Source organism: Corynebacterium gerontici, from assembly GCF_003813985.1.
Classification (GTDB): Bacteria; Actinomycetota; Actinomycetes; order Mycobacteriales; family Mycobacteriaceae; genus Corynebacterium; species Corynebacterium gerontici.
The window spans coordinates 230,687-346,029 of the sequence record NZ_CP033897.1 but is presented as its reverse complement, the minus strand read 5'-3'; the positions used below and the strand labels follow the sequence as shown (position 1 = coordinate 346,029).

At 59.0% G+C, this 115,343-nt stretch carries 108 protein-coding genes and 1 tRNA gene (2 of these 109 running past the window's edge); 45 read left to right on the top strand and 64 right to left on the bottom strand.

Translation table 11 applies throughout. The annotated features are described in order from the left end of the window. Positions 1-836 carry the 5' portion of an MFS transporter gene (locus CGERO_RS01625; protein ID WP_123933166.1) on the bottom strand. The gene continues 586 nt to the left of window position 1, outside the view, so 836 of the gene's 1,422 nt are visible here — the first part of the coding sequence; it begins with the start codon at positions 834-836; the stop codon falls past the left edge of the window. Between the two features lie 15 nt (positions 837-851). Then, positions 852-1,847: a nucleoside hydrolase gene (locus tag CGERO_RS01620; RefSeq protein ID WP_123933164.1), complete on the bottom strand. Its 996-nt coding sequence runs from the start codon at positions 1,845-1,847 to the stop codon at positions 852-854. Between the two features lie 68 nt (positions 1,848-1,915). Here CGERO_RS01620 and CGERO_RS01615 point away from each other — a divergent pair, with 68 nt between their 5' ends. Beyond that, positions 1,916-2,731 (top strand): alpha/beta fold hydrolase, encoded by an 816-nt coding sequence (locus CGERO_RS01615; protein ID WP_164470217.1) that lies wholly within the window; start codon positions 1,916-1,918, stop codon positions 2,729-2,731. Here the strand turns inward: CGERO_RS01615 and nagE are convergent. Both nagE and lysS read right to left on the bottom strand, forming a co-directional pair. Next, positions 2,728-4,293, bottom strand: a complete 1,566-nt coding sequence (gene nagE, locus CGERO_RS01610) for an N-acetylglucosamine-specific PTS transporter subunit IIBC (protein ID WP_123933160.1) — start codon at positions 4,291-4,293, stop codon at positions 2,728-2,730. The two genes, CGERO_RS01615 and nagE, sit on opposite strands and share 4 nt — an antisense overlap. A gap of 157 nt (positions 4,294-4,450) precedes the next feature. Beyond that, a complete protein-coding gene (gene lysS, locus CGERO_RS01605) occupies positions 4,451-6,007 on the bottom strand; it encodes a lysine--tRNA ligase (RefSeq protein ID WP_123933158.1) in 1,557 nt (518 codons plus the stop codon). A gap of 136 nt (positions 6,008-6,143) precedes the next feature. Here lysS and CGERO_RS01600 point away from each other — a divergent pair, with 136 nt between their 5' ends. After that, positions 6,144-7,421, top strand: a complete 1,278-nt coding sequence (locus tag CGERO_RS01600; RefSeq protein ID WP_123933156.1) for a dicarboxylate/amino acid:cation symporter — start codon at positions 6,144-6,146, stop codon at positions 7,419-7,421. On the opposite strand, the gene CGERO_RS01595 is transcribed toward CGERO_RS01600, so the two are convergent. The 12 genes from CGERO_RS01595 to dacB all read right to left on the bottom strand — a co-directional run bounded on the left by CGERO_RS01595 (position 7,418) and on the right by dacB (position 17,511). Beyond that, a complete protein-coding gene (locus tag CGERO_RS01595) occupies positions 7,418-8,185 on the bottom strand; it encodes a pantoate--beta-alanine ligase (RefSeq protein WP_123933154.1) in 768 nt (255 codons plus the stop codon). The two genes, CGERO_RS01600 and CGERO_RS01595, sit on opposite strands and share 4 nt — an antisense overlap. Positions 8,186-8,187: 2 nt before the next feature. Then, the gene (locus tag CGERO_RS01590) at positions 8,188-8,790 is read right to left on the bottom strand and encodes a 6PGD fold domain-containing protein (protein WP_245998856.1); all 603 of its coding nucleotides are present in this window, start codon (positions 8,788-8,790) and stop codon (positions 8,188-8,190) included. Between the two features lie 11 nt (positions 8,791-8,801). Continuing rightward, complete coding sequence (locus tag CGERO_RS01585; protein WP_245998855.1) at positions 8,802-9,563, bottom strand: DUF6779 domain-containing protein; 762 nt, start codon at positions 9,561-9,563, stop codon at positions 8,802-8,804. A 10-nt stretch (positions 9,564-9,573) separates the two neighbouring features. Continuing rightward, positions 9,574-10,041 carry a DUF3180 domain-containing protein gene (locus CGERO_RS01580; protein WP_123933148.1) on the bottom strand — a complete coding sequence of 156 codons (468 nt, stop codon included), beginning with the start codon at positions 10,039-10,041 and terminating at the stop codon, positions 9,574-9,576. Next, complete coding sequence (folK, locus tag CGERO_RS01575) at positions 10,038-10,517, bottom strand: 2-amino-4-hydroxy-6-hydroxymethyldihydropteridine diphosphokinase (RefSeq protein ID WP_123933146.1); 480 nt, start codon at positions 10,515-10,517, stop codon at positions 10,038-10,040. Before folK ends, CGERO_RS01580 begins: the two co-directional genes overlap by 4 nt. A 2-nt stretch (positions 10,518-10,519) precedes the next feature. Then, positions 10,520-10,885, bottom strand: coding sequence for a dihydroneopterin aldolase (folB, locus tag CGERO_RS01570; protein WP_123933144.1), 366 nt, complete (start codon positions 10,883-10,885; stop codon positions 10,520-10,522). A 1-nt stretch (position 10,886) separates the two neighbouring features. Further along, entirely contained in the window at positions 10,887-11,672 is a 786-nt protein-coding gene (gene folP, locus CGERO_RS01565; protein WP_123935844.1) for a dihydropteroate synthase, read from the bottom strand. 20 nt (positions 11,673-11,692) lie between these two features. Continuing rightward, positions 11,693-12,259, bottom strand: a complete 567-nt coding sequence (gene folE, locus CGERO_RS01560; RefSeq protein WP_123933142.1) for a GTP cyclohydrolase I FolE — start codon at positions 12,257-12,259, stop codon at positions 11,693-11,695. Next, the gene (gene ftsH, locus CGERO_RS01555; protein WP_123933140.1) at positions 12,260-14,665 is read right to left on the bottom strand and encodes an ATP-dependent zinc metalloprotease FtsH; all 2,406 of its coding nucleotides are present in this window, start codon (positions 14,663-14,665) and stop codon (positions 12,260-12,262) included. It abuts the gene before it with no gap. A gap of 106 nt (positions 14,666-14,771) precedes the next feature. After that, positions 14,772-15,356, bottom strand: a complete 585-nt coding sequence (gene hpt / locus CGERO_RS01550) for a hypoxanthine phosphoribosyltransferase (RefSeq protein ID WP_123933138.1) — start codon at positions 15,354-15,356, stop codon at positions 14,772-14,774. Between the two features lie 2 nt (positions 15,357-15,358). After that, positions 15,359-16,264 (bottom strand): tRNA lysidine(34) synthetase TilS, encoded by a 906-nt coding sequence (gene tilS, locus CGERO_RS01545; RefSeq protein ID WP_123933136.1) that lies wholly within the window; start codon positions 16,262-16,264, stop codon positions 15,359-15,361. Beyond that, entirely contained in the window at positions 16,264-17,511 is a 1,248-nt protein-coding gene (dacB, locus tag CGERO_RS01540) for a D-alanyl-D-alanine carboxypeptidase/D-alanyl-D-alanine endopeptidase (protein WP_123933134.1), read from the bottom strand. Before dacB ends, tilS begins: the two co-directional genes overlap by 1 nt. Before the next feature lie 74 nt (positions 17,512-17,585). On the opposite strand from dacB, the gene CGERO_RS01535 reads away from it, so the two are divergent. Then, complete coding sequence (locus tag CGERO_RS01535) at positions 17,586-18,062, top strand: inorganic diphosphatase (RefSeq protein ID WP_123933132.1); 477 nt, start codon at positions 17,586-17,588, stop codon at positions 18,060-18,062. Between the two features lies 1 nt (position 18,063). Beyond that, positions 18,064-18,351 carry a rhodanese-like domain-containing protein gene (locus CGERO_RS01530; protein WP_164470215.1) on the top strand — a complete coding sequence of 96 codons (288 nt, stop codon included), beginning with the start codon at positions 18,064-18,066 and terminating at the stop codon, positions 18,349-18,351. Positions 18,352-18,380: 29 nt separating this feature from the next. On the opposite strand, the gene ppk2 is transcribed toward CGERO_RS01530, so the two are convergent. Together ppk2 and groL are read right to left on the bottom strand one after the other, a co-directional pair. Continuing rightward, complete coding sequence (gene ppk2 / locus CGERO_RS01525; RefSeq protein ID WP_123933128.1) at positions 18,381-19,277, bottom strand: polyphosphate kinase 2; 897 nt, start codon at positions 19,275-19,277, stop codon at positions 18,381-18,383. 129 nt (positions 19,278-19,406) lie between these two features. Beyond that, the gene (gene groL / locus CGERO_RS01520) at positions 19,407-21,047 is read right to left on the bottom strand and encodes a chaperonin GroEL (RefSeq protein ID WP_123933126.1); all 1,641 of its coding nucleotides are present in this window, start codon (positions 21,045-21,047) and stop codon (positions 19,407-19,409) included. Between the two features lie 222 nt (positions 21,048-21,269). Between groL and CGERO_RS01515 the strand changes: the two genes are divergently transcribed. Beyond that, positions 21,270-22,616, top strand: a complete 1,347-nt coding sequence (locus CGERO_RS01515; protein WP_123933124.1) for a dipeptidase — start codon at positions 21,270-21,272, stop codon at positions 22,614-22,616. A gap of 237 nt (positions 22,617-22,853) precedes the next feature. Further along, a complete protein-coding gene (locus tag CGERO_RS01510; RefSeq protein ID WP_123933122.1) occupies positions 22,854-23,324 on the top strand; it encodes an NAD(P)/FAD-dependent oxidoreductase in 471 nt (156 codons plus the stop codon). Here the strand turns inward: CGERO_RS01510 and CGERO_RS01505 are convergent. The 4 genes from CGERO_RS01505 to CGERO_RS01490 all read right to left on the bottom strand — a co-directional run bounded on the left by CGERO_RS01505 (position 23,301) and on the right by CGERO_RS01490 (position 26,473). Further along, positions 23,301-24,530, bottom strand: a complete 1,230-nt coding sequence (locus CGERO_RS01505) for a glycosyltransferase 87 family protein (RefSeq protein ID WP_123933120.1) — start codon at positions 24,528-24,530, stop codon at positions 23,301-23,303. The two genes, CGERO_RS01510 and CGERO_RS01505, sit on opposite strands and share 24 nt — an antisense overlap. Continuing rightward, positions 24,520-25,647, bottom strand: coding sequence for a glutamate--cysteine ligase (locus tag CGERO_RS01500; protein ID WP_123933117.1), 1,128 nt, complete (start codon positions 25,645-25,647; stop codon positions 24,520-24,522). The genes CGERO_RS01505 and CGERO_RS01500 overlap by 11 nt, the downstream gene beginning before the upstream one ends. 21 nt (positions 25,648-25,668) lie before the next feature. Continuing rightward, positions 25,669-26,133 (bottom strand): LytR C-terminal domain-containing protein, encoded by a 465-nt coding sequence (locus CGERO_RS01495; RefSeq protein WP_123935842.1) that lies wholly within the window; start codon positions 26,131-26,133, stop codon positions 25,669-25,671. 82 nt (positions 26,134-26,215) lie between these two features. Next, positions 26,216-26,473 carry a DUF3263 domain-containing protein gene (locus CGERO_RS01490; RefSeq protein WP_123933115.1) on the bottom strand — a complete coding sequence of 86 codons (258 nt, stop codon included), beginning with the start codon at positions 26,471-26,473 and terminating at the stop codon, positions 26,216-26,218. Between CGERO_RS01490 and CGERO_RS01485 the strand changes: the two genes are divergently transcribed. Genes CGERO_RS01485 through CGERO_RS01460 form a run of 6 tightly spaced genes read left to right on the top strand, consistent with a single transcriptional unit; the run spans position 26,472 to position 31,584 of the window. Continuing rightward, on the top strand, positions 26,472-27,047 hold the full coding sequence (locus tag CGERO_RS01485; protein ID WP_123933113.1) for a peptide deformylase: 576 nt from the start codon (positions 26,472-26,474) through the stop codon (positions 27,045-27,047). The two genes, CGERO_RS01490 and CGERO_RS01485, sit on opposite strands and share 2 nt — an antisense overlap. A 4-nt stretch (positions 27,048-27,051) precedes the next feature. Next, positions 27,052-28,008: an N-acetylglutamate synthase, CG3035 family gene (locus tag CGERO_RS01480; protein WP_123933111.1), complete on the top strand. Its 957-nt coding sequence runs from the start codon at positions 27,052-27,054 to the stop codon at positions 28,006-28,008. Between the two features lie 10 nt (positions 28,009-28,018). After that, positions 28,019-28,798, top strand: a complete 780-nt coding sequence (locus CGERO_RS01475) for an exodeoxyribonuclease III (RefSeq protein WP_123933109.1) — start codon at positions 28,019-28,021, stop codon at positions 28,796-28,798. Further along, positions 28,795-30,291, top strand: coding sequence for a cardiolipin synthase (cls, locus tag CGERO_RS01470; RefSeq protein WP_123933107.1), 1,497 nt, complete (start codon positions 28,795-28,797; stop codon positions 30,289-30,291). The genes CGERO_RS01475 and cls overlap by 4 nt, the downstream gene beginning before the upstream one ends. 47 nt (positions 30,292-30,338) lie before the next feature. Then, complete coding sequence (locus tag CGERO_RS01465; RefSeq protein ID WP_164470213.1) at positions 30,339-30,803, top strand: hypothetical protein; 465 nt, start codon at positions 30,339-30,341, stop codon at positions 30,801-30,803. Beyond that, entirely contained in the window at positions 30,796-31,584 is a 789-nt protein-coding gene (locus CGERO_RS01460) for a PrsW family intramembrane metalloprotease (RefSeq protein ID WP_123933103.1), read from the top strand. Before CGERO_RS01465 ends, CGERO_RS01460 begins: the two co-directional genes overlap by 8 nt. On the opposite strand, the gene CGERO_RS01455 is transcribed toward CGERO_RS01460, so the two are convergent. Then, the gene (locus tag CGERO_RS01455) at positions 31,550-32,662 is read right to left on the bottom strand and encodes a multidrug effflux MFS transporter (protein ID WP_245998852.1); all 1,113 of its coding nucleotides are present in this window, start codon (positions 32,660-32,662) and stop codon (positions 31,550-31,552) included. The two genes, CGERO_RS01460 and CGERO_RS01455, sit on opposite strands and share 35 nt — an antisense overlap. Before the next feature lie 131 nt (positions 32,663-32,793). Here CGERO_RS01455 and CGERO_RS01450 point away from each other — a divergent pair, with 131 nt between their 5' ends. After that, positions 32,794-33,822 carry a Na/Pi symporter gene (locus tag CGERO_RS01450; RefSeq protein WP_123933099.1) on the top strand — a complete coding sequence of 343 codons (1,029 nt, stop codon included), beginning with the start codon at positions 32,794-32,796 and terminating at the stop codon, positions 33,820-33,822. Here CGERO_RS01450 and CGERO_RS01445 read toward each other — a convergent pair. The 3 genes from CGERO_RS01445 to CGERO_RS01435 are packed head-to-tail and all read right to left on the bottom strand — an operon-like array spanning position 33,799 to position 35,953. Continuing rightward, the gene (locus CGERO_RS01445) at positions 33,799-34,482 is read right to left on the bottom strand and encodes a multidrug ABC transporter permease (RefSeq protein ID WP_123933097.1); all 684 of its coding nucleotides are present in this window, start codon (positions 34,480-34,482) and stop codon (positions 33,799-33,801) included. The two genes, CGERO_RS01450 and CGERO_RS01445, sit on opposite strands and share 24 nt — an antisense overlap. Beyond that, positions 34,482-35,429 carry an ABC transporter ATP-binding protein gene (locus CGERO_RS01440; protein ID WP_123933095.1) on the bottom strand — a complete coding sequence of 316 codons (948 nt, stop codon included), beginning with the start codon at positions 35,427-35,429 and terminating at the stop codon, positions 34,482-34,484. Before CGERO_RS01440 ends, CGERO_RS01445 begins: the two co-directional genes overlap by 1 nt. Positions 35,430-35,452: 23 nt before the next feature. Then, on the bottom strand, positions 35,453-35,953 hold the full coding sequence (locus CGERO_RS01435) for an NUDIX domain-containing protein (protein WP_123933093.1): 501 nt from the start codon (positions 35,951-35,953) through the stop codon (positions 35,453-35,455). A gap of 79 nt (positions 35,954-36,032) precedes the next feature. Here CGERO_RS01435 and CGERO_RS01430 point away from each other — a divergent pair, with 79 nt between their 5' ends. Genes CGERO_RS01430 through CGERO_RS01420 form a run of 3 tightly spaced genes read left to right on the top strand, consistent with a single transcriptional unit; the run spans position 36,033 to position 40,563 of the window. Beyond that, entirely contained in the window at positions 36,033-37,442 is a 1,410-nt protein-coding gene (locus CGERO_RS01430) for a phenol hydroxylase (protein WP_123933091.1), read from the top strand. After that, positions 37,442-38,401 (top strand): glutamate ABC transporter substrate-binding protein, encoded by a 960-nt coding sequence (locus tag CGERO_RS01425; RefSeq protein ID WP_123933089.1) that lies wholly within the window; start codon positions 37,442-37,444, stop codon positions 38,399-38,401. Before CGERO_RS01430 ends, CGERO_RS01425 begins: the two co-directional genes overlap by 1 nt. Further along, entirely contained in the window at positions 38,398-40,563 is a 2,166-nt protein-coding gene (locus CGERO_RS01420) for a serine/threonine protein kinase (protein ID WP_123933087.1), read from the top strand. Before CGERO_RS01425 ends, CGERO_RS01420 begins: the two co-directional genes overlap by 4 nt. Here CGERO_RS01420 and CGERO_RS01415 read toward each other — a convergent pair. The 3 genes from CGERO_RS01415 to pta form a co-directional block, all read right to left on the bottom strand. Beyond that, positions 40,560-41,585 (bottom strand): HNH endonuclease signature motif containing protein, encoded by a 1,026-nt coding sequence (locus tag CGERO_RS01415; protein ID WP_123933085.1) that lies wholly within the window; start codon positions 41,583-41,585, stop codon positions 40,560-40,562. The genes CGERO_RS01420 and CGERO_RS01415 overlap by 4 nt on opposite strands. Positions 41,586-41,691: 106 nt before the next feature. Further along, positions 41,692-42,888: an acetate kinase gene (locus CGERO_RS01410; protein WP_123933083.1), complete on the bottom strand. Its 1,197-nt coding sequence runs from the start codon at positions 42,886-42,888 to the stop codon at positions 41,692-41,694. Continuing rightward, complete coding sequence (pta, locus tag CGERO_RS01405) at positions 42,888-44,285, bottom strand: phosphate acetyltransferase (RefSeq protein WP_377018088.1); 1,398 nt, start codon at positions 44,283-44,285, stop codon at positions 42,888-42,890. The genes CGERO_RS01410 and pta overlap by 1 nt, the downstream gene beginning before the upstream one ends. Positions 44,286-44,410: 125 nt before the next feature. Here pta and CGERO_RS01400 point away from each other — a divergent pair, with 125 nt between their 5' ends. Both CGERO_RS01400 and CGERO_RS01395 read left to right on the top strand, forming a co-directional pair. After that, the gene (locus CGERO_RS01400; RefSeq protein WP_123933079.1) at positions 44,411-45,742 is read left to right on the top strand and encodes an FAD-dependent oxidoreductase; all 1,332 of its coding nucleotides are present in this window, start codon (positions 44,411-44,413) and stop codon (positions 45,740-45,742) included. 1 nt (position 45,743) lies between these two features. Then, the gene (locus CGERO_RS01395; protein ID WP_123933077.1) at positions 45,744-46,187 is read left to right on the top strand and encodes a GNAT family N-acetyltransferase; all 444 of its coding nucleotides are present in this window, start codon (positions 45,744-45,746) and stop codon (positions 46,185-46,187) included. Here CGERO_RS01395 and CGERO_RS01390 read toward each other — a convergent pair. Next, a complete protein-coding gene (locus tag CGERO_RS01390; protein WP_123933075.1) occupies positions 46,156-47,259 on the bottom strand; it encodes an ATP-grasp domain-containing protein in 1,104 nt (367 codons plus the stop codon). The genes CGERO_RS01395 and CGERO_RS01390 overlap by 32 nt on opposite strands. Before the next feature lie 45 nt (positions 47,260-47,304). Between CGERO_RS01390 and CGERO_RS01385 the strand changes: the two genes are divergently transcribed. From CGERO_RS01385 to CGERO_RS01375, 3 genes are read left to right on the top strand one after another with little or no spacing between them, the layout of a single operon-like run. Continuing rightward, the gene (locus CGERO_RS01385; protein ID WP_123933073.1) at positions 47,305-47,808 is read left to right on the top strand and encodes a phosphoribosyltransferase; all 504 of its coding nucleotides are present in this window, start codon (positions 47,305-47,307) and stop codon (positions 47,806-47,808) included. Between the two features lie 33 nt (positions 47,809-47,841). After that, entirely contained in the window at positions 47,842-48,636 is a 795-nt protein-coding gene (locus CGERO_RS01380) for an ABC transporter ATP-binding protein (protein WP_123933071.1), read from the top strand. After that, entirely contained in the window at positions 48,633-50,183 is a 1,551-nt protein-coding gene (locus tag CGERO_RS01375) for a hypothetical protein (RefSeq protein ID WP_123933069.1), read from the top strand. The genes CGERO_RS01380 and CGERO_RS01375 overlap by 4 nt, the downstream gene beginning before the upstream one ends. Here CGERO_RS01375 and CGERO_RS01370 read toward each other — a convergent pair. Continuing rightward, a complete protein-coding gene (locus CGERO_RS01370; RefSeq protein WP_123933067.1) occupies positions 50,180-51,478 on the bottom strand; it encodes an adenylosuccinate synthase in 1,299 nt (432 codons plus the stop codon). The two genes, CGERO_RS01375 and CGERO_RS01370, sit on opposite strands and share 4 nt — an antisense overlap. A 62-nt stretch (positions 51,479-51,540) precedes the next feature. Between CGERO_RS01370 and CGERO_RS01365 the strand changes: the two genes are divergently transcribed. Then, a complete protein-coding gene (locus tag CGERO_RS01365; protein WP_245998851.1) occupies positions 51,541-52,356 on the top strand; it encodes a hypothetical protein in 816 nt (271 codons plus the stop codon). Here the strand turns inward: CGERO_RS01365 and CGERO_RS01360 are convergent. From CGERO_RS01360 to CGERO_RS01285, 16 genes are all read right to left on the bottom strand, one after another. Beyond that, the gene (locus tag CGERO_RS01360; RefSeq protein WP_123933062.1) at positions 52,353-55,244 is read right to left on the bottom strand and encodes a choice-of-anchor M domain-containing protein; all 2,892 of its coding nucleotides are present in this window, start codon (positions 55,242-55,244) and stop codon (positions 52,353-52,355) included. The two genes, CGERO_RS01365 and CGERO_RS01360, sit on opposite strands and share 4 nt — an antisense overlap. Next, positions 55,241-56,089 carry an anchored repeat-type ABC transporter permease subunit gene (locus CGERO_RS01355; RefSeq protein ID WP_123935840.1) on the bottom strand — a complete coding sequence of 283 codons (849 nt, stop codon included), beginning with the start codon at positions 56,087-56,089 and terminating at the stop codon, positions 55,241-55,243. The genes CGERO_RS01360 and CGERO_RS01355 overlap by 4 nt, the downstream gene beginning before the upstream one ends. Further along, positions 56,086-56,796, bottom strand: coding sequence for a metal ABC transporter ATP-binding protein (locus CGERO_RS01350; RefSeq protein ID WP_123933060.1), 711 nt, complete (start codon positions 56,794-56,796; stop codon positions 56,086-56,088). Before CGERO_RS01350 ends, CGERO_RS01355 begins: the two co-directional genes overlap by 4 nt. 2 nt (positions 56,797-56,798) lie before the next feature. Then, positions 56,799-57,536, bottom strand: coding sequence for a choice-of-anchor M domain-containing protein (locus CGERO_RS01345; protein WP_123933058.1), 738 nt, complete (start codon positions 57,534-57,536; stop codon positions 56,799-56,801). A gap of 3 nt (positions 57,537-57,539) precedes the next feature. Continuing rightward, positions 57,540-58,991 (bottom strand): anchored repeat ABC transporter, substrate-binding protein, encoded by a 1,452-nt coding sequence (locus CGERO_RS01340; protein WP_123935838.1) that lies wholly within the window; start codon positions 58,989-58,991, stop codon positions 57,540-57,542. Further along, positions 58,988-60,421 carry a choice-of-anchor M domain-containing protein gene (locus CGERO_RS01335; RefSeq protein ID WP_123933056.1) on the bottom strand — a complete coding sequence of 478 codons (1,434 nt, stop codon included), beginning with the start codon at positions 60,419-60,421 and terminating at the stop codon, positions 58,988-58,990. The genes CGERO_RS01340 and CGERO_RS01335 overlap by 4 nt, the downstream gene beginning before the upstream one ends. An 80-nt stretch (positions 60,422-60,501) precedes the next feature. Continuing rightward, positions 60,502-61,674, bottom strand: coding sequence for an FUSC family protein (locus CGERO_RS01330; protein ID WP_123933054.1), 1,173 nt, complete (start codon positions 61,672-61,674; stop codon positions 60,502-60,504). After that, positions 61,625-62,788: an FUSC family protein gene (locus tag CGERO_RS01325; RefSeq protein WP_123933052.1), complete on the bottom strand. Its 1,164-nt coding sequence runs from the start codon at positions 62,786-62,788 to the stop codon at positions 61,625-61,627. Before CGERO_RS01325 ends, CGERO_RS01330 begins: the two co-directional genes overlap by 50 nt. Further along, positions 62,788-64,416 carry an alkaline phosphatase D family protein gene (locus CGERO_RS01320; protein WP_123933050.1) on the bottom strand — a complete coding sequence of 543 codons (1,629 nt, stop codon included), beginning with the start codon at positions 64,414-64,416 and terminating at the stop codon, positions 62,788-62,790. The genes CGERO_RS01325 and CGERO_RS01320 overlap by 1 nt, the downstream gene beginning before the upstream one ends. A 9-nt stretch (positions 64,417-64,425) precedes the next feature. Beyond that, positions 64,426-65,571, bottom strand: coding sequence for an acid phosphatase (locus CGERO_RS01315; protein WP_245998850.1), 1,146 nt, complete (start codon positions 65,569-65,571; stop codon positions 64,426-64,428). Between the two features lie 165 nt (positions 65,572-65,736). Then, positions 65,737-66,771 (bottom strand): class II fructose-bisphosphate aldolase, encoded by a 1,035-nt coding sequence (gene fbaA, locus CGERO_RS01310; RefSeq protein ID WP_123933046.1) that lies wholly within the window; start codon positions 66,769-66,771, stop codon positions 65,737-65,739. A 148-nt stretch (positions 66,772-66,919) separates the two neighbouring features. Beyond that, positions 66,920-68,050, bottom strand: a complete 1,131-nt coding sequence (locus CGERO_RS01305; protein ID WP_123935836.1) for a glycoside hydrolase family 76 protein — start codon at positions 68,048-68,050, stop codon at positions 66,920-66,922. A 30-nt stretch (positions 68,051-68,080) separates the two neighbouring features. Continuing rightward, complete coding sequence (locus tag CGERO_RS01300; protein ID WP_123933044.1) at positions 68,081-68,752, bottom strand: TrmH family RNA methyltransferase; 672 nt, start codon at positions 68,750-68,752, stop codon at positions 68,081-68,083. Next, on the bottom strand, positions 68,733-69,272 hold the full coding sequence (gene pyrE / locus CGERO_RS01295; RefSeq protein ID WP_123933042.1) for an orotate phosphoribosyltransferase: 540 nt from the start codon (positions 69,270-69,272) through the stop codon (positions 68,733-68,735). Before pyrE ends, CGERO_RS01300 begins: the two co-directional genes overlap by 20 nt. Before the next feature lie 2 nt (positions 69,273-69,274). Continuing rightward, a complete protein-coding gene (locus tag CGERO_RS01290) occupies positions 69,275-70,336 on the bottom strand; it encodes a type III secretion system chaperone family protein (protein ID WP_123933040.1) in 1,062 nt (353 codons plus the stop codon). 10 nt (positions 70,337-70,346) lie between these two features. Then, positions 70,347-71,177, bottom strand: coding sequence for a sulfurtransferase (locus CGERO_RS01285; protein ID WP_123933038.1), 831 nt, complete (start codon positions 71,175-71,177; stop codon positions 70,347-70,349). A 126-nt stretch (positions 71,178-71,303) separates the two neighbouring features. Between CGERO_RS01285 and CGERO_RS01280 the strand changes: the two genes are divergently transcribed. The 8 genes from CGERO_RS01280 (at position 71,304) to CGERO_RS01245 (ending at position 76,693) form a co-directional block, all read left to right on the top strand. Beyond that, positions 71,304-72,587, top strand: coding sequence for a glycosyltransferase family 87 protein (locus CGERO_RS01280; RefSeq protein ID WP_123933036.1), 1,284 nt, complete (start codon positions 71,304-71,306; stop codon positions 72,585-72,587). A 172-nt stretch (positions 72,588-72,759) separates the two neighbouring features. Next, positions 72,760-72,948: a hypothetical protein gene (locus tag CGERO_RS01275; protein ID WP_164470209.1), complete on the top strand. Its 189-nt coding sequence runs from the start codon at positions 72,760-72,762 to the stop codon at positions 72,946-72,948. 109 nt (positions 72,949-73,057) lie between these two features. Beyond that, entirely contained in the window at positions 73,058-73,525 is a 468-nt protein-coding gene (locus tag CGERO_RS01270; protein WP_123933032.1) for a hypothetical protein, read from the top strand. A 56-nt stretch (positions 73,526-73,581) separates the two neighbouring features. After that, positions 73,582-74,175 carry an ABC-2 transporter permease gene (locus CGERO_RS01265; RefSeq protein WP_123933030.1) on the top strand — a complete coding sequence of 198 codons (594 nt, stop codon included), beginning with the start codon at positions 73,582-73,584 and terminating at the stop codon, positions 74,173-74,175. A gap of 238 nt (positions 74,176-74,413) precedes the next feature. Further along, entirely contained in the window at positions 74,414-74,974 is a 561-nt protein-coding gene (locus tag CGERO_RS01260) for an ATP-binding protein (RefSeq protein ID WP_245998893.1), read from the top strand. Positions 74,975-74,981: 7 nt separating this feature from the next. Continuing rightward, the gene (locus CGERO_RS01255) at positions 74,982-75,176 is read left to right on the top strand and encodes a MarR family transcriptional regulator (RefSeq protein ID WP_123933026.1); all 195 of its coding nucleotides are present in this window, start codon (positions 74,982-74,984) and stop codon (positions 75,174-75,176) included. 473 nt (positions 75,177-75,649) lie between these two features. After that, positions 75,650-76,042: a hypothetical protein gene (locus tag CGERO_RS01250; RefSeq protein WP_123933024.1), complete on the top strand. Its 393-nt coding sequence runs from the start codon at positions 75,650-75,652 to the stop codon at positions 76,040-76,042. Positions 76,043-76,333: 291 nt separating this feature from the next. Further along, positions 76,334-76,693: a hypothetical protein gene (locus CGERO_RS01245; protein WP_123933022.1), complete on the top strand. Its 360-nt coding sequence runs from the start codon at positions 76,334-76,336 to the stop codon at positions 76,691-76,693. 150 nt (positions 76,694-76,843) lie between these two features. On the opposite strand, the gene clpB is transcribed toward CGERO_RS01245, so the two are convergent. Beyond that, the gene (clpB, locus tag CGERO_RS01240) at positions 76,844-79,393 is read right to left on the bottom strand and encodes an ATP-dependent chaperone ClpB (RefSeq protein WP_123933020.1); all 2,550 of its coding nucleotides are present in this window, start codon (positions 79,391-79,393) and stop codon (positions 76,844-76,846) included. 84 nt (positions 79,394-79,477) lie between these two features. Beyond that, the gene (locus tag CGERO_RS01235; RefSeq protein ID WP_123933018.1) at positions 79,478-80,794 is read right to left on the bottom strand and encodes a sodium/glutamate symporter; all 1,317 of its coding nucleotides are present in this window, start codon (positions 80,792-80,794) and stop codon (positions 79,478-79,480) included. 113 nt (positions 80,795-80,907) lie between these two features. Here CGERO_RS01235 and CGERO_RS01230 point away from each other — a divergent pair, with 113 nt between their 5' ends. Both CGERO_RS01230 and CGERO_RS01225 read left to right on the top strand, forming a co-directional pair. Beyond that, on the top strand, positions 80,908-81,966 hold the full coding sequence (locus tag CGERO_RS01230; RefSeq protein WP_123933016.1) for an LLM class flavin-dependent oxidoreductase: 1,059 nt from the start codon (positions 80,908-80,910) through the stop codon (positions 81,964-81,966). A 10-nt stretch (positions 81,967-81,976) separates the two neighbouring features. Beyond that, the gene (locus CGERO_RS01225) at positions 81,977-83,017 is read left to right on the top strand and encodes a ferredoxin reductase domain-containing protein (protein WP_123933014.1); all 1,041 of its coding nucleotides are present in this window, start codon (positions 81,977-81,979) and stop codon (positions 83,015-83,017) included. On the opposite strand, the gene CGERO_RS01220 is transcribed toward CGERO_RS01225, so the two are convergent. Then, positions 83,014-83,805, bottom strand: a complete 792-nt coding sequence (locus tag CGERO_RS01220; RefSeq protein ID WP_123933012.1) for a carbon-nitrogen hydrolase family protein — start codon at positions 83,803-83,805, stop codon at positions 83,014-83,016. The genes CGERO_RS01225 and CGERO_RS01220 overlap by 4 nt on opposite strands. Positions 83,806-83,904: 99 nt before the next feature. On the opposite strand from CGERO_RS01220, the gene CGERO_RS01215 reads away from it, so the two are divergent. Together CGERO_RS01215 and CGERO_RS01210 are read left to right on the top strand one after the other, a co-directional pair. Further along, positions 83,905-84,135, top strand: a complete 231-nt coding sequence (locus tag CGERO_RS01215; protein ID WP_123933010.1) for a hypothetical protein — start codon at positions 83,905-83,907, stop codon at positions 84,133-84,135. Beyond that, positions 84,132-85,184, top strand: coding sequence for an alpha/beta hydrolase (locus CGERO_RS01210; protein ID WP_123933008.1), 1,053 nt, complete (start codon positions 84,132-84,134; stop codon positions 85,182-85,184). The genes CGERO_RS01215 and CGERO_RS01210 overlap by 4 nt, the downstream gene beginning before the upstream one ends. 6 nt (positions 85,185-85,190) lie before the next feature. Here the strand turns inward: CGERO_RS01210 and CGERO_RS01205 are convergent, their stop codons facing one another. From CGERO_RS01205 to dnaK, 6 genes are all read right to left on the bottom strand, one after another. Then, positions 85,191-86,084: a Dyp-type peroxidase gene (locus CGERO_RS01205; RefSeq protein WP_123933006.1), complete on the bottom strand. Its 894-nt coding sequence runs from the start codon at positions 86,082-86,084 to the stop codon at positions 85,191-85,193. A 26-nt stretch (positions 86,085-86,110) separates the two neighbouring features. After that, positions 86,111-87,631 (bottom strand): acetaldehyde dehydrogenase ExaC, encoded by a 1,521-nt coding sequence (gene exaC / locus CGERO_RS01200; RefSeq protein WP_123933004.1) that lies wholly within the window; start codon positions 87,629-87,631, stop codon positions 86,111-86,113. Between the two features lie 57 nt (positions 87,632-87,688). Further along, positions 87,689-88,078 carry a heat shock protein transcriptional repressor HspR gene (locus CGERO_RS01195; protein ID WP_123933002.1) on the bottom strand — a complete coding sequence of 130 codons (390 nt, stop codon included), beginning with the start codon at positions 88,076-88,078 and terminating at the stop codon, positions 87,689-87,691. A gap of 3 nt (positions 88,079-88,081) precedes the next feature. Beyond that, positions 88,082-89,251 (bottom strand): molecular chaperone DnaJ, encoded by a 1,170-nt coding sequence (gene dnaJ, locus CGERO_RS01190; protein WP_123933000.1) that lies wholly within the window; start codon positions 89,249-89,251, stop codon positions 88,082-88,084. 145 nt (positions 89,252-89,396) lie between these two features. Further along, positions 89,397-89,969 (bottom strand): nucleotide exchange factor GrpE, encoded by a 573-nt coding sequence (gene grpE, locus CGERO_RS01185; RefSeq protein ID WP_123935834.1) that lies wholly within the window; start codon positions 89,967-89,969, stop codon positions 89,397-89,399. Positions 89,970-89,971: 2 nt separating this feature from the next. Then, positions 89,972-91,798 (bottom strand): molecular chaperone DnaK, encoded by a 1,827-nt coding sequence (gene dnaK / locus CGERO_RS01180; RefSeq protein ID WP_123932998.1) that lies wholly within the window; start codon positions 91,796-91,798, stop codon positions 89,972-89,974. A gap of 287 nt (positions 91,799-92,085) precedes the next feature. Here dnaK and CGERO_RS01175 point away from each other — a divergent pair, with 287 nt between their 5' ends. Both CGERO_RS01175 and CGERO_RS01170 read left to right on the top strand, forming a co-directional pair. Next, on the top strand, positions 92,086-95,445 hold the full coding sequence (locus tag CGERO_RS01175; RefSeq protein WP_123932996.1) for a bifunctional proline dehydrogenase/L-glutamate gamma-semialdehyde dehydrogenase: 3,360 nt from the start codon (positions 92,086-92,088) through the stop codon (positions 95,443-95,445). A 105-nt stretch (positions 95,446-95,550) separates the two neighbouring features. After that, positions 95,551-96,843 carry an AI-2E family transporter gene (locus CGERO_RS01170; protein ID WP_123935832.1) on the top strand — a complete coding sequence of 431 codons (1,293 nt, stop codon included), beginning with the start codon at positions 95,551-95,553 and terminating at the stop codon, positions 96,841-96,843. Between the two features lie 51 nt (positions 96,844-96,894). On the opposite strand, the gene CGERO_RS01165 is transcribed toward CGERO_RS01170, so the two are convergent. Beyond that, entirely contained in the window at positions 96,895-98,478 is a 1,584-nt protein-coding gene (locus tag CGERO_RS01165) for an inorganic phosphate transporter (protein ID WP_123932994.1), read from the bottom strand. Positions 98,479-98,659: 181 nt separating this feature from the next. Here CGERO_RS01165 and CGERO_RS01160 point away from each other — a divergent pair, with 181 nt between their 5' ends. The 5 genes from CGERO_RS01160 (at position 98,660) to CGERO_RS01140 (ending at position 104,589) form a co-directional block, all read left to right on the top strand. Beyond that, positions 98,660-99,097, top strand: a complete 438-nt coding sequence (locus CGERO_RS01160) for a hypothetical protein (protein ID WP_245998848.1) — start codon at positions 98,660-98,662, stop codon at positions 99,095-99,097. 102 nt (positions 99,098-99,199) lie between these two features. After that, entirely contained in the window at positions 99,200-101,542 is a 2,343-nt protein-coding gene (locus CGERO_RS01155) for a (Fe-S)-binding protein (RefSeq protein ID WP_123935830.1), read from the top strand. Continuing rightward, the gene (locus tag CGERO_RS01150) at positions 101,535-102,140 is read left to right on the top strand and encodes a DUF1707 SHOCT-like domain-containing protein (protein WP_123932990.1); all 606 of its coding nucleotides are present in this window, start codon (positions 101,535-101,537) and stop codon (positions 102,138-102,140) included. Before CGERO_RS01155 ends, CGERO_RS01150 begins: the two co-directional genes overlap by 8 nt. Before the next feature lie 9 nt (positions 102,141-102,149). Continuing rightward, complete coding sequence (locus tag CGERO_RS01145) at positions 102,150-103,397, top strand: pyridoxal phosphate-dependent aminotransferase (protein WP_123932988.1); 1,248 nt, start codon at positions 102,150-102,152, stop codon at positions 103,395-103,397. Positions 103,398-103,410: 13 nt separating this feature from the next. Continuing rightward, complete coding sequence (locus CGERO_RS01140; RefSeq protein ID WP_123932986.1) at positions 103,411-104,589, top strand: YibE/F family protein; 1,179 nt, start codon at positions 103,411-103,413, stop codon at positions 104,587-104,589. A 67-nt stretch (positions 104,590-104,656) separates the two neighbouring features. Here CGERO_RS01140 and CGERO_RS01135 read toward each other — a convergent pair whose 3' ends face one another. The 4 genes from CGERO_RS01135 to dcd form a co-directional block, all read right to left on the bottom strand. Beyond that, positions 104,657-104,815 carry a methionine/alanine import family NSS transporter small subunit gene (locus tag CGERO_RS01135; RefSeq protein WP_123932984.1) on the bottom strand — a complete coding sequence of 53 codons (159 nt, stop codon included), beginning with the start codon at positions 104,813-104,815 and terminating at the stop codon, positions 104,657-104,659. Next, on the bottom strand, positions 104,816-106,423 hold the full coding sequence (locus CGERO_RS01130) for a sodium-dependent transporter (protein WP_245998847.1): 1,608 nt from the start codon (positions 106,421-106,423) through the stop codon (positions 104,816-104,818). Between the two features lie 100 nt (positions 106,424-106,523). After that, entirely contained in the window at positions 106,524-107,750 is a 1,227-nt protein-coding gene (locus CGERO_RS01125; protein WP_206423907.1) for a UDP-glucose dehydrogenase family protein, read from the bottom strand. Positions 107,751-107,754: 4 nt separating this feature from the next. Then, positions 107,755-108,318, bottom strand: a complete 564-nt coding sequence (dcd, locus tag CGERO_RS01120; protein WP_123932982.1) for a dCTP deaminase — start codon at positions 108,316-108,318, stop codon at positions 107,755-107,757. A gap of 61 nt (positions 108,319-108,379) precedes the next feature. On the opposite strand from dcd, the gene CGERO_RS01115 reads away from it, so the two are divergent. Both CGERO_RS01115 and CGERO_RS10865 read left to right on the top strand, forming a co-directional pair. After that, positions 108,380-108,453, top strand: a tRNA-Gly gene (locus CGERO_RS01115). A 51-nt stretch (positions 108,454-108,504) separates the two neighbouring features. Then, positions 108,505-109,146, top strand: a complete 642-nt coding sequence (locus CGERO_RS10865; RefSeq protein WP_123932980.1) for an alpha/beta fold hydrolase — start codon at positions 108,505-108,507, stop codon at positions 109,144-109,146. A 476-nt stretch (positions 109,147-109,622) separates the two neighbouring features. On the opposite strand, the gene CGERO_RS01100 is transcribed toward CGERO_RS10865, so the two are convergent. Genes CGERO_RS01100 through CGERO_RS01090 form a run of 3 tightly spaced genes read right to left on the bottom strand, consistent with a single transcriptional unit; the run spans position 109,623 to position 113,617 of the window. After that, entirely contained in the window at positions 109,623-111,197 is a 1,575-nt protein-coding gene (locus CGERO_RS01100) for a Na+/H+ antiporter NhaC family protein (protein WP_123932976.1), read from the bottom strand. Between the two features lie 39 nt (positions 111,198-111,236). Next, a complete protein-coding gene (locus CGERO_RS01095) occupies positions 111,237-111,398 on the bottom strand; it encodes a YbdD/YjiX family protein (RefSeq protein ID WP_123932974.1) in 162 nt (53 codons plus the stop codon). After that, positions 111,395-113,617 (bottom strand): carbon starvation CstA family protein, encoded by a 2,223-nt coding sequence (locus CGERO_RS01090; RefSeq protein WP_123932972.1) that lies wholly within the window; start codon positions 113,615-113,617, stop codon positions 111,395-111,397. The genes CGERO_RS01095 and CGERO_RS01090 overlap by 4 nt, the downstream gene beginning before the upstream one ends. A 245-nt stretch (positions 113,618-113,862) precedes the next feature. Between CGERO_RS01090 and CGERO_RS01085 the strand changes: the two genes are divergently transcribed. Beyond that, positions 113,863-114,633, top strand: a complete 771-nt coding sequence (locus tag CGERO_RS01085; RefSeq protein WP_245998846.1) for a P-loop NTPase family protein — start codon at positions 113,863-113,865, stop codon at positions 114,631-114,633. Continuing rightward, positions 114,630-115,343: the beginning of a YhgE/Pip domain-containing protein gene (locus tag CGERO_RS01080; RefSeq protein ID WP_123932970.1), read on the top strand. It continues 1,431 nt past the right edge of the window; the window shows 714 of its 2,145 coding nt (coding positions 1-714); it begins with the start codon at positions 114,630-114,632; its stop codon lies off the right edge, out of view. The genes CGERO_RS01085 and CGERO_RS01080 overlap by 4 nt, the downstream gene beginning before the upstream one ends.

Below are 115,343 nucleotides of genomic sequence, written 5' to 3'. Positions count from 1 at the left end.
ACCGTGGTGAGCAGCAAAGCCCAGGTCTCGCGGCGCTTAAGATACTTCGGCGCCACCAACGGCTGGGAGTGGCTGTTTTCATAGCGCCAGAATGCTGCGAATACCACGACGCCGATGAACAGCATGAAAAGCACGGAGAACCAGTTAGCATTGCCAGCCTTGCCAGCCTCATTGGCGGCGAGGGTGATAGCAAGGACAGAGATGACCAAGATGGCGGCTCCCGCCCAGTCCATACGCACATTGTTCGATGGCTTCGATTCTGGTGCCCACATGACCACCACAGCGCACGCGAGCGCACCGATGACAGCGATCAACCAAAACACAGAGCGGAAACCCCAGTGCTCCGCCATCCATCCGCCGACGATGACGTCGATGCCAGCGATACCGCCATTGACTGCCGCGATGAGGCCAAGCAGGGTGCCCAAACGTACCTCGTCTTTGACCTGACTGCGCAACATAATGAGCGTCATCGGAATCGTTGGTCCGGCTATGCCCTGCAGGGCGCGTGCGAACAGCAGGATCCAAATGTTCGGGGCGAGGGCAGCCAGAACGCCGCCCAGGGCCATTACGGCGAGCATGAAGCTCAGCACCTTCTTGCGGCCAGCAATATCGGAAAAGCGCGGCAGGAACAGACCGCACATCGCACCGGCGGTAAAGAAGGCGGTTTGGGTAAGACCCACCTTTGCCTCGGTGGTGTTAAGTTCCAGCGCCATGGTTTTCAGCACTGGCGAGAGCATGGAAGCGTTGAGCTGGAACGCTACGGCCGCACTGAGCAGCACAAACATCAGTAGCGGTAGTCCGCCTTTGCGGGAATCTACCGGATCAGTGTGTTTCATGAGTTTCTTTCGAGGTTAGGGGGTTGCAAAGTTGGTGTCGCCGATGTGCTCGAGCGCTTGAACAAGCAGCGCCCAGAACTTTTCGCGATCAACATCCATCGCTACGCGGTGACGGGGAGCGCCTTCCACCGCGTCGCGTACACCGAGTTCAGCGGGCTCGCCGTGATCCCAGGTGGTGCGGAAATCCACGATGGTTTGGCCGCGGGCATAGTCGCCCTGCGTTTCCACATAGACGTCTGCGGCAACGGTGCGCACAATGGAGGGGTCCGCCACCGCAGCCATCGCCAGCGGGTCGTGCATGGGAGGCCCGGGGTAACGGCGTTCCTTCATGTACGCCTGGCCAAAGAATTCGATCAATTCGGCAACGAACTGCGCCACGTCGGTGCCAACCGCCTGCAATTGCTGCAGCCTTTCGGGTACGGCGAGTACCTGGTGCGTCACATCGAGGCCCACCATGGTCACGGGCCAATCGGCCTCGAACACAATGCGTGCGGCCTCTGGATCCGCCAGAATATTGAACTCCGCGGCCGGGGTCATATTGCCCGTGTGGTGTCCGCCGCCCATGAGCGTCACTCCGGCCACGCGTTCCACGAGCTCCGGGTACATGCGAGCAAAGAGCGCAATGTTGGTCAGCGCGCCGGTGGGCACCAGTGTCACTTCACCAGGCGCGTTCTCGCGCACGATGTCTGCGATGAGATTCACTGCGTGGCGCTGATCCAGCTCAACGCCCGGCTCGGGCAGTTGCGGCCCATCGAGGCCGGAGTCTCCGTGGATTTCCTCGGGAATCAGTTGTGCGCCAACCAGAGGTCGGTCGGCACCCGCGGCGAAAGGCACGCCGCTCATCCCCGCCACGCGTGCGAGGGCACGTGCGTTGGTGGTGACTTTCTCCAGGGTTTGGTTACCGGCAACGGTGGTGACGGCCAGCAGCTCGATGGAGGGTGTACCCCACGCAAGCAGCAGGGCAACGGCATCGTCGTGGCCGGGATCGCAGTCGTAGATGACCTTGGGCATGGTGCTCCAATCGCGAAATGATGGTTGAATCCGCACGGCCTGGCTTCTGTCACGGCATACTGAAGCCTATGAAACTTCAACAATTCCACACGCAGAAGGATCCCCGCGCCACCGTGCTGATCGCTCACGGTTTTGCCGAGCATTCCGGCCGTTACACACAGCTTATCCGTCAACTGACGAGTCACGGATTCGACGTGGTTATTTACGATCATCACAACCACGGAACCAACATTGATGCCCCCAAGCAGAAGGCGTGCGTGGACGTCGAAAAGCTTATCGACGACCACCTCAAAGCCCGCAACGAAGTCGCCAACACTAAGCGCACATCCGCCCTCGTGCTGCTGGGGCATTCTATGGGCGGGCTGATTACGGCGGCGTCTGCGCTGCAGCACCCTCACGGGATTCAAGGTGTGATTCTGAGTGCTCCTGCGCTGAAACTGGGCAACGCCATGCCCAAGCCGGTGATGAAAGTCGCCCGGCAGGTCGCAAAACTGTTGCCACGGCTCGGAACCGCCTCGATTCCACCAGAGCAGTTGAGTTCCGACGAATACGTGCAGCGCAAGTACGTCGAGGATCCGCTCAATTACGTGGGCAAAGTGCCGCTTTTGAGCGCATCCACGATGTTTGCCGAAGGCCAAAAGGTGCTAGAAAACAAGGACCAATGGCCTCTGTGGGTTCCGCTGCTCGCGGTGCAGGGAACCGCCGATGAGATTGTAAACCCCGCTGGCACGCGCGAGTTAGTAAAAAGCGCGGAGCGGCGCGGGGTGGATGTGCAATATCGCGAGGTGGCTGCCGGGCGCCACGAGGTGCTCGGCCCGCCCAATGATGTGGAGACCACGCCACTGATCCTTGCATGGTTACGGCACCTCAGCGAAGAACTCTAAACCTTCTGGTTGAGCTGCCTGCCTACTTCGTCATAGACAAACTCCACGTCGGGACCAATGACCACCTGCACATTGTCCTGGGATGGTCGCACAATGCCCACCACCCCGGCGCGCTTGATCTGGGATTCATCGACCTTGGTGTGGTCGTGTACATTGACCCGCAAGCGGGTGGCGCAGTGATCCAGCACCTTGATATTTTCCGCACCACCAAGCCCGCTGAGGATCTGCGTTGCCACGGCCTCAGTTGAGGCGTCAGCGGGCAATTCGGCGTCATGCTCCCCTTCAACTTCTTCGTTTCGGCCTGGGGTGGAAAGGTTGAACTTGCCAATGAGGAAGTAGAAGATGCCAAAGTACACGCCGAAGTAGATCACGCCAAGGACTAACAGCATCCACCATTGGTGTGCCAGTGGGTTGCGGGCCTGCAGTGCCATGTCGATGAAGCCTGCGGAGAAAGCGAATCCCGACGTCCATTCGAACGCCGCCGCGATCGCTAAGGACAGGCCGGTGAGCAGCGCGTGTACCAGGTACAGGGCGGGTGCTAGGAACATGAAGGAGAATTCCAGCGGCTCTGTCACACCGGTGAGGAATGAGGTCAAAGCACCGGCGAGCATGAGCGAGCCCACCACTTTCTTGCGGGAGGAATCAGCGCGTAGATACATCGCCAGCGCAGCTCCCGGCAGGCCAAACATCATGACTGGGAAGAAGCCCGCTTGATAGCGGCCGATAATGCCGTCGACTTGGCAGACGTTATTTTCCCAAAGTCCTGGGCAGGAGGCCGCATCGGTGGCGTTGCGGGCGGCCTCGATGGTTTCTGCGCCACCAAGGAATTTGCCAATGTCGTTCACGCCGATGACATCAAACCAGAAAATGGAGTTCAGTGCGTGGTGCAGGCCGGTGGGGATAAGCAGGCGGTTGGCAAAACCATAGATGCCTGCGCCCAGCACACCCATGCCCTGGATCCATTCGCCGAAGTTGAACAGCACGTTGTAGATATACGGCCAGGCGATGTACAGAAAGCCCGCCAGCAGGATGGAAAAGACGGAGGTCAGAATCGGGACCAGGCGCCTACCACCGAAGAAGGCAAGGTAGGGCGGCAGTTTCACTGCGTGGAACTTGTTATACGTCCAGCCAGCCAGAACACCCACGGCAATACCGATCAAGACATTCTTGCCGTTGATGGCGTCCCATCCATGCGAGGCCCAGTCGAGGGCAGCGTCGCCCGTTAATTCCGCCGGGTCCCCCACCCCTTTGAACACTGCCACCGTGTCGGGCCCGAGCAGCGTGGTGACGGTAGCGAAGCCGACCCAGCCGGACAGCGCTGCAGCACCGTTGGAGTCCTTGGCCCAACCGAAAGCGATGGCGATGGCGAAGATCCAACCGAGGTTATCCAGAATTGCTGATCCGGCACTGACCAGCACCATCGCCACGTAGTTGCCGGAACCCCAACCGGCTGGATCCACCCAATATCCAAGGCCGAGGAGGATGGCGGCAACAGGCATCACTGCTACCGCACCCATTAAGGCTTTACCAAGGCGCTGGAGCTGCGCGCTCAACGTCTTCATGGCGCTTCCTTTCGTCGAAGGTAAAGCAAGCCTTTCAGCGACTTTCACGCCAGCTCAGACTTGCGCTTGTCACCCTCCAGCCTAACGAAGAGACGTCGGACAAGGTTCGGAAATCCCGGACGTTTAAGGAACTTTTCGACGCTCCGCGCATCGCAGCCTAGCGCTGCTCAGGCTTGACCATGGGGAACAGCACTGTCTCGCGGATACCGAGGCCCGTCAGCGCCATGAGCAGGCGGTCAATGCCCATGCCGCAACCGGACGTCGGGGGCATGCCTTGTTCCATGGCGGTGAGGAAGTCCTCGTCCAGCACCATGGCCTCATCGTCGCCACCCGCGGCCAGGCGTGCTTGATCCTCAAAGCGCTCACGCTGAATGACCGGGTCCACCAGCTCGGAGTAGCCGGTGGCCAGCTCGAAGCCGCGGACGTAGAGGTCCCACTTTTCGGTCACGCCGGGCTTGGTGCGATGCTGTCGGGTCAATGGTGAGGTCTCCACGGGGAAGTCACGCACGAAAACAGGCCCGTAGAGCTGATCCGAGCAGAGGTGTTCCCAAATCTCTTCCACTAGCTTGCCGTGGCCCCAGCCGCCCTTTTCGGGGACTTCGAGGCCGATCACCTTGGCAATGTCCTTGAGCTCTTCCACGGAGGAATCCACGGTGACCTCAGGCTGTCCGGGGTGCTTGCGCTGCAGAGCCTCGTTGAGCGAGGGATACATTTCCATGGTCTTCCACTCGCCGCCGAAGTCGTATTCAGTGCCGTCGGCAAGCGTGACGGTGGTTGAACCAAAAACTTCCTTGGCGATGAATTGGATCATCTCCTGGTAGAGCTTGGCGCCGTCGTCATAAGTGCCCCACGCTTGGTAGGTCTCCAGCATGGCAAATTCCGGCGAGTGCGAGGAATCCACGCCTTCGTTGCGGAAGTTGCGATTGACCTCAAAAACGCGCTCCATTCCGCCAACCACGCAGCGCTTCAGGTAGAGCTCCGGGGCGATGCGCAGGTAAAGGTCGATGTCCAGGGCATTGGAGTGCGTCATGAACGGACGCGCAGCAGCACCACCATGCAGGGTTTGTAGCATGGGGGTCTCAACCTCGTAGAAGTCCTTGCCTTCCAAGAACTTGCGCAGCGCACGCATTACCTTGACGCGAGTCATAGCGTTGTTGCGAGCCTGCTCGCGCATGATCAAATCCGTGTAACGGTGGCGCACACGGGTGTCTTCACTGAGGTCAGCAAACGCCACAGGCAGCGGGCGCAGCGCCTTTGAAGCCATATGCCAGCTCGAGGCCATCACAGAGAGCTCGCCGCGCTTGGAGGCGATCACACGGCCACGGATGGAAACGATATCGCCCAGGTCGACGTTTTGCTTCCAGGACGCCAGCGCCTCTTCGCCCACCTCGGCCAGGGAAAGCATGGCCTGCACGTAGGTTCCATCGCCTTCTTGAAGAGCAGCGAAGCAGAGCTTGCCGGTGTTGCGGATGAACATTGCGCGCCCGGCGATGGCTACTTCTACATCGGTTTCTTCACCAGCTTCGAGGTAGGTCACGCCCTGCTGTTCTTGGGTGCCTTCCTCGCGAATTTTGAATTGCTCGCGCAGCTCCTTAATGGAGGTGGTGCGATCCACTTCCACGGGATATGCGTCGATGCCTGCCTCAAGCAGGCGTTCGCGCTTTTCGCGGCGGATGCGTAGCTGTTCTGGGACGTCGTTTTTCTGCTGGCTCACAGCGCTTAAGGGTAGTGCATGCTGCAAGTCTGAACCAATGCCCGCCTAAAAGAGTTTTAGACCACTCAGTCTTTTGGGAATAGACTGACTACTACTAAGGTTTTCTCGGTTAGTAATAAAACACAAAGGAGCAACCATGAAGCTCACCAGCTTCGGCGCGCAGGTCATCTACGGCCTCATCATTGGCGTCATCCTTGGCATATTCGCCAAAAACATGGGCGACGGCAATTGGCTCGCCACCCTCTTAGACACCCTCGGCAGTGACTACGTCGCCCTGCTGAAAGTCCTCATTCCCCCACTCGTCATCACCGCGGTGGTGACCTCCATTGCCAATTTGCGGCAGGTCACCAACGCCGCGCGTTTAGCCGCCAAGACGCTGATCTGGTTCGCCATCACCGCGTTCTTCTCAGTACTCGCAGGCATTCTTGTCGGCCTCGTGTTCAAACCGGGCCTCAACGGCGGCATCGAAGGCACCGCCGAAGCCCCGAGCGCCGTCGGCTCCTGGTGGGCATTCCTCAACGGCATCATTCCCCACAACATCCTTGGGTTAGAAGCAAATACAAAGCTTGTCGACGACGCCGCTTCCACCTCGCTGAGCTTCTCCGTGCTCCAACTGTTGGTCATCTCCATCGCCATCGGCATCGCAGCGATCAAAGTGGGAGAAAAGGCAGAACCGTTCATCGCGTTCAACCAGTCCTTGCTGGAGATCATTCAGAAAGTTCTGTGGTGGATTATCCGCCTGGCCCCCATCGGCACCGCAGCGCTCATCGGCACCGCGGTTGCCACCTATGGCTTTGATGCCATGGGCGCTTTGGGCAAGTTCGTGCTCACCATCTACGTGGGCCTCGCCATCGTGCTGGGCGTTATCTATCCAATCGCACTGAAGACCAATGGTATCTCCGTGCTGCACTTCTACCGCAAGGTGTGGCCCGTGACCTCACTGGGCTTCGTTACCCGCTCCTCCATGGGTGTTATGCCCGTCACCGAGCAGACCACCGAGCGCATGGGCGTGCCGCAATCCTTCGCCTCATTCGCTGTGCCCCTGGGCGCCACCACCAAAATGGACGGCTGTGCCGCTGTGTACCCCGCCGCCGCAGCGATCTTCGTATCGCAGTTCTACGGCGTGCCCCTGAACTTCACCGACTACATCTTGATCGTGCTGGTATCTGTGCTTGGCTCCGCCGCCACCGCCGGCACCACCGGCGCCACCGTGATGCTCACGCTCACGCTCTCCACGCTGGGCTTGCCTCTGGAAGGCGTTGGCCTTCTGCTCGCCATTGAGCCCATCATCGACATGGGCCGCACCGCAGTAAACGTCACGGGCCAAGCACTCGTCCCGCTCATCGTTTCCAAGCGAGAGAACATCCTGGACCAGGAACAATTCGACCGGGAAGTCGAACCCGTGGCTGCCTAGTCGAGGTTCTTGAACCCCACGCCAATCGGGACGCCAGCGCTGTCGATCAGCCGAACCCCACCGAAGGTTGCGGCGATCAGCAACCTGGCGTCTCCTTCTTCAGGCACCTGCCCCATCGTGGCACCCCGGAGTTCAACATAATCCGCCTGGACGCCCGCGGCATCAAGCACCGCGCGCGTCGCATCAAGCACAGCCTGGTGCCCACCTTCAGCGGCGTGCACACCCGCCAACAGCGCGGCAGAAAGTGCCAGCGCACGCTCACGGTCCGTCTCAGGCACCGAGGCGTTGCGCAGGCTCATCGCCAAACCACTGGGCATGCGAACGGTGGGCACCGAATGCACCTTCACGTTCAGACGCAGATCAGTAATGGCCTGCTGAGTGCGCACCAGAGCCTCAAAATCTTTTTCACCAAAAAACACATCACTTGGGCCAACCAAATTGATCAACTGAATCCTGCGCGTCACTTCCGCAGACAGATCAGGTTCCAAACCCTCAACCGCGATCATCGTGCGCTGCGATAGCTTCGGTGCAATCATCACAGCGTCAACGCCCTCTCTTGCAAACACCTCGTGGTTGCGTTCAGCCACCACCACAACCACGCCACGGTGCAGCCGCTTGGCTGCCCTGATCAGCGCAATATGGCCCGCATGCACATCGGCCCCCAAAGGCACCAGGGCAACCGGCCTTCCCTGCTTGGCAAAGGCACGGCCGAGCTTCGGGATCGTGGATTCGTCGAAAAGTTTCGCCTCACCGAAAGGAAACACGCCTACTCCCCCTGGACCTTCATCGCCCAAAGCTCAATCTCGCGGTTGCGGAACAACTCAGCGCTGCGCCGGGTGAGCTCCACATACAACCGCTTGCGTTCCGGGGATTGAATGGAACGAAACGCGCGCTGCACCTGCTGCACATTCGCCGGGGGCGCCAACAGCCCAGTGGCCTCTTCCATCACGTCCTGAGCCAAGTCCGGATTGCCAAGCGCCTCCGTGAGCAGGGCATTCGCCTCCTGCGCCACCACCTGCGAGTACGCGGCGATCTGCTGGCCAAGCAGCAGGCGCTCACGTTGGGAATCGGGAACCTGCACCACGCGGCCACCCGTCTCATTCACGAGCAGCTCCGCGACGGTCGCCGTCACCTCATCCGAAGCGGTGAGCGCAAACACGTTCAAGGTGAGCTCACTGAGCACGAAGCGCATCGTGGTGTCATACTCATCAAGGTCACCCAGGGTAATCGCCTGCGTTGAACCGACCACCTGGCCAGCACGAACCGGGCCTTGGGGGTTGATGATGAGCTCCGCGTCTTCCGGATCTACGATGACGTGCCCCGCCGCCTCTAAACGCAAGAGCAGTTCACCGCGGCCTGCTATGCGCATCCGCGGTGCATTCACTGGCGCTGCCTCTTCAACAATTCCTCAACGCTCACGGCCTCGCGGTGCTCATCGCGGCGCCGACGACCATGGCGCTGCTCAGGCTCCGGGGCCGTTTGCTGCACCCACGGCACCGCCGTGAAACTGCCGGTATCGAAACGGCGCTGCTCAGACTCCGCTGGCTCTTCCGGCGCCTCTGGTTCCTCAGGCTCTGCTTCCTTCTTGATATCCGCGATGCTGAATTCGCGGGTCTCGCTGTTGTCCTCCTCGGGCAGCAAGAAGGCCGACACCGGCCCGCTGGGATTCGTCGCCCACGTGGAGGGGTAGCCAGGCGTTTCCGGTTCCTTGGGTTCCGAAGAAGACTCTGCTTCCTCTTCCTCAGAAGACTCCAGCTCATGCACCCTGGTTGCGCGGGCTTCGAGCATCGTGGGTTCGTCGAAAAGCTGCCCCGTCAGATCCTCCAATTGGAAGCGCAACTCATCCAATTGGGCGCGAATCTCCGCGTAGTACTCGTATTCACGATGTTGCTCCAGCTCACGCTCATACGCCAGCTCCTCTTCAAACTGCGCCCTGGAGCGCGCAAGTTCCTCGCGAGCGGCGATTGCCTGCTGGCGATAGCGGACAACGAGCAAAAAACCCAAGGCAGCAGCCCATAACGCGGCGAGCAGCGCCAACTTCAGCGCATTCAAATTGCCCGTAATCATCATCACCACACTGGCGACCATGGCGAGCACCACGAGGGCGATGAGAACCTTTTGCCCGTTGTCCTTCTCATTCATGGAATCCAAGTTACCGCACCGCCTCTCCGTTTGGAGGCGGCGGCACCGAACAGGCTCGCTCCAGCCATAAACCGGCGGCACTCATCGCAAGTCCACCCGCCACAGAAGCTAACACCAGGGGCACATCATCGTGCGCTGCCACCAACTCACCCATCTTCGGCACCACGTATAGCGCCCGCCCCACGTACGCGCCACCGAAGAGTGCCCCGGTCCACGCTCCCGCCTTCCCCACGGCCAACAATTTCGCCGCCGTCACGGGATTGAGCTGTGAGCGATCCTGGCCGATCTGGTGCTTTTCCACTCGCTGGCTTACCCGTATTGCCGCCCACGCCAGCACAGCGGCGATGAGGAACTCTGCCATCGGCACCGAGGCGGGAACGTTGATCATTGAGGCATAAAAGTAGCGGGTGATGATCCACATTCCCGCTGCCGCCACGACCCCAACGAGCAGCACTGAAGATACGTTTGTGCGCTTCATAGGGGTTCTACCTTTCGAATATCACTACAATCAACGCTTTCAAGCCACACCGCAAGCGGCTTTGCGCGCAAGGTTGCTTCCGGTTCCACTTCGAACCATGGTTCCAACACGAATGCGCGAAGATGCGCACGCGGGTGAGGCAGTGTGAGCCGCGGATCCTTGGACAACAGCTCCTCACCTGCGCAGCGGATCTGCACGATATCCACGTCCAATGTGCGCGGTCCCCAGCGTTGCTCGCGGACACGCTGCGCCTGCTGTTCCAGTTCTTGGCATCGCGCTAGTAGCGCTTCGGGCGTGCCTTCCACGTCGACCACCAGCACGGCGTTGAGGAAGTCCGGTTGATCTTCAACGCCCCACGGCGGCGTGGAATATAGATGCGAGGCTCCCACCAGCTCGCCGCCAAAGTGCTCCGCCACGGTGCGCAGCAGAGCCGCGGAATCGCCCAGATTGGATCCGATGGAAAGCACCGCTCGCATGGCTATCTCCTGCTTCTTCTTGCCACCACGGCGACGTCTGCGAAGGTGTGCGGAATGGGCGCCTGTGGCTTGTGAATAGTGACCTCGCACGCGATCAACATTGGAAACATCTTCATCGCCTTATCCGCGATCTCTGCGGCGACGGTCTCGATCAAATCGCGCGGGGTTCCTGTGAGCACTTCGTGGGCCATTTCCGCCAATTCCCCGTAGTGCACCGTCAGATTCAAGTCATCCTCGGCCGCGGCCTTTCGACAGTCCAGCCAGCAGGTCACATCCGCGAGAAAGGTTTGGCCTTGTCGACGCTCATGTTCAAACACCCCGTGGTATCCATAAGCCTCAAGGCCTCGTAATTCAATGCGGTCCGCCATCTTAGGCCCCCTCATTCCATCGCTGAGCCACATTGACGGCGTCGCGTGAGCCCGCCACGTCGTGGACTCGAACACACCATACGCCCTGCTGCGCAGCGATGGCCGACACAGCAGCGGTGGCCGTATCGGCCCAGCCCTCATCACTGGATCGCAGAGCCGCGAGGAAGCGCTTGCGCGAAGCGCCCAGCAGCACCCGGTGTCCGCGCTGGATGAAGCTCGGCAACGCATGCAATAAAGCCCAGTTATCTTGGGCAGTCTTGGCAAAGCCGAGGCCCGGATCCAGAATGATGTTCTCTGATTTCACTCCTGCTTCCAGGGCAGCCTCCACACGCGCGTCCAAGTGCCGGTGCACATCGGCCACCACGTCCCCGCCATGATCGGCGGCACCGGCGGCATCGCCGAAGCGATCCGCCTTCCAATGCATCAAGCAGATAGGCAGCCCCGTATCTGCCGCAACCGAGAGCATCTCGGGATCAGCCAGGCCACCGGAGACGTCATTGAGCATGCTCACCCCAGCCTCAGCGGCGGCGGCGGCAACGCTGGCGCGCATCGTATCCACCGAAGTGATCAATCCTCGCTGCGTCAGCGCCTCGATGACGGGCACCACACGCTCGCGCTCCTTGTTCTCTTGCACGCGCACGGCTCCGGGGCGAGTGGACTCTCCACCGATATCGATGATGTCTGCACCGCGGTCCACCATCGCCTCAGCGTGCTGGATGGCAATGGAGGGATCGAGGTAGCGTCCCCCATCTGAGAAGGAATCCTTGGTGACATTCAAGATGCCCATCACTAGCGTGCGCTGCACTGTTAGCCTCGAATCAAGCTCAAGGCCTCAGCACGGGAGGCCGCGTTACGTTGAAACCCTCCGCGAACCGCGGAAGTAGTGGTGGTGGCACCGGGCTTGCGAATCCCGCGCATCGCCATGCATAGGTGTTCGCATTCAATTACCACGATCACCGAATGAGCCTGCAGCTTATCCACAAGCGCGTCCGCTACCTGGGAGGTCAGGCGCTCTTGCACCTGTGGGCGCTTGGCAAACATATCCACCAGCCGAGCAAGCTTAGACAGCCCAGTGACCTTGCCACTTTCTCCAGGGATATAGCCGATGTGGGCTACGCCGAAAAACGGCACCAAGTGGTGTTCGCACGTAGAGTAGATGGGTATGTCACGCACGAGCACCAGCTCGCGGTGATCCTCCGAGAAGGTCTTGGACAACACCTCGGTGGGATCTTCGTGCAGTCCCGCGAACATTTCCGCATAGGCGCGAGCTACGCGCGCGGGAGTTTCCAGCAGCCCTTCGCGGTCTGGATCCTCCCCCACGGCGATGAGCAGTTCGCGGACTGCAGCCTCAGCGCGTGCTTGGTCGATAGCCACCTAGCGCTCCTTGTCTTCAAGGTCGATGACCTCGGTGGCGTTATCTGCCGGAGCCTCCTCGGGCTCGTCTGCGCGATGACGCCCACTGGCGCCGTCTTTCCACTCGTGATCGGGACGCTCGCGCTCCGGCAGACGGAAGCCGAATTCCTTCTTGGGCTCATAATGTTCTGGCGAATGGATGTCTTCCAGATGCGAGGCTTCCTTGACTTCATTCATACCGTTAGAACCGAGGCCAACCTGCGGGTAGTTCTTCATGCCGGGGTGTTCATCCTGCTGCTTCGGCGGCCAACCGGGCGCGGACCAGTTGGCAGGTGGCGGCGTGCCACCATAGCGCTGTTCTGTGGCAGGGGCGGGGCCTTGCTTGGGCGCAACAGGTGAGGCCTGCTTATTCTTCTCAGCCAGCTCCGCCTCACGACGAGCGCGAGCCGCCTTCGATGCCTCCAGCAGCGAGAAGGGCTTCGGTGGTTCCTCACCGCGTTCGATTGCCAACTCAGTTGGGGTCTTAACTGGCTCGCGCCCAATCTGGCGGCTAAAACGCGCGTCCTGATGAGGGAACACCTCGCCAACTTCCTCGGGCTCGATATCTTCGAAGAGCGCCTCAAGGTCGGGTCTGCGCAGCGTTTCCTTCTCAAGCAACTTTTCAGCCAGGCGGTCGAGGTGATCGCGGTGCCGCTCGAGAATGCGGTAGGCACGCTCATGTGCCTTATCCAGAAGGTATTGGACTTGGGCGTCGATCTTGGCAGCAACCTCTGGAGAGTACTCCAGCGATCCACCACCACCACGGCCGGAGAAGGGATCGCCTTGCTCTTCGCCGTATTTCACCATGCCAAGTTCCGGCGACATGCCGTACTCAGTCACCATCGCGCGCGCGATCTTGGTGGCCTGCTCGATGTCTGCGGATGCGCCGGTGGTGGGTTCACCAAACACCAGCTCCTCGGCGGAGCGTCCGCCCATGGCGAACACTAGGCGGGCGAAGAGCTCGTCGCGGTTATACATGCCCTTATCGTCCTCGGCAGCCGTCATGGCATGCCCGCCAGTACGACCACGGGCCAGGATGGTCACCTTGTACACGCGCTCAATATTCTTCAACGCCCACGCGGCAAGGGTATGGCCGCCCTCGTGATAGGCGGTAACCTTCTTCTCCTTCTCCGAGATCACCTTGGAGCTACGGCGCGGACCACCGATCACGCGGTCGGTGGCTTCCTCAAGCGCATCGGCGGTAATCACATTGCCGCCCACGCGAGCGGTCAAGAGCGCGGCCTCGTTCAGCACGTTGGAGAGGTCTGCACCGGACATGCCGGCGGTGCGGCGCGCAAGCGCGTTGAGATCCGCATCGGCTGCCAAGGGCTTGCCTTTGGCGTGCACCTTCAGGATCTGCTCGCGGCCCTTGAGGTCCGGGTTGCCCACGGGAATCTGACGATCAAAACGTCCCGGGCGCAGCAGTGCTGGGTCGAGAATGTCTGGGCGGTTAGTGGCGGCCATGAGGATGACGCCTTCGCGATCACCAAAGCCGTCCATCTCAACCAAGAGCTGGTTCAGGGTCTGCTCGCGCTCGTCGTGTCCGCCGCCCATGCCGGAGCCACGCTGGCGGCCAACGGCATCAATCTCGTCCACGAAGATGATGCAGGGCGAGTGTTCGCGAGCCTGCTTGAACAGGTCACGCACGCGCGATGCGCCCACGCCCACGAACATTTCTACGAAATCAGAGCCTGAGATGGAGTAGAAAGGAACCCCAGCTTCGCCGGCCACGGCGCGCGCCAGCAGCGTCTTACCCGTGCCGGGAGGACCATAGAGCAGCACGCCGCGAGGAATTTTTGCCCCCAGTTCCTCATAGCGTGAGGGATCCTGGAGGAAGTCTTTGATCTCGTGTAGCTCGTCCACGGCTTCATCAGCACCCGCCACGTCGGCAAAGGTGTTGGTGGGCATATCCTTGTTCAATTCTTTGGCACGCGAGTTGCCCATGCCGAACATGCCCATGCCGCTGCCCTGCATGCGGGAGAACATGAACATCAGCAGGCCAAAGACGATGAGCATCGGCAGAATGTAGCCGAGCATTGAGGTCAGAAAGGATTCCTGCGTGACATTGGTGGTGTATTTCTCCGCCTCAGATCCCTGGACCTTGTTGAAGATCTCCGGTGCGGTTCGCGCCGGATACTTGGTCATGACCTGTTCGACGTCCTTCTTGCCCTCAACCTCGATTGGGTTCTTCAAGGTGATGCGCAGGCGCTGCTCACGGTCGTCGATCTCAACTTCCTTGACGTTTTTCTCGTCAAGCTGCTTGACTGCCACGGAAGTATCAACGGTCTGGAAACCACGGGCGTCATTTCCCAGGAGGGCAAAGACGTACAGTGCCATGAGCACTGCCGCGGCAACCAGGCCGTATTGGAGGATCTTCTTGTTCTTCATGCACTACCGGCGTGCGTGCGGCGCCGGCCCTTTCTGTGTAATGAGGCGATTCGTCACTGAATATAACGAGCGCAACCCCGCGGGTGTTCCGCGGGGCGTCGAAAAGCTAGGATTCGTAGACGCTTCTACGCAGGCTGCCCACGAATGGAAGGTCGCGGTAGCGCTCGGCGAAGTCGAGGCCGTAGCCGATGAGGAATTCATTGGGCAGGTCAAAGCCGATATCCATGAAGTCCACCCGCGCCTTGACGGCTTCTGGCTTGCGCAGCAGGGAGATCACTTCCAGGCTCTTGGGGCGGCGACCCTTGAGGTTGCGCATGAGCCAGGAGAGCGTGAGGCCGGAGTCGATCACGTCTTCCACCACCAGCACATTGCGCCCTTCGATGTCGCGGTCGAGGTCCTTCAAGATCCGCACCACACCCGAGGACGAGGACGAATTGCCGTAGGAGCTGACCGCCATGAACTCCACCTGGGAGGGGATGCTCAGCGCGCGGGCGAGGTCGGTGATGAAGAACACGGCACCCTTGAGCACGCCAACGAGAATGAGGTCTTCCTCTTCATCGCGGTATCGCCGAGAAATGTCGTCGGCCATCTCTTGGATTCGCGCCTTGAGCTGCTCTTCGCTTACTAACACGGCTTCGACATCGTCGCCGTAGGGGTTGTCGGGGACATCGAAGTCCATCGTGTCGTGCATGATCACCTTTCTGCTCTTTCCACCCAAAGTGTGCCATCTTTGCGCACTAACTCCAACCCTTTTCCAAGCTTCACTGCCCCCTGCCCATGCCAATCGCACACAAGCGCCTCCCCCGCGTCCAGATGCGCCTTTTTCAACTCGATACCCGCTTGCTGCAGCATCTTCGCAATCGCACGCCTTCGCACGGCACTGGGAGCATGCTCAAGCTTTTCGACGTCCCCCGCCCACCATTCAAGCGCTTGCTCATCGCGCACCAGTTCCTCAGCGGCGCCGGCGAGCGCCGTCACCGCGTCGCCACCGATCAACTGCGATAGCTGGGGCAAAATGTACTCCCGCAACGCCACCCGGCGCGATGCCTCCGCGTGGTTAAGCGGATCCATCCAGGGTTCAAGGCCGAGTTCCTCACATGCGCCGAGGGTATCGACCCTGCCCACATGAAGCAGCGGCCGCCACAGTTGCACTGCCCCCATGTCGCGCCAGCGCGGCATGCCGGCCGCTTTGCCTCGCAGGGCACTAAGCAGCAATGTTTCTGCCTGGTCATCCCTAGTGTGTCCTACGGCAAGTACACCTTCGCCCACGGCCTGCGTCAATGCTCGATATCGAACCTCGCGCGCATCCGCCTCCATGCCTTTGGAAGACTTCACCCGCACGTGCAGCACCTCAGCTTCTGCACCGAACCCGCGAGCAATGCTCGCCGCCTTATAGGCAACTTCGGCGGAGTTCGCGTCGAGCTGATGGTCCACGCACAGTGCACGCACCTGCACGCCCTCAGCGACGAGCGCGGCCACGAGCGCCAGGGAGTCCGGCCCTCCCGAAAGGCCTACCGCCACCTGCGGCTGCGCTGGCCGCACGGCGCGTCGACAAGCGAGAAAATGCGGGCTTTTACGAGGCCAAAAGGGTTTCACCATTATGCGTCACGCAGAGCGCTGGCCACTTGATCCATGCCCTTTCGGGCACCGTCGACATCTGCGCCGTTTGAGATCATGGCGAAGCTCAGCATGTGACCACTGCTGCTGGGTACCACTCCTGCGAGCGCCGCCACCTTCGTCAGCGTTCCGGTTTTAGCACGCACCCAACCTCGCCCGTCCATACCAGCGAAACGATCGCTGAGGGTGCCGGAAGCGCCGGCGATTGGCAAGGTGGCAAGCAGCGGGCGCAGTTGTTCCTCCTGCACCGCCTTGGTGGAGATCTGGCTGAGCAGGACCGGGGTGATGCGATTGTTCAAACTCAAGCCGCAATTATCCGCCAGTGTGATCCCACTGGTGTCCAAACCGGCTTCTTGCAGCGTGGCAAGCGTTGCGCCCGTGGGATCATCAGCGTCGAGTTCACGCGCGATGGCTTCGGCCATCACGTTGTCAGAATCCTCCATCATGAGCTCAATACGCCGCTCCAGCGTGGGCGACTGCGTGCTGGCTATTTCTTCTCCCTGCGCCTGCTGGGTATAGCCAAAAGCTGGAGCGCCGAGCTGTTGCGCCAACGCCTGGGCAACATCTAAGGCCGGGGTGTGGCTACGCGGCACATCTCCAGTGGCTGCACCGAGCCGCCCCTGATTGATCATGAGTGGTTCGAGGGGAGCCACGAAACCGCCGTCGACGTCCTGCGGATCCCATCCAGGAAGAATTTTTTCACCCGGCCAAGCACTCACATCTACCAGCACATTGCTTACCTGCGGCATGGATTTTTGGATCTGCGCCGCCAGGTCCTTGATCCGATCTTGGGTCAGCCACACATCCCCGCTGCCCTGAATCACCACGGTATCTTCGCTGATCTGCAGCACCTTTGTGCGGATCACATCGTTTGCGCCGAGCTTAAGCAACGCCGCGGCGGCACTGAGCATCTTCGTTGAGGACGCGGGAATCATCGCTTGAGTGCTGGCGCGCTCAAAGATCACTTCACCCGTGTTGGCGTCTGCCACTTGGATGCCGAAGTTGCCGAGGGCGGGGGCGTCGACAAGCTTAGAAAGGTTCGCGCTCAAAGCCGGATCGAGCGGCGCATCACTGCTAACGGGATTCACCAACGCTTGGGGAGCCTCGATGTGCGCCGGCGGATCCACCTCAAGTGCGTTGTACTGGGTGAGCCACACCCCGGCACCAGCCGTCATTGCCACTACCACGCCTGCGCCGAGCAAGGCAGTCCACCATTGAGCTTTCTTCATCGCAGTCCACCATAGCGCGCTCGGCTACAATGGTTGAAGCATTTTGTACGACAATCAAGCACAAAGGAGCACTCATGAGCGTCGAAGTAACCATCGAGATCCCCAAGGGTTCGCGCAATAAGTACGAGGTAGACCACGAAACCGGCAAGGTGTACCTGGATCGCTACCTCTTCACCCCCATGGCATACCCGCTTGACTACGGCTTCATCGACCACACCCTCGGCGAAGATGGCGACCCACTGGACGCACTCGTGATCATGCCCGAACCCGTCTTCCCCGGCGTCATTGTTAAGGCCCGCCCGCTCGGCGTGTTCAAGATGACCGACGAGGCCGGCGGCGACGATAAGCTGCTCTGCGTTCTGGACGACCCGCGCTTCGAGCAACTGCAAGACATCGACGACGTCACCGCCTTCCAGCGCGATGAAATCGAGCACTTCTTCGTCCACTACAAGGACCTGGAGCCCAACAAGGAAGTAACCGGTTCCGGCTGGGGCAACAAGGAAGAAGCAGAGAAGATCCACCAAGAAGCAATCGAGCGCTTCGGTGCCTAAGATGCGCGAAGTATTCGTCACCGAAGTCCCCGAAGACGCCCAGCTCATCGACTGCCGCGAGCCCGATGAGTTCGCCGAGGTGCACGCACAGCAGGCGAAAAACATCCCCATGAGCGAGTTCACCTCGCGCGTGGATGAGCTCGATCAGGAACGCGACATTTATGTCATCTGCAAAGCTGGTGGCAGAAGCGCTCGAGTTATCGAGTACCTTAACGCCCGCAACATCGAGGCAATCAATGTTGCAGGCGGCACCGACGCCTGGTTAGCCGCCGGGCTTCCCACCGCATAAAGAAATCCGCCCTCGGGCGGATTTTTTTCTTAGTCACCGATTTGATCGCGACCACGCATCACGATGTTCGGATCTGGTTCTCCCACCAACTCATAGTCTTTGTTGGTGTAGTCGAACTTGCTCAAGATGTAGCGCATGGCGTTGATGCGGGCGCGCTTCTTGTCATTCGAGCGAATCGTGATCCACGGGGATTCATCAGTATCGGTATAGCGGAACTGCTCCTCTTTCGCGCGGGTGTAATCATCCCACTTGTCCAGCGAAGCAATGTCCATTGGCGAAAGCTTCCATTGGCGAACCGGATCCACCTGGCGGATAGCGAAACGAGTGCGCTGCTCCTTCTGGCTCACGGAGAACCAGAACTTGGTCAGTGAGATACCGGAGCCGAGGATCATGTTTTCCAGCATGGGCACCTCGCGCAAGAACTCAGCATGCTGCGATTCGGTACAGAAGCCCATGACGCGCTCAACACCCGAGCGGTTGTACCAGGAGCGGTCAAAGAACACGATCTCGCCAGCGGCTGGGAAGTGCTGGATATAGCGCTGGAAGTACCAAGAGGTGGACTCGCGCGGTGAAGGCTTTTCAAGCGCCACTGTTCGAGCACCGCGGGGATTGAGGTGCTCGTTGAAGCGCTTAATGGTGCCGCCCTTACCAGCAGCGTCGCGGCCTTCAAAGAGGATGATGTGACGCTGGCCGGTATCCTTCGTCCAGTTCTGCCACTTCAGCAGCTCGATCTGCAGCGCGCGCTTGACGTGCTCGTACTCGTCGCGCGTCATTCTTTCCTGGTAGGGATAATTTTCTTTCCACGTCTCGACCGGGCGCCCATTTGGCGCGAGGAGAACCGGATCGTCCTCGTCGGTATCGTCCACGGTGTAGCCCTCCGTGGCCGCAAGATCGATGACTGGAAGCTCGCCACTATCTTCGCTCATACCCCCGATAATAGCGCTTTACCCCTGCCCGTTTTCCCTAAATCCGGGGTAATTTCTGCCCCATTACGCCCCCGAAACTACCCCCAAACGGAAAAACTCCCCGGGTAATCCCGGGGAGTTCATTTGGGCTTAGAAGCCCATGCCGCCCATCTCGTCTGCGCCGGGCATTGCCGGTGCAGCGGGCTCAGGCTTATCAGCAACCACTGCCTCGGTGGTGAGGAACAGTGCGGCGATGGAGGCCGCGTTCTGCAGTGCAGAGCGGGTTACCTTCACCGGGTCGTTGATGCCTGCTGCCATGAGGTCCACGTATTCGCCGGTTGCGGCGTTGAGGCCTTCACCCGTGGGCAGGTTGGATACCTTGTCGGCAACCACGCCGGGCTCCATGCCAGCGTTGAAGGCGATCTGCTTCAGCGGTGCAGACAGTGCCTCGCGCACGATCTTCACGCCTGTTGCTTCGTCGCCGGAAAGGTCAAGGTCACCTTCGAGGACGTGGGCTGCCTGCAGCAGTGCAACGCCGCCGCCTGCGACGATGCCTTCTTCCACGGCTGCCTTGGCGTTGCGCACGGCGTCTTCGATGCGGTGCTTGCGCTCCTTGAGCTCAACCTCGGTAGCGGCACCAACCTTGATCACTGCAACGCCACCGGCGAGCTTTGCCAGGCGCTCTTGCAGCTTCTCACGGTCATATTCGGAGTCGGAGTTTTCGATCTCTGCGCGGATTTGGTTCACGCGGCCTTCGATCTGAGCTGCGTCGCCAGCGCCTTCGACGATGGTGGTGTCGTCCTTGGTCACCACGACCTTGCGTGCGCGGCCGAGCAGCGGGAGGTCGGCGGTCTCAAGGGACAGGCCAACTTCCTCAGAAATGACCTGACCGCCGGTCAGGATGGCCATGTCCTGCAGCTGTGCCTTGCGGCGATCGCCGAAGCCAGGAGCCTTCACGGCGACGGACTTGAAGGTGCCGCGAATCTTGTTCACCACGAGGGTAGACAGGGCTTCGCCTTCAACGTCTTCGGAGATGATGAGCAGCGGCTTGGAGGTCTGCATGACCTTCTCCAGCAGCGGCAGCAGCTCCTTAATGTTGGAGATCTTGCCGGACACCAGCAGGATGTAGGGATCCTCGAGCACGGCTTCGAGACGCTCCATGTCGGTGGCGAAGTAACCGGAGATGTAGCCCTTATCAAAGCGCATACCCTCGGTGACCTCGAGATCAACACCGAAGGTGTTGGACTCTTCCACGGTAATGACGGATTCCTTGTTCAGCTTGCCGCCGCCCACTGCGTACATCGCCTTGGCGATCTGTGCGCCGATTGCGGGGTCTGCTGCGGAGATGCCGGCAGTTGCGGCGATCTGCTCTTCGGTCTCAACTTCCTTGGCGCCGGAGAGCAGCTGATCGGTGACCTTGGAAACGGCCTTTTCGATGCCACGCTTGATGCCCATGGGGTTCGAGCCTGCAGCTACGTTGCGCAAACCTTCGCGCACCAGTGCCTGTGCGAGCACGGTAGCGGTGGTGGTGCCGTCACCTGCGACGTCGTCAGTCTTCTTGGCAACTTCCTTGACGAGTTCAGCGCCGATCTTCTCGTAGGGATCTTCGAGTTCGATCTCACGGGCGATGGAAACGCCGTCGTTGGTGATGGTGGGGGCTCCCCAGCTCTTCTCCAACACAACGTTGCGGCCCTTGGGGCCGAGCGTGACCTTCACGGCATCGGCGAGGGTGTTGAGTCCTCGCTCGAGTCCGCGGCGTGCTTCCTCGTCAAAGGCAATCATCTTTGCCATGTGTTTGTGCTCCTTGTTTTTGTTCAAAGACGACACTCACGTCCTGACCTTCACGTAGCGCCCGCGACGGCGTTGGCTGGTTGAGTGTGTTCCAGCCTCACTCGTAAAAGCTTCAGTTTGTTCTAGCACTCGCATTATTCAAGTGCTAGATCCGTTCTAGCAGTCACACCACCCGAGTGCAAGCAACGTTCGCCCTCAGCGGACACACCTACACTGGAATCTATGACGATCAACTACGAAGATCTCCGAAATGCCATTTTCGCTCAGCGCGAGGACGTCTTTGAGCAACTGAAGCAGCTCTGCTCTTTCCATTCGGTCCACTCCAGTCCAGCCGACGCCGAAGATCACGCTCAGGCATGTGATTGGGTAAAGAAGGCGCTGAGCGACGCGGGCCTCGATGTCACCGAGTATCCGAGCAAGGCGCCCACGATTATCGGCCGCAAGGAGCCAGAGAACGGCGCGCCCACCGTGTTGCTCTACAGCCACTACGACGTTGTTCCGGCGGGCAATCCGGATGCATGGGAATCCCCAGCCACCGAACTCAACGAGCGCGACGGACGCTGGTATGCCCGCGGTGCCGCCGACTGCAAGGGCAATTTGGTCATGCACCTGGCGGCCCTGCGCGAAGTGGAGGCTCGCGGCGGCACCGATCTAGGCATCACGTTCCTGGTTGAGGGCTCCGAGGAGATGGGCGGGGCGGAGCTTTCGCACCTCATCGAAACCCAGCCGGAACTGTTCAAAGCAGACGTCATTCTCATCGCCGATTCCGGCAACGCCGCTGTAGGCGAGCCCACGATGACCACATCACTTCGCGGCGGCGCGCAGATTACCGTGACGGTGGATACACTCAAGACCCCGGTCCACTCCGGCAGCTTTGGCGGTGGGGCACCGGATGCCACCGCGGCTCTGGTTCGCGTGCTGGATACGCTCAAGGACAACTCCGGAGCCATTCAGGTGGACGGCTTGGATACTGAGCAGCGCTTTGAGGGCGCGCAGTACGATCCCGAGACCTTCCGCAGCGATGCGGGAGTGCTTGAAGGCGTTGATCTCCTGGGCACGGACAATCCCGCCGACTTGGTATGGGCCCGCCCCGCCATCAGCATCACGGGCTTCACCTCCACCCCGGTCGCCGAGGCCGTCAACGCCGTGCCCGCTACCGCCCAGGCGCGTCTCAATTTGCGCGTTCCGCCGGGAATGGATGCAGCACATGCGGCCGAGAAGGTGGTCGCTCACCTCAAGACTCACATCCCGTGGAACGCTCGCATCGAATGCGAAGTTGCGGACCTGAATAATCCATTCTCCACGGACATTAGCGGCCCAGCACTCAGCGCCTTCAGCGAATGCCTGGTCAAGGCCTATGGAAAGTCTGAGGCCACCGTCGTTGGCTCGGGCGGGTCCATTCCTCTGTGCTCCGAGCTTATCGACGTCAACCCCGGCGCCGAATTGGCACTGTTTGGTGTGGAGGAACCGCAGTGCACCATCCACTCCCCCAATGAGTCGGTGGATCCGAACGAGATTCTGCACATCGCAACTGCCGAGGCCGCGTTTCTGCTGCAATACCCCCGTTAAGGGGGTGACTCACGCCACGCACTTGAAGTGGCGTGAGTCATACTTTACATTGCTGTTCATGACCTCGATCCTCATTGCCCTCGTACTCGCCGCGGTAGCCGCCAAGCGAGTGCTCAAGGCTACGTACCCGTCGGTGGGACATTAGGATCGACTCCCCACCTTCGGGGAGTGGCCGTTAAACAACAAGGCGAGAGTCGGTCCGCATTACCTTGCACCAGCAATTGATGGGACCACACGATGCAAACGCAGCAATACATCACCACCACCGACCCCTTCTACGAACGCTTCGGGCTCCCCTTGCCCACAGGGCTGAAAGAACAAGCCAGTGGCATCTCCTGGGCAACGTTCACCGACACATTCGCCCCTATCGCAGACCTGCGGGTTCGCATCAACTCCACCACGCAGCTTCGCGGCACCCTCAACGAATACAACATCACCCTGCTGCAACGCGGACAGCAACGAGAAGAACACACCATCGTCGGCGCTGGCGCTGCTCTGGCTTGCACCCAACTCCTGGCAGAACGCGGCAGGCGGATCGAAATCCTGCAATTCCACCAGCGCAAAATCTTCGAATCCACCGCCACCTTCATCCTGGCCGGCAATGACGTTCACTCTAGGTGGGCCATGGGCTTCGGCGGCACGCCCGAACAATCAATCGCAGCCGCTTTGAGCACGGCTGGCGAATTACTCTACGGAAGACGAAGCTAGACGCCTCGTGCCAATCCAACCAAACGCTGCATAACCAATAATCGCCACCACTCCAACGGCAATGAACAGCACGTTCAGGGGATCGTGCATGTATTCCTCACCCCGAATCCTTTGAGCGATCCCGGGTGCCACTGCCTTATTCACGGTGGGCAGGAGCCACAGCGCAGAAAGCCCAAGGGCACACAGCAACAATCCTTGCGCCGAGGCCCATGCTTTCCAGCCTTCAAGGCGCTGCGATGGGGCGTCGAAAAGCACAATGACGCCCGCGACGGCTGGCGCCACCCATACCCAGTGGTGGAACCAGCTAAAAGGCGAAACCAGGCAGGCCGCGAATCCACACAAAGACACCGCAATGGCCACCTGGTCACGGCGAATCGCCCACACGCACGCGATCGCGGTGCACGCGACGATGCCCAGACTCAGCGCGAGCCATAATCCCTGACCATCGCTGTGGAAGACGCGGATCAGGATCGTTCGAAGCGACTGCGCACCCGGATTGTTGTGCGAGCCCACTCTGGATGAGTCACTGATGGCGTGGGTCCAAAAAGCGCTGGCGTCTGGCACACGCCAGAACCCGACAGCAACCGTCGCCGAAAAGACGGCAATGGAAACAAACAGTGCCCGCCAGCGGCGCTGCAGCACGAAAAGCAAGAGGAAAAAGGCGGGGGTGAGCTTGAGCCCAGCAGCCAACCCCACACCGATTCCTGCCCAACGATGCTCGCGAGGAAGAAAATCCAAGCAAATGAGGCACATCAGCAGCAGGTTGATCTGCCCGTAGTAGAAGTTGGCGCGCACGGGCTCTGAGATGAACATTGCCGTGGCAAAACACAGGGACGCAATGCCCAACATGGGGGTGAGCTCACGCTTTCGGGCAAACACCATCAGCACCACCGCCACGAGGGCAATGAAATTGGTGGTCTGCCAGGCAATCGTGAGCAGCTTGGGATCCAGAGCGGAAAAGAAGGAAAACATCGCCCCAGCGAAGGGCGGATACGTAAAAGGCAGATCTTTCACAAAAGGCCCGGCATATAACGCTGATCCCTCCGAGACCGCCTTGCCGCCGAGCATGTACACGTCAAGATCGACCGGCATCCAACGATTGATCTGCTTTTCCTCGGGAAGGTAAGACTCGCGCACCAGAACGCGAAAAGCGATCAAAGCAGAAAGAAAAGCCAGCAGTGGCGCGCTGAGAAGCTTAGCCTTCAAGGCCGCCCCGCAGCTCTGCAATGCTTTGATCCACCACGGGGACCCAGGAACCGGTTTCCTCAAAGAGCGCGCGCTGGCGCTGATATGGTGCCCCTTCCTCTACAACGTCACGCACCCACGCCAGTTCCTGCTCGCATCCCAGACGCCGTGCCACAGGTGCCAGTTCCTCAACCAAATCGAGCAGTTCCTCACTCACGAGGCGTTCATCGGTAGCGCGAGAGGTAATCACGATGGCCTCCAGGCCGTAGCGCGCCGCGCGCCACTTGTTTTCCGCAACATGCCAAGGCTGCAGCACCAGCAGGTCCTCGCCGCGCGCGAGCTTCTCATCGAGGTGCACCACAAGGCAATGCGTCAAGGCCACCACCGCGGCCGTTTCCTTCAGGCTTGGGGAGGCATCGGACACTCGAACTTCAATGGTGCCCCACTTCCCGGCGGGGCGAATATCGAAGTGCATGGAGCCGGTATGGCTGATCACCCCAGAAATGTCCTGATCCTGCATGAAGGATTCCCATTCCTGCCAACTTTGAAGCTGATAGGGCATGCCCGCCGTGGGAAGCTGCTGGTAGAGCATGGTGCGATTGGAGGCATAACCGGTGTCAATGCCTTCCCACGCCGGCGATGAAGCGGTAAGAGCCAAAAGATGCGGATAGTAGGTCATCAATGCGTTGATGAGCGGCCACACGCGGCCCTTGTCGCTGATGCCGACGTGCACATGCAAGCCCCAGATCAGCATTTGGTTGCCCCAGTAGCGGGTCCGCTCGATGATTTCGCTGTAGTGCCCTTTCTCGCCCACCTTTTGCTTGGCAGCGATGGCAAAGGGATGCGACCCGGATGCCCACAGGGCCACGCCTTGTTCATCGGCGGCGGTGCTCAGCGCCTGCAAGCCACGGCGGAGCGCCGCCGTGGCTTCGCTCGCGTTCTGGCACACCGGGGTGACGATCTCCACGGTGTTGGCGAGGAATTCGTGCTCAAATTGCACGTCGGGGTCGATTTGTTCTGCACGTGCAATCAGTTCATGCGCTGCAGGCACCAGATCGCGGGTTTCAGGGTCCGCGATGGCCAATTCCCATTCCACACCGATGGTGGGTTTGGGGGATGCGTTGAATGTTTGAGCCACGGCTGGCACCTTACTACGAAATTATGGAATATCTTTTGCCAGCACAAGCACTAGCACATTGGGGTCCTCGGTGCCCGCAGGTTGCCCCGCCTGCGCAACGCCGCCGACCCGATCGGCGAGCTTACGTGCCGCCTGCTCCGCGTTCGGGTTCGCAGAATCAAAGTAGACAGTATTTTGTGGCACTACCGCATCCGCGTAGTTGCCCACTTCGCCCTTCTTCCAGCCCTCTGCCGCAAGTTTGTCAGCAACGGTGGCGGCCATGCCCTGCACCGTAGAGTTATTCAGCACCTTCACCGTCTCAACCGGAGGTGCCGCTGGGGGAACTGGGGACTGTTCCTCGGTCTCGCTTTGAGGCGGGGTCTCGGCCTGGGTCTGGGTCTGGGTCGGAGATTCTGCGATGCTCGTGCTTGCCACAGGCTCGGAGTCCTTCTTGGAGGCGTAGATGCCCCACCCCACTAGCAGCACGGCGACGGCGATCAGGATCATGGCTAGCCCCCGCAGCGGTAGGCTTCGCTGCGCGGACGTGCTTTCTTCGAGGCGGTGGGCGCCGCCCGTGTTTTCCGGTTGCTCAGTCACGGTTGTTCATCCTAGCGTTTGCTCGACTATCTCGAATCCTGCGCAGCCTTGCGCTGAGCACGGGATAGGCCTCCATCACGGCCGGTTGGTCGATAGCCACGTTGAGTTGCTGATAGTAACGAATCGGCGAGATACCAAAGGTTTTGACGATGGCGTCGTCTTTCGCCCCGGCGCTTTTGGGCGCACGCGATTCGAACTCCAGCAGCTTGAGCTGGGGGTGGCTGTCACTCATGCCTACACTGTAGGGCATGACTGTTCGTTCAATCGTGATCTGTGGCGACGAGGTATTGCATACCCCCACTCAGGAAGTTACCGAGCCCGTCGAAGAGCTTTCGCAGCTCATTGCCGACATGTACGAGACGATGGAGGCCGCGCACGGGGTTGGTCTTGCAGCCAATCAGATCGGTGTGAACAAGCGCATTTTCGTCTATAACTGCCCCGATGATGAGGGCCACATGCACCGCGGCTGCTTCATCAATCCCACGCTGGAGACTTCGGAGATTCCAGAGACCATGCCCGCCGATGATGGCAGTGACGATGAGGGCTGCCTCTCGCTTCCTGGAGAGGGCTTCCCCACCGGTCGTGCTTCTTGGGCCAAGGTCACGGGGTTGAATGAGCACGGCGAGCAGGTCGAGGTGGAGGGTACGGGATTCCTCGCCCGCTGTTTCCAACACGAGGTGGGTCATCTGAATGGCTACGTCTACACCGATATGCTGATTGGCCGTTACGCGCGCCAGGCGAAGAAGGCGATTAAGCGCAATGGTTGGACCACGGGCGGGCAGACGTGGATGCCCGGCGTCGATCCGGATCCTTTCGGCTGGTAGAGGCGTGTCGCGCATTTTCCGCTCCGATGAGGTGCGCCCCGGCGAGCGCGTGGTGGTTCGCCGCCGCATTGGCCGAGCCCACAGTGACGTCATTGGGCATGTGAAGCTTTTCGACGCCCACCGCATCGAAATCGCGCCGCAATCAGTGGGAGGTTTCCCTTCTTCACTGCCAGCCGTGATCGTCCCGCGCGAGGAAATTGAGGTAGTCAAGCGCCTCAGCCCGGTGACGGTGCGCAATCGCGATATTCGTGCCATCGAGAACGCCACAGCCAAAGCTTTCCCCGGCATTGAGCACACTTGGTGCGGTCAGTGGCTGCTGCGCGCGGGCGATGGCATTACTGAACGCTCAAACTCCGCGGCACCGCTTGGCCCTAGCGCCATGTTTGAGCCGGTTCCCGTGGAAGAAATCCGCGATTTTTATGCCCGCCACAAGCTGCCGGCGAAGATCCTGATTCCCGAGCGCATTGCCAAGCCGGCGGAGCAGATGGCACGCGATTGGAAGCTTGGCCCTGAGATTCTGGTGATGACGCGGACGTTGGGCGTCGAAAAGCCTGAAACGCCTTTCCTTTTCCGCATCGACGATCAGCCTGACCAAGCTTGGCTGGATATGTACCATTTCCGTGGCCAGCCGCTGCCTGCCAATGCGCTCGAACTGCTGCGCACCAGTATTGATGGGGTGATGGGTTTTGGCAGGCTCGAGATTCAGGGGCGCACGGTGGCCATCACGCGAGGCACCATTACGGACGATTACCTGGGATATTCCGCAGTGGAGGTAGCGCCGGAGTTTCGTCGGCAGGGGTTGGGCACCGCGCTTGGGGCACACATGCTGCATTGGGGCCAGAACCACGGCGCTACCAACGCCTATTTGCAGGTGATCGCGAGTAACGAGGCGGGGATCCGGCTCTACTCTAAGCTCGGGTTCCGGGAGCATCATCGGCATCGTTATGCCACATTGCCCTAAAGTATGGGCTATGCGCATTGCCAACTGGAACGTCAATTCAGCCCGCACGAGGGTTGATCGCATGGTGGAATTTTTGCGGCGCCAGGACGTCGACGTCCTTGCAGTGCAAGAGACCAAGTGCACCGACGAGCAATTTCCCCGCGAGCGTTTCGAGGCCCTTGGCTATGAGGTGGCACACTTCGGGCTGAACCAGTGGAATGGCGTGGCGATTCTTTCGCGAGTTGGCCTCGAAGATGCGCTCACGCAATTTCCTCATCAACCCGGCTTCGCCAAGAACCCGCAGGCCGACCAAGCCGTGGAGGCCCGAGCCATCGGCGCATTGTGCGGCGGGGTGCGCATCTGGAGCTTGTACGTGCCAAACGGCCGAGAAATTGCCGACCCGCACTATGACTACAAGCTTCGCTGGCTCTACAACCTGGCCGAATACATTGAGCATGAGCTCGCCACTCCGACGGTTTTGCTCGGCGATTTCAATATCGCTCCCCGCGACCAGGACGTGTGGGATATTCGGCTTTTCGACGGCCACACGCACGTCACCGAACCGGAGCGCCAAGCCTTCGAATATCTGCTTGATACAGGACTTCGCGTCACAAGCCCGCTTGAGGGCTATAGTTACTGGGATTACAAGGCTGGGCGCTTTGGCAAGAACGAGGGGATGCTCATCGACTTCCAACTCGCCAGCAAGCAGCTTGTGCCCAAGCATTCCTTCATCGATGTCGATGAACGAAGCGGCAAGGGCGCTTCCGATCACGCTCCGGTGATCGTGGATTATGAGATTGGTACCCCGTGAGTTTTCAATTTGACCTCACCTCCTGGCAGACGGTCGGCCTTGTCATCGATTACGCCATCAAGATTATTGCCATCGGCTTCGTGCCCGAAGGCCGCAGACCCAGCTCCTCAACCGCGTGGTTGCTGGTCATTCTGCTCCTCCCCTTCGTTGGCCTGCCACTGTTCTTGTTGATGGGCAGCCCCTATATCAACCGTCGCCGCCACCGCATTCAGCAGGAGGCGCTGGAGGAGATCAACAAGAAGCAGACGTCGATCCCCGACCGCCCCGAGGACACCGTGATCGACGACGAACTAGACTCCATGATCCGTCTCAACCGTTGTCTCACTGGTCTACCAGCGGTGACTGGCTCGAATCATGGCCTGCTTCCAGACTATGAGCGAAGCATTGAAACCATGGCGGCTGCCGTCGATGAGGCCGAGCAGTACGTGAATGTGGAAATCTACATCACGTCCTGGGACGACACCACAGATGTATTCTTCCGCGCACTAGAGCGTGCAGTGGCGCGCGGGGTGAAGGTCCGACTGCTCTTTGACCAGGTGGGAAGCTGGAAGTATCCCGGCTATAAGCAGCTTGGCAAACGCTTGGACGCTATCGGTGTGGACTGGCACCTCATGCTGCCGCTTCAGCCTTGGCGTTGGCGTTTCCGCCGCCCCGATCTTCGCAATCACCGCAAGATGCTGATAATCGACGGCAAGCGCGCATTCATGGGCTCACAAAACATGATCGACTCCTCCTACCTGACTAAGAAGAACGTGAAAGAGGGGCGCCACTGGGTGGACATCATGGTGGAGCTCACCGGGCCTGTGGTTTCGGCCATGGACGTGGTGTTTGCCGTGGACTGGTACCTGGAATCAGATGAACTGCTCGGCGCAGCGGAGCGTCCCCAAAACCCCGCGTTGCCAACACACAACAAGTCCGATGTGAACGTACTGCAGTTGGTGCCTTCGGGTCCCGGGTACCGTTCGGAACCGAACTTGCGCCTGTTCAACTCGATCATTCATCACGCGAAAGAGCGCCTCATTTTATGCTCACCGTACTTCATTCCCGATGAATCCATGATGGAGGCCGTGACCTCCGCCTGCTTCCGCGGAGTAGACGTGGAGCTGTACGTAAATGAGCAAGGCGATCAGTTCATGGTGAGCCATGCACAATCGAGCTACTACCAGGCGCTCCTAGAAGCCGGCGTGAAGATTTATCGCTACCCCGCCCCGGCCGTCCTACATTCCAAGTTTATGCTGGCAGATCCCCATGCTGAGGCGGGTGGCGGCGCTGTTGGGGCAATGGGCTCTTCCAATATGGATATGCGCAGCTTCGGTCTTAACTACGAGGTGACGTTGATGATGGCCCGCGGCAATCTGATCCAGCAGCTCACGGATTTGACGGAAGATTATAAGCAACGCTCAACGCTGCTAACCCTCGAAGAGTGGAACGAGCGCGGCATTGTTCGTAGATATATCGATAACATTATGCGTTTGACCTCTGCACTTCAGTAGTGCAACATCATGGGGTGCTAAAGAAATCTATACCCAATAAGCAGGGTGTGGCAGCCCTGCTCATCACCTGCGGACTCGCAGGCACATGGGCAGTCCCTGCCCTCATTGATCACCTCATTCCCACGAAAACCATGCCCGCACCGGAAACAATGAATGTGGGGAACGTCAGCTTCCACCCACCCCAAGATTTCCGAGTGGAGAGCCAAACCGATCCCAAGAAGGTCACGCTCGTTCACAGCGACGGCTCCACCATCGTTGTGAGCACCCAAAGCAACGTCAAGGACTTGGACACCGCGAAGCACAGGAAAGTGACCGAGCTCCAGCGAGATCACATCACGCTGAACCTTGAAGGAAATCAGTGCACCGTCACCTCCAACGAAGGGAAGGGGCCCTGCGGTTTTGCTGGGGAAAACCAGGAAATGGCCATGGTGTATGAACTCAGCCCCAACAAACCCCACGACATCACCCCTTTGCTGAAGTCCATCACGTTCAAGGAGGACACACATGACTAAACCCCAATATTGGACTTGGTGGCTATTCATCTTCTCCATCGCCGCAGGCACCGTGGGGCTTGCGATTGCCCAGGCCGATTATTTCCGCCCGGCCGCAAAGACGCTGCTCATCATTTCCCCGATCTTCATCGTCACCACGTTGATTTTCACCGGGCTGATCTTGCTCACGGACCGCTCCAAAGCTCGGCGCCCAAAGCTGCTTCTGTGGTCCTTCATCTTCGGTGCCACCGTGCCCACCTGGCTGAGCGTCTACGCCAATGAGCATCTCACCCGCATCGCCGCAGACTTGATGGAAAACGGCGCCGATTGGGGAGCCGCATTCGCGGGCCCTATCAGTGAGGAATGGTCCAAGACGCTAGGCATCATTTTGATCATGCTGCTCACCTCCACCGCGCTGCACCGCCCAATCCACGGCCTGCTCATCGGCGCCTTTGTGGGCCTGGGTTTCCAGATTTTTGAAAACATCACCTATGCAGCGATCTTCGCTATCGAAGACCCGAACAGCGACCTCAGCGGCGCACTCACCGTGACCATCCTGCGAAGTCTCATCGGCATTGCCTCGCACTGGCTATACAGCGCCATCATCGGCGTTGGGGTTGTCGCGCTCTTCCACAAGAAAGTGTTCAGCTTTCTGGGCTTTTTCGCCCTCGGCTTTGGTCTGCACTTCATGTGGAACGCCCCAGTGGGCAATGCAGTGCTCAAGCTCGCCGTGAGCCTGATCGCTTTCGTACTGGTGCTGCTCTACGTCAAGCGGCGCGAACGCTCGCTAGCAACGCAATAGCGCTCATCACTGCCATGCTCAGCGACATGCTGAGCGCCATATTGCCGCCAACTCCCACCAGGATCGTCGCCAGACCCGCCACCAGGAACTGCACGAATCCCATGAGGGAGGAGGCGGCACCTGCATGTTTGCGGACGAGATCTGTGCCGAGCGAGAAAGCGTTGCCCATCACCAGCGGGATTGGCGCCACGCCGAAAAACAGCACGGGGAAAAACGCCCAAGGGGACAGTCCCGTGAGGACGATGATGAGCAGGGTGACGTCGGCAAGCAACAATGTGCCAAGACCTCCGAGCAGAAGCGCTCGCTGCGACACACGATCAATCAAACGATTGTTCAACAGTCCGGAGGCCATGATGCCCAAGGCATTGATGGAAAAGCACAGGGTGTAGGAGCGCACGCTGAAGCCCATGATGTCTTGGATCACGAAGGAGGACGCCGAAATATAACTGAACATCGAGCCGAACCCGAAAGAAAACGCTAGCAGCATGGCAAGGAAACGTCGCTGTTTGCACACATAAACAAAATTGCGCGCCACTGGCCCAAGGCGCAGCGCGGATCGATGTTGGCGAGTTTCGGGAATCACGAAGCCCACCACAAACAGCTGCAGTGCGGAGAACCCAGCGAGTACCCAAAATATGCCGCGCCACCCAATTGGTTCCGCCAACAAGCCACCGAGCACCGGGGCCGCCACCGGCGCCACGCTTTGGATCACCATCATCATGGTGAACGCCTTCGCGGCAACACCACCGGAGGCCAAATCGGGCACGATCGCCCTGGCCAACACCACGCATGCGCCTGAGCCCAAACCGTGCACCAGACGAGCAAGGACCAGCACCCAAATCTGCGGGGCGAGTGCGCACGCGAGGCATGCGAGAAGGCTTAACGCAGCGCCCATCAGCAGCAGGCGTTTTCGCCCCAGCGAGTCCGAGATGGTGCCAACCACCAACTGCCCCACCGCCATGCCGACCATGAATGCGGTGAGTGTGAGTTGAACCGAGGCCTCGCTCACCATGAATTCTCGCGCCAAGGCGGGCAAGGTTGGCAGGTACATGTCGATGGCAAACGGCCCCGACGCCATCAGAAGCGCCAAGCTGGCGAGCAGCCCGATGCTGAGTTTTTGCTCCTTCAGTGCAGTCTCCTTTCCTCGTTTGCACTACCGTACTCCCCGCCTCATGCAAGAATTGTGCTGAGCTACTGTAAAGGAGGGTCGTGGACGAAATCTCACTCACACGTTTTGGGCAAGCAGCGCTGATTGCCGCCCTCATTTCTTGCCTTGGCGCTTTGACACTCGCACTCGGAATTCTTAGTCGCAGCACCAGCGCAATCCTTCCGGGGTTCGGGGTGGGTGCCTTTGAGCACTCGCTGCTCTCCGCCTTTTTGGCCGGTATCGCGGTGACGGTAGTGCTGCAGTCCTCCTCGGTGACGTCCGTGCTGATTATCAATCTGGTGGCGACGTCGCAGTTAAGCACGCAAGCCGCGATCGCTGCTATTTTCGGCGCAAACGTTGGCACGGTGGTCACACCCTTGCTGCTTTCCTTCGCTTTTCGACGCCACGACTTCCAATCCGCCCAGACCGTGGCCTGGCAGCACGCGCTATTCAATCTCGCTGGTGCCGCGACGCTGCTCCCCCTCGAGCTCGTGTTCCACCCGCTCTACCGCCTGGCGCATTGGATTGCGCCACCGGATTCACACATACCCGACCCACTTCCAGCTTTCTCCAATCCGCTGGGGCTCTGGTCCGCAATCTTGGCGATTGTGGTGATGCTGCTACTGATGCGGCTGATCCGCTTCCTCTCTCAGCGCTTATACCAGGGCACAGGCCGTCCGTTGCTGGACGGTTCGGACACACTTGGGCTGCTGCTCGGCGTCAGCGCAACCATGCTCCTACAGCTTTCTGCGGCAGCGATCAGTACCGTCGCAGGTATGGGGATCAAGCCAAAGAACAGCCTGCCGGTGGTGCTGGGTGCCAACATTGGCACCACCCTCACCGCGGTGCTTGCGGCAATGGCATTGGAGGGTCCGCTGCAGGCCATCGCGTTGCTCGTGGCGTTGGTGCATTTGCTGTTCAACCTGGTGGGCTCGCTACTGGTGCTGCTTGTTACCCCTATCCGCAGCGCACTCATCCGCGCCGCAGAATGGGTTGCTCGGCGTTGCGCGCGGCAGCCGGCGCTCGCCTTTAGCGGGATAGTGCTGTCTTGGGTGGTGCTCCCACTGCTAGGCGTCTCGCTTGAGCAGTAGTGTCACGCCAATCGCCATCATGACCAGGGCCCATGCGGCGAAATACAATCCGGAGCCTTGCCAACCCCACGGTACGTCTGCGACAGGGCGTTGCAGGAGAAACGCGCCGTAATTATTGAATGGGGCGTAGCGGTACACAGCTCCGGCCTTCGGAATAAAGGCCAGGGCTGGTTCCAGCGCGAATTGCCACAAAAACACGATCGCGATTGCACCCGCAGCCTGGCGGGTGATGTAGGCGACTCCTTGTGAAAGCGTCATCAACGCAAGCGCCCCACACACGTTCACGCACCACGCCTTCCACACTGATCCTTCACCAAAAGGCGCGATGAATAGCACGGCAATAGTTACCAAAAGCACCACGATCAGTGCGTAGATCAGCCATTTCACTGCGGCGACACGCAGACGCGAAGGCACTGCGAGGAAGGTGACGTTTTGGCTGTTGTAGCGATACTCAGAAGTAATCACCATGATCGACTGCACTGCCAGCACCAGCGTGCCAAAGCTTTGCATTCCCATGAGCAATGCGCTGAGCTCGGCTGATTGATCCAGCGTTCGGCGAATGAGCAGCGCGAAGCCGAAGCTGAAGAAAAAGAACAATCCACTCGTCCACCAAAACGCCTTGGTGCTGCGCAGTTTGGTCCATTCGGCCTTAAGAAGCATTAGTGCGCCTTTCGTGCGTGCCTGCCGGCGGTTTGATTGCTGTGGTGAACGGAGGCTTCACCCGTGATTTCCATGAAGGCATCTTCAAGCGAGGCGTGCTGTTGGTTCAGCAAATGCAACTGAATCCCTTCCCTGAAGGCCAGTGCCCCGATCTCCTCGGTGCACGCGTCCATCACAACTAGTTGCATGCGCTGTTCGTGGTCAATCTCAACCCTGGCTTTCTTACCTTGGGCAAAGATAGCTTCCTTGAGGTGATCCAAGTTTTCAGCACGCACCACCACTTGCGCCTGAGAATGTTCAGCGATGAAATCTTTGGTGGAGGCGTTCGCAACGAGCTTGCCTTTGCCAATCACCAAAAGATGATCTGCGGTCAGCGCCATCTCGCTGAGCAGGTGCGAGCTCACGAGAACGGTGCGCCCCTCCCCCGCGAGCCAGCGCAAAAATTCACGCACCCACCTGATCCCTTCCGGATCGAGGCCGTTGACTGGCTCATCGAGCAGCAGCACTTTCGGGTCCCCCAGCAGTGCAGTCGCCAGCCCAAGGCGTTGCCCCATGCCTAGCGAAAACGATCCCGCGCGTTTCTTCGCAACGGAGCTCAGCCCAACCAGCTCAAGTACTTCATCGACCCGCTTGCTTGGGATACCGTTGGATTGTGCAATCCATAGCAGATGGTTCCGGGCTGAGCGGTTGGGATGCACCGCTTTGGCGTCGAGAAGCGCCCCCACAGTGTGCAATGGTGCACGAAGCTCGCGAAATGCTTGGCCATCGATAGTGGCACTGCCGGACGTTGGGCGATCGAGACCCAGGATCATGCGCATGGTGGTGGTCTTCCCGGCACCGTTGGGACCCAAAAATCCGGTAATTTTGCCCGGCTCAACATCGAAACTGAGGTCGTCGACGGCAAGAATCTTGCCGAATTGTTTGCTCAGCCCACGCACTCGAATCATGCGCTTCAGTGTTCCACAGCCGCTTAAATCCGGCTAGCGATCCATGTAAAGAGTTCCGGCCACGCTTGGGCAAAGGCTGGCATTAATTTCAGCTTTTCGACGTCCCCCGCCTCAACCCACCGGAGTTCGTAGGACTCCTCGTTGGGCAGGAGCGACAGCTTTTCTTCCGCGAGCGCAAGCACGGTCGAGTACGTCCAGCCGCCTGCGAGCTCTGGCCGTTGAGGATCAGCCTCAAAGGGACCTGCGGTGACGCGGGTTTCGACGATGTTGTAATCCTCGCTGCGCACGCCCGTTTCCTCATACGCCTCCCGAGCGGCCGTTTGCTCAGGCGTTTCTCCAAGATCACGGGCTCCGCCTGGCAAGGCCCAGGTATCGCCTTGGCTGGTCCATGACGCGCGGTGCTGCATGAGCACGTGAAAGGACTCATTTTCCGGATACACCAACAGCAGCCCCGCCGCACCGTACTTGCCCCATAGCCGCATGGTGCCTGGTCCCGCTGCCCATCCATTACCTTCGCCAGCCATAGCACCCCATCGTAGTGTTTCTGCCTCTTTCCCGGTAGATTATGAAGCACACCTGTCACACCAGTCACGGAGGTTTTGGATGGAGGAGCATTCCACGCTTCGCACGAAGCTGCCCTCCACCGCCCTGGTGGATCAAGACACCCAAGATCACTGGCTCGACCGCGTCAGTGAACACCGCGCCCAGCGCAGGAATCGCTGGCATCAAATTTGGTACGACTCCATCAAGTACCCGCGCGCTTGGTCGATCAAACTGTGGCGCTACCTCACCACTACCCCAGGGAAGATGACGTCCATCGTGGTGTTGCTGAGCATCTTGATGCTCGTCTCTGGTTTGACCATCTCCCAAGCTTCCGCCCAGCGCCGCGCGGAATTGAACACTTTGATGAACTCCACCGAGCCCGTCAGCTACCTTGCGCACACCCTCTATTCGGAGCTTTCCATCGCCAACACCATGGCCACATTGGACTTTGTAAATTCCGATGCAAATTCGCAGTCAGCCCGCGAACTCTACAACCAAGCCCTACAGAACGCCGGTGCAGCAGTAGCCAGAACTGCCGTGGGCATGAACAACGATGAGGGGCACCCTGTTGAATTGGTGTCCAGCATCTCTCAAAAGCTGCCGGTTTTCGCGGGGCTCATCGAAACAGCCCGCGCCAATGCCAGGCAGGGAAACCCAGTCGGCGTGGCATACCTTTCCGAGGCCTCCACTCTCATGCGCGAACAGATCCTGCCAGCAGGCTCTGAGCTCTACACCATCACCGGGCAGGTAGTGACTGAGGAGCAGCGCCGCGCTTCACGCCCTTTGCTGTGGCCGCTGGCAGGTTTGGCAGTCACTCTCGCCGCATTATTGCTGGCGCAGGTGTGGCTGGCCCGAACCACGCGCCGCAGGCTGAATGTTGGGTTCCTGCTCGCTACGGTCTTCATGACGCTCGCTACCTTGTGGGCCGGTGGCGCCAGCATCATCATCTGGCAGGCCGGGGTTCGTGGACACGAGCAAGCGATTGCGCCAATGGAATCGCTAACCGACGCCCGCATCCTGGCGCAGCAGGCACGTTCCGCCGAAACCCTGGCACTGGTTCGCCGCCAATCCCTCGATACCTCCGAGCAATCATTCGCCTCTGCTGTGCGCCACGTCCACGCAGCACTGGACGAGGCCTCCACCAAAGGAGATACAGAAACAATCGACACCGCGCGCGAGGCCACCGATCAGTGGGCCCAGGACCATGCGAATATCGCCGCCGCTATCAGCGTGGGAGACTTTGACTCTGCATGGAAAGTGGCAGCTCAGGAAGATAGCGGCGTGGGTTTCGATCAGCTCGATCGCTCCATGGCCTCGCTGATCAGTGAAACTAGAAGCACTACTCGCTCGTTCATTGAGCGCGGCATCTCTGCATCTTCCTGGCTTAACGTCGGCATGCTGGTGCTCAGCGGCCTCGCTCTCATATCAATCTGGATTGGCATTCGCCCCCGACTTCAGGAGTACCTCTAATGCGCAAGTGGCTCAGCATCCTATGCTGCGCATGCCTGGTCGCCTGCGCCAACTCCGAAGCACCGGTGAGCGACGAAACACCGCCCCCGGCCTCCCTGCCTCTGCCCGAGGGCGCCGTTCAGAAACCGGCTTCGGAGATTCCCAAGCGGCGCGTTGTCACCTCTGGGCTCTTAGGGTCACTCCGACCGCAGGACGTGGAAGTCCCGGAAATCAAAGCTCGCGGCAGGCTCATCGTCGGAGTGGATCAATCCCAAAATCTGCTCAGCTTCCGGGATCCAGTCACCGGGAAGCTCGAAGGCTTCGAAGTCGCGCTGGCTCAGGAAGTCGCCCGTGATATTTTCGGCGATCCCCAAAAAATTGAGTTCCGCTACGTCGATTCCTCCTCTTGGATAGGCGCCTTGGAAGCCAGGGACGTGGATTTTGTTATTCGCTCGATTTCCATCACCCGCCAGCGCCAAGACCAGGTATTCTTCTCTACTCCGTACTTCACCGGCGATACGCAATTGCTCACGGAACGCGGCTCAGACATCAGCGGCATACAAGACATCGGCGAGGGAACTGTATGCGCTTCTTCAGGTTCAACGGGAGTTCAGCGTGTGGCGCAGGCCGCCCCGGATTCCACACTGTTGATTGTGCGTTCGAGCGCCGACTGTCTGCTCGCCCTGCAGCAAGGACAGGCCGATGCGGTAGTTTCCGACAACACGATCCTCTCCGGCATGGCGGCACAGGATCCGCAAACTCACATTGTGGGCAGCGCATTAGCCACCGAGGACTATGGAATCGCGTTTGCCAAACCCGGCAGCCGCCACAACACTGAAGCACTAATTCGCCTAACTAATGCAACGCTCGAGCGCATTTTCCAAAACGGCACTTGGAATGCGCTGTTCAAAGAATGGTTCGGCAGCTATCTCCCCCAGCAACGACCACCCAAGTTGAACTACCGCGAGGAGCAGGGATGACGGAACCACACACTGAAGCGGTACCTTTCGACCCTTTTGCGGACGACGACGAAGAGGATTATCGCGAGCAAGTTGGCATCCGCGCCCGAGAGGAGGCGCTGAGCACCTTTCGCTCCCAGCGTTCGGAGAGCCACGCGGATAGAACCGTCGCCAACGGCATGGTCACCCTGCCGTTCATCCCCCTCATCCCACTGGAAGACGCGCTCAAAGAGCCCAAGACCGCACCGCAACTCAACCCCGGTGACGTAGTGGCGAATCAGTACGAGATCGCCGGCGTCATCGGCCAGGGCGGCATGGGCTACATTTACCTCGCACACGACCGCAACGTGTCCGGACGAATGGTCGTGCTCAAAGGCATCCGCGAGGGCGCACAGCAAATGGGTGCCGCAGAAATTGAGCGTGAGTTCCTGGCGAGCATCAGCCATCCCGAAATTGTGAAGGCCTACAACTTCGTGGACGACCCACGGGTCGGCGGGCTAATCGTGATGGAGTACGTACCTGGGCCGTCGTTAAGCTCCCAGCAGCGCCGACAGCAAGGCGGCGTGTTCACCATCGATGTCGCAATCGGCTATATCCTCGAAATTTTACCTGCGCTGGAATATCTACATTCACGCGGCGTGCTCTATAACGACCTCAAACCGGACAACATCATCTTGACTGAGGATCAGGTGATGCTGATCGATCTCGGCGCTGTATCCGGCATCGGCGCCTTCGGCTACATCTATGGCACCAAAGGTTTCCAGGCGCCCGAAGTGCCCACAGAAGGACCGTCGGTTGCCAGCGACATTTACACCATCGGCCGCACGCTCGCCTCGATGGTGGTGCACATGCCCACAGAAGAGGGCATCATGCAGGGTCTACCCACCCCGGACGACGAGCCACTCTTCGCCCACAATATGTCCCTTTACCGCCTGCTTCGTCGCGCCACCAGCTCGGACCCCAACCGCCGCTTCGCCGATGTTCGCACCTTAGAAACCCAGCTCTACGGGGTACTGCGGGAATTTTTGGCCGTCCACCGGGACGAACAATTCCCTGCGCAACATTCCCTATATTCCCCGCAGCGCTCTACGTTTGGCACCAAACACTTGGTGTATCGCACGGATCAGCTTATCGACGGCGTCGAACGCAACGTCCGCATCACCAGCGAGGAAATCAACACCGCCCTGCCAGTGCCGCTACTGGACCGAGAAGACCCGGGCGCGGGGCTCATCACGGGTTCTTCTTACTCCGAACCTTCCGAAGCGCTGGAGATGATGCGCGAAGCCATGGCCGATTTCCCCACGTCGCGAGAAATCCCTCTCGCCGTCGTGCGGTCACTCCTTGATCTCGGCTTCATCCGCGAAGCACGCTCCTGGCTGGAAAAACTCACCATCAAAAACGACTGGCGCCACCTTTGGTACTCCGGCATCACCGCGTTGCTTCTCGACGACTACGCCAGCGCCCAGCATGCGTTCAATGAGGTCTACAACATCCTCCCCGGCGAGCCCGCACCGAAGTTGGCACGCGCCGCAGTGTCCGAATTGCTCCTGCAAGATAATGGCCACAATACAAAATCCCTGCTGAACCCCGATATCGCTCTTGCTGCTGCTAATTTGCAAGGCGAAGCGATCGCCGAGGTTGGCGGCACGTGGCGGGAGCTGGCGAGTTCTCCCGAGGTGCTGAGATTTAAGGCCATTTATCTCTATGCGCTGGTGTGGAAAACGAATCCGACCACTGTTTCTTCCGCCTTCGGTTTGGCCCGGCAGCTTGTTGCGGAAAACCAGGTGGATTTAGCGGTATCGACGCTCGATTCAGTCTCCCCAGCGTCTTCTCACTACAGGATGGCCGAGCTCAGCGCGATCTTGTATTTGATTAGCGGAGATTTGAACGAATCGCGGATTCGTCGGGCGGCCAGAAGGATTGAGGCCATTCCAAATAACGAAGCACGTTTCCTACAGATCAAGGTTGCCGTGCTCAATGCTGGGCTCAATTGGCTTCGGGCACACCAACTCAGCGCTGCTACTGCGGATGTGGATCTGCTTGGTTATCCCTTCACGCAGCACGGACTGCAGGTTGGGTTGTCGGAATCCCTCCGCATCCTCGCTCGCAATGCGCCGAATGCTCGACACCGCTACTCCCTAGCGGATATGGCCAACAAGGTGCGGCCGATGACTTGGTTCTAGGGCGGGAGTACGCCACCAGGTGTGGTTCGGATTTCTTTTTCTCCGATGTGCCAGGTGACTACCGCATGTTCGTCTATGCTGCACGTGAGCCGTTTGTAAGTTTTAAGGTTGTGGTGGTGCCTGCACAGCAGTTGAGCGTTTGAAGGTGTGGTCTTGCCGCCCCGGTCAAACTCGAGCACGTGGTCAATATCGCAGGCGTAGTCGGGCACGGTGCAGCCGGGGTAGCGGCAGTGGCCGTCCCTGCCGGCGATAAACGCACGCATCCGCGAGGTGAAGCGGTAGGCATCGGTGGTCTCGTCACGGGAGAGAACCCGACGGGCAGCTCGTTCCCGCAGCCAGGTGGCTTCAATCTCACTGAATTGCGCTCCAGCCGCAGTGCGGATTGTGCCGGAGGCATCCTCGTAGACATTGAGCATCACTTTTGTGTTTCCCTGCAGCATTTGAAGCAGCAGCTCCCCCATCGGCACGTCGCCCTTTGAAGCTTCTGCTCGGAGGCGCTCACGGATGAGCGACGCGGTGGCGTCGCTAGAGACCACGCCCACCGCAGTTCTGCCATTGGTTGCAGGAACAACCCAGAGTTGATCTTCTTCCTCATCCTGGGATTGATCAAAAGGTTCTTGCAGCCCTCGGATGAAGTTTCGGATCTGACGAGCAGACGGCACCGCTTCATCCTCCACGCTTGGAGTAAGAAACTCGGCGATAGCCTCGTCATATTGCGGATAATTATCCGCTTCGCTCAATGCTGAACTGATGGCAAGCAGCCGAGGAATATCCAGATGCCAATGTTGGCGGAAAACCTTATACGTAGCGGGAAGGTTCCACATCGTGTACACCGCTGAGAAGCGGTTGAGTACTGCAGAGGCCGACATTCCAAGACTCGCCCCAACTTCGAGGGCATCCATTTCCCAGTTGGAGCCAGCAACGGTTGGTGTCGCTTCTTCCCACATGAGGTACTCATAGCGGCGAAGGAATACGCCCTGCTGACTTAAGTCATCATCAAGATTGCAGTTGCGGTAGAACATTTCATCCCCCTTTCCCGATCACCCGTTCTAAGAAAAGGATAAAACGCCCCACCACACACCGCAAGAGCAAATTCGAATATTTATTCGAAATTTACCCAGAGTTCATCTACTCCGCCAGCTCCTTGGCATAGCGAGCAATGGCCAACTCCTCATTCGTGGGAACAACAAACACCTTGATGGCGGAATCATCGGTGGAGATCTCACGCGGACCGGTATTCGGCAACGCATTTCGCTCCGGATCGATCTTGATACCGAAACCTTCAAGATGTGCCAGGGCGTCGGCACGCACGTCGACGTCATTTTCGCCGACACCGGCAGTGAAGGTAATCGCATTCACTCGGCCAAGGGCGATCATGTAGGAGCCGATATAGCGACGGAGCTGGTGGATGTAAATGTTGTAGGCCAGCCACGCATCTTGATCCTCATTGTCGATCATCTTGCGCAGCTCACGGAAGTCATTCACCCCAGAGAGACCCTTCACGCCCGAGCGCTTATTCAAGAGCTGATCAATTTCATCGATGCTCATCCCAGCGGAGCGATATAGGTGGAAGATAATGCCCGGATCGATGTCGCCGGAACGCGTACCCATAACAAGACCAGCCAGAGGCGTCATCCCCATGGAGGTATCGATCGCCTGCCCGCCGCGAATAGCGGCGCAGGAGGCGCCGTTGCCGAGGTGAAGCGTGATCTGATTGATGGCCTCTGCGGGCAGATCAAGCAGCTCAGCTACCTTCTTAGACACATACTCATGGCTCGTGCCGTGGAAGCCATAGCGACGCACGCCGTTGGCCGCTGCCGTTTCCGCCTCGATGGCATACAGCGCGGCGGCAGGGGGCATGGAGTGGAAAAAGCCGGTATCGAACACGGCGACGTGCGGCACGTCCGGCAAAATGGCGCGAGCAACCTCAATGCCATCAATGTTGGCAGGATTGTGCAGCGGCGCAAGCGGAATAAGATCGCGCACCATATCCACGATCTCGTCAGTGATCACCTGCGGTGCCGAGAAGAGGATGCCGCCATGCACCACACGGTGGCCAACGGCCACGATGTCCGCGTCGGCAGGCCCACAGCCATGCTCGTTCATCAGCTCGAAAGCGAGGGCGAGACCCGCTGAATGATCCGCGATCGGCGCTTCCACTTCGTGCTTTTCACCCGCATGCTTGAGCGTGACCTTGCCCTTGGGCTCACCGATCTGCTCTACCAGCCCTGAGGCGAAGGGGTCGTCGGTGGCGTGCTGGGTTGGATCAACAAGCTGGAACTTAATTGAGGACGATCCCGAATTCAGGACGAGAACCAACGACATTATTTTCCTCCCGCCTGGATCGCAGTGATAGCAACGGTATTGACGATATCGGGCACCGTCGCGCCACGAGAGAGGTCATTCACCGGCTTATTCAAGCCCTGCAAGATCGGTCCAACAGCGAGTGCGTGGCCGGTGCGCTGCGCCGTCTTGTAGCCGATATTGCCGGCTTCGAGGTCGGGGAAAACGAAGACGTTAGCGAGTCCAGCAACTTCGGACTCCGGCATCTTCTTCTTGGCAACACTCGGGTCACAGGCCGCGTCGAACTGCAGGGGCCCGTCCACCTTGACGTTCGGGTCTAGCTCCCTTGCCTTTTCGACGGCTTCCGCAGCGCGATCCACGTCAGGGCCCGAGCCGGAGGTGCCCGTCGAATAGCTGAGCATTGCCACACGCGGATCAATCCCGAACTGCGCTGCTGTGCGAGCCGAAACCACGGCGATTTCCGCAAGTTGTTCCGCAGTTGGGTTCGGGTTCACGGCGCAGTCGCCGAATGCCCACAAACGGTCACGCATCACCATCAGGAAGATAGAGGAGACGACGGAGGTGCCGGGGGAAGTCTTGATGATCTGGAAGGAAGGCTTGATCGTGTGTGCAGTCGTATGCGCAGCGCCGGAAACCATGCCGTCGGCAAGTCCCTTGTGGATCATCATCGTGGCGTAGTAGGAGATGTCCTTCATTGTTTCGCGAGCTTGCTCGATGGTGACGCCCTTGGATTTGCGCAGATCAGCAAATTCCTGGGCAAATTCTTCAGCCTGCGGATCGTTTTCAGGATCGCGGAAATTGGCCTCGCCCAGGTCGAAGCCGAGCTCTTCAGCACGAGCCTGGATGGTGGCCGGATCGCCGAGGATGGTCAACTCACAGACGTTTTGAGCCAGCAGCAGGTGGGCGGCCTCGAGGATACGGTCGTCATCGCCTTCAGGGAGCACAATGTGCGCGGGGGTCTGGCGCGCGCGATCAAGCAGCCAGTGCTCAAAGACGGGCGCGCTCATCACCCGGCGCGCTTCGCAGGTGGCAATGGCCTCGCGGATTCGGGCGATGCCGTCCGCGCTGATCGCTTCTTCTGCGGTGAAAGTAGTGGCGAGCGAGGCTTCCAAAGCAGCCGCCTCTTGCTTGGCAAGGTCGATATGGATACCGGGGGCGTCGATTAGCAAAAGCAGCGGTACGCCCAAGGCGGAAGCGGCCTTGGCGTCAAAGTCGACGTTCCCGGAGCCCACCAGGAGGACGTCTCCTTGCGCAAGGGGATCTTCTGCGAGAATGACTCCGAGTTCGGGGGTGTCCTGGATCAACTCGCGCACCTGCAAACCAAGCTGGTCAGCGAATGCGTCGAAGTTGAAGGAGTCAAAGTTACGGCCAGCGCGGGTAAGCAGCACAGAAGTGGGCTGATAGTCAGTCACGGGCATCCTTTCTTTCATGGCGTTAAGCACACAGCTTACCGCGTTGAGCCACGCATCACAGAGAGAAAGGAAGTGCGGTCTTACTGCGCTAGAATTGGGTGTCTTATTGTCGTATACCCAAAAGGATTTTCATGCTTCGTGTTGCCGTTGTTGGTGCCGGACCCGCAGGCATCTACGCCTCCGACCTCCTCATCAAATCCGGCGAGGAGGTGTCCATCGATCTCTACGAGCGCATGCCCGCCCCCTTCGGCCTCATCCGCTACGGTGTTGCCCCAGACCACCCACGCATCAAAGGCATCATCACCTCCCTACACAACGTGATGAACAAACCTCAGATCCGCCTGTTGGCAAACATCGACGTGGGCAACGATATTTCTGTTGAAGAAATGCGCGAATACTACGACGCCATCATCTTCTCCACCGGCGCCACCGGCGACCGCCCATTGCCCATCCCCGGCGGTGAACACTCCCAAGGCGCCGGCGAATTCGTTGGCTTCTATGACGGCAACCCCGACTTTGAACGATCCTGGGATCTCTCCGCTGAGAAAGTTGCGGTTGTCGGTGTCGGCAACGTCGCACTGGACATCGCCCGCATCCTGGCCAAAACCGCCGACGAGCTCCATAAGACTGAAATCCCCGACAACGTCTACGAAGCCCTGAACACCAACCAGGCCAAAGAGATTCACGTCTTCGGACGCCGCGGCCCAGCGCAGGCAAAGTTCTCCCCGCTGGAGCTGAAGGAGCTCGACCACTCCGACACCATCGAAGTCATCGTCAACCCAGAAGACATCGACTACGACGACGCCTCCATCCAATCTAGACACGACTCCAAATCCCAAGACCTCGTCTGTCAAACCCTCGAAGGCTACGCCATGCGTGACCCGAAGGGCGCACCCCACAAGCTGTTCATCCATTTCTTCGAAACTCCCGTGGAGGTGCTCGCCGACAACGGAAACGTCACCGGACTCGTCACCGAACGCACGCAATTAGATGGCACCGGCAACGTCCATGGCACCGGCGAATTCACCACCTGGGACGTTCAAGCCGTCTACCACGCCGTCGGCTACCGCTCGGATGCGGTTGCGGGCGTCCCATTTGATGAACGCAAGCATGTGATTTCCAACGATGGCGGACATGTTGTAGACGACGAAGGCAACATTGTGCCAGGGCTTTATGCCACTGGCTGGATCAAACGCGGCCCCGTCGGTCTGATCGGCAACACCAAATCCGATGCCAAAGAAACCACCGGGATGCTGCTCGACGACTGGAGAAACGGCAAGCTCGCCCCCGCAAACAACCGCGACGTGCTCGAACTCCTCGAAGCAAAACACATCGACTACGCCACCTGGGACGGCTGGTATCAACTCGACAAAGCAGAACGCGCCCTCGGTGAAGCCGAAGGTCGCGAACGCAAAAAGATCGTCGAATGGGACGAGATGCTCACCCACTCCCGCGCAAAGTAGCATGCAATTTTTCTGCTCCAATATCCACGAACTCACCGCGCTTGACCTGCACGAACTTTATAAGCTACGCACGGATGTGTTCGTGGTGGAACAGGATTGCCCCTACGAGGAAATCGATGCCATCGACGCGCTAAAGAGCACGATCCACATTCGAGCCATCGAGGCCGGGCAGCTCGTGGGTACCGCACGCGTGTTTCCCCGCGATGGGATGAGCGTGATTGGGCGCTTTGCCGTGCACCCGGATTTCCGCGGCACCGGGCTCGCCCAGGATCTAATGCACCAGGCGCTGTCTCTCACCGAAGGTTCGGTCTGGATCGCCGCGCAGGCGGCCCTAGAGGGCTACTACCGCCAGTTCGGGTTCGAGCCCTGCGGGGAGCTTTTCGACGACGCCGGCATCATGCACCGGCCAATGCTTAGGCCAGCAGCGCCTCACGCACAGCAATAGCCCGCTCCCACGCCTGGTGAATATCGTCGGCGGTGGCCATCGTCGCCACCGCGCCATCGGCGTTGAAGTGGATATCCGACTCCGGAACGGTGAGAGCCTGCGCAAAACGCTCACGAGGGATCTCGGCGGGGATGCGATTAGTGAATGCACAGGCGCCTGGGCTGGTGAGCGTGGCGTCGATAGGCAAACCAAGGATTGCGCGGGCGTGAAGCTCTGACTGACTAAAGCGTTGGCTCACCCGGGTCACCGTCCCGCCTGGCAGGGGGCGCGGTGAGACTCCCGAGAAGTAGATGTCCTCCCCCACCAGGAAGAGCTCTACTGCGAAGAGACCTCGGCCGCCGATTGCGTTGGTGATGCGGGCGGTCACGCTTCGGGCACTGTCGAGGACGGGCTCGCTGAGACGGACCGGCTGCACCGCGCCGAGCAGTTCCCCTTCATAATGCTGTTGCGCAATCGGTTCGCAGAACCAAGTGGAGAGCTTGCCTTGGTTAATTGAGCGGACCGCGAGCATGAGTACTGCGGCATCAAAATCGACGAAGCGCTCGATGATGATTCTTTGATTACCCAGGTGTTTCCACGCAGCGGCAACATCGCTTGGGTCGCGCAACACAAACATGGTGCCACCTCCGGTGTTTTCAACCGGCTTCGCCACGCAGGGAAAACCTAGGTCTTGGGTGGCCTGCGCGCACTGCTCGAGGGTGTCGGCGTAGGAGAATTTGGAGGTGGGCAGGCCCAGTTCTTCCGCCGCGATCGTTCGCATTGTTTCCCGGTTATACGCGGCCTCGAGCGCGCGCGAGCTCGGCGCCACACTGTTGGGATAGATCGCTTCGATTTCTTTCAGTGCCGCCACTGATACCCGATCGCTCGCCGGGACGACAATGTGGGGAGATACCTGGCGTGCGACGTCGATAAGCTGGGCAGGATCGGAGAGTTGCGTGTCGTGGATGATCACCTCCACGCCTAAGCCCCGGAAGGCGCCAGCGAGATTTTGACCGAGTTCGCAATTGCCCAGGATCAGGACTCGCGTTGGGTCGTTGCTGGCGGGGGTTGAGATAAATTCCGGGGTGAACATAGCCCTAAGCGTACCGCCGTGGCCGAAAAGCGCTAAAGTTTGTTCATGGCTTACCACGCAGATTCTTCAGATCTCGAAAATAAGGAAGTGCTCACCTGGGAAGGCTTCGGCAAGGCCAACCGTGAGCTTGCCCAAAGCATTGTCGATTCGGGGTTCGAGCCCGACATCATCATCGCCGTCGCGCGCGGTGGCTTGGTACCCGCCGGTGCCCTCTCTTACTCCATGGGTGTGAAGCTTTCCGACGCCATCAACGTGGAATTTTATACCGACGTGCATGAAACATTGCCCGACCCAGTCCTGCTTGAACCCCTGCTGGACACCAACTCGATCGCCAACAAGAAGCTGCTCGTGGTCGACGACGTTGCAGACTCAGGGCGCACCCTTGATCTAGTGCTCAAGCTCTTGCAATCCCATGGCGCAGAAGTGCGCTCCGCGGTGATCTATGGCAAGAGCCGTTCGGTAGTCAGCCCCGATTATGTGTGGAAGCACACCGATGAATGGATCGTCTTCCCGTGGTCTGATCAGCCGCCGGTAGAACGTTCGCAGTAGAACTATGCATGTGGCTCACCTAACATGAATGCCATGAATGAGCCACACATTGCACCAATAGCCGAGGACGTCACAGCCCCAGCCGTTGCGCTGCGAGGCTTGAGTAAGAACTTCGGCAAGCAGATTGCAGTGCGCAATCTGAGCCTCGACATACCCCGCGGTAGCTTCTTCGGCATTGTTGGACCGAACGGTGCAGGCAAAACCACGGCCCTGACCATGGCCACCGGGCTGCTGCGGCCAGGCGCCGGCAATGCCTGGATCGACGGGCACAAGGTGTGGGAGGGCGAAGGTTACCTCGCCAAACAATCCTATGGCCTACTGGCGGACTCCATGCCCGTATTCGACCGGCTCAGCGGCACCGAATATTTACAATTTTTGGGCGCCCTGCGCGGGATGGATCTGGAGACGGTCAAAAGCCGCAGCGAATCCCTGCTCAATGCGCTGGATCTGCAAGATGCAGGAAGCAAGTTCATCGCCGATTATTCCGCGGGCATGACCAAGAAGATCCTTTTGGCTGGCGCCATGTTGCACCGGCCCGAAGTGCTGATACTGGATGAGCCGCTTGAGGCCGTGGATCCCGTCTCTGCTCGCACGATCCGCCAAATGCTGCAGGCCTACGTGCAGGCCGGGCGCACCGTGGTGATGAGCTCACACGTCATGGAAGTGATCGAGGGCCTGTGTAGCCACGTGGCGATTATCGCCGATGGCTCCGTGCGCGCCTCCGGAACTCTGAATGAGGTTCGCATGCAAGGTTCGCTGTCGGACACCTTCATCGAGCTCGTAGGTGCCCGCGACATCGACGAGTCCTCCCTGGGGTGGTTGCGATGAGCTTGACCAAGGCACTGGTTTCTACCCAATTCACCCTGTGGAAGCGCTTGCTGAAGGCGCAGAAGATGACGATCTTCCAGGTCGTGGTAGTCATCTTGTATTCCATGGCCGCCGCCGTCGGCCTGGCCTTCATGCTGGCTTTCGAGGGCCTGGAAGCAATGGTCGGCGTTTCCTCCCTGGGCATCGTCTTGCTGTGGATTTTCCAATACACTGTGCCCTCGCCTGAGCATCAGATTGATCTGGAGCGTTTCATCGCGCTCCCACTGCAACCGCGCAAACTACGCGTGCCGATGATCCTGATCGAGCTGATCCAATCGCGCGGCATCGCTGCGCTGGGGTGTTCCTTGATCACTGCCGTGGGCGGCAGCTTTGGACTGGCAAATGCAGGCCATGCGGGGCTGATTCCCGTGTACGTGCTGGGCATCGCGGTGTCCTTTGGCACGGCGCTGCTAGGTGTTGCAGCGATTCGCACCGTGTCAAGCGGCGGCAGTGAGAAATCGCGCACCTATCGCGGACTGGGCGGAGCCTTGGTGTTCGCCGTGCTCTACTTTGCCCTGCTTGCCAACGCTGATTGGACCAAGCTGATCAGCCTGAGCAAGTATCTGGCGTGGACGCCTTTTGGGGCCGCGATCGGGCCTACCTCGTTTTCCCTGGAGGGCAACATCGCATTTGCAGTGCTCAGCGGTGTGCTGGCGCTGGTGTACTTGGGCGCCTGCTGGGTCTTGATCCTCATGGGCATTCGCAATGAGCTGCGCGAGGTGTCCGTGGGGGCGCAGGCTTCGTCGAAAAGCTCGAGTTCGGCGCTTATGGTTGGGCGCCTGCCGTACACGGATTTTTGGGCACTGGTATCAAGGCAGATTCGTTATATGCGACGCGATTCTCGCATGGTGATCGGTATGGTCTCCATCGGCATCATGGCCTTGGGGTTCTTCCTCGTGGGGGCCTTCAGCGATACGTCCTTGCACTGGACCGCTGGACTGCTGGTGATGTTACTGCCAACCCAAGGTGCGAATATATTTGGCTACAACGGGCCTGCGAACTGGTCAGTGATGGTCACGCCCACGAAGCCGAGCACGCAGCTGCGCGCTGAGACGTTGAGCTTCGGGCTGATCTCCGCCCCGCTTCTGGCCATGTACATCGTGGCGCTGGGCTTTGTGGAAAGCTTTTCTGCCCTCTGGCTGGCGGTCAGCGTCGCAATCGTGTGCGGTGCAGCGGGAGCCGTGGTGGTTTCCATGCTGCTGTCCTCGCTGAACGCCTACCCAACCTCCAAGCCGGGCACATCCTTGATGAAGGACCGATCAGGGCAAAACACCAATGCCATGATCACCGGCATTGTGGGACTGGTCGCCTTCATCCCACTGGTTGGCCCCGGGCTAGGACTCATGCTCTACGGTGCCAACGCTGGCGGGGCGGCCTGGATGGCTGCGGGCGCGGCCGTGTGCCTGGTTAGCGTGGCGTTACTTGCGGTGTTCGGCGTCCGGATCGCCCTGAAGCGGGCGGACCGGAGCATGCCTGAGATCTTCTTCAAGGTGCAGCGCTGGGTTTAACGCTCTGGGTTGTCCATCACGTCGTGGACAGTGATGGTCTGGTCACGGCCGGGGCCCACACCGATGTAGGAGATGCGGCAGCCGGAAAGCTCCTCGAGGCGGCGCACGTAGGCTTGAGCCTTTTCGGGGAGTTCCTCAAAGGTGGTGCATCCGGTGATGTCCTCGTCCCACGCGGGCATCGTTTCGTAGATCGGCTCTGCGTGGTGGAAATCGGACTGGGTGGTGGGCATTTCATCGAAACGCTTGCCATCCACGTCGTATGCCACGCAGATCGGGATCTCGCCGATGCCGGTAAGCACGTCGAGCTTGGTCAGGAAGAGGTCGGTGAAGCCATTCACTCGCGATGCATAGCGTGCGATCACCGAGTCATACCAACCGCAGCGACGCTTGCGGCCAGTGTTCACTCCGACCTCACCGCCGGTGGTCTGCAGGAACTCGCCCCACTTATCAAAGAGCTCTGTGGGGAATGGGCCGGCGCCAACGCGAGTGGTGTACGCCTTGATAATGCCCAGAGAGCTGGTGATCTTGGTGGGACCAATGCCCGCACCAACGCAAGCACCGCCTGCGGTGGGGTTGGAGGAGGTGACGAAGGGATAGGTGCCGTGATCCACGTCGAGCATGGTGGCCTGGCCGCCCTCCATAAGAATGTGCTTGCCTGCGTCCAAGGCGCGATTGAGTTCGAGTTCAGATTCAATGACCATCGGGCGCAGTCGATCGGCGTAGCTGAGGAAGTACTGCACCATCTCATCGGCAACGATGGCCTTGCGGTTGTACATCTTGACCAGTATTTGGTTTTTGACGTCCAGTGCAGACTCAATCTTTTGGCGCAGGATGGATTCATCAAAGATGTCCTGCACGCGGATGCCCACGCGCGAAACCTTATCGGCGTAGGTGGGGCCGATACCGCGACCCGTGGTGCCGATGGCGCGTTTGCCCAAGAAGCGCTCCTGCACGCGGTCGAGGATCTGGTGATAGGGCGCCACCAGGTGCGCGTTGGCAGAGATGCGCAGGCGCGATGCGTTAGCTCCGCGTGCCTCAAGGCCGTCGATTTCCTCGAAGAGAGCCTCAAGATTAATCACCACACCATTGCCAAGGATGGGCACGGCGTTTTCGGAAAGCACACCGGCGGGCAGTAGCTTGAGCTCGTATTTCTCTCCGCCAACCACAACGGTGTGGCCTGCATTGTTGCCACCATTGGGTTTGACTACGTAGTCCACGCGCCCACCAAGGATATCGGTGGCCTTGCCTTTACCTTCGTCGCCCCACTGAGCGCCCACAATTACGATTGCCGCCATGGCTCGTCCTTTGAAATAGGTGAAAAATGCCGGATACCAGTGTAGCGCTAGAATCAATGCCCATGCGCCACGTGATCCTCAACTGCGGTGTGCCGCCCCTGCAAGCGGCTGAATCTCACAGCTTGTCTGCAATCCCCACCCGCACCGAGCTCAAGATCATCAACACCATCTGCAAAGAAGTACTCCCGGAGGATCCCACACCGTCGCTGGACGAGATCGCGGCTTCCCCAAACGTCGCCCACCTCGGAGCACCGGGCCCCGCGCCTCAGCTTATCGACGACCCCCTACGCCTCATCGTCCACGGCACCGACGCAGCACTCGCCGCCGTGTTGACCCGCCTGATGCGCATCGACGCACTGTGGGCAGAGGTGGCGTTCATTCCTTCCGAGGAAAGTACCGTGGCGCAAGCATGGGGCTTGCCCAAAGAAAAGGAATTCGCATTCGAAGCACCCGTGAAGCCAAAGCCTCTGATCCGCGATGACGCAGGCCAGGCCGTTGCCCATTCAGCCACCATTAGCGATTGGGACGGCAGAGAGATCACCGGAGAAATCATCGTCGACGACACCGTCTTGCTCCACCACAGCGCACGCACACGCAACCCCCGCAAAGGCCAGTACGGGGCACGCTTGATCTCAACCTTCGACGCCCCCGGGATTGAGGGCAATCGCATCCTCTCTAGCGAACACCCCGGAGGCTTCTGGCAGAAAGTGCTTCCCGTCGCCCCTTCGCTTATCGACGCCACCGCGCACCAAGGACGGGCGATGCAAGCAGGAGGAGTGAACTTGCGCATCACCATCGACGGGCAATCCCGCAAACGGCCAGTAGAACGCGCCACGTTCTACCGGCACCTGCGGGATCTACAAGCAGTACGAGCCTAATCTTCGCCCTGCACCGAACGCTTGCCCAAAGCATGAGCAAACACCGCTAACGCAAGCAGCAAACTAAAACCACCCACGCCGAATAGCACACCGCGCCACAGCTCCATCCCCTTGTCCTCCGCGGTTCGACGAGTGCTCGGCCCCTGGGCGAGCGGGACGTTAGGCGTCGCCGCGCGAATCTGGGGTGCCGGGCTTTGAGGTGCGGGGGCTACTGGGCGCTGAGCCTTGGCCGGACTCCGGGGTGGCGCTGCTGGAGCAGGTTTGGGCGCTGGTGGAGCAGGTTGAGGAGATGGCGGGCTTTGGGGAGCTGGACCGGCCGGGCCCTGAGGCTGAACTTTGACCGAACTGGGAGATGGTGCAGGTTCTATTGGAGCAGGTTGAGGTGCTGCTGGGCGCTGTGATGGTACTGCTGGGCGCTGTGCATCCACTGTCCTTTTTGGCACAACAGGTTTCGCAGGCACATTCGGCTGAGGCGGCAATGAAGGCGCGACCGACGTCGGCTTGTCTGCGGGAATTTCTCCGACTGCGCGATCTCCTACCTCAAACGTGACTTCCAAGGGGATTGATTGCTGTTCACCCGAGGCGCTTCGCCAGAAATACACAAATTCCACTTGATACGTGCCCGGTTTATTGAACCAAAATGCCTTGTGCGCGTGTGTATGAGCTGGAAGCCCGATTGATTTCGAAGTATCAGCGGAATCCAACTGGATCTGCGTCTGCATGTCCACTGTTGCGCTCACAACCATCCGACCATCTTCAGGGGCGTTTAACACTCGACTAATACCAAAATAGGTGTACGGCTCATCGGGATGGACGTTTGCGAAATCAAATGCTTCATTCGAGACACCTGGCCAAGGCAAACGTCTATCTTGAACCTCCGGGAGAACATACGCACCTTGTTTGAAATCGGGAAGGTCGAGGTTTACTTCTTCATGCCAGGCACGTTCTGGAACCAGGATCGAAAATGTGCCAGATTCACGTCGAACCGGCTTCGCCGGGTTTGAATCATCTTTCAAATACGCGACCGGCTTTCCATCCAGTTGGGCAAGTGCCATATCCAAATGCCCCTGGCGAATCGGATGCAGCTGCTCTGGTTGTTCCGCAGTCGGAGGTTCCTCAGTCGTGGGTTCCTCAGTCGGGGGTTGCTCAGTCGGGGGTTGCGGCTGCTCATCAGTCGGGGCTTCTGGCTCTTCCGGCGCGGGAAATGCTGGCGTGCCACGGAGCGTTTCAAGCTTGGAGCAGTCCGGTTTGGATTCCTCCAGGCGCTCTGGAATGCCGGCACGTTTGCGCCACTCGTTAATGACTTGGTTACCTACCAGGAAGACTGGGCTGTAAAAGTCATAGCGAGGTTCCTTCTTATCAAAAACGCGAACGGTACCGTCTTCTCGATATACCCCCGGAGTTGTCATCAGATATTGCACCGGATGGCGAGCTGTGCCCAGCAACTGCAAAGGCTTAGATGTTGAGTCAGCATTCGTTGCAATAGGTGTAAAGGAGGCATCATCGCCAACGCCAAGAGCAAAGACGCCGCCGCGTGGCACGCTCATTCCAGGTTCAACAATGACTTGCTGAGGGCTTAGCTTTTCTGGGTCGAGTGAGGAAGTATCGAAAGCAATTGAAGGGGCAGCAATACCTCCGGTGCGCCAAACCAATCTGGCCCCAGCCGCCGATGCAATATTGCCGAGCACTGGATCGTCCGCAGCGATACAGCGAGCACTCGAATCCGGGACCTCAATGACCACAGTGTTCGAGACACTTTCATTCCCCACCTTGGTTGTCACGCTGGCTTCGGGATCGCCAAAGAGACCCTGTTCGGTATAGCCAACATGCATCACTACCTCGCCCGAAGCTAATGGCTTTTGCGAAGTGCGCTTATATTCTCGTTCCACCAGATCTTTGAGTTCACCGGGTTCGATGCCCGGTGCGCTCTCTGCGAGTGGAATTTCGTTCGTGTCTCCGCTGGGCTCATGGAGACCCATTTCGCTGCGGAGCGTTTCTGCACGTTTGCCGTAATTACCTAGACCTCGAGACGTGCCCGGCAACAGCCCAACCTGGCCGTCTTCGCCCACCAACCAGTATTGCGTCACTGGCTTCGAGCGTTCGACGGAGCCGTCGAAATGCCGCCCTTGCGCTTGCCACGTCAGGGTGTACAGGCCCGGCTGGGAAAACGTCCAATTCATATGTCCGTGGCCACCAACCCCCAACGAGGTGGTGCGGAGATTCTTCGAAGAAATGATTCTGTTCGCGCGATCCCATTGGGGAAGATAATTGTAGATATTCATCTCCCCGGGGCCTTCGAATCCTACGAGTTCGAGATCGATTGAATTTGCCAAGAAGTCTTCGGGCACCTTCCACTCATGCGCTGGATCAAAGGCACCCAGACCAGCCCAAATTGGAAGCCACTGCGAACCGTAATTTTCAAATGGTGCCCTCCAGAGTATTGTGCCCGGCGCGCCAAGGAAACGCAGTGCTGGATCATCTGGAACCACAAAGCGTGACACTTCCACGCCATTGTGACTATCGGGCCCCAAACGCATGCAGGCACTGGACTGCTCGATCACTTTTGAGCCGTTCACCGCCATGATGTCGAGTTCGCCACTGTCGTTTCGCGTCACATATCCCGCATCAACATGGGCGTGGTAGAGAAGGTCACGTCCCGCGCAGGGGTGTAGCTGGTCAGTAGCTTCCCCATTGGCATACCAACGCTGATCTTGGGGCAATGTTGTGTGCACTTCCCCACTGCCCGGGCGGTGTGTTTCTTTTTGCGATGCTCCTACCAAGGCCATGACGTTCATTCCCGGCCCAGGGATAGCTAGTGCGACGGCCAGACAAAAAGCGCCGAGCGCGAGGAGCCATCGAGGAGTGACTGCGCTGAATAAACGTTTCATTTGTGTTCCTTAAGATTGCGAACCCAGGGCTGGACGAACCACGCCAGGAAGAACAGTGCGGTAGAGCTCAAGACGATCGCCGCGCCAGCGGGCACGTCGAGGGACCACGCCAGATACACGCCGATCAATGAGGCACTCGCGCCTAGCAGGACGGATGTGATCATCATTGGGACAAGGCGAGTGCTCAACAGCCGTGCGGTTGCGGCTGGGGTGACGAGCAACGCCAGCACCAAAATGTTTCCGACGGTGTGCACCGCAACCACCACGGCGATCGCGACGGCGATGTAAAGGACGATGTCGAGCAACAGGACAGGTATCCCTGCGGCTTGGGCGAGTTCTCTATCAATGCTGCTGAGTGCCAGACGGCTATGTAGCAGTGTGAGTACGCCGAGGATAAAGATTGAGGCCCCGGCGGTGATGGCGATGTCTGAATTATTCACGCCGGTGATCGAGCCGGATAAGAAGCTTTGCAATGAGCCGGCGTAGGCGGGTGTTTTTGAAAGCACCACTAGACCAATGGCAAATGCTGCGGCAAAAAAGACACCGATGAGCGCGTCGTCTTTCAGCTCACGACGCTGGGAAAATAGCGCTACAAGGACAGCCACAGCAATGCCGCCGATCAGTCCGCCGAGCAACAGTGATCCTCCGAGCACGAAGGCCACCGCAAGGCCGGGGAACACTGCGTGTGCGATAGCGTCACCTGCAAAGGCCATGCCCCTCAGCACCATGTGCGATCCCACTAGTCCACACAGTGCCGCGCTGAGCATTGCCACGATGAGCGCTTTCGGAAGGAACGCCAAAGCTGGATTGCTCAAGTCGGATAAGAATGCAATCGGGCTGATCACCTGCACACCTCCACCTGCTTGACGTATCCGCGAACGATTGAACTTTCTTCCGGCACTTGAAAAGTGTCCGCCCACAATTCGGAACTTTGCAGTTGCGGGATTGGCGCATGCGCGATGATGCGCTCGCGAAGCAGAACAGCACTGTGCGCACTGTGCAGCGCTGCGGGAATGTCGTGGGTGGACATGAACACGGTGACGTCGACAAGCTTTGAAAGCACCTCAGTAATCAGCAACTGACTTGGAACGTCTACGCCCGTAAATGGTTCGTCGAGCACAAGCGTGTCGGGCTGCGGCGCAAGCGCCCTGGCGAGCAACACACGTTGGCGCTGACCACCAGAAAGCTCCGCTATCGGGCGGTGAGCAAGCCCAGCCATCTTCACCTGGTCCAGCGCCTGAACGCAGCGGTCGGTGGCGCGAACCGCTCCGAATAGGCCGCGGATGAATCCGGTGCGCACCACATCAAGGCACGTCATTGGGTAGTGCCAATGGAATCCCGATTGTTGGGGCACATAGCCACAATGTTGCGAGCAACTTGCAATGCCCACGCTTGGGCGAATCAAACCGAGCAGAGCACGAAGCAACGTCGTTTTACCAGCTCCATTGGGGCCAAGCAGGGCGGTGACACCCGGAGCCTCAACGCAAAGATCAATATCCTGCAGTACGGATCGGCCGCCGAGGCGCACGCTCATGTGTCGAGCTTCAAGCATGGTCACACCTTCTTTCTCAGGAACAGCAGCGCAGCCACGATCAAAACGCCACCAGCGATGAGCCAGATATAGGATCGGCTTGATTCGCTGCGGCCTTCCCAAGTGCTGGACTCTGCGGCCTTGATGGCGGCCTCACTCGTGTCACCCACGGCAAAGCGCAGGTCAGCCGTTGCCTGGTGATTGCCAGCGCTGACCTTGATGCGCACTAGGTGAGTTCCCGGTTGAGTGAACACCCAATTGGCGTGAGTATGGGTTCCTAAATCCACCCAGGCCGTGTCACCGGGTTCAACAAAAAGCTTTTCAGGACCTCCGAGACCCCCATCTTGCAAGAACAGCGAGAAGTCACCCGGCCCCTGGTGTCCGACGTATTCAAAGGTCACGCCGCGATCTACGGCCTCTTGGATGTTGGGCGCTTGGGTATTCCAGCCAAGCCACGGCACCCCTGCCTTTTGAGTTTGTGGAATCACCCATACTGTGTCGCCGGCCTTGGCACCGGTGAACGCAAAGTCCTTGTCTTCAGGAAGTTGCTGCTCAGATGCCTGCCCAAGAGCAAACACCACATCTTCAGCATTGCGCCATTGGGGCGGGGTGACGGTGTCGTCGCGAAGCTGAAGCGCGAAGGAGCCTTCCAAGGTTGGGCCAAAATCGGCGTGCCCCTCGCCCAGCGTTACAGCGTAGGCAGGGCGGATTGCCAGGGTGCATGCCAGGAGCACAAGCAGTACTCGAAGAATTGTGCGCATTTTTCATTCACCTTTCAAACATGTGCGAAGCGTTTCGGCATCGTGATCTAGAAGTTCGACGTAGCTGTGCAATTGGCCACCAAATGAATCACCAAAAATCGTGCACACCCGCACTCCGCCCTGCTCAGCGGCGGCCCGCAGGTCCTTTGACTGAGCGCTGGCGTTGGGTTCCACGAACACCGCTGGCACATCTAAGTTGTGCAAGGTGGAACGAAGCGCCGCAATGTCGCGCGGGGAAGGTTCAACTGCGGGATTGGGGGTGACAAAACCTGCAACCTCCAAACCGAGGGCGCGTGCCAAATAGCCATATCCGTCGTGGGTAGTCACGAGTTTTCGACGCTGCTTCGGAATCTGCGCAATCCTTTGCTGCATGGTGTCTGCTACACGTTCAAGACGCTGCCGGTAGCGCTCAGCCCGCTGCAGGTATTCCTCGGCGCCTTCTGGATCGGCTTTCGCTAGCGCCTCAGCAATCGTTTGTGCCATCGCCATGCCGTTGTTTGGGTCAAGCCAAATGTGTGGATCCACGTCACCGTGCACGTGTTTTCCGAGCACAGCTTGGTGCAAAAGATAGATTTGCTCCTGCGGCCGCCCGAGGAAACGATACGCGGGATCTTTGGGCACGAACTGCAGCGTGCTGGCTGGCACTGCGATCACCGTGCTGTTCGGATCCGCGTCATGGTCACCCACCAATGTGAATGCCCGCTGTTCGAGGTCCACGGTAATATCCTCGTGCCCTTGGTCAAGCACTGTGTTTGCACGAGGCTCAACGGCAACGGCAAAGCGGAATGCCTGCGTTGCAATATGCTCTACCTCTTTTCCATCGACGGTGAGCACAGCATCCAGCGTGAGCGAATATTCACCCGGTTCGCTGAATGCCCAGCTCACATGCGTGTGCGCATTCTGCGGCACGAAAGCTTCAGCTCGGTTGGACGTGTTTAAGAGTTGTTCTGGGCCACCGAAGGTTCCGGTGATAAAGGCCTGCATTTCACCCGGGCCTCGAGCTTCGCTGACTTTTATGCGCACCTGCGCTTGATCAATGAGGCGTCCGTGCACCCGAAATCCGAGCCACACAGTGTCCAGGTTTGCATGCTCCACGAGCGGCAATTGATACCCGCCGTGCTGAGAAAGTTGCGCGCCCAGCTCCACATGTTCCACACCTTCCCGCCTATGGGCTTCGAGCGCGCGCTGCATTGCCCGTTCTTCCAGTAGGAGCCCGTTGCTCAACACAACGTCGGCATTCGCAATCGATCTGACCGTGCTGAGCTTGGGTTCAAACACGTGGGGATCCGCTGAATCCGGGATTAGGCCGCTTATATTTGCCCGGTTCCCAGCCACTTGACGTGCTATATCGGCAATGATGGGTGTGGTTGCCACCACCTGAAGCTCATCATGGGGCTGCGCCTCAGCACTACACCCCACAAGCAGGCCAACGATGAGCAGCCATGCTCGCTTCATCGTTTTCGGTTGGCAAAGATCACCGACCCGCCGAGCAGCAGCCACGCTGCGCCGAGGATAAAGATAGCTCCGGTTAGCGGTCCGCCCGCGGTGTTCGCCAAGGTTCCGCGGGAAGTGGTGGGAGAAGCGGGAGGTGCTGGTTCAGCAGCGGGAGCCTCGGTGGCACCGCAGGATTCGTCGATCTGCGCACCAAAGTCGAAGTGACCTTCATCAGCGTTGCCCTGCCCACCGACGATGAACGTGAGCGCGGCCTCTCCGCTTACTTGCTCGCCGTTGAGCAGTGTTGCAGTTTGACGAATACTCACCTCATACGTGCCCTCTGTATCGAAGACCCAGGAAGGATGAACATGTGAATTCGCAGGGATTTCCACTGATCCGCTGAAGCCACCAGGATCGCCATGGAACCACGGAGTGCCCTGATCTCGGTCTAGTCCGCCCGGAACTAGCACTTCCATGGTGCCGGGGCCATGAAAGCCAACGATTTCATACGTCACCGCACCAGTGGACTTCTCGATCAAAGACTCCGCCATAGTGTTCGCACCGAGCCAGGGCACACCCTGTTGTTGGACCGATCCAATTGCCCAAACTTTTGTTCCGGCAGGAATGGAACCGATCGCTTGCTGGGCAGCCGTTGCCGCCGCAGGTCCCAGACCGAAACTCAACTCCGATGGGTTACGCCACTGACCAGGCGAAGTGCGATCATCGCGGATCATGGGCACAAGCGATGGGGTGCACACCGGGGCTTCCGCCGCCGTTTCAGGCTTCTCGACGTCAGCGGGTGGGGGCACAACTGCCGGATTAGTTCCATCCCCTACTTCCCAGGTGTAGGTGCGCACTTGGGAGCTCAAACCGCCGCCGGTTTGATGTGCCGAAACTTCCATGGTGTAGGTTCCCGGGGCTTCGAAAACCCAATAGGCGTGGGTATGTGCAGGCTCAGGTTGCGTGCGCACGGAGCCGCTATGCAGTTCGAGGCCATCGTTGAGCAGCGGTTCAATGCCGCCGCCCAAGCCGGACTGAGTAAAAAGGAAGACGCGGCCCGGCCCGGAGACACTATCGAATCGGATATCAATTGATCCCAATCCAGCAGCCGCAACACCCATGGTGTCCCAACCCGGCCAGATCAGATTTGGATCTTGACTCAACGGCAAGAGGTAGCCGGGGAGATCGAGACCGGGGATCTTGTCGTGGAAAGCTTCTGGCTTGACTCTTAACGTCGCGCTTTCCGGTGCCCGCTCAACGTGTTGTCCGGTGACGTCCTCTTTGAGGTTCAAGTTCAGACTTTGCCCGTCACTGGTGACGTTGAATGCATCCACGTGCCCACTGTCAAGCACGACCGGATCGTTGAGTTCTTGCGCAGACGCTGGACTTGCCACCGCGAGCAGCAATATCACGGCGCTGAGACAGCGAAGCAGCGCCTTGAAGACAGCCATGACCTTCTCCCCTATTGCAAATGAATACCTTTAGAGGATCAGTATGGATCAAGTTGGTTTTTATTGCAACTGTTTTTCAGTTAATCTTCTTTTAGGTCAGTCACCACTTCGGGCGGGAACGCTGGCGAATGGGACGTTGGAACCAGAGCAGCAACGGCGGACTCGCGGGACATGCCGCAGACCTGCAGCAAATCGACGATGATGGAACGGGTCTGCGCCAAAATTACCTGGGCAGAAAGTACATCGGTGGCAATGCTGATACCAGCGCGGGCCGCGAGCTGTCGGAGGCGCTTCACCGTCTCGGGAATTTCCAAGGCCTCTTGGTTTTGCTCTGGTTGCGCATAAACGTCGGCAAGGTGATCGGTAATTTCAGCGAGCTCTTCGATAATGCAGATTTGCTCCTGGGAAACCTCATCCCCATCCTCACTGAGCACTTGTGCGCGGCGGGCCAGCACTCGGGTATTGCGAATAACGTTATCTACCGGCGCGAGGATGCGCGCGAAGGAACGAACGCGGCGCTTTGAAGCCCACAACAGTGGAGACACCCTGGTGTCTTCTTTCGCCGATTTCGCAGCCTCCAGCATTGCATTGATGGCGCCCTGCGAACCGCGCACCTGCTTGAGAGCTGCAAAGATGGACTCGTGATCTCGCCGGGGCAACGCCACAGCAACGTCTTTCAACACTGAGGACGCAAGCCGAAGCACCTTCGCCACTTCCCGGCGTCCTCCAGCAAGAGGTGAATGCGGAATCAAAGCCATCACCACGATTCCCACGGTGCAACCGATGACGGCGTCGAACATCCGCTCCGGGCCCGCCGCCGAACCGGGCGGAATAATCGTGGCAATCAGAATGGACCCCACCGCCACCTGGTTGATGAGGAGCTGGCTAGAACTCAAGAAGGTAGCCACCACCAGGGACACAAAAATGGCCAAGGTCATCTGCCAATTGCCGGTGCCAATGCCCATGATGATCAGATCGCCCAGGCCCACGCCAATTGAGCAGCCAATGGACAACTCCACTGCTCGGCGAAGCCGGTTGCCGCTGGAAAGCCCAAGAATAATGATCGAGGACATCGGAGCGAAGAATGGGCGCTCATGGCCTGCAACATCGTGCGCTAACCAAAACGCCAGGCCAGCGGCGATTGATGCCTGAAGAATGGAGGAAAAACTCCTGCGCAAGCGAAGCGCACGATTTTGCAGCGAGTTATCGATTTCCTTCAGATACGCTGTCGTTCGCGACGTTTGCTTGCCCATACTTTTCCACTGTACCGATGGGCGCAAGTGCCTCCATGGCCGAATCTCGAGAAAGTCCGCAGATCTGCAGCAAATCGACGATCAGTGCCCTCGTTTGGCCAAGCATAACCTGAGCAGGCAATGCCTGATCCACAGCAACTTCGCGCCCAGCTCGCGCCCCGATTTCCTTAAGCTCTCTACTTAAGACGGGAATCTCGGCGCTCTCGCTCCCCTTCCCGAAGTACAGATCACTCAAACGCCCCGCAACTGCAGCAATGCGTTGCAGAAGGAGCAATTGTTCGCCGGAAGGGGTGTGGTGAATTTCCGCCAAGTGGCGCGCATGGCGCGCGAGCACTCGTGTGTTACGAATGGCGTTGTCCACCGGATTGAGCACACGTATGAGCGATCGAATCCGATGGCGCTGCGTCCACAACAGCGGAGACACATTGAGGTTTTCCTTGCCCGAGTTCGCAGCGGCAATCATGGAGTTGATCTGCCCCTGAGTGCCGCGCGCCTCACGGAGCGCTTCGGCAATGGCGTCGGCATCTGCCTCGGCGGCGGCCCGTTCCACCTGTGTGAGTACCTGCGCCGTGATGCCAAGGATCTTTGCAATTTCCCGGCGGCCCGAACGCAGCGGCGATTCCGGCACGATCGCCATCACTGCCAAACCGACCATGCCGCCGATGAAGGCGTCTACCATGCGATTCGTGCCGCCAGACGTGCCCGGCGGGAGGATGGTGGCCACCAGCACCGCAGCAAACGCCGCCTGATTTGCCAACAGCACGCCTTTATCAATCACCGTGGCAAGAGCAATAGACGCCATCACCGCCACGGCAATCTGCCAAGGACCAGTGCCTACAGTTGCGATGAGCAGATCACCCAAGCCCACGCCTAAGCTCACGCCAATCACCAACTCGATGGAGCGACGGAAGCGTTCGCCTCCTGTGGTGGAAAGGACGATGACCGCGGCCATAGGGGCAAAGAATGGCTGATCATGACCGAGTACTTTGCCCATCAGATACGCCAAACCTGCGGCCATGCCAGCTTGGATGACGTACAGCCAATTGGAGCGCAATCGGCTGATCCCCTGCTTGAGGCGATTCCCGCTCCGTAGTCGTGCCCAGGTATTCGGCATTAGGCGGGACGTACCCCTTGTTCACCGGCGTGGGTGCTGAAACTTGCAGCGAGCCTAAACTGCGTGTTGGGCGATAGCACATTGTCGGTGTAGTGCCAGTCCGCCTTCACCTGATGTTCGGATACCTCAACAGCCATATAGCCATGGTATTCAAAATCGATGTACTTGAACCAGGTATCGGCGCTGCGGAGGAGTTCTGCGCCTGCGCGGGTCGTTTGCCTCGAAGCCGGCTCCATTGCTTGGGCAGGGGCAAGGGTCTCATACGCGCCCTTCGCCGTGACGGAAGGAGTGACGAATTCCGCTGCGGCTACTCGACGATCACTGCCCTCACGGTATCCCTGGACGTTTCGCGGAATGTCGGAGGCCCAAGAAGAGTGAATGTCGCCGGTGAGGAAGACAACGTTGGCGTCTTCACGGATGGCGTCGATAAGCCTTTGACGCTCAGCCATATAGCCATCCCACTGGTCCGTATTCAGCGCAATGCCTTGGTCCGGCAGACCGATTTGCTCGATGAGCCAGCGTTGCAACTGCGGATCAAGGCCGGGAGGCAGCGTCATGGGAGCGAACATCACTTCATTGGCGATCACCTGCCAGCGAGCCGTAGACGCATCAAGCTGCTCGCGGAACCATGCGAATTGATCCGACCCCATCATGGTGCGCGCAGGATCATTGGACTCGAGGCCAATTTCAGCCTTCTTGTCGCGGTATGTGCGCAGGTCGGGGACGATAATGTCCATGAGCGGCCCATAAGAAAACGTGCGATATACGGGTTCATCCGCGCTACGACGCACCGGCATCCACTCCAAGTACGCCTGCTTCGCACCTGCCCTGAGGGCATGAATATCCTCGCCGGGCTGGAAAGAGTCACCATCGGCGCCGTCGCGCCACACATTGTCGGCGAACTCGTGATCGTCCCAGATCGCGATCATTGGCTTGAGCGCGTGCAGATCGGCCAAGTCCGGATCGAGGTGATACCAGCCCTGGCGGATGCGATAGTCCGTCAAAGTGGTGGTGCGCTGCGGCGGCTGCACCTGGCGCACTTGAGTCTTGTGCGCACCAACGTATTCACCGGTGGCGTACTCATAGGTGTAGTCACCCAAATGCAGCACGAAGTCGAGATCCATGCGCTGCGCTAAATCTTGGTAGGCGCGGAAATAGCCGGCCTCGTAATTGGAGCAAGACACCACACCAAAACGGATGGCCTCTACAGCCTCTGCGGGGGCGGTGCGGGTGTGGCCCGTGCGCGAAGTTTGCTCAAGCGCGTGGAAACGATAAAAGTAGTGCGCGTCCGGGGCGAGCCCTTGCACGTCAACCTTCACGGTGTGGTCACGCTCCGCGCCGGTGCTTAGGGTGCCACCGGTGACGATGTTCGTGAAGTCGATATCAGTGGCGACTTCCCATCGCACTTCCACGGCTGGCCCGATCCCGGAGCCTGGGGTGGCATCCGGTTGCGGAGTGACGCGGGTCCAAATGATGACGGCGTCTGCTGTTGGGTCGCCGGAGGCAACAGAATGCTGGAACACCGCGTGGTTCTGGCCCGTTGCGGTCAGAGCGCGGGGAGCGGCAGCCACAGCCGAGGAGGTAGCCGCAATCTGGAGAAAACGGCGTCGATTGAAAGCGGGAAACAAAGCTTCTCCTTAGTTCACTACGGTTACGCTGCCATCGGCTTCAGTACGCACATTGGCTGTCATTGCCTTTGCTAGATTAATCCTCTCCCACGAAGCTGAGGAATTGTCGAGCGGCATACCGGCCGGACCTGCGGTTTGAGCGAGGATGGAGGCGCGCTGCTCATAGCTCAGCTCAGGGAATGCGCCCAGAAGCAGATCGGGCGCCTGCGGCGGCACCACCATAGGTGCATCCAAGCTGTTCACGGGATCAAAATCGTAGTTCAGACGCTCCGTGTAGCGCTCCACCGCCGCTTGGGGATCCTCCGCCTGGCGCGCCATGCACTCGCTCAGGCTTGCACCACAACGCCATTCGAGCTCGGCACGGATTTCCTGGCCAACGGCTTCAAGGTTGGCGCGCATGCGCTGATCATTCCAACGATCTGCTGCGGCGGCGATTCCCGTCATGCGCCCACCGATGACATCGAGTGGGTAGTGAACTCCAAGCACCATGCGGTGATACCCGGCCGCGGAGCCGCGTTCAAGTAATTGCGGAGCCGCTTCGGGCAGCAGGACCGCCAGCAGTGTGGTTGTCCAAGTGGCTTGGTTGGTGTGACCGGAGGGGAAGGACTTCGAGGTGGGATAAATGTCTTTGCCGGGGACGTCGTAGCGTTTGATCTGATCCGGATGTTCAATATAGGGACGTTCGTTGGCGAAAATTTCTTTCTCGATGAACGTGGAATTTGCCAAGCCGCCTGCACGCGCGGTGACGCCATCGAACATCATTGTGGTCTTGGGCAGGCGCCCTTCTGCCAGCGCATCGCGGAATTGTTGCCCAAGCTCGGAACCGAAAGCATCGGCAAAATGCCCCAGAACCCCTTCGGTATCCGTGGCAGCGTCCTGTTGAGCTCGCGCAATGGTGTCTGCGTCCGCATTGTTGTTGATCTTGACCACTTGGTCCAGATTCGACTGCATCACCTCGGGGTGATTCGCTTTGAGGTCCTTAAATTCCCCAATGACCTGGTCGTAAATCCAGTCGGGGTATGAGCTGCGGTCAGACTGGTAAATCCAGTAGGCGTCAAGCCCAAAGGGCTGGGGTTCCGGCTTTTCGACGCCCCACGCCTGCATCCCAGATGCGGCGAGAGTGGCGGTCAGCAGTGCCGTGGCGATGCGGCGCATGGTGTAAGTCTTCCTTGGCAACATAGGCGAACAATCCGCCCAATATTGTTACCCAAGTGCACGCTCGCGGGCGAGCCTATATCCCCGAATGACCTGCACGATGCCGAAAAATTAACCCAGAATTCACAAAACTGGCCCCAAACGGGGCCAGTAAGATGCAAGTTATTACTTGCCCAGGGTGGTGCCAACAGAGTGCAGGTCCTGGCAAGCCTCAATGACGCGCTCGGACATGCCCTGTTCAGCCTTCTTCATGAAGGAGCGTGGGTCATACACTTTCTTGTTGCCCACTTCACCGTCGATCTTCAGCACACCGTCGTAGTTGGAGAACATGTGACCAACGATCGGACGGGTGAAGGCGTACTGGGTGTCGGTGTCCACGTTCATCTTGATGACGCCGTAGCGCAGGGACTCCTCAATCTTCTCCTTCTCGGAGCCGGAGCCGCCGTGGAAGACGAAGTCGAAAGGCAGGGAGTCATCGGAAAGACCCAGCTTCTTGCGAGCGACCTGCTGGCCTTCCAGCAGCACCTCGGGGCGAAGCTTCACGTTGCCGGGCTTGTACACACCGTGCACGTTGCCGAAAGTAGCGGCCAGTAGGTAGCGGCCGTTCTCGCCGGTGCCCAGGGCGTCGATGGTCTTTTCAAAGTCCTCAGGGGAGGTGTACAGGTTAGCGCCAGCCTTGGCCTCAACGCCGTCCTCTTCGCCGCCGACGACGCCGATCTCAGCTTCGAGGATGATGTGCGCTGCCTTAGCCTTTGCCAGCAGTTCCTGGGCGATTTCCAGGTTCTCGTCGATCGGCACTGCGGAACCGTCCCACATGTGGGACTGGAACAGGGGCAGTTCGCCGCGGTCGACGCGCTCCTGGGAGATGGCGAGCAGCGGACGAACGTACTCGTCCAGCACTTCCTTCTGGCAGTGGTCGGTGTGCAGAGCCACGTTGATGCCGTAGGACTTCGCTGCCTCGTGCGCGAAAGCTGCAAGAGCAACAGCGCCCTTCACCTTGTTCTTCACCGCAAGGCCGGAACCAAACTCGGCGCCACCGGTGGAGAACTGAATGATGCCGTCAGACTCAGCCTCAGCGAAGCCCTTGAGTGCGGCGTTGATGGTCTCCGAGGAGGTGCAGTTGATGGCCGGGAAAGCGAAGCCGCCTTCCTTAGCGCGATCAAGCATCTCGTTGTAGACCTCAGGAGTTGCGATTGGCATAAAAGTGACCCTCCAGTCGAGCGAATCAATGTGTCACTTTTCAAGTATGCCAGCGAAAGCATTCGCTCGCTTGCCCGATTACGAAAAAATCCGCGCAAATTGCGAGAGAAATCCCACATATTCGGGCATGGGCAAACACGAGCCCAACTTAACTGGAGTGAGCAGATACTCGCGCAGCAGCTTCAAGCAGCATCCAGCCGGAGAGCTGCACGGAGAGATCACGCTCGTCAATGCGGACAACTCGGACAATATCCGAAAGCGACGAGCCACCCACACCAAAGTTATGAGGCAAACGAGCATCCTCAGTCCAGTCCGTTGGGAAAACTGGGAGGCCATCGACCTCTAGCCGGTGGGCCCAAACGCTTTCAGCCGAGGCAAGCACCAGCCGCCGCGCAATGCGCTTGGTGGCGATATTGGCGTCATTATCCTCAGGAATCCGTACAGCCAGATCCGCCAGATAGCGAACGAGGATGCCCTTGAACAGACCTCCGTCGCCATCGCCAGTTGCCCAGTCGATCACTCCCGCGGACGTTGCCATTTCTTTTGCAACCGCATGCACCAGAGCACGAGCGTGAGTGAGGTACTGGACGGAAGTTTCATAGTCGTGCTCACGCAGAGCCTCCGCGATCTCCACGCAGGCACCGATGACCACTCCCTGACAATAGGGGTGGGTGGGTTTGACCACCTTCGGGCCTTCCATGGTCATGCGGATACCGTCCATAATCAGGCCGTTTTCCGCCAAGAGATTGTCGATCATCCAATCAACAAGCTCCCGCGCCTGGCGAATATCACCGTTGCGCGCCAGCATGATCGCCGCAGGACCATTGGTTGGAACGTTAAAGAAGTGCTCCCCTACCCGCCACGGCAGCACCCCAGTGGTTGAATCAATGCCGTCAATAATGTTGGCTTCAAGCGCGCGTAGGTACTTCGGTTTGGACTTTCTCTCCAGCTTTTTGGCACGAGCCATGGCGAGCGCCAGCCAGGACTTATCGTCGTAGTACTTATTACGGGTGAGCCTGCCAAGCTGGCGGATACGAAGCCCCAGGAGTGTCTGACGGATTTGAAGTTTGCGCGCTTTGGTTGCGCGGCGCGAGGCTGCGTCGACAAGGCAATCCAAGTAATGAGCCTGCCACCAGTAATGCCACCGGTAGTGAAGTTTTTCCTTCGTGGTGGGCGGCCACGCAACTACCGCCAAATTGGTCTTTGGCAGCAACCACAATGACTGCGCATGCCGCTCATTAATTGCCTGTTCAGCAAGATCTGCGCGATGCAGCCACATCTCAGACACGAAATCTCCCTATCACTTCTTTTACCAAGCGTTACCTAGATCAGCATATTGACGAATCCATGCATGCATCGCAATACCTGCCGCTACGCCCACGTTAATCGAACGGGTGGAACCAAACTGCGCAATGGAACATGTCATCGCTGCTTTACTGCTGGCATCCTCGGAAACACCCGGACCTTCCTGGCCGAATAACAGCAGGCAGCGGCGTGGCAATGCTGCCGTTTCCAGGGGCACTGAGCCGGGGGTGTTGTCGATGGCTACCACTATCAGCCCCTGCTGTTTTGCCCACTCAAGCAGCTCGGCGATATTCGCATGATGCTGCAGGTGCTGGTAGCGATCCGTCACCATCGCGCCTCGCCGATTCCAGCGACGGCGCCCGACAATGTGCACGGTATTCACGGCGAAAGCATTCGCTGTGCGCACCACGGTGCCGATATTGGCGTCGTGCTCGAAGTTCTCAATCGCGATGTGCAGATCGTGGCGGCGGGTATCAATGTCGGCAACGATTGCCTCGCGGCGCCAGTAGCGGTAGGCATCCACGACGTTACGGCGATCCCCTTCGGCGAGCAGTTCTGGATCGTAGCGGGGGTCGTCGGCAAGCTGGCCGGGGCGCTCCTGTTCCCAGGGGCCGACGCCGTGGCGAGATTCGCCCCATTCCGTCGGCCCCGGTTGATCACTCAAGACCAAGATCATCCAACCCCAAGATGTAGCGGTATTCCAAACCCTCGGCGGCGATGACATCGGCGGCACCGGTTGCTCGGTCGACCACGGTGGCAACGCCCACCACTTCCGCACCGGCCTCGCGCAAAGCCGCAACAGCCGTCAGCGGGGAGTTACCAGTGGTGGTGGTGTCCTCAACCACCAGCACCTTCTTGCCCACAATGTCTGGGCCCTCAATGCGGCGCTGCATACCGTGTTTCTTTGCCTCTTTGCGCACCACGAACGCGTCGATCGGGCGGCCCTCAGCATGCATGATCGAGGTGGCCACGGGATCAGCGCCCAGCGTCAGACCACCGACGGCCACGTAGTTGAGGTCGTGGGTGAGCTCGCGCAAGAGCTCGCCAATGAGCCTCGACGCCTCATGATGCAAGGTGGCGCGACGTAGATCAACGTAATAATCGGCTTCCTTGCCGGAAGAAAGCGTGACTTTTCCGTGCACAACTGCAAGCTCTTTCACGAGCTGCGCCAATTGCTGCTTCTTCGATTCGTTCATGTTCACTCATCCTTTTCTAGAGGGTCGGTGCCAAGATCGCGGGCAACGTCATCAAAAATACTGGAACCAGCGCTTAAGTCGCGGAGCACCCGGGTTCCCTGGAAATCACTGGGCTGTGGCTTTTCACCAGTGCCAATGGGATCAATCTCATCACCACCGAGTGGGCGCTGCTCCACCTCCCCCATCGAGATCTTCGCTGCACGGCTGGGGAGCTCCACCACGGTCGCCTCGATCTCCGGCTCAGGGACATTGGCCGCAGTAGCGTCCTGTTCCAGTTCCTGCGCCGGTGGGGTCGGTGGCAGGGGGCGGGTGGGATCCATCTGCTCAAGCGGGACGGGGAGATCGGTATTGCCACGCCTCGGCAACACCATAGCCGCGTCAGCAAGCCAGGTGATGGCCTGGGCAGTTTGATTCCAATCCTGCTGATGATTTGGCTTAGACAATTGCGTGAGGACCCAATCAGCCTCGCACCACACGGATTCAACGGCGTCAGGCAATAAGGAGAAGCAGCGATATGCCCGTTCATCCAACATGCGCTGCACAGCGCCCTGATCACTGCCCATGAGCACAAGATCATCGGCCTGGCCAACGCGGATGAGATCCGGATCCGCTTCGCGCTGCGCCAAGAAGAGCACCTCGGAGGCCGCGTTCCTGCGAGCAGCCATCATAGTGATTCCATTGATTTCGAAGAGGCGAATCTCAGTGCCGCGCGCAGATCCGCTCACTATGTTCTTCGCTGTCCCCTCAGGGCCTCGCTCCCATTCCTGCGCCAAGAGATCATCGCTTTTCTCAAAATCAAAGCCCTGAGATTGAGCCCATTGGCGCTTTTCCCTACGCAAACCGGCAGGAAAGCCCTGGAAAGAAGAACGCTTCGGTTTCGGCTCAGCCGCTGGCGGTCCAGCGCTAAACTCCTCCGGAGACTCCACTTCCTCGGGCCCAAGTTCCGCCTTCACAATGGGCTCCTGCTCAGGCAATGTTTGACGCGGGGGTCGGTTACGTTGGACGTCGAAAAGCCAAAGCGCAACACCGGCGAGCCCGAGGACGGCAGCGAGGAAAAAGAGCATGGGATTGAGTTTAGTCGCCGCGCTCTACCGGGTTTTTCTCATTCGCGCACCACTGCGACCAACCACCGATGTAGTGGCGAGGAATACCAATCCCGGCGATCTCCATCGCCATGATGACCTGCGCCGAGTGGTTACCAGAACCCGAATAGATGATGACGTTCTCGGCCGACTCAATGCCCGCATCGTTGAAAATTTTGCGCAACTCATCTGCGGATTTGAAGGTGAGATCCTCATTGAGCACATCACGAGTGGGGATGTTAATGGCTCCCGGAATGTGGCCCGCCTTGAGGTCAAGGAACTCCTTGCGCCCTGCAAAACGATTGCGCTCACGCGCATCCAGGAGAATGCCGTCGTGCTTTTTCACATCCTCGATGCTGGCCGTGGGCAATTGACCAGGCTGTGAGGTGATATTGGCGTAACCTCGCGGATTGCCGGGCCCGCCGATGAGCTGGTGGCCGGTCGCTTCCCAGTGAGACTGACCACCGTCGAGCACCACCACGTCTTGCACACCAGCCCACTTCAGCACCCACCACGCACGCGCAGCGTAGAGGCCGCGGAAGTTGTCATAGACCACCACCTGGCGGTCATCGGTCAGCCCCCAGCGATTGAACCAACGATCCAAAATATCTTTGGTGGGCAATGGGTTGCGCCCGCCAGCGGAACCCGGCGTACCGGCCAAGGCCGCCGCAGGATCGCAGAACTTCGCAGTAGGAATGTGCTCGGAATTGAACTGGGCAAAACCGCCGCCTTCGTTTGCGGACCACAGGCTAGCAAGCAGGATGTTATTGCTGCCTGAGTGGATGCGTTCAGCCAGTTCTTCAGCAGAGATAGTTACGCTCATGCCCTCCGATATTAAAGGGGGCACCCGCCGAATGCGCATTGAAGTAGATTGAGTCACACTTTTTGGCTTTTCGACGCCCCACGTATTCTGAACAAAGCACCTGCAGCCACCCGAAGAGAGTATTCCTTGGAATTTCGAACGCCCAGCCCGCTCATGACCAAGTCCTCGTGGGCATTCGCTGCCATCCTTGCCTTCTTTGCCACGTGGTTTATACAAAACCGATGGCAAGTCGATGACTTCGCCTCGCTGTGGCTCGCAGGCAAGATCATCGCTGAGGGGATTGATCCCCTGCGAATCTATGACTTCGATCCGCTCGACTTCAGCAACATCGGCACAGGCCCCTGGACAGACCTTGCGCCCAGCATTGCAGACATCTCCCCGCACCCGCACCCCTTCGTCCACATTCCCGCAGTGGCGTGGTTTTTCAGCCTCCTGGCGTCCATCGGCCTCAGCGCAAAAGCGACGGCGCTGGGACTGACCTACTTGAGCTGCTTGGCGTGCGCCATCATCCCCGCGAGCGCTTTCTACCTGTGGCGCGGGCGAACGGCACCAGTGCAAGTAACGCTGCCGGGAATGGTGCTGCTGCTCATCTCCTTCCCCCTGCAATTTTCGCTGTGGCTTGGGCAAACCACGCCCCTGATCGTTGCCGCCGTGGCATATTCGCTGGCCATGGCGCACGTGCAACCAAAACGAGCGGGGCTCTGCCTGGGATTAGTTGCGGCCATCAAGCTCACACCGTTGGCGATTATTGTGCTGTTAGCATTCTTCCCCCGTCGCAGGACTGCCGCCCTGATGGCCGCAGGCACCGCGTCCGTAGTGGTGATCGTCTCCTTCATCACCCTGGGTCCTGAGGTATTCGGGACATGGATCGAAAGGCTGCAAACCTTGCGCTCACAGGTGCAAGTAGGCGGCGCGAACTTGTCGTTGTACTCTCAGCATCTCAGTGAGCAACTTGAACCAGGGCTCGTTGTGCAAAGCGTTGAAAGCTCACGCCTTCCAAGTGGCGTGAAGGTGCTCAACTATGGCCTTGCACTCGGTGCCGCAGCACTTGCCGGCGTTGCTGCATTGTTCAACGAGCGCCGTCGCTTCGCCATCCTGGCCTGCGTGGCGTATTGCTGCACCGTGGTGTTCAGTTCCATCGTGTGGGCTCATTATTTCTGCGTGGCGGCGCTGCTGATCGCTGGCGTGTTGTCGATTCGCGGCCCTCTACGCGATCTCGCTTGGGCACTAGGCGCGGTGGCAGTTGCGATGTACCTGTCACCTTTGGCGGGGACGCTGGGAGTGGAAGATCCCACCTTCGTTGGTACAGATACGATGTTCATCACCACTATTGCGTTGCTCTTTGTCCTCCCACTGTTGGTGCTGGGTGAAGCGTTTATTCAACAACCTGGGCGTCACCGCCGGGCGTAACATCGGTATTCAGGATGTGAGGAGCAAGCACGCTGGTTATCACCACGCAGCGGCTGGTGAAGAAATTCGGGAAGGTCCCAGCGCTCAACGCCACCGATCTTGAAGTTCCCGAGGTCATGGTGTTTGGACTGATCGGCTCCAAAACGGTGCCGGCCAATCCACTCTGATGCGCATGCTGCTGGAACTTTTGCGCCCAACCTCCGGCAGGGTTGAGGTGTTGGGGCGCGATCCCCGCCGCGAGGGCGTAGCGATCCGCAGACAAGTGGGATACCTGCCCGGGGAAATCCATTTGGATCCCCGCCAGAACGCGCAGACGTTATTCAAGGCGTGGGGCGGCACTGAATCCGATCGACGGCAATGAGCTTGAGCGCGCTTTCTCACTCGCTCAACAACTGGAGCTGGATACTGCTCGGCGCACAGGCAAGCTTTCAAAAGGCAATAAGTAAAAAATCGGCATCATCCAGTCGCTCATGCACCGACCCAAACTGCTTATTTTGGATGAGCCGACGTCCGGGCTTGATCCCATCGTGCAACAGCAGGTGCTGGAGCTGTTTGCCCAGGCCGCCCGCGACGGGGCGACGGTGTTTTTGCCCTCCCACATCTTGGGCGAAATTGAACACATTGCAGAGGAGGCCGCAGTGCTGCGCGAAGGCTCGATTGGGCAGACAGTCAGCGTTGCTGAACTGCGCAAAGCCGCAGGGCGTCAAGTGCGTATCACGTTTGATTCGGGCGATGCAGAGCAATTGTGCAGCGAACTGCAGTCCTTCGCCACCGACGTGCAGGTGCGCGAGCACAATGATCAACTGCTGCTCAGCGCCGTGCTGCAGGATCAGGTGGCCGCACTCATCGACTACTGCGCCCGCCACCACGCCATCGACCTACTCTGCGAGGAACCCTCCCTCGAGCAATCGGTGCTCACCATGTACCAGAGGAGCTAAGGATGCTTTTGCTTTTCGACGTCCGCGCCAGCCTTAGAACCCTGGCTTTGTGAGGCGTGGCGCTGCTCGCAGTATTGACGCTGTATAGCTCCTTCTACCCATCCATGGGCATGGACGTAGGCATGGAGCAATTCATCCAAGCGATGCCCAAGGGCATGGTGGATGCGCTCGGTTTTGCTGCGATTACTTCTGGTGCGGGGTGGGTGCACTCCACGTTTTTCTCGTTGCTTGGGTTGTTTGTCCTATGCGGCGCGGGCGTGGTGTGGGGCAAAGGCGCGATTGCAGGCCAGGAAGAGACTGGTGTTCTGGAGCTGACACTTGCCCACGGGATCTCCCGCAGCAGCGTGTACTGGCAGAAGGTGGCGGCCATTGTGGTGCGCTTTGTGTTGCTTGGATTTTTGGTGGCACTTGGTTTGGCGGTACTCAATGGGCCTGCGAAACTCGGCCGCGACTGGGGCAAAGTGCTTGCGGAAATTCTGAGCTATCTACTGATCGGCTTCCTCTGCTCTTGCGTGGCGCTGGCGATTGGTACTGGCACAGGGAAAGCGGGGCCCGCTGTTGGAGGCGGCGCAGCCGTAATCGTGCTGGGCTTCATTCTGGATGCGCTGGGCAAGGCGAACGCCGACCTGGAACACCTACGCAACTTCTGACCACTGAGCTGGGCGTATGAGGAGATCCCACTGCTGCATGGCTTTAATGCCAGCGTGTTGCTGTTGCCTTTGGTTGCCGTGGTAGTGCTGTGCTTGGGTTGGATGGGTTTCCTGCGTAGGGACGTGGGGTAGCTTCCCAACTTCGCAAGCCAACTTCCCAAAGTTGGGAAGCTTGCAGAAGATGAGGCAATTTATGTCTCTACCTGCCTTTCCACAAGCCATCTTTCCGCGCTTGACAGTGACTTTTGCACATTATCCAGGCACCACTAAGGCAAATGGGGCTGGCGACATTCGCATGTTGTCCTCGGAAACGCTCGCTGGGGCAATTCCTACCCTGGTTCAAAATGGCGTCGACTTGGTCGAGCAGAACATGAATACTGCTGCTCTTATCGATGGCGTTTACCGGAAGGACGTTCCCGACTATCCTCTCGTCGCAGTCCGCGAGGCATTGGTCAACGCGTTGATGCACCGCGACTATTCGCCGCAGGCACGTGGCAGCCAGGTACAAATCAACCTGTTCGTTGACCGGCTTGAGATCCTGAGCCCAGGTGGCATATTCGGCAACGTTCGACTGGACCAATTGGGTCACGATGGTGTGAGCTCAACTAGGAATCAGCACATTGCCGGAATACTAGAGAACCTCCATACTGCGCGGGGTGCACTTGCGGAAAATCGCGGAACGGGAATCCAAGCGATTAGGAAGTCGCTGGCAGACAACCTCATGCCTCCCCCCACTGATCCAGGCGGACCTCAACAGTTTTCGAATAACTTTCCAGCGCAGACGGATCGCAGAAGGTGAAGCACATTTGACTTCGGAAGCAATGATCCGCGAGCTTCTCGAAAGCAACTCCAGTCTGAGCACTGCAGAAATTACTTCCAAGCTCGGACTGAGCCGAAGCGCCACGCAGTACGCCTTGAACAAACTGCTCAACGCAAATGAGGTGGAACGAACCGCACCATTGAGGAGTCCCAAGCAGCGGTATAGGAAGGTCACTCATTAGAAACCGGCCCATCCAGCATGAATCCGCTTTGAGAAGTTGAGCTCCATCCTGCAAAGCCCAACGTAGGCCTCCAACGCGATCAAAAAGGGAACTAGCAGGTCTTAGACACCTTTACCGTCCGGCACGACCTCAACGCCGAGGCGAACGATTGCTGCAAGCGACACCTCCTTTGCGATCTTGCGCGACACTCACAAAGGAACCCTTTGCGGATGTACCAAAATTCAGGAATCAAAAGCTCAAATCGAAAGCATCCCTCCGTATACTGCGGAGCTTGCACCTCGGAAACGTTCAGTCTCCTTGGAGCTACGGTGCAAAAGCCTATACTTTTTGAGGTCTAACATCCGGAATCTTCGACACAGACTAGGATCCGATTGCGATTTCAATCCAGAGTGTCAGCTCTCCTTGCAGCCGTCTAGGCTTCAACCTTCGGCGACGGCCTCATTCCCGTCGCCTTCGCTATCCAATCATTCCGCTTGGATAGCTCCGGCAGGCTTCTGACCGCCGCTCTCATCGCACTGTGGTCAGCCAAACTATTGATGGAGAGAATCCCTGCATCGCGCTTCCCGGCACGCGCCATGATTCTCTCCGATGTCGGCCACGCGCTTGCTCAAGGCGGGTTGTTGCTGTGGATGCTCTTCACACCGGAGTACTGGCCTTTCGCCTTCGTTGTTTCCTCGTTCTGCTACGGCCTGTCCACTCCCTGGTTTGGACCGCACCGCTTCTCGCTGTTGTCGGTGATTTTGACCGAGGAGGAGCGCCATAAGGCGAAACCGGCCCGCTGGTTGGCACAGCCCTGGCTGTTGGGCGGGGTTTTCAGGCTGTCTTGCTTATCGACGTCCTCACGTTCCTCATTTCGATCGCGTTGATTGCCTCGTACTGGAACATCCATGCGGCCGAGCAGGAAGAACCTGCCGTGGAGCAGCAAGAAGCGGAGAACCACGTCCTGCCACGCGGGATCACACTGCCAACCTGGGTGAGTTTTGGTCTCTTCACCTGGCTCATGGTCGCTGTGACAATTGGGTTCCTAGGCACCGCTGCACCAACTGTGGTGATGCAGAACTTTCTAGGGATGGTTCGCGGCTGCCGGCGCAGCAGGCTCGCTGCGGGGATCATTTTCCTCCAATTGGGCACCATTGAAGAAGATCCCATGGAACCTCATGCAATTCGGGGTATGCATCGCGTACATCCTGCATCTATTCGCGCTCACTCAAAGCCCCAATTTTGCCCTGATCTCGATAGTGACGGCTCTCAGCGGCGGGCTCGCCGCAATTGCCGGAATCAACTGGGACGTGATTGGCCAATCCTTTGATTGCCCGGAGTTGGTGCACCGATTCGCGGTTCGCGACCAGATCGTGAACACGATCGGCATCCCCACCGGCATGTTGCTGTTCGCGTTACTGGCACCGCAGACGCACGTTGCGTTCTACCTCATCATCGCACTGCTGGCCGCTGCCGGATTGGTGAGCTTGCTTCCCAGGGCTTCCCCAACGGAACAATTCCGCGAAGTCTCAGGATAAGACGGGAGCGTTTTCGATCAAGCATCCAATGATGCAATCACTGTTGCTGCGTACCGTTTTTCGTGGCGAGCGACAGCCTGAATGATCGAGGCCAGCAAAAACTGGCGCGCGGGACTAACTCGTTCCCGCGCGCCGTTATGTTGCCGCCCTTTAGCGGGCCTCTACATCCAACTGCTCGCCACCATCGGCAACGTCCACGTGGACGGTATCGCCGTCGCGGACTTCACCGGCCAACAGCTTCTTGGCCAGTTGATCGCCAATGGCCTGCTGGATCAGTCGGCGCAGCGGGCGTGCACCGTAGGCGGGGTCATAGCCCCGCTCGGCAAGCCACAGCTTGGCGGCATCGGACACGTCCAGTACCAGGCGGCGGCCCTGGAGTCGAGCTGCCAGTTGGCGGATCTGAATGTCCACGATGCTCGTGAGCTGTTCCTCGCTGAGCGGATCGAAGATCACCACGTCGTCCAGGCGATTGACGAACTCCGGCTTGAAGGCGTGCTTTACCGCGTCCATCATCTGCTCCCGGGTGCCACCGGCGCCCAGGTTGGAGGTCAGGATCAACACGGTGTTGCGGAAGTCCACGGTGCGGCCTTGGCCGTCGGTAAGCCTGCCCTCGTCGAGCACCTGCAAGAGGATGTCGAAGACGTCCGGGTGAGCCTTTTCTACCTCGTCGAACAGCACGACGGTGTAGGGGCGGCGTCGCACTGCCTCGGTGAGCTGGCCGCCCTGGTCGTAGCCGACGTATCCGGGAGGGGCACCGACGAGGCGGGCCACGGAGTGCTTCTCACCGAACTCGGACATGTCGATGCGAACCATGGCGCGCTCATCGTCGAACATGAACTCCGCCAACGCCTTGGCAAGCTCCGTCTTACCAACGCCGGTGGGGCCCAGGAAGAGGAAGGAGCCGGTGGGTCGATTCGGGTCGGCAACACCGGCGCGAGCACGGCGCACAGCATCGGATACTGCCTGCACGGCCTCGTGCTGGCCTACCACTCGGGCACCCAACTCCAGCTCCATATTGAGCAGCTTTTCCGTCTCGCCCTGCAGCATCTTGCCTGCGGGGATGCCGGTCCACGCGGAGACGACCTCGGCGATGGTGTCAGGCGTGACTTCCTCGGAGATCATCGTGGTCTCCTGAGTCTCGGCCTCAGCCGCAGCCACTTCCTTTTCCAGCTCGGGGATGCGCCCGTAGCGCAGCTCTGCCACTCGGCCATAGTCGCCGTCGCGCTCGGCAATCTCGGATTCCTGGCGCAATCGCTCCAGCTCTTCCTTTGCCTCGCGGACCTTGTTCACCGCGCCCTTCTCGTTATTCCAGCGTGCCTGGAGTTCGCCGAGCTTCTCGCGCTCGTCGGCAAGCTCTTGGCGCAGCTTTTCCAGGCGCTCCTTGGAGGCAATATCCGTCTCCTTTTCCAGCGCCATCTCCTCGATTTCGAGGCGGCGGACGATGCGCTCGAGCTCGTCGATCTCCTGCGGGGAGGAGTCGATTTCCATGCGCAGGCGCGATGCTGCTTCATCCACCAGGTCGATGGCCTTGTCCGGCAGGAAGCGCGAGGTGATGTAGCGATCCGACAGCGTTGCTGCGGCCACCAGCGCGGAGTCCTGAATGCGCACGCCGTGGTGCACCTCGTAGCGTTCCTTCAGCCCGCGCAGGATACCCACGGCGTCCTCGACGGAAGGCTCGCCCACGAAGACCTGCTGGAAGCGACGCTCCAGCGCGGCGTCTTTTTCGATGTACTTGCGGTACTCGTCCAAGGTGGTGGCACCTACCAGGCGCAGTTCACCGCGAGCCAGCAGCGGCTTAATCATATTGCCGGCGTCCATGGCGGAATCACCCGTGGCACCAGCGCCCACGATCGTGTGCAGCTCGTCGATGAAGGTGATGATCTCACCCTCAGCACTCTTGATCTCATCGAGCACGGCCTTGAGGCGTTCCTCGAACTCGCCGCGGTACTTGGCACCGGCCACCATCGAGCCCAAATCCAGGCTGATCAGCGTCTTGCCCTTCAGGCTTTCCGGCACATCCCCTGCGACAATGCGGCGCGCAAGGCCTTCCACGATGGCGGTTTTACCCACGCCGGGCTCACCGATGAGTACAGGGTTGTTCTTGGTGCGCCTCGAAAGTACCTGCACCACGCGGCGAATCTCCGAATCACGGCCGATCACCGGGTCAATCTTGCCTTCGCGCGCACGCGCCGTGAGATCAGTGGAGTATTTCTCTAATGCCTGGAATTGCCCTTCAGGATCCTCGTTCGTGACTTTCTTGTTGCCACGCACGGAGGGGAAGACCCCCTTGATCACGTCATAGGTCGCGCCGCGCTTGGTCAGCAATGCTGCCGCATCGGACTTGCCACGAGCGATACCGGCGAGCAGCACTTCGGTGGAGACGTAGTCGTCGCCAAGCTCCCCTGCCAGCTCCTGAGCAGCATTAAGCGCATTCAAGGCGTCGCGGTTAAAGTTCGGGTTCGCCATGTTGGAACCCTCGGCGCTTGGGAGCTTTTCGACGAGCCCGCGAGCCTCATCGAGCACCGTCTTCGGATCAACGCCCGTGGCTCGCAGCACGGGAATTGCAATACCGTCTTCCTGGCTCAAAATGGCCGTGAGTAAATGCTCCGGGCGAATATCTGGATTGCCCTTCGCGGAGGCCTGCTGTAATGCCTGCTGCAGGGCCTCTTGAGTTTTCGTTGTTGGATTAAAAGCGTTCATGTTTCGTTGTGTCCTTTCATTTCGCGGTGTTTTCCGCGTTCATAGGACACAACGCCTCAAAAGTTGAGTTTGTTCCACTCAAGTTCAAGATTTTTGCTTGGTCCACCCCAAGAAGAAGGGCAATGCCAAAATCACCAACGCTACCGCCGTGCCCGCGACGCCAAGACCCAGCACAAAGCCACCGATGACGGCCAGCGGCGCCAGGATCGTCATACCGATTTCGAAGGGAGCGAACCCCACATAGGCAACGCCGTATTCGCTCAAGGCGCCGGACTTAAGATCCGGGTCGACGATCTTCAACAGCGCGATACCGGTAGCCACTGCAGCGGTAGCCCAGCCCCAGCCGAAAAGCCCGCGCTCAAACCACTGCTCACCGAAGAACTTCGGAGCAATCACAAGAGTGAAGATCAAGCAATACACCACGCCCAGCACGAAGAGAATGATCAGCGGCACCAGATAACTTGCCACCGCGGCAGGGACGATGGACGCAATGCCAAAGGCGATCAGGAAATCCGTCGAGCCACCGGAGATCGACTTCACGGTCTGCGGATCCAGGTAGTGGGGGCGGCGGATGACCTTGAGGAAGATCACTCCACAGATTCCCGCCACGAAAGAAAGCGCAAAGAGCGGAATGGAAACATCAGGGAAAATGCTGCTGATCCCCTGCTGCGCGAGATACGCAAAAAGCACGGTAACAACGATGAAACCGAAGTGCAGGGCGAGGGGTTCAATGCTCGATGGGTTAGTGGTGGCACTGCCGATGGAGGGGCGGTTTTCATGATCCTCATAGTGACCACTTCGAAGTTCCCAGGGGAGCTCCTTGGGCAAAGTATTGGTGCGGCCAGTTCGAATGGCCCAGTTCGCCATAATAATGCCACCCACGATGGCGGCCAGCGTGCCAACTGTTGCAGAGGTAAAACCGAGAGAAGCTGCAACGCCGGAGTCGTCCAAGGCTCCACCAACGGCTGCCGCGGTGCCAAAACCACCCACGAACCCGACGGGCAACATCATGCCGAACCAGTCTTCGGTGCCCCAGATGGGAGCTACAACGAGTGCGCCAACCAAGATAAAAATGCCCCACTGCCCAAGGAACATGCCGGTGGAGAATGCCCACATGTTGCGCGCTTTCGCGGCTTCACCAGTGTTGAAGTTCATGGTGTAGGGCATCGATGCGAATACTACGGCGATCAGCAGGGTGGAATAGGCGCCGAGCTTGTCGGAAAAAGGAATGATGCCGAGGACTTCGGGGCCGAGAAGCAGGCCAAGAAGTCCGGCGGTGATTGATGCCGGGATCAGCAGTTTGCGAAACCATGCAAAGTGGCGACGCATGAAGGTGCCGACCACCATGAGGATCGAAATAAAACCGACATCAGTCATCATGGTGAAGGGGGTGTATTCCAAGAGGGTTCTCCTAGTGCATTCAGCAGGTACAAGCACATCCTAAGATGAAAGACTTTTTCGCCTGTAATCAGCACCGCTTGACATGTTGTTGATACGTCACCTATATTGTTCGCATGAAAGCATTCGGATTCTTAAGTTTCGGTCACTACAGCCTCAACGGCCACCCCAGCGGCAAGGAAACGCTCAAGCAGGCCCTCGAACTCTCGCAGGCCGCAGACGAGCTCGGCGTGAACGGCGCCTACTTCCGCGTCCATCACTTCGCTCCCCAAAACGCCTCCCCCATGCCTTTGCTCGGCGCAATCGCAGCCACCACCGAGCACATCGAGGTGGGCACCGGCGTTATCGACATGCGCTACGAAAACCCCCTGTACCTTGCCGAAGAAGCCGCCGCCTTGGATCAGCTTGCCGACGGGCGCGTGGCCCTCGGAGTCTCCCGAGGATCACCCGAACCGGCTGAGCGTGGCTGGGAGGCCTTCGGATACACGGGCTCCACAGATCCACGCGGCGCCGATATCGCACGCGAGCACTACAAGAAGTTCCTCAAGGCAGTGCGTGGCGAAGCTATGGCGAAGGCCGCCAGCGCCGGAGAACAGTACCCGCAGCTCTACCGGCCCGGTACGGAACTCCCCGTCCTGCCCTACTCCCCCGGCTTGGATCGACGTATTTGGTGGGGTGCAGCCACCCACGCAAGCGCCGAACAAGCTGCACGTGAGGGAGTGAACCTCATGAGCTCGACTCTGGTGCTCGAAGCAACTGGCCAAAGCCTCTCAGAACTGCAAGCCGAACAGATTAAACGCTACCGTGCCGCATGGAAGGAGGCTGGCCACGATTGGACGCCACGCGTTTCCGTTTCTCGCTCCGTCTTCCCGGTCGTCAGCGAACGGGATCGGCAGATCTTCGGCTTTGGCGAGTCCAAGGATTCCATTGGCATGATCGACGGCACCACCGGCACCTTCGGACGCACCTACGTTGATGAGCCGGACAAGCTCATTGAGCAACTGCTCGACGACGAGGCAGTGCAGGCCGCCGACACTCTCATGCTCACCATTCCGAACCAGGCGGGCGTGGAAATCAACCAGTCCATCCTTGCCAATTTCGCAGAACACGTCGCCCCGGCGCTCGGTTGGAAACCCGCGCAGGCAGGACCCGTGGAAGGCTACCCCGTGCAGTAATCTATTAAGCGTGAGTCACGTAACCGTTGCGCAGCGCCTCGCGGAGCATCGCGAGGCCTTTCGCACGGCCGCTTTTGGGCATCAGCCACACGCCTCATTGCTGTGCGATGCCACCATTGCCGCCAGCAACCAAGATTTGGAGCAGGAGTTTCGCGCCAATGCCCCAGCGATCGCTGCGGCGGGCGTTCGGCAGGTAGACGCGGAAAGAATCAGTGCAGCTATCCGGGAATTCTGTCAGGATCTACCGTTTAGCGAGGTGCTTGAAGCCGAGCGACATGTCCGCGCCGCGGCTAAGGCAATCGAGCACGCCGAACCCGAAACACTCATCAGTGCTCGCGTGCTTCACGTTGAGCGCAGGGCACGTCGAGTCAGCGTGATTCGACTTCTCGCAGATCAGCCACTGCGCTACGCCAGCGGGCAGTACGTTCCGGTGAGCGATCACTTTGGTAGCAGGCGGTATTTTTTCCCTGCCATTCCAGCTAATGAATCAGGGCAAGTTGAGTTCCATATCTTCGGCGAAACCACGGCCCGCCTTGGGGATCGCTGGCTCATTGGGGAGGGCCGAGGCGGATTCCGCTTTGACCCCAACCGTGACAATCTCCTGATTGCCCACAGCACCGGATTCGCAGCCCTTCGCTCCCTGCTGCTCGAACTTTTCTCTCAGCCCGACCCCCCGCGCACACACCTTGCCTTTGCGGCGGAATATCCCGGTGAGCTCTACGAGCTCGCCAGTTTGTGGCAAATAGCCAGCGCCGCACCGTGGCTGATCGTCATGCCCATTGTGAGCAACCCTGTGGACGAGTGGTGGGTCGGAGCAACCTCCCATTCAAAGCCACCGCGAGGCCTCCACCTGCCACAACATGGGCAGGCGGGCGAGGTGCTGGCCGGTTTCGGTTCATGGGGCGACCGCAATATCTTGATCGCCGGCCCGCAAGAGCAGGTGCAGCAAAGTCGCGCCGCCCTCATTCAGGTCGGAGCGCCGCCAGCGCAGATCAGCAGCCAGGATTTCACCTTCCGCCCCTTCTGGCGAAGCAGCGCCACCGAGTTCTAGAGCACCGGTAAGGTCTTGCGTACCTTCGCCACCACCTCCGGATCAATGTCCACCACGAGTAGCTCGGGCGTTGCCCCGGCGCTGGCGATCACCTGGCCAGTTGGATCCAACACTCTGGAGTAGCCAATGCCCGTAGGTGCCTCACTTGGGCGTTCATCTTCCGGACGCGCTTGGCCGCAGGCCACCACGAAGGAGGTGGAATCCAGGGCTCGTGCGGCGCTGAGCAATTCCCATTGACGCTGCTTATCCTCACCGTCATTCCACGATGCGGGTACCAGGATCACCTGGGCACCAGCGCGCGCAAGCTCTCGGAATTGCTCCGGGTAGCGGATATCGAAACAGATGGCAATGCCGAAGGTGACGTCGAAAAGCTCAAAAGTGCACAGCGCTTCGCCGGGACGAACCGTATCCGACTCCCTGTATCCGAAAGCATCGTAGGTGTGGATTTTCTTGTAATTCGCCTGCGCCTTGCCGCGAACGACGGCAACATTGTCGATGCGATTGAAGGCCTTTCCATCGCGTTCCACCTGGTCAGCAGGGCTAAAAACGCCGGCGAGGATGGTGATGCTCGAAGAGTCCGCGATGGATTCAAGCGCCTGCACAAATGGCCCGTCAAGGGGCTCCGCGTTGTGGTCGAGGCGGCCAGTGCCAAAACCCTGCATCGTCGCCTCCGGGAACACCACCAACTGCGCGCCTTGATCCGCAGCGCGTTGGGAGTATTCACGGACGAGCTCCAAGTTCTCGGATTTATCCGCTCCACTAGTAATTTGTGCCACAGCAATTCGCATGATCCACAGCCTAGCGAGTTATCCACAGATTTGGGGGTTTGAGGAAAAATTTTTGGAGTTTGCTTGGTTCCGTCACGACGCCTCGGCAGCATCAAAGACATGCAAGCAACCCAAGAACTTCTCCACTACCTGCATTTTTCCGGCTACTCCCCCAACCGTAGCACCATGAGCCAAAGCCTCAGCGCCCAGGCTCTTCAGCAATTAGAAGCACGCATCCACCAAAATTTGCATCGCGAAGAGCAGCACATCCACGCCTCACACAAGAGCATCGGGACGTTCATCACCAAAGTGTTCAGCATCGATGAACAACTGGAGGCGAGCCTGCGATGAGCCTGCCATTGAAATCCGGGGAACTACTCACCAGCGCACTTTTACATCGCGAACACGCACAAACACTACAAAGTCTCGCGCAGGAGCAACGACAGCGCTGGCAGCAAGGTTTTGCACTCGTTGAAGGTGAGGCTTTTGAGGCGGGACAAGCAATGCTGGGGAGGAATCTCGAGGCGTGGCTCAAGCCTGCGGGAATCTTTGAGCAAGCCAGCGCCATTCTTGAACAAACTGCGAAGGCTCAAGCCGAATTAGAGCAATGGATGCATCGCCTTTCGCACATACCGCAATTCATCTTAGATGCCATCCCGGCGCTCAATGGAACCTTCGCACTGATCAGCGCACTTGGCAATGAACTCGACGCCGCATGTGCCGCAGAATTGAACTCATTGTGCGCCCAAGCCCAAGACACCCCAGCACTAGGCAACCTCGACGGCGCCCAAGTATTGCAGTTGGGTGACGGCACTGCGGTTGTTGCCTTTGGCAGTTTGGATGAAGCGAGCAGCATTATCACCATGGTGCCTGGCGTTGGGAGCTCGAACCCAGAAACATGGCCAGAAAAGATTGAGGACGCACGAACGGTAGCTGCCAGCACCGGGGCGGCCACGGTGGCGTGGATGGGCTACGTTGCGCCGCCGAACGTTGTCGGCGGTATTGCGCACCGCCCAGCGCACCAAGGTGCCGCGGCACTGCAGGAATTTCAGGACTCATTGCGGCAACGCAATCCCGACGCGAAGCTCATCGTCTTGGGGCATTCCTATGGCTCAACCGTCACCGGCTTGGCAGCGCATGAAGGGCTGGAAGCGGACACCATCATCTACGCGGGAAGCCCCGGGGTGAAGGGTTATCCCAAAAACGAAGACACCAAGATCATCGCCACGCTCAACGCCCAGGACCCCATCGGACTCAGCGGCAACAACTTTGGAGCTATCCACGGACTTGATCCAGCCTCAGCGGGGTATCGCAGCGAAAAGTGGCCGATTGCAGCGCGCGGCCATTCCTACGTTGATAAGGCGGAGTTCCTGGAACGGTTGAAAACCGAAGTGGAGTAGATCGGGCTAGTCCAGGAACTTCACCAAAGCGTCAATGGAGGGGCACACGTACCACGCGCCGGAAACAGGCTCGGTGAATCGCGTGATCTCATCGCGCGGGCCACCATCTGCGCCTGCCATGCGTCGAAGCATTTCTTCGGTGCGCCACTGATCAAAACTGAAACCCACAAACACCGTGCCGTGTTCGCGGTGATCGCCGTAGGCAACGTTGCGGCGATAGATTTCTAGTTCCTCACCGTCTACCTCAACCACGGTGCGCGAGACGTGAGAGGAATCGGGCATGATTTCCTCATCCAATTCCTCGCTTTCATCTTTCGTGCGACCCATGGCGAGTTCTTGTTCTTCCACGGGCAACGCCTCCCAAGCGCGGGACTTGTGCTTCCACAATTGAAAGAGCAGCACCGAGGACCCGGCGCCCGGCTCGCCATCGGGAATGGCAATCACGCTGGGAGCTTCGAGCAGACCAGGGTTTTCGGTACCGTCTTCAAAACCGGTGAGGTCGCGATTGGATTCGTAGACCCAACCGGTGGTCTCAGTTTTGAGTTCAAGAACGCCACCGAGTGTCTTGAGCAGGTGCTTGAGTACGTCAAATGCTTGGGAGCGGGTGGAGGCATGAACCCACAGCCAGCCGTCGCACTGAGTGGCGGGCATGGAAAAACCATCTGGGCCTTGTATTGCCTCATCGAAGTCGTGGACGTTGTCGGGAATGTCCTTGGCCTCTGCAAACTGCGCCCACAGGCTGGGTTTGAAGCCCACCACCACATTGGCGCCCGCGGTGGTGGGCAAATTGACAGCCTCGACGATCGCTGCAATGGCTTCCGCTGAAGGCTGCCGCAGATTGAATTCGATGAAGGAGTGGTCAGTGGTACCGATTCCTAGGATTCCGCTTTGATGAAACACTCCTTCATCCTAGCGGGGTCGGGGGTTTAGAACAGCCCGGTGGCGTTTTCGTCGTAGGACACCAGCAGGTTCTTCGTCTGCTGATAGTGCTCGAGCATCATTAGGTGATTCTCGCGCCCGATACCAGATTCCTTATAGCCGCCGAAGGCAGCGTGAGCTGGATAGTTGTGGTACTGGTTCACCCATACACGACCAGCTTGGATGGCGCGCCCTGCGCGGTAGGCGGTGTTTTGGTGGCGAGTCCACACGCCAGCGCCAAGGCCATAGTTGGTGTCGTTGGCGATCTTGATGGCCTCATCGAAGTCCTTGAAGGTGGCGACAGAGAGCACCGGGCCGAAGATCTCCTCTTGGAACACCGTCATATCGTTGGTGCCCTTGAAGATGGTGGGCTCGATGTAGAAGCCACCTTCGAGTCCTTCAATCTTGTTCACATGGCCACCGGTGAGCACCTCGGCGCCTTCCTTGGGGCCAAGCTCCAGGTAGCCGGAAATTTTATCGAGCTGTTCCTTGGAGGCCTGCGCGCCCATCATGGTTTCAGTATCCAGGGGGTTGCCCAGTTTGATGCGCTTTACTCGCTCCACGCCCAGCGCCAGGAATTCCTCGGCGATGGATTCGTGGACTAGGGCACGCGAAGGGCAGGTGCACACTTCGCCCTGGTTCAGTGCGAACATGGCAAGACCTTCCACGCACTTATCGCGGAAGGCGTCGTCGGCCTCCATGATGTCTTTGAAGAAGATGGAAGGCGATTTGCCACCTAGCTCAAGGGTGACGGGGATGATCTTGTCGGCCGCAGCTTTGTTGATCAGCTTGCCCACCTGGGTTGAGCCGGTGAAGGCGATCTTGCCAATGCGATCAGAGCCGGAAAGCGCGGCGCCCGCGTGCTCGCCCAGGCCATTGATGATATTGAGCACGCCTTCGGGGAGAAGGTCGGCGATGAGATCTACCCAAAACAGGATCGATGCGGGGGTTTGCTCTGCAGGTTTAAGCACGATGCAGTTGCCGGTGGCCAGTGCAGGAGCGATCTTCCATGCGGCCATGAGCAGCGGGAAGTTCCAGGGAATGATCTGACCGACCACGCCGATGGGCTCGTGGAAGTGGTAGGCCACGGTGTTGTGATCGATTTGGGAGGTGCGAGATTCCTGGGTGCGGATCGCACTGGCAAAGTAGCGGAAGTGGTCAATCGCCAGTGGAATGTCGGCGGCGAGCGTTTCGCGCACGGCCTTGCCATTTTCCCAGGTCTCTGCCACTGCGAGCTCTTCGAGGTGTTCTTCCATGCGTGCGGCGATCCGCAGCAGCATGTCGGAGCGTTCGGCGGGAGAAGTCTTGCCAAATGCCGGGGCCGCCTTGTGTGCGGCGTCGAGGGCAAGTTCGACATCTTCTTTCTTGCCGCTGGCGACTTGGCAGAACACCTCGCCCGTGATTGGGGTGATGTTGTCCATGTATTCGCCGTCGACAGGCGCGACCCACTGACCGCCGATGAAGTTGTCGTATCGCTTGCGGTACTCGACGATGGAGCCCTCACTGCCTGGATTTGCGTACACAGTCATGGTATGACCTCTCAGCTCGGAAATTGTGATCCACGCCCCATCATACAGTGATTTGCGTTACTGAGCTTTTCGACGCCTCCGCGGCTCCCACATCACCACCGCCGTCGAGCGGGGCACATGCACCAATTCACCACGGCTTGCGCGTTGAGTGCGCTCCAGGCGCTCAATGCGCTCCTGTGCATCTGCAAGCTCTTCGCGCAGGCGAGCATTTTCCTGCTTGAGCTCGATAATTGATTTGATCCCCGCCAGGTTCACGCCTTCTTCTTGGCTGAGGTGCTGCACGGTACGCAACAGTTCCACGTCATTGCGTGAGTAGCGGCGCCCGCCGCCCCGGGTGCGCCTCGGAGTGACGATGCCGAGGCGGTCATAGGTTCGCAACGTCTGGGCGTGCATGCCTGCGAGCTCGGCCGCCACTGAAATAACGAAGACTTCCTCACTCTCGCGCATGACTTACCTCCAATCCTTCCTTGGATTGAACCCGGCATCACGTTCCGCCTGAGCATAGGCACGCAAGGCGCTGGTTTGGGCGGCGTCCATCTCCTTGGGCACTTTCACCTCAACCGTGACCAAGAGGTCACCAGCCTTCGCGCCCTTGCGCTGGATGCCGCGGCCGCGTACACGAAGCGTGCGGCCATTGGGTGTGCCCGCAGGAATTTTCACGCGCACGGGCGAATCAAGGGTGGGTACCGAGATCGTGTCACCCAGAGCGGCCTCCGGGAAGGACACGGGCACTGTGATCTCAAGATTGTCGCCATTGCGCTGGAACAGCGGATCCGCCTTCACATGCACGGTGACGTAGAGGTCACCCGCGGGGCGGCCGTTGCGGCCGGCCTCGCCTTGTCCAGCCAATCGCACCTTCTGGCCGTCGGTGACTCCAGCGGGGATACGCACGGTGATGGTTCGGGTGCGGGTTTTGGTGCCGCTGCCCTGGCAATCACTGCAGGGATCGGCAATCTCTTCCCCGGTGCCGCCGCAGTAGGCGCACGGCGATGACATACCGAAGGCACCTTTTTGCTCGGAGATGAAACCCGAGCCGTTACAGTGGCTGCACACGGAAACTTTGCCGCTGCTGGATCCGGAGCCGTGGCAGGTTTCGCAGGGTGCTTGTGCCGTGAGCTGAATCGGCATAGCGGTGCCCTTGGCGGCCTCACGGAAATCAAGCGTTATTTCGGTTTGGACGTCCGACCCTCGCGCCGAGCGATTTGGCTTGCGAGTAGCACCGCCGCCGCGGTTGAAAAAGCTACCGAAGATATCCCCAAGATTGTCCTCTTGAGCAAACCCTCCTCGTTGGCCGAAGATGTCGCCCAGGTCGAACCCTTCTTGAAACCCTCCGGCATAACCGGACCCCGCTTTCTTCCCGAAGCCGCGGAATCCGCCACTTGCGAGAGCCCTCTTCATTTCGTCGTATTCGCGCCGCTTTTCCGGATCACCCACCACGTCGTAGGCTTCTGCCACCTTCTTAAAACGTTCTTCAGCGGCTGCGTCTCCGGGGTGAGAATCGGGGTGGTTTTCTCGCGCGAGCTTGCGATATGCCTTTTTAATTTCCTGCTCACTCGCGCTGGAACTCACGCCGAGATCTGCATAGTAGTCCTTTTCTGCCCACTCATTTTTCATGGCCATGGCCGCTTTCCTCCTTTCCGAAAACTCAAGTTCTCGGTTTCTATTCCTTTTTTTGTTGCTAATTTTTCTAAAGCTAAAAACAAGGGGCGCTGCCTTAAAAATCGTGATGGTCTAAGCAGCGCCCCTTGGGTAGTGCATGTTCCGTCTAGGACGGGTCGGCGATAATCACCATCGCTGTGCGAAGGAGACGATCACCCATCTGGTAGCCGCGTCGCAGCACGGTACCCAGTACTTTTTCCTCTCCCTCGGAGAGATCCTGAACTGCTTCGTGGCGTTCGGCGTCGAAAGGCTCGCCCTCTTCACCAAAGGACTGCACCTTGAGACTTTCGGTGACGCCGAGGAGCTTGTCGCGCATGGACTTCAGCGGTCCTTCGAGGTCGCCGTGCTGTTCAGCCAACTCAAGATCATCGAGAATCGGCAGCAACTGCACAACCACCTGGGATTTAGCCAGTTCCACGCCCTGCGCGCGGTCACGCTCGGTACGGCGGCGATAGTTCGCGTACTCGGCGCTCACACGCTGCAGGTCTTCGGTGCGCTCCGCCAGTTGATCCTCCACGGTTGGTTCCGCGGGAACTTCCTCGGCGAGCGCAGCGTCGACGTCTGCTTCGAGGGTGGGGTCGAGATCAGCCTCTTCTGCTCGTTCCGCTGCAGCCTCGGCTTGCTCGGGTGAGGTCGCCTCGGGGTCGGTGTTTTCCGGATCGCCCGGATTGTCGGGCATCGTCACTTCTTCTCATCCTCCTCGTCTACAACCTCGGCGTCCACGACATCGTCGTTGGCATCAGCCTGGGAGTCCGACGCGTTCGCAGCCTCAGCCTCGTAGATGGCCTTGCCCATTTCCTGAGAGACCTCGGAGAGCTTTTCGACGGCCTGCTTGATCGCCTCAATATCGTCGCCCTTGAGGGCCTCATCGACGGCGTCGGCAGCTTCGTTTACCTTGGTCTTGACGTCCTCGGACACCTTCTCGCCGTTTTCGTTGAGGAAGTTGCGGGTCTGGTACGCCATCGTCTCAGCAGAATTGCGGGTCTCCTGCTCCTCGCGGCGCTTCTTGTCCTCCTCAGCGTGAGCCTCGGCGTCCTTGACCATGCGGTCGATCTCTTCTTGAGACAGACCGGAACCGTCCTGGATCTTGATGGTGTTTTCCTTGCCGGTGCCCTTGTCCTTCGCGGTGACGTGAACGATGCCGTTGGCGTCGATGTCGAAGGTCACCTCGATCTGGGGCACACCGCGCGGAGCTGGTGCGATGCCGCCGAGCTCGAAGGAGCCGAGCAGCTTGTTGTGTGCAGCCATCTCGCGCTCGCCCTGGAACACCTGGATCTGTACCGAAGGCTGGTTGTCTTCAGCGGTGGTGAAGGTCTCGGAGCGCTTGGTGGGGATGGTGGTGTTGCGCTCGATGAGCTTGGTCATCACACCACCCTTGGTTTCAATACCGAGGGACAGCGGGGTGACGTCGAGCAGCAGCACATCCTTGACTTCACCGCGCAGCACGCCGGCCTGCAGCGCAGCACCAACAGCCACAACCTCGTCCGGGTTCACGCCCTTATTGGGCTCCTTGCCGCCGGTGAGTTCCTTCACCAAGTCGGTGACGGCAGGCATACGGGTGGAGCCACCAACGAGCACCACGTGGTCGATCTCGCCCACGGAGATGCCGGCGTCCTTGATCACCTGGTTAAACGGTGCCTTAGTGCGGTCTAACAGATCCTGGGTGATGCGCTGGAACTCGGTGCGAGACAGCGTCTCGTCGAGGAACAGCGGGTTCTTGTCGGCATCGACGGTGATGTAGGGCAGGTTGATGGTTGCCTGCTGGGAAGAGGACAGCTCAATCTTTGCCTTCTCCGCAGCCTCACGCAGGCGCTGCAGCGCCATCTTGTCCTTGGAAAGGTCAACGCCGTTGGCAGACTTGAACTTCTCTACCAGCCAATCGACGATGCGCTGATCCCAGTCATCGCCACCAAGCTCGTTGTCGCCAGCGGTTGCACGAACCTCAACCACACCGTCGCCAATTTCCAGCAGGGAGACGTCGAAGGTGCCGCCACCGAGGTCGAAGACGAGAATGGTCTGTTCCTTCTCGCCCTTTTCCAGGCCGTATGCCAGCGCAGCCGCGGTGGGCTCGTTGACGATGCGCAGTACGTTCAGACCTGCGATCTGGCCGGCTTCCTTGGTGGCCTGGCGCTGGGAATCGGAGAAGTAAGCGGGCACGGTGATCACGGCGTCGGTTACCGCGTCACCGAGGTAGGACTCAGCGTCGCGCTTCAGCTTCATCAGTGTGCGAGCGGAGATTTCCTGGGGGGTGTACTTCTTGTCGTCAATCTCAACGTTCCAGTCGGTGCCGATGTGGCGCTTGACGGAGCGGATGGTGCGATCGACGTTGGTGACTGCCTGATTCTTGGCAGACTGGCCGACGAGCACTTCACCATTCTTGGCAAATGCAACGACGGAAGGGGTGGTGCGGGCACCCTCAGAGTTTGCGATAACGATCGGCTCGCCACCTTCGAGGGCGGTGACCACCGAGTTTGTGGTGCCGAGGTCAATACCTACTGCGCGTCCCATGATAAAAATTCCTCCATATTTATCTGATGCTTTTAAAGTTGATACACATCAACTCAACTTCTGGAGCTCGAGAGTACCAGAGCCTTGAGTCAATGTCACTCAACTCAACGGCACAACCCTCAAAGTTGTTCCCACTTGACTCAACTTTTTTAAATAATCCAGAAAATCCCTGTTCAGGACGGTGGAGATTTTTCGCGGAGGCGTCGAAAAGCTCGACTATGAATTGATTAATACTTCAAAGTAGAGTGTGACCCGAAGCGCAACACGCAGACTGAAAGGGGCACATAATGCTCGAAAACCTCGTCGATGCCGCGGTCAAACGCGCCAACGAATGGCTCGCGCTCAAAGACGATGCAGCCAATAAGAAGGAAGCGCAATCCACCGAACAGCTCGCCGCCCTGGTACGCGATGCAGACGGCATCGCCTTCACCATGGGTTTCGTCGACAAAGTGGCTCGTCCGGAAGACAATAAGGTCGCCGCAAAAGAGCTCGCCAAGCTCGCCAGCCCCCTGCGCTCCGATTCCAAACTGCCCAGCTTCATCGGCACCGTCGACAAGGGCCTCGTCACCGCAGGCTCCCTCGCCGCACCAATCCTGCCCGGAGTGGTGATGCCCCTGGCTCGTAAGCGCATGCGCCAAATGGTGGGACACCTTGTGCTCGATGCAGAAGGCAAAGCGCTCAATGCCCGCCTCGACGAGGCTAAAAAGGAAGGCTTCCAGCTCAACCTCAACCTCCTGGGCGAAGCCGTCCTGGGTGAAGAAGAGGCAAAATCCCGCCTCAACCGCACCCTGGAGCTACTGAAAAACCCTCGCGTCACCTACGTGTCCATCAAGGCATCATCGGTCTGCGCACAGCTCAACCCTTGGGACATCGACGGCAACACCGAACGACTCAAGGAACGCCTGCGCCCCCTCTACCGCGAGGCGAATAAGCGCGGCACCTTCATCAACATGGACATGGAGGAGTACAAAGACCTCCACCTGACCATCAAACTCTTCAAAGAACTGCTCGGCGAAGAAGAATTCCTGGGCCTCGAAGCCGGCATCGTGCTCCAGGCCTACCTGCCCGACACCCTCGACGCGCTCAAGGAACTCGCGGAATTCGCCGCAGAGCGTCGCGCACGTGGCGGCGCCAGGATCAAGATCCGCCTGGTTAAGGGCGCCAACCTCTCCATGGAGAAAGTTGACGCCGAGGTGCACGACTGGGAACAAGCACCGTACCTCACCAAGGACGAGGTAGACGCCAACTACTACCGTCTGATGGACTTCATCCTCGACCCCGAGCATGCAGACAACGTGCGCATCGGTGTGGCCTCCCACAACCTCTACACCGTGGCACTCGCCCACGAACTGGCTGTGGCGCGCGGCGTTGAGCACCAGCTCGACATCGAGATGCTGCAGGGCATGGCACCGGCACAGGCCCGGGCCGTGCGCGAGGTGGTCGGCGACCTTATCCTCTACACCCCCGTGGTGCATGCCGAGGACTTTGACGTGGCCGTGAGCTACCTGGTGCGCCGCCTGGAAGAAAACGGCGAGAAGCAAAACTTCCTTCACGCCCTCTTCGCCCCCGAAGTCGAAGCAATGACCAGCCAGGAAGACGTCTTCCGCCAGGCGGTGGCGAACCGCTGGGACACCTTCGCAGGGCCGCGTCGCACCCAGGACCGCAACACCGAATCCGGCAAGCAGTCCCACTCCAAGCCCGGCCACTTCGTGGGCGAACCCGATACCGATCCTTCCCTGCCTCAAAACCGCGAATGGGCGCTCAAGGCCATCGCGCAGGACCCAGGCCCCGTACAGTCGGAGACCGTCACCGAACCGGCGGTGGTCTTGGAAGCCGTGGAGCATGCCCGGGAGCTCAGCGCCGACTGGCGTGAACTTTCCGGTGCCGATCGCGCAGAGGTGCTGGACACCATCGCCGATCACCTTGCCGATGCACGCGGCGAACTGCTCAGCGTGATGACCCACGAATCTGGTAAGACCGTCGACCAGGCCGACCCGGAAATCTCCGAGGGCATCGACTTCGCCGTTTATTATGGAGAGCAGGCGCGCGCACTGGACAAGGCTCGCTCCAAGTTCACCCCCTACGAAGTCGTCGCGGTAACTCCCCCGTGGAACTTCCCCTTCGCCATTCCCGTGGGCGGCGTGTTCGCAGCGCTCGCCGCAGGTGCGGCCGTGGTGATCAAGCCTGCGCCGCAGGTAGTGCGCGTCGCAGAAGTTGCCGTCAAGCACATCCGCGCGGGCCTTGAAGCCGCAGGCCAGAATCCCGACCTGGTGCAGCTCATCAACGCCAATGAAGGCGAAGCCGGTAAGAAGCTCATTACCTCCGTGGACTCAGTTATTCTCACCGGCGCATCTGACACCGCAGCGCTGTTCCGTAGCTGGGATCCGCACATGGTGATCAATGCCGAGACCTCCGGCAAGAATGCCATCATCGTCACCCCCGCTGCCGACCCGGATCTCGCCGTGGCCGACGTGTACAAGTCCGCCTTCGGCCACTCCGGCCAGAAGTGCTCTGCTGCGTCGCTGGTGATCTTGGTTGGCTCGGTTGGCAAGTCCGAGCGCTTCATGAACCAGCTCCTCGACGCCGTCTCCACCCTCAAGGTGGGCCCGGGCACCGACATCACCACCACGATGAACGGTCTGATCGAACCCCCGAGCGAGAAGCTCGAGCGCGGCCTCACCCAACTGGATGAAGGCGAGCGTTGGCTCATCCGCCCCGAGCAGCTTGACGACGAGGGTAAGTTCTGGAGCCCCGGCGTGCGCGATGGCGTGAAGCCCGGCTCCTGGTACCACACCCACGAGTGCTTCGGTCCGATCCTGGGCATCATGCGCGCCGACACCCTGGAGGAGGCGGTAGAATGGCAGAACTCAACCGGTTACGGCCTCACTGGCGGCATTCACTCCCTGGATCCCGACGAGCTGGACTACTGGCGCGAGCACGTTGAGGTGGGCAACGCCTACACCAACCGTGGCATCACCGGCGCGATCGTTGAGCGTCAGTCCTTCGGTGGTTGGAAAAACTCCGCTATCGGCCAAGGTGCGAAGGCAGGCGGCCCCAACTATGTGGCTCAACAGGGCACCTGGGAAGATGGCCCCTTAGAGGCCCTGGGCGTTCCGCTCGACGCCAAGGTTGCGAAGTACCTGTCCGGCCTGGATGTTTCGGCAGAGGATAAGGAGTGGCTGCGCCGCGCCGCCGAGCTAGATGCCCTGGCTTGGGAGGAAGAGTTCGGCCGCGAGCATGACAACACCGGACTTCGTTGCGAGGCCAACGTGTTCCGTTACCGCCCGCTGCTTGAGCCGCTGCAGATCCGTGTGGGCTCCGGCGCCAAGCTTCTCGACGTCCACCGTCTGCGTCTCGCCAGCCTGATCACCGGCACAGATGTGGTGATCACCTCGCCAGAACACCTGCCTGGCGTCACACGCATGAGCGACGAGGCATTTGCCCAGGCACTGAAGCCGCACACTCGTGTGCGCGCACTGGGCAAGGTGGCCGAAAGCATCTACGAGGCCGCCGCAGCCAATGGCTCCGTGGTACTCGATCAGCCCGTGCTTGCCGATGGCCGACGCGAGCTGTTGCCCTTCCTGCTGGAGCAGGCAGTGGCATCAACCCGCCACCGCTTCGGCGTGATCTCGCCAGAACTGGCTTAAGTTACAGCTTGATTACAAAGTGCCCGCTCAATGCTGGCACTTTGTTATTTTTGTGGCAGTGTATTGCGGGTGACTAAGGAAGAATACACACAAGAACAACGAGGCATGACGCATCGCCTCGAACAAGCGGTGGAAGACGATAGCACCGCATTTGAACTCAGCGGCAAGCTCGATGAATCTGCGCCGCCGCTGGATCGCGCCGTAATTTTGGGCAAGGATGGCCGTTGGGTCGCCGGTTGGGCGCTTCGTTTTATCATCGTCGCCATTGCGGCGATTTTCATGTGGAAGGGTCTACACGCCGTGTGGATCGGCCTACTGCCAGTGTTACTCGCGCTGCTGGTATCAACGGTGCTGTGGCCGCCGACGCGGTGGCTGCGCTCGAAGAATGTTCCTGACACCCTTGCTGCCGTGCTGGTGATGCTGGGATTCTTCGCGCTCATTGGTGGTATTTTTGCGGCGATGGCGCCGAGCGTTCGCTCGCAGTCTGAAGATCTAATTACCAAGGCCCAAGAAGGCATTAACCGCCTTATGGAGTGGCTTCAAGGCCCGCCGCTGAATCTGGATACTTCTCAATTTGATGGCGCACTCAAAGACGTCACCAATATGATTCAGGAGCGTTCTGGCCAGATCGCCTCCGGCGTGTTTGCTGGCCTTTCCACTGCGGGCACGATCGGTATGACGCTGGTGCTCATGCTTATTCTGACCTTCTTCTTCCTCAAAGATGGCACGAAGTTCTTGCCGATGATCCGCCGCGCAACTGGCCCCAACGCCGGTTGGCACCTCACTGAATTGCTGAATCGTATTTGGAATACCCTCTCCGGGTTCATCCGCACTCAGGCGATCGTTTCCGGTGTGGACGCCATTTTGATCGGCATTGGTTTGCTGGTGCTCAATGTGCCGTTGGCGCTCGTGCTCGCCGTACTAACGTTCTTCGGTGGATTCATCCCAATCGTCGGTGCTGTCACCGCAGGTGCCTTAGCCGTGATTGTTGCACTGGTGACAAACGGCCTCACCAATGCGCTGTTCGTTCTGGCGCTTATCCTGGCGGTGCAGCAGATCGAGGGCCACGTCCTCCAACCGGCTCTGCAGTCGAAGGCCATGAACCTGCACGCCGCTGTGGTGCTGCTCGCGGTCACTGTGGGCTCCACGCTCTTCGGTGTCATCGGCGCGTTCCTGGCTGTGCCGATCGCTGCAACCATCGCCGTGGTTATTCGCTACCACTTCGACCTCGTTGCTCTGCGCGCCGGTGAAATCACGCTGGATGACATTGAAATCGCCACGCGCGAGGACGCGGAAGCGGGCGCTGGCCTGACCTTTGCCGAGCGCCTTGAAAAGATCAGTATTCGCAAGAAGCCTTCTGCAGTGGTTGAAGAAGCCAAGGATGCCAAGCAGAGCTGATTTTTGGCATAAGAAATGCTCCTAGGAACCTTTCCTAGGAGCATTTTGCTTTTAGCCCCAGATGCCGTTGAGCACCAGCACGCAGACGGCGGAAACCGTAGCTGCGGCGGGAAGCGTAATCACCCACGCCATGGCGATTGGCTTCATCAAACGCCAGTTAGCAGCGCGATTGACCATGCCCACGCCCAGCACCGCACCAATGAGGATGTGTGTGGAGGAAACGGGCAGACCAAGCACGGATGCCAACATCACCACTGCTGCCGCCGCGAGCTCTGCGGCGAAGCCGGATGCCGGGTGCATCTCGGTGAGTCCGCTGCCGACGGTCTGGATCACAAAACGACCAATGAACCACAGGCCGGCAATCAGTGCCACACCACAGGTAACCATCGCCATAGTGGGCACTGCGGCCTTGGAGTTAATCTCGTTGGTCTTAAGCACATCCAGCACAGCGGAGAATGGACCGATGGCGTTCGCAATGTCGTTGGAGCCGTGTGAAAACGCGAAGGCCGAGGCGGTGAATACCTGCATCCAAGAGAAGATGATGAAGGTGGCGCGCGAAAGCTCCTGGTTGCGAAGCGAACGCGACATCACGGTGATCGACATCCACACCACCACGGAGATCAAGGCCAGGATGATCACATTGCCCCAGGTACTGAAATGTAGGTTCAGGTTTTTGAGCCCCTTGAACAGCATCATTGCGCCGATGAGCGCGGAACCCGCAGCGGCAATGACCGGCACCCAGGTTTCTAGGGCGCGGTGGGTATCCAGTTGGTTGCGGCGGGAATTGATTTGATACAGATTGCGGTAATAGTCGGATTCCAACTGATCCGGTTCAAAGTCCGCAGCCTGGATGAGGGCGGCATCGCGGGTCATGGCATTGGTGTAGGCGAGCTGCTGGATCTCATTGAGGCGCTCGTAGGATGCCTTGAAGTTCTTGTGCAGCGCGATGCGATCCGCCTTGATCTGGCGTAGCTCGGTATCGGCGGTGTCGTTGTAGCCGAGCACCTTCTTCTTAATGAATCCGAACAACAGCAGCGCTACCACGCAACCAAGCACCGGCGAGAGTACCCAGGACAGAGCGATTTGTCCGATTTTATCCCACTGCACCATTTCCCAGCCACCCAAGCCTTGAGTGATGCCCAGGCATAGCGCGGCGCCGACGATACCGCCGACGATGGAGTGCGTTGTGGAAACGGGCCACCCCATTCGGGTAGCCACCAGCAGCCACACCGCAGCGCCTAGTAGCGAAGACATCATGATGAAGGCGAATTGCATCGGCTCGAGATCGATAGCTTTCAGATCCACGATCCCGGACTTCACGGTATCGGTGACTTGACCACCGGCGAGCACGGCACCGGAAACCTCAAAGACTGCTGCCACCAGCAGTGCCTGCTTCATGGTGAGGGTGCCCGCACCGACAGAGGTGCCGAAAGAGTTGGCAACGTCATTGCCGCCGATGTTGAAGGCCATGAACACACCGAAAACGATGGTGGTAATGAGCATGGCTCGGTTTGCCTCGGCCGAAACATAGCCGTTTGTCCAGAAGAAGAAGGCGATGACCGTAAGGGCTAACAAGCCGCCAAAGGTCAAGTGCCAGTATTTGTCGTTCGACTGCGCAGTCGCACTGTTGGACATCAAGGTTCACTTTCACGTTGCGAGGTAGAGAGTGTCGAAGAAACTATGCATCTCCAAGATGAACGGAATGTGAACAACAATCCCCATTCTGCTTCCCGTACCACTCCGTCTACAAAACTCTTCCCAATCGAACCGATTAGTGCTATATTTGCAGACTAGTTAGTCTAGAAGGAGGATCCTCATGCTTCGCATTGCGGTAATCGGCGCTGGCGCCAACGGTCTATACCTCTCGGACCTCCTCATGTCCTGCAAGCGCCCCATGCATGTCGACCTGATCGACGCAGCCCCTGCACCCGCCGGCCTTGCCCCCTATCGCAACGCCAACCCAGGCGCCTCTACCGTCCGATTCATCGGCAATGTGCCAGCAGACACGGAATTGGACTCCCTCTACGACCTCGTGCTCGATACCAGCTTCCACTCGGAGATCGAGGCCAAGGCCCGGGTTTCTCAGGCAGTGTTCAGCGCCTCGGGCGATCTTGCCGATCCCCTCAAGGCGCTCCAAGCCCGTGGCATCGCCACCACTACCTGGCTTGGCGGACTAAATCTTCCCGCCGGATATTCTCTGGCTCAGTGGCACGCACTACTCGCGACCGCAACGGGCGCTCCTGTTTGCTTCTAAGCCTCGATCCACGCGCTAAAAAGTTGGGCTGATGGGTGATGCTTCGCCAAACGCTCTAAGGTAAACAGCGTGCAAACAATCCTTGGCATCATCGGCATCGTTATGTCCCTGCCTGCATGGGGCATGTTCATCGCGGCGGTCGCGCGCCTGTATCGGCTGATCGCGAGTGGCCAACCCTCCCCTGGGCGCAGCAATAGGCCGCTTCGTCGCTTCGGTGTGATGCTCAAGGAAGTGTTCTTCCACACCGAAATGCTCCGCAAACCGGCGGTGGCCATCGCCCACTGGTTTGTGATGCTGGGCTTCCTCATCGGTTCACTGGTGTGGTTCGAGGCCTATATCCAAACCTTTAATCCCGCCGGTGGCTGGCCGATCCTCTCCAATTGGAGCATCTACCACTTCCTTGAAGAGGTCCTGGCCATCGGCACGGTCCTGGGAATCGCCTTCCTCTTTGCGCTCCGATTGACCATCGGCGGGCGCGATCGCCTGGCACGCTTCTACGGCTCCAACTCCATCGCAGCTTTCTTTGTGGAGGCCGTGGTGCTCATCGAGGGTCTTGGCATGCTCTTGGTCAAGGCAGGCAAGATCGCTACTTATGGGCACGCCACCTGGGCAGATTTCCTCACCCGCCACATCGCCACCTTGCTGCCCGCCTCAGCGGACCTCATCAGTATCTTCGCCCTGGTCAAGTTGCTCAGCGGCATGGTGTGGCTGGTGGTCGTGGCACTCAACCTACGCTGGGGCGTGGCCTGGCACCGCTTTTTGGCGTTCTTCAACATCTTCTTCCGTCGCAATATCGATGCCAAAGCGCTTGGGGCTTTGCCAAACATTGATCTTGAGCAATCGGTGGGCGTCGGCAAGCTCGAAGATGCGCCATGGAAGATGCTTCTCGACGCCACAACCTGCACCGAATGCGGCCGCTGCCAGGAACAATGCCCCGCATGGCACACCGAGAAGCCACTGAGCCCCAAGATGCTCATGACTGACCTGCGCGACGCTGCAGTCGGTGGCGCACTTGGCCCGATTGTGGGCGATGTCATCACCGAGGACGTGCTGTGGAGCTGCACCAATTGTGGTGCCTGCGTGGAGCAATGCCCCGTGGATATCGAGCACCTCGACCACGTCTCTGCGCTCCGTCGCTTCCAGGTGCTCGCCGAATCGCAATTCCCCTCCGAATTGACCAGCCTATTCAAGAATCTCGAAACGAAGGGCAACCCGTGGGGCCGCAACAATAGCGAACGCGCCACATGGATCGAGGAGGCTCGGCGCGATGGGCTCGAAGTACCGGTGATCAGCGAGGGCGTGGAGGAATTCGAGTACCTCTTCTGGGTTGGTTGCGCTGGCACTTTCGACGATGAAGCCCGCAAGACTACCCGCGCCGTGGTGGAGCTGCTACACACTGCGGGCGTGAAGTTCGCTGTGCTCTCCAAGGACGAAAGCTGCACGGGCGACCCGGCGCGCCGCGCGGGCAACGAGTTCTTGTTCCAAATGTTTGCCACGCAAAACGTGGAAACGCTCAACACCGCTTTTGAGGGCATGCCCAAGCGGAAGATCATCACCACCTGCCCCCACTGCTTCAACACGCTGCTCAATGAGTACCCAGACTTTGGGGGGCACTTCGAGGTATTCCACCACACGCAGCTACTCAACCGACTGGTGCGCGAGGGACTCTTGACGCCAGTGCCGCGCACCGCAGAAAACCGCAAGCCCATCACCTACCACGACCCCTGCTTCCTGGGCCGCCACAATAAGGTTTTTGATCCGCCGCGCGAACTGCTGGGCATCTCCGGCGTAGAGCTCAAAGAAATGCCTCGCAATAAGAATGAGGGCTTCTGCTGTGGCGCTGGTGGCGCGCGCATGTTCATGGAAGAAAAATTGGGCACCCGCATCAACGAAAACCGCGCCGCCGAGGCTGTGGCCACGGGGGCGGAGGAAATCGCCACCGGCTGCCCCTTTTGCAACACCATGCTCACCACCGGCGTCAAGACGCAACAGACGCGCCCGGCGGTCAAGGACGTGGCCCAAATGCTTCGCGACGCTGTGCTTGTCGACGATCACCTGCCGCCGCGACGCGAGCCCGCCTTCCTTGACGAGCCGATGCGCAGGACGATCAGCAAACCAAAGCCCGAGCCTGCGAAGGTTGTGGCGCCCAAAGCGGAGAGCCCCAAACCAGCCGCCCCGGCGGTGCCACCGGCTATGCCCGCGCCTGGCGGGGCGGTGCCGGCACCCGGCGGCGCTGTACCGAAACCTCCCGCACCTCCTACTCCACCTGCGCCCGGCGGCGCTGTACCGAAACCTCCCGCACCTCCCACTCCACCCGCGCCTGGCGGAGCTGTGCCCAAACCACCAACGCCACCCGTACCTCCTCCCGGTGCGCCTCTGCCACCTCCCGGTGCTTCGATCCCACCTGCGCCTAGAATGAATCAGCAGGAGGAGCACGATGACTAACCCATATTCACCCGATTATCGGATTGGCGACGAGGAACGTCGACAAGCAATGGAAGAATTGGGCACCCACTACGCCGAGGGGCGCTTGACCTTCGCGGAATACGATGAGCGCCTGGACCAAATCACTGCCGCAACCATGCGCAGCGAACTTTTGCAAATGTTCGACGATCTGCCGCAGCGCAAAGCCCAAATCGTTCCCGCGCAGGCCTACACCGCTGAGGAAGTAGATAAGGCGTGGCGTTCGGGTCGCAATATCCGCGGCGGAATCATGGGCCTCACCACAGTAGGCACCCTCGCCGTGTTGTCTGCTTCTCCGGCGGCGGCACCACTATTCTTCCTCATCCCGGCCATGTTCATCCTTTTGTACGTGATGAAGATCGGCCCTGCTTCCTGGCATATGCCCAGCCAAAAGCAGTTGGAGCGCGAGAGAATGCGCGAGGTCATGGCGGCGCAACGCCAACAGATCATGGCGATTGAATCGCAGGCCGCCGCCCAGCGCGCAGAGCAGCGAGCACAAAGGAAAATGCGGCGGGAAGAAATGAATACTGCCGCAACGGAAATCGCCTCAGATGTTCTCAAGCGCTTCCGTCAGCGCTAACATGTGGGAATGAGCAGCAACGAGAACCAGCGCCGCAAGCGTCGCACCTTCGATCAGTCTGAAAAGCTCAAGGATGTTCTGTATGAAATCCGTGGACCAGTGACGGCGGAGGCAGAGCGCATGGAGCTCGACGGGCACCGCATTTTGAAGCTCAACACCGGCAATCCTGCCGTGTTCGGTTTTGAGGCACCCGATGTGATCATGCGCGACATGATCGCCGCCCTGCCCACTTCCCAGGGCTATTCCACATCTAAGGGCATCATTCCTGCACGCCGCGCCATCGTCACCCGCTACGAAGTGATCCCCGGTTTCCCCTCCTTCGACGTGGAGGACGTGTACCTGGGCAACGGTGTGTCTGAGCTGATCTCCATGACTACCCAAGCCTTGCTCAATGATGGAGACGAGGTGCTCATCCCCAAGCCGGACTATCCCCTGTGGACGGCCGCCACCTCGCTGGCCGGTGGTAAGCCGGTGCATTATCTCTGCGATGAGGAGGATAACTGGAACCCCTCCATCGAGGATATTAAGTCCAAGGTGAATGAGAACACCAAGGCCATCGTGGTGATTAACCCCAACAACCCCACGGGTGCAGTTTATTCACGCGAAGTGCTGCAACAGATCGTGAATGTGGCCCGCGAGCATGACCTGCTCATCCTCGCCGATGAGATCTACGATCGCATCCTTTATGACGATGCCGAGCACATCTCGATCGCCAGCCTGGCGCCCGACCTGCTGTGCATCACCTACAACGGCTTGTCCAAGGCCTACCGCGTGGCTGGTTATCGCGCCGGCTGGATGGTGGTGACCGGCCCTAAGCAGTATGCACGCGGTTTTATTGAAGGCTTGGACTTGCTCGCCGGTACTCGCCTGTGCCCCAATGTTCCAGCTCAACACGCTATCCAGGTGGCACTGGGTGGTAGGCAGTCGATTTATGATCTGACCTCCGCGAAAGGCCGCCTGACCGAGCAGCGCAACGTGGCGTATGAAAAGTTGAACCAAATTCCGGGCATTAGCTGCGTGAAGCCTATGGGCGCACTGTACGCCTTCCCGAAAATCGATCTCAACTACTATGATATCCATGACGACGGCCAGCTCATGCTGGACCTGTTGCGCGCCGAAAAGATCCTCATGGTGCAAGGCACCGGCTTCAACTGGGATAAGCCCGACCACTTCCGCGTGGTCACACTCCCCTGGGCCTCCGAGCTTTCCGAGGCCATGGATCGCCTTGGCAACTTCCTCGCCGACTATAAGCAATAAGGAGCATCAGCCAATGAGCAAGTCCCTACCCCAGCGCTTGCTCATCATCTTTCTTCTTTGCTGCACGCTCGGCACCGCGATTGGCCTCGCCGTATTTTGGCCACGCACGGCCCCCGAAGTTGCCCCGAGCTTTAGTCAAACATTCAGCCTTGGGCAAAAGCTTGTCGACGCCACCGTCGTCGCCGTCACCGAGGGCAGTTGCACCAGCGATCAGGTGGGTCAGCGTTTTAGTACCTCCCCGCGCCACATTCCAGGCCAAGACACCAATTGCACCTGGGTCATTGCCGAGCTCGCAGACGGCGACAGAACCTTAATCCTTAACACCGGAACCCCCGGCGAGCCGGATCTTGAAGCAGGCCAACGCATCTTGCTCAATGAGCAACTCGCGTTTGTGGATTTCAAACGTGATACCCCGCTGTTGCTGTGGGCGCTGCTGACCATCGCCGCTGTCAGTGCCCTTGCGTTATGGCGAGGGGTGCGCGCAATCATTGGCCTGGTCATGGCAATGGCGGTGGTGGCGATCTTCACCCTGCCAGCGCTTGCCAATGGCACCAATCCGGCAGCCGTGGCGTTACTCAGCGGCTCAGTGATCCTCCTGCTAGCCGTTTTCTTTGTGCACGGCATGAATTGGAAAAGCGCTTCCGCATTAGCAGGAACGTTGACCGCCCTGTGCGTTGCCGCAGCCCTGGCGCAGCTTTCACTCCAACACACGCATGTTCGCGGCTTGGGCCAGGAGGATAACCTCCAAGTCCTGCTGTATTTGCCGCAAGTATCTATTCAGGGGCTCATGCTGTGCGGTTTTATTATCGGCGCCTTGGGAGTGCTCAATGACGTGACTATTGCGCAGGCATCCACGGTGCAAGAACTCTCCTCCCTAGACCCCAAGGCACGTCCCCTGCGCCTTTTCTTTGGCGCCATGAAGGTGGGGCAAGACCATATCGCCTCCATGATGTACACCTTGGTTCTGACTTACACCGGCGCTTCCTTGCCGCTGCTGCTACTTCTCAGCCTTTCTGAACGATCCCTGTCTCAGACACTCACCAGCGACGTCATGGCCACCGAGTTGCTGCGTTCAGCCATCGGCATCTTGGCGCTCACGCTTGCCGTCCCCATCACCACCTTGATTGCCGCTTGGACTACGCCCCAAGAGCACGAAGCCCCTCGCCACGCGCGGCATAGGGCTAGGCCATAGAACTCAGCGGGTACAGGGGATCGTCGAAAAGCTAAAGCCCGAGCATAGTGCCCGGGCTGTTGTGGCGTTATGTGCGTGTGTATTGGGGGAGATCATCAAGATCAGCGGCGCCTAGTGTTCCAATCGCCTCGTCATCAGTGCGAGCCAAGTGGATTGCAGCAACCAGCAGCAAACCCCACACCACTGCGAGGTAGAGCACCATCACCACGATTGTTGTTGTCGACATTTACTTGCGCTCCAATCGTGCTCGACGCTCATTCAAAGACTCATAGGGGTTATCCAGATGCTGGCCAAAAGGCGCGCCCTTACCCGTTAGAGGAACACCGAAGTCTCCCTGCGGCGGACCATCGACGATGGTGCCCTTTGGCCACGGAATCTTCGACATAATCAGTGCCCCGCCGTAGAGGAAGATAGCCAAGCCCCAGCCAAAGATCAGGACCTTGCCACTTGGATAGCCCTCATAGCCTTCGCTGAGCAACGTGGCTACCTCCAGCACGAAGGTGGTACCCAGCACGATGGGAGTAATCACCATCAGCGAGAGATCCCACCAGCGACCAAGGCGGATGGAGCTAACGGCATTGACGTGGGCGCGCAGCTCAGGCAGGCGCTTGAGTATCCAGCCGATCAGCACAATGGACACCAGCGCGATGAAGACGATGCCCACCACGTTGACGAACTTATCCACAATGTCCAAGGTGGCAAGGCCGGTGGTGACGGGGAAGAACACCATGGACGGAATGGCGCAGGCAATGCACACGAGCACCGATGCGCGGCGGCGACCCAGGTGGAGCTTTTCTTGGATGCCAGCAACGACTACTTCCACGATGGTGACCAGTGAGGTGAAACCAGCGAGGAAGAGTGAGCCGAAGAACAGCACGCCGAAGAAGGGGCCACCTGGCATCGCGTTGATGATGGTTGGGAAGGCCACAAAGGCCAGGCCAATGCCGGAGCTGACAACCTCATCTACCGCGCTTCCCTGGCTTGCGGCCATAAAGCCCAAGGTGGCGAACACGCCGATGCCGGCGAGCACCTCGAAGGCAGAATTGGAAAGCCCAACGACTGCGCCAAGGCCGGAGATATCTGAGCGGCGCTTGAGGTAGGAGGCCTGCGTCATCATGATGCCGAAGGCGATGGCCAGCGAGTAGAAGATCTGGCCATAGGCGGCCATCCATACCTGCGGGTTAAACAGCGCCGACCAATCGGGGGTGAAAAATGCCTCTAGGCCCACGGAGGCACCGGGGAGGAACAAGGCACGCACCACAAGAATTAAGAAGAGCAGAATCAGCACCGGCACGGAGATTTGAGAAAGCAAACCCATGCCTTTGCGCACGCCCATCGCCATCACGGCGGTGAGTGCAAGCCATACAACGCCAAGCACGATGAAGATTGGCCAGATCACCTCAGTGGAGTTCAGGGAGGTGGTATCGGCGTGGAGGTACTGCTCGAAGAAGAAGGCGTTGGGATCTTCACCCCAGCTCAGCTTGAAGGAGTACCAGGTGTACATGGCAGCCCACGCGAGGATCACGCAGTAGTACACGGCGATGATGAAGGTAATGCCTACCTGCACCCAACCCACTGCTTCTGTGCGCTTGGAAAATCGACGCCAGACAAGTGGCGCCGAGCCGCGAAAACGGTGCCCAAGTACGTAGTCGAGGATGAGCACCGGCACACCAGCAGTCAGCAGGGCGATGACGTAGGGAAAGAGGAAGGCGCCGCCGCCGTTATCGTATGAGATATAGGGGAATCGCCAGATGTTGCCGAGTCCAATCGCCGAGCCGATGGCGGCGAAGATGAACATGGAACGTCCGGCGAAGGTTTCACGTGCTTTAGACACTGTTGCTTGCTCCTTTGCCCAGGGCTGAGGGTGTGCCCTGTCTGCTGAAATCTAAGCGCAAAGATGCAGCAAAGCCCAAATCTCGCGTTGGTTATTTCACTCAGGCGAGTCTGACCACCTTCCACCCGGCGGCTTGCCAGGCGCCTTTATCCAGCACTCCGCGAGCATCCACCACCAGTGGTTCCACCACAAGCCCCCTGGCCCACGCCGGATCAATCATGGCAAATTCTCGCCACTCAGTTGCTATGACCACACCATGCGCACCGCGTAGGGCTGCTTCGAGCTTGTCGACGTCACACGGTGCCATCGGATCATAACTACATGGTGTGCCACCGGCTGCTTTGATCTGCGAAGCCACATCAATTGCTGGCGAATCGCGAGTATCGTCGGTGCCCGCCTTAAACGCGGTGCCAAGCACTGCCACACGCTTGCCGCGCACATCGCCTAAACCTTCGATGGCGCGCTGGCGCTGGCGAGCATTGACTGCATCTACATGGCGTAGCAACCCCACAGCAGAGGTGGCGCCCACTTCTTCGGCAATATGTCCAAGGCCACGAATATCCTTTGGCAAGCATCCCCCACCAAAGCCCAAGCCGGCGTGCATAAACTTCTGGCCAATACGAGGATCCAAGCCCATGGCCTTGGCCAAAGTGGAGGTATCCGCGCCTACTTCTACACACACGTTTCCGATGGCATTAATAAAGCTCAGCTTGGTGGCCAGGAAAGCGTTGGAGGCCAGCTTAACCATCTCTGCTGTTTCGCGATCACACGAAACTACAGGGCAGCCACGCCCAATGGGCACGGCCCACAGTTCACGCAGGAGCTGATCTGCTCGGGCAGTGCGGGCACCGATGACGATGCGGCTTGGTCGCAGCGTATCTTCCACGCCGCGGGTTTCCCTTAAAAACTCAGGATTCCAAGCCACTTCAATATCGCATAGCGATTCCAAGTGCGCCGCGGTGCCGGGCGGCACGGTGGATTTGCCAACGATCAAGTGATCCTCACCCTGCAGTACCCCTGCAAGCCCACGCACCACTGATTCGAGGGCGCTCAGGTCGAGGCCTTGTTGGCCTTGGGGGGTTCCTACAGCGAGGAAGTGGATAGAGCAAGAGGCTGCGTCGGCAAGCTCAGTGCTCCAACGCAGCCTCTCGTTGTTTTTCTGTAACAACTCGTTCAAGCCGGGTTCATAAAAGGGCGCTTTTCCGGATCGAAGAGTCTGAATTTTTGCTTCTTCGACATCGATGCCGACCACCTCATGGCCCAACGCCGCCAAACAGGCCGCATGTGTAGCTCCAAGGTAACCGCATCCAATGACGCTGATTCGCATATTTTTACCTAAAGTTCAAGTAAGCCTTGCTCGGTGTCGGGCCTCGTTGCCCCTGATACTTCGAGCCCAAAGCCCCAGAACCATAAGGAACCTCGGCCGGGCTCGTCATCTTAAACAGCGCGAGCTGTCCAACCTTCATGCCCGGCCACAAAGTGATAGGCAGATTTGCCACATTGGAAAGCTCCAAAGTGATGTAGCCGGAGAAGCCGGGGTCGATGAATCCCGCAGTTGAGTGCGTAAGCAAACCAAGACGCCCCAAAGAAGACTTCCCCTCAAGCCTGCCTGCCATATGAGCAGGCAAGGTGAACTTCTCCAGCGTGGAACCAAGCACAAACTCACCAGGGTGCAGCACGAAGGGTTCATCTTCGGCCACCTCAACCAAACTGGTCAGCTCATCTTGCTGCTGCTTCGGATCGATGTGGGTATAACGCGAATTATTGAACACGCGGAAGAAGCGGTCCATGCGCACATCCACCGAAGAAGGCTGGATCAGCTCGGGGGCAAAGGGCTCAATTTTGAGGTCACCGGCATCGATGGCCTCTTTGATGTCGTGGTCGGAATACAGCACGATTTGCAGTGTAGTGCAGGGTTATCAGAGTCTCACCTCGAAGTGCTAAAGTGAACCCAGCGCCGGCGTAGTTTAATGGCAGAACATCAGCTTCCCAAGCTGAGAGCGCGAGTTCGATTCTCGTCGCCGGCTCCACTTCACTCGCGTGAAACAACACGCACTCACCTGGGGTAGGCCCGAGAAGCAATGCATCATCACCATAAGATCCCCGTAGTCTTACTCCCCGGGCTGGCCATCCCTGCAAGCGCATGGGACGAGCTTCGAAGCTTTTTGCCGCACTCCTATGCCTTTGATCGCCTTGGCTCCGGGCAAGCATTTCATCTAGAAGATCAGGTTCTATCGCTACTGCAACAGATGGATGCGCACGGCATCGAACGCGCAAAGCTTGTGGCGCACTCGATGGCTTCATTTATCGGCGAAGCCGCCTGCCGCCTGCACCCCGAACGCTTTACTCGATTGATCTTGGTGGATGGGAGCTACGAGGAGCGTCGAAAAGCGTGTTTGCACGTACCTATTGAAAAACTCATCCCCCATGCCACCTTGCGCGCAATCGTGCAGGAGTGGCGATCCTATTCCTTTTGGGCCAATGAGTTACGCGAGATACAGCGCAGCCACCCATTACGCACCCGAACCGTAGTCATTGCCGCATACGCTTGCAGGCCGGGGCGCTGGGTGCGGAAACTTCGCCGCCAAGCCCAGCAATTATCGGCGCTCTTTGTGCCTATGCAGGGATCGCACCGCTTGATGCTTGATCGGCCCGAAGCCATCGCTGCGCTCATACGCGAAGATCCACCACAGGCTCAGCGCCATGATGGATACGCGCTGTAACACAAAGGTGCCGGGAAGCTGAAGCACAATCGCCGCAGTGAGCACCAGCACCGCAATAACGTGGAGAGCGCCCAAGAGCGCGCCTTTGTGCCCGGCGCGCCACGCGAAGATCACGGTGGCGATCGATCCGATGCCTGCGAACGTAGAACTCACCTCATGAGCCCAGGCGCTCGGCGTCATGCACGCAGCGCTTCTGAGCAGTTCATCAGAGGTGAATTGGGAAACGCAGTGGAGCGGGAATGTTGCTTCAACCGCGGTGGAGAGCAAAAAGAGCCACCAAAATACATGGCCCTTGCGCACGGTGGGAAGCAGCAACAACACCGCGAGCAGATCGCCCGCCCGGAACACCCATGCCCAAGGTTGGCCGGTGGCGGCGAGTTCGCTTACCAAAGGCGCATCGAGGGCTGGGTTGAGCAGCGGGCCTAGGATCCAGGAGTTATAGGCTATGGCCGCCGCGATCAGCCACGCACGAGCACTCAAGCGGAATGCTCCAGCGTGGTGGTCATCTTATTGGCAATCAGCGCGAAGGCCAGCAGGCTCAGCAGGGTGACGATGAGCCCAATGCCAGCAGAGGAAGTGATCGCCAGCGTGACATAACCAAGCAGCGCCGCGGTGCCACCGATGAGGGCGTAGGGCAACTGGGTTGCCACGTGAACGATGTGCGAGCAGCCAGCACCGGTGGACGACAAGATGGTGGTATCGGAAATCGGTGAGCAGTGATCGCCCAGCACCGCGCCTGCGAGCACGGCACCGATGGCGGGCACGAGGAAGTCTGGCTCATTCAGCGAGACCATGATCTCACCTGCGATGGGAATGAGCAGGCCGAAGGAGCCCCAGGATGTGCCCGTGGAAAAGGCCATGAAGCCTGCGATGAGGAACATCAGAGGAATCAGCCAGTTCACCGAAACATTTGCCCCTTCTACCAGGGAGGCCAGGTAGTTGCCGGTGCCGAGCTCTCCGATGAGGCTGCCCAAGGTCCATGCCAGCAACAAGATGGCAATGGCGGGCATCATGGACTTTGCGCCACCTGCAACGCCGCGTCCGAGCACACCTGCGTGGAAATCGGGGTTCTGGCGGGTTACGGCGATGTAGCAGGCCAGTGCCGCGATGGTGCCCAAGGTGCCGCCGATGATCAGCGACTCATTGACCTTGGTGTTGGCAAACATGTCCAGCAAAGACCAGGAGCCGCCTTCAAGGCCACCGGTGATCATCATGGTGCCAACCACGCCTACGACGAGGACGATGAAGGGAATGACCAGGGCGCGGATCTTGCCTGGATCATGCACCGGCAGATCCTCGGAGAGCTCGCCGGGGATCTCGTCTTCTGCAGAGAAGGTTTCGCCCTTGGCAATGGCGCGGTATTCCTCGCGGCGCATGGAGCCGATATCGATTTGGAAGAACACCACCAGCAGCACGAAGATCACAGCACCGATGGCGTAGTAATTCGCGGCAGCGGCGCTGAGGAAGGCCTGCATGGGGCTTCCGGTGTAGGCCGAGGCCGCTACCACTGGGGCGAGCAGGCCGATGATGGATGCGCCCCAAGAGGAAAAGGGTGCCAGCACCGCCACCGGAGCAGAGGTGGAGTCGATCACGTAAGCAAGCTTGGCGCGGGCCACCTTGTATTTATCGGTCACAGGCTTGGCAATTTGACCCACGGCAAGTGCATTGAAGTAATCATCAATGAAGATGGCGATGCCCAACAGCACTGCAAGGCCCTGGGCTCCCCTGCGGCTTTTGATCTTTGAGGCAGCCCAATCCGAAAAGGCTGCGGAACCGCCACTCATCAAGATCAGGGCGGTGATCACGCCAAGGAGCAAGAGGAACACCATGATGTAAATGGAGCCTGTATTGATTTCGCCTTCGCTATAGAAGTTGGCGGCAAAGGCATTCCATACATTGGCAATCGAAGCCCCCGGGGCAAAGTTGGCCAGCAGGATGCCGGCGGCAATGATGCCGAGGCCAAGGCTTAACAGCACCTTGCGGGTAATGATCGCCAAGGTAATGGCGATGATCGGTGGCAAAATTGTTAGCACCGGGTGGGCTTCGACCATGTCATGCTCCTTGTGTGGTTTTTCGCAATTAGATTACCCCTAACAACACCTCGCCCCTGGGTTGCGGTCTTGTTCCTTGTAGTGCTCGCGCCAAAACTCTTTGCGGCTCATTGGCGCATGGGTGCAACCGGAGCGCTCGTGGAATTCCACATAGCGCTCATATTTATCTGCACCCATCACGCCTTTGAGGAATTTGATCATGACCTCGCCTTTGCCTCTTTGTACTGCTTCCACTGCTTTTCAAGCTCGCGCTCGGAGTGGGTGGGCACAAGGTCTGCAGGTGCGTAGATCTGGGACTCCACATAAGGGTCATCGTGATCCACGATCTTCTTCGTGCGAATCGCCTGGATGGTGCGCAAGGCGGAGATGCCAACCACAATCAAGGTCAGCACCACAAAGAGGATCGATAGCGAGCCCTGCACGAAAGTATTGCGAATGACGGCTTCGATGGCGTCGGGCGTGGTGGCAGTGCCGTACTTCTGTGCACCGGAGGCCAGCGCCTCCTTGGCCTTGAAGTGGTTGGCCCAATAACCGATCTTCGGGTTGGAGGAGAAGATCTTGTGGTAGGAGCCTACGACGGTGACGATGACGTCGAAAAGCAAAGGAAGAATGATGATCCAGAGATACTTCACGCGCCCCTTGTGCGCGGCGATGCTCAGGCAGACCGCAAGGGCAATGGCGGCCAGGAGCTGATTCGCGATGCCGAAGAGCGGGAAGAAGGTGTTAATGCCACCCAGCGGATCCGTGACGCCAAGCACCAAGATGCCGCCCCAGCCAGCCACCATGATCGCGGTGGTCAGCCACACACCAAAGCGCCAAGATGTGTCCTGGAATTTGGGGATGAAGTTGCCCAAGGTGTCTTGGAGCATGAAGCGCGCTACGCGAGTACCCGCATCCACGGCGGTCAAGATGAAGAGCGCTTCAAACATGATGGCGAAGTGATACCAGAAGCTCATCAGATCCAAGCCCGGCAACATTCGGTGCATGATGCCCGCCATGCCAACAGCAAGGGTGGGAGCACCGCCAGTACGAGAGACGATGGTGTGCTCTCCTACCGCCTGCGCGGTGTTCGTGAGCTGCTCCGGGTCAAGATTGACGCCCGTCAGCCCCAGGGAGTTCACAAAGGCCGCTGCGCCCTCAACAGTGCCAAGGGTGGCACCGGGGCCTGCGTTCATAGCGAAGTAGATGCCACGATCCACCGTCAGCGCTGCCACGAAGGCCATGATGGCCACGAATGACTCCATGAGCATGCCGCCGTAACCAATAAAGCGGGTCTGGCGTTCCTTTTCCACCAACTTGGGCGTCGTACCGGAGGCAATCAAGGCGTGGAATCCTGAAAGCGCACCGCAGGCGATGGTGACAAAGAGGAAGGGGAACAGCGAGCCGGTGAATACCGGCCCATCGTCGCGGGAGGCGAACTCAGACAACGCAGGCACGGTGATCTCTGGGCGAACCACCACGATGCCGATGGCCAGCAGCAAGATGGTGCCGATCTTCATAAAGGTAGAGAGGTAATCGCGCGGTGCCAACAACAGCCACACAGGCAAGATGGCTGCGACAAAGCCATAGATAATCACAGCCCATGCCAAGGTGGTGCGCTCCAAGGTCAGATGTTCAATGCCCCACGCGGAGCCACCGACGTAGCCACCGCCAATAATCGCTGCGATCAGCAGCACAAAGCCGATGACGGACACTTCCATAACCGCGCCTGGGCGCAGATAGCGCAAGTAAATACCCATAAACAGCGCAATTGGGATGGTCATGCCCACCGAGAACACACCCCAAGGTGATTCGCCCAATGCATTGACCACCACGAGCGCCAAGATGGCCGTAATGATGATCATGATGGCAAGCGTGGCGATGATGGCTGCATATCCGCCGACGGTGCCCAGTTCATCCTTAGCCATCTGGCCCAGGGAGCGGCCGCCGCGTCGCATGGAGAAATGCAGTACAAGGTAATCCTGCACCGCACCAGCAAAAATCACGCCGACGATGATCCAGATAGTGCCGGGCAAAAAGCCCATCTGCGCTGCGAGCACGGGGCCAACCAGCGGGCCTGCGCCTGCGATGGCGGCGAAGTGGTGTCCGTAGAGCACTCGGCGGTCAGTCGGCATATAGTCTTTGCCGTCTTCCTTGTACTCCGCGGGGGTGGCTCGGGAATCGTCTGGGCGCACCAGCTTGTCTTCAATGTACTTGGCGTAAAAGCGATAGGCGATGAAATAGCTACAAACCGCGGCGAAGACGAACCAGATGCCGTTGACGGTTTCTCCACGAACGATTGCGATCATCACCCATGACACGCCACCGAGTAGCGCGATTGCTACCCAGAGCAGGATCTTTTTCCAGGTCCAGGTGCTGTGGTCGCGTTCGAGCGCTTCGGGTTCTACGTGGTTGGGTGGCCGGGTGAGGGTGTGCGTCATCTGGCTTCCTCCAGGGGTGTTGTCTTGAGAGGGATTGGTATAGCGTCAAGATTAGTGTTTTTTAGCGAACACAACAGGGTCTATTGCGATATAGCTCTCAATGTTTTCTTGAAGGCTATTCGCACACACCCAGACACTTAACACCAACTTCAGCTTTGTAAACCGGTCGCAGTGCCCTATTATCCGGAGGGTAAACACTCACTTACGGCCACTGAGGGCTGATAAGCAGCAGAAAGAGCAAGGTCTTGGCAGAAGCAGTAGAACCCGCAGTGCAGGCCGAGCACGAAGCAGTGCAGGTCACGTCAGAGGTTGCACCGGCCGTCGTGGCAAGAGGCATTGCTGTGCGCGGCGAAGAAGGCCCCGCCTATGGCCCACTCGACGTCGAAATTCCCGGCGAAGGCCTCAGCATCCTCAACGGACGCGGAGGCTCGGGCCGCACCGCACTAGCACTCACCATCACCGGACGCATGAAAGTCAGCGAAGGCGAACTCGAGGTGCTCGGCGAAACTCAGCCGAAAAAGATCCGCGACATGGTCGCCATCGCCGGCGTTGAATCCATCGATGCACTCGACCGCAATGTGCGGGTACACGAGATCCTCACCGAACACCGCGCCTGGTCAAAATTGTGGATCACCTGGACAAAGCCCGCCGACGAGCAATACCGCAATGAATTGTGCTCGGAGGTCTTTGGCAAACGCGATATGCCACCGCTGGATGTGTACGTCTCTCAACTTTCAAGCCTCGACCGCATCCTCCTACGCATCTGCTTGGCACTGCGCCCTGCCAATGGAGCCGACATCAAAATGCTGGTGATGGACGACTTTGAGCAGGTCCGTGAGCAGGAGGACCGAATCATCCTGCTGGACGTACTGACACGGATCGCCAAGACAATGCCAGTGGTGCTCAATGCCGTGAACCCCATTGAGGGCGTAGCGCACCACCAAATTGAATTATTCACCGACGCCGCACACCTTCAGCCCAAAAACACTGGCCGCCACCATAAGGACGAGCAATGATTTCCGGATTACACATCGGCACCGAACTCCGCCGATTCAAAAGAGCCAAACTGGCGCGCGTGGCCATTGTTGCCATCATTTTGCTTCCACTGCTGTACTCAGCCCTGTACCTGTGGGCGTTCTGGAACCCCTTTAACAACGTCAATAATTTGCCCATTGCTTTGGTGAACTCCGATAAGGGCACCACCGTAAAGGGCAAACAGCTCGACGCGGGCGATGAGGTGGTCAAGGGACTGCACGAAAATAAGGAGCTCAACTGGACTGACACCAGCGCCGAAGAAGCCGCCCGCGGCGTCAAAGATGGCGATTATTACTTCGCCCTCGAAATCCCTGAGAACTTCTCTGAAGCCGTAGCTTCACCAGCGGGAGATAATCCCGAAAAAGCTCAGCTTCGCGTCACCTACAACGATGCCAACGGCTACCTCTCCACACTCATTGGCCAAAATGCCATGAGCGCGCTGCTGCAAACTGTCTCAGACGAAATGGGTGCACAAGTAGCAGACCAGATCCTCGTTGGCGTAGTTGATGCAGGCACCGGCCTGAAAATGGCCGCCGACGGCGCGGGTCAATTGCAAGATGGCGCACAACAACTCAATGATGGCCTGGGCAAGCTGAACGCCGGCGCCAACACCCTCAGCACCAAATTGGGTGATGCCGAATCCGGGTCCAAGCAACTCGCCTCCGGCGCAAATGAGCTAGCCAACGGCACG

Coding starts and splice junctions, on each gene's coding strand:
- CGERO_RS01620 (WP_123933164.1), bottom strand. CDS start 1,847: ATGCCCAAGGTCATCTACGACTGCGATCCCGGCCACGACGATGCCGTT.
- CGERO_RS01615 (WP_164470217.1), top strand. CDS start 1,916: ATGAAACTTCAACAATTCCACACGCAGAAGGATCCCCGCGCCACCGTG.
- nagE (WP_123933160.1), bottom strand. CDS start 4,293: ATGAAGACGTTGAGCGCGCAGCTCCAGCGCCTTGGTAAAGCCTTAATG.
- CGERO_RS01600 (WP_123933156.1), top strand. CDS start 6,144: ATGAAGCTCACCAGCTTCGGCGCGCAGGTCATCTACGGCCTCATCATT.
- CGERO_RS01590 (WP_245998856.1), bottom strand. CDS start 8,790: ATGCGCATAGCAGGCCGCGGTGAACTGCTCTTGCGTTTAGAGGCGGCG.
- CGERO_RS01585 (WP_245998855.1), bottom strand. CDS start 9,563: ATGAATGAGAAGGACAACGGGCAAAAGGTTCTCATCGCCCTCGTGGTG.
- CGERO_RS01580 (WP_123933148.1), bottom strand. CDS start 10,041: ATGAAGCGCACAAACGTATCTTCAGTGCTGCTCGTTGGGGTCGTGGCG.
- folK (WP_123933146.1), bottom strand. CDS start 10,517: ATGCGAGCGGTGCTTTCCATCGGATCCAATCTGGGCGATTCCGCGGCT.
- folB (WP_123933144.1), bottom strand. CDS start 10,885: ATGGCGGACCGCATTGAATTACGAGGCCTTGAGGCTTATGGATACCAC.
- folP (WP_123935844.1), bottom strand. CDS start 11,672: ATGGGCATCTTGAATGTCACCAAGGATTCCTTCTCAGATGGGGGACGC.
- ftsH (WP_123933140.1), bottom strand. CDS start 14,665: ATGAAGAACAAGAAGATCCTCCAATACGGCCTGGTTGCCGCGGCAGTG.
- hpt (WP_123933138.1), bottom strand. CDS start 15,356: ATGCACGACACGATGGACTTCGATGTCCCCGACAACCCCTACGGCGAC.
- tilS (WP_123933136.1), bottom strand. CDS start 16,264: ATGGTGAAACCCTTTTGGCCTCGTAAAAGCCCGCATTTTCTCGCTTGT.
- dacB (WP_123933134.1), bottom strand. CDS start 17,511: ATGAAGAAAGCTCAATGGTGGACTGCCTTGCTCGGCGCAGGCGTGGTA.
- CGERO_RS01535 (WP_123933132.1), top strand. CDS start 17,586: ATGAGCGTCGAAGTAACCATCGAGATCCCCAAGGGTTCGCGCAATAAG.
- CGERO_RS01530 (WP_164470215.1), top strand. CDS start 18,064: ATGCGCGAAGTATTCGTCACCGAAGTCCCCGAAGACGCCCAGCTCATC.
- ppk2 (WP_123933128.1), bottom strand. CDS start 19,277: ATGAGCGAAGATAGTGGCGAGCTTCCAGTCATCGATCTTGCGGCCACG.
- groL (WP_123933126.1), bottom strand. CDS start 21,047: ATGGCAAAGATGATTGCCTTTGACGAGGAAGCACGCCGCGGACTCGAG.
- CGERO_RS01515 (WP_123933124.1), top strand. CDS start 21,270: ATGACGATCAACTACGAAGATCTCCGAAATGCCATTTTCGCTCAGCGC.
- CGERO_RS01510 (WP_123933122.1), top strand. CDS start 22,854: ATGCAAACGCAGCAATACATCACCACCACCGACCCCTTCTACGAACGC.
- CGERO_RS01495 (WP_123935842.1), bottom strand. CDS start 26,133: ATGATCCTGATCGCCGTCGCCGTGCTGCTAGTGGGGTGGGGCATCTAC.
- CGERO_RS01485 (WP_123933113.1), top strand. CDS start 26,472: ATGACTGTTCGTTCAATCGTGATCTGTGGCGACGAGGTATTGCATACC.
- CGERO_RS01490 (WP_123933115.1), bottom strand. CDS start 26,473: ATGCCCTACAGTGTAGGCATGAGTGACAGCCACCCCCAGCTCAAGCTG.
- CGERO_RS01475 (WP_123933109.1), top strand. CDS start 28,019: ATGCGCATTGCCAACTGGAACGTCAATTCAGCCCGCACGAGGGTTGAT.
- CGERO_RS01460 (WP_123933103.1), top strand. CDS start 30,796: ATGACTAAACCCCAATATTGGACTTGGTGGCTATTCATCTTCTCCATC.
- CGERO_RS01455 (WP_245998852.1), bottom strand. CDS start 32,662: ATGGCGTCGGGGCCGTTTGCCATCGACATGTACCTGCCAACCTTGCCC.
- CGERO_RS01445 (WP_123933097.1), bottom strand. CDS start 34,482: ATGCTTCTTAAGGCCGAATGGACCAAACTGCGCAGCACCAAGGCGTTT.
- CGERO_RS01440 (WP_123933095.1), bottom strand. CDS start 35,429: ATGATTCGAGTGCGTGGGCTGAGCAAACAATTCGGCAAGATTCTTGCC.
- CGERO_RS01435 (WP_123933093.1), bottom strand. CDS start 35,953: ATGGCTGGCGAAGGTAATGGATGGGCAGCGGGACCAGGCACCATGCGG.
- CGERO_RS01430 (WP_123933091.1), top strand. CDS start 36,033: ATGGAGGAGCATTCCACGCTTCGCACGAAGCTGCCCTCCACCGCCCTG.
- CGERO_RS01425 (WP_123933089.1), top strand. CDS start 37,442: ATGCGCAAGTGGCTCAGCATCCTATGCTGCGCATGCCTGGTCGCCTGC.
- CGERO_RS01420 (WP_123933087.1), top strand. CDS start 38,398: ATGACGGAACCACACACTGAAGCGGTACCTTTCGACCCTTTTGCGGAC.
- CGERO_RS01415 (WP_123933085.1), bottom strand. CDS start 41,585: ATGTTCTACCGCAACTGCAATCTTGATGATGACTTAAGTCAGCAGGGC.
- CGERO_RS01410 (WP_123933083.1), bottom strand. CDS start 42,888: ATGTCGTTGGTTCTCGTCCTGAATTCGGGATCGTCCTCAATTAAGTTC.
- pta (WP_377018088.1), bottom strand. CDS start 44,285: ATGCCCGTGACTGACTATCAGCCCACTTCTGTGCTGCTTACCCGCGCT.
- CGERO_RS01400 (WP_123933079.1), top strand. CDS start 44,411: ATGCTTCGTGTTGCCGTTGTTGGTGCCGGACCCGCAGGCATCTACGCC.
- CGERO_RS01395 (WP_123933077.1), top strand. CDS start 45,744: ATGCAATTTTTCTGCTCCAATATCCACGAACTCACCGCGCTTGACCTG.
- CGERO_RS01390 (WP_123933075.1), bottom strand. CDS start 47,259: ATGTTCACCCCGGAATTTATCTCAACCCCCGCCAGCAACGACCCAACG.
- CGERO_RS01385 (WP_123933073.1), top strand. CDS start 47,305: ATGGCTTACCACGCAGATTCTTCAGATCTCGAAAATAAGGAAGTGCTC.
- CGERO_RS01380 (WP_123933071.1), top strand. CDS start 47,842: ATGAATGAGCCACACATTGCACCAATAGCCGAGGACGTCACAGCCCCA.
- CGERO_RS01375 (WP_123933069.1), top strand. CDS start 48,633: ATGAGCTTGACCAAGGCACTGGTTTCTACCCAATTCACCCTGTGGAAG.
- CGERO_RS01370 (WP_123933067.1), bottom strand. CDS start 51,478: ATGGCGGCAATCGTAATTGTGGGCGCTCAGTGGGGCGACGAAGGTAAA.
- CGERO_RS01365 (WP_245998851.1), top strand. CDS start 51,541: ATGCGCCACGTGATCCTCAACTGCGGTGTGCCGCCCCTGCAAGCGGCT.
- CGERO_RS01360 (WP_123933062.1), bottom strand. CDS start 55,244: ATGAAACGTTTATTCAGCGCAGTCACTCCTCGATGGCTCCTCGCGCTC.
- CGERO_RS01350 (WP_123933060.1), bottom strand. CDS start 56,796: ATGCTTGAAGCTCGACACATGAGCGTGCGCCTCGGCGGCCGATCCGTA.
- CGERO_RS01345 (WP_123933058.1), bottom strand. CDS start 57,536: ATGCGCACAATTCTTCGAGTACTGCTTGTGCTCCTGGCATGCACCCTG.
- CGERO_RS01340 (WP_123935838.1), bottom strand. CDS start 58,991: ATGAAGCGAGCATGGCTGCTCATCGTTGGCCTGCTTGTGGGGTGTAGT.
- CGERO_RS01335 (WP_123933056.1), bottom strand. CDS start 60,421: ATGGCTGTCTTCAAGGCGCTGCTTCGCTGTCTCAGCGCCGTGATATTG.
- CGERO_RS01330 (WP_123933054.1), bottom strand. CDS start 61,674: ATGGGCAAGCAAACGTCGCGAACGACAGCGTATCTGAAGGAAATCGAT.
- CGERO_RS01325 (WP_123933052.1), bottom strand. CDS start 62,788: ATGCCGAATACCTGGGCACGACTACGGAGCGGGAATCGCCTCAAGCAG.
- CGERO_RS01315 (WP_245998850.1), bottom strand. CDS start 65,571: ATGCGCCGCATCGCCACGGCACTGCTGACCGCCACTCTCGCCGCATCT.
- fbaA (WP_123933046.1), bottom strand. CDS start 66,771: ATGCCAATCGCAACTCCTGAGGTCTACAACGAGATGCTTGATCGCGCT.
- CGERO_RS01305 (WP_123935836.1), bottom strand. CDS start 68,050: ATGTGGCTGCATCGCGCAGATCTTGCTGAACAGGCAATTAATGAGCGG.
- CGERO_RS01300 (WP_123933044.1), bottom strand. CDS start 68,752: ATGATCTTGGTCTTGAGTGATCAACCGGGGCCGACGGAATGGGGCGAA.
- pyrE (WP_123933042.1), bottom strand. CDS start 69,272: ATGAACGAATCGAAGAAGCAGCAATTGGCGCAGCTCGTGAAAGAGCTT.
- CGERO_RS01290 (WP_123933040.1), bottom strand. CDS start 70,336: ATGCTCTTTTTCCTCGCTGCCGTCCTCGGGCTCGCCGGTGTTGCGCTT.
- CGERO_RS01285 (WP_123933038.1), bottom strand. CDS start 71,177: ATGAGCGTAACTATCTCTGCTGAAGAACTGGCTGAACGCATCCACTCA.
- CGERO_RS01275 (WP_164470209.1), top strand. CDS start 72,760: ATGCTGCTGGAACTTTTGCGCCCAACCTCCGGCAGGGTTGAGGTGTTG.
- CGERO_RS01270 (WP_123933032.1), top strand. CDS start 73,058: ATGCACCGACCCAAACTGCTTATTTTGGATGAGCCGACGTCCGGGCTT.
- CGERO_RS01245 (WP_123933022.1), top strand. CDS start 76,334: ATGCAATTCGGGGTATGCATCGCGTACATCCTGCATCTATTCGCGCTC.
- clpB (WP_123933020.1), bottom strand. CDS start 79,393: ATGAACGCTTTTAATCCAACAACGAAAACTCAAGAGGCCCTGCAGCAG.
- CGERO_RS01230 (WP_123933016.1), top strand. CDS start 80,908: ATGAAAGCATTCGGATTCTTAAGTTTCGGTCACTACAGCCTCAACGGC.
- CGERO_RS01220 (WP_123933012.1), bottom strand. CDS start 83,805: ATGCGAATTGCTGTGGCACAAATTACTAGTGGAGCGGATAAATCCGAG.
- CGERO_RS01215 (WP_123933010.1), top strand. CDS start 83,905: ATGCAAGCAACCCAAGAACTTCTCCACTACCTGCATTTTTCCGGCTAC.
- CGERO_RS01210 (WP_123933008.1), top strand. CDS start 84,132: ATGAGCCTGCCATTGAAATCCGGGGAACTACTCACCAGCGCACTTTTA.
- exaC (WP_123933004.1), bottom strand. CDS start 87,631: ATGACTGTGTACGCAAATCCAGGCAGTGAGGGCTCCATCGTCGAGTAC.
- CGERO_RS01195 (WP_123933002.1), bottom strand. CDS start 88,078: ATGCGCGAGAGTGAGGAAGTCTTCGTTATTTCAGTGGCGGCCGAGCTC.
- dnaJ (WP_123933000.1), bottom strand. CDS start 89,251: ATGGCCATGAAAAATGAGTGGGCAGAAAAGGACTACTATGCAGATCTC.
- grpE (WP_123935834.1), bottom strand. CDS start 89,969: ATGCCCGACAATCCGGGCGATCCGGAAAACACCGACCCCGAGGCGACC.
- dnaK (WP_123932998.1), bottom strand. CDS start 91,798: ATGGGACGCGCAGTAGGTATTGACCTCGGCACCACAAACTCGGTGGTC.
- CGERO_RS01175 (WP_123932996.1), top strand. CDS start 92,086: ATGCTCGAAAACCTCGTCGATGCCGCGGTCAAACGCGCCAACGAATGG.
- CGERO_RS01170 (WP_123935832.1), top strand. CDS start 95,551: ATGACGCATCGCCTCGAACAAGCGGTGGAAGACGATAGCACCGCATTT.
- CGERO_RS01165 (WP_123932994.1), bottom strand. CDS start 98,478: ATGTCCAACAGTGCGACTGCGCAGTCGAACGACAAATACTGGCACTTG.
- CGERO_RS01160 (WP_245998848.1), top strand. CDS start 98,660: ATGCTTCGCATTGCGGTAATCGGCGCTGGCGCCAACGGTCTATACCTC.
- CGERO_RS01155 (WP_123935830.1), top strand. CDS start 99,200: ATGTCCCTGCCTGCATGGGGCATGTTCATCGCGGCGGTCGCGCGCCTG.
- CGERO_RS01150 (WP_123932990.1), top strand. CDS start 101,535: ATGACTAACCCATATTCACCCGATTATCGGATTGGCGACGAGGAACGT.
- CGERO_RS01145 (WP_123932988.1), top strand. CDS start 102,150: ATGAGCAGCAACGAGAACCAGCGCCGCAAGCGTCGCACCTTCGATCAG.
- CGERO_RS01140 (WP_123932986.1), top strand. CDS start 103,411: ATGAGCAAGTCCCTACCCCAGCGCTTGCTCATCATCTTTCTTCTTTGC.
- CGERO_RS01135 (WP_123932984.1), bottom strand. CDS start 104,815: ATGTCGACAACAACAATCGTGGTGATGGTGCTCTACCTCGCAGTGGTG.
- CGERO_RS01125 (WP_206423907.1), bottom strand. CDS start 107,750: ATGCGAATCAGCGTCATTGGATGCGGTTACCTTGGAGCTACACATGCG.
- CGERO_RS10865 (WP_123932980.1), top strand. CDS start 108,505: ATGCATCATCACCATAAGATCCCCGTAGTCTTACTCCCCGGGCTGGCC.
- CGERO_RS01100 (WP_123932976.1), bottom strand. CDS start 111,197: ATGGTCGAAGCCCACCCGGTGCTAACAATTTTGCCACCGATCATCGCC.
- CGERO_RS01095 (WP_123932974.1), bottom strand. CDS start 111,398: ATGATCAAATTCCTCAAAGGCGTGATGGGTGCAGATAAATATGAGCGC.
- CGERO_RS01090 (WP_123932972.1), bottom strand. CDS start 113,617: ATGACGCACACCCTCACCCGGCCACCCAACCACGTAGAACCCGAAGCG.